Here is a 115343-nt window from a genome sequence, read left to right as displayed (position 1 = left end):
AAACCTTCTTTGGGCGGCGAGCACACGGCGTCGAAGATCCTCCAGTGCGGAAAGCTCAGAAGCAAGGACCTCAAGATGCTGGCGGAGAACCGCGGCGCGATCACGATTACTCATTTGTACGCCCTCTAATATGACACCTACGCCAAAAATTGCCTGGCTATCGGAAATCCAATAGGGGCGACTCAAAACGATCGCATGAGGGTTCGTCAAGCATCAACCAGCTCTCGCTGGCTTACCATTAAGAGGTACGTCGCGTTTGATGATCGTCGAACGACATCGCCTTCGATCGTTCAATTCTCTTCCGACCAAAATTCAAAATTGGTTCGGATTCGCCGTATTATCGAGACCGCCAAGATGATCCCCGCTATTGTCGCTGCGACCGCAATTGCGATGAACACGATCGACCTCCCATTGACAGGACACGAAACGGCTTCGCCATCCTTGGACGAGAGCTGGAAGCAACATGCTGGAGCCGTTTCGAGGTCATGGCGCACTTCTGACGCCGCCACTCAAATTTAATCATAACATTAACTAAATTGTTCGCTATTTAATTGCGTTTTTAATCAATATTTCGTCCAACCTTTGCACGGTGCAAGGGCACGGAAATCGTGCCGTCCTCCTGGATGATGTACTCCCCGCTCAGTTCCGGACGTTGAAGGATGCCGCGCAGAGCCGACGCGAACGCCCCACTTGTCCTCCTCGACATCGACGCGCTCGGTCGCCGACGGCGAACAGGCCCGCCGCCGGCGCGTCCAGAGGCATTCCGACCGGTCTCGGGCGCTCTGCGATAGCAGGGCAGCAAGGAGGGCACTCCGTTCGACCAACGTTAGAGCTGGCTTCTCGGGTCCGTGCACGACCGCGCCGGCGGACTCAGCCGTGGCCTGAACCGGGTGGCCTTGCTGCGTACCGATTGCAGCGGAAACCGTCTGCACAACGGCTGCGGAGGCAACCTCGACCGTCTCCCAATTCTTGGCCGCTGCCGCCCCCAGGAGAGCGATCCCGGAGACCGCCCCCGTGCAGGCGTAGACAACCAGAACGATAACGCGGTCCATCGTGGCCCCCTGAGATCACAGGCACAACGACCCTTTGTAGGCGTCCCTGGAGGTACCTCTTCTGGAGCAAGAGAAGGGGCAAGCGAGGGTCCTCCATGCGAGTTATAGGATCGCCCATAGGCGGCGCGCATAATGAGGCATCGGTAACGAACCGGACCATCATGCGACGGGTCATTGCCAATGGGTCGCAGGATTATTCTCAATTTGACTACCACCTGCGACTTCGCAGATGCGTTGCGCCGCGCCTCGAACAGGATGCCGTTTGCGCTGAAGACGATGCGACACCTGCCTTCGCTGGGACGATCCGCGACCCCGTGGCTGGTAGCGGCTGTGCTCGCGATCACGTCCATGGCGGGGGCGAAGGCGTCCCCCGATCAAGCGCGGCACCTGGCGGATGCACGATACGCGACCGACAATCTGGTTTCCAACAGGATGGCTGGTCGTGATGAGCTCGCGGCGCTGCCGCTGCGCCATGGCAGCAACGACGAATCGATGCAGGTCGCCCAAGCGACGACGACCGATAGAGCAGAGCCGCAGCAGTCTCCGGAACTGGAAGCCGGCGGGCCGGAGGCACTGTCCTGCGAACTCAGGAATGCAAAACACGATATCGAGCTACTGCAACGTCTCGCACAGGAGCACGATCGGGCCGAACAGCTGGAGCAGGATCTTGCGGCAGCGCGGCGCGATATCGAGTCTCAGACAACGCTTGCGGCAAAGGCGAGCGACGAACTCGCCAAGCTGACGCAAGCCGCACAAGCTGGCACCGCGGAACAGAGACGATCGATGCAGAAGGAGCACGAGAGAGCCGATGCGCTGGCGCAGGATCTCTCGATGGCGCGCAGCAAGATCTACGCGTACGAAGCTCAGGCGGCCAAAGCCACCGAGGAAGCGGCGCAGCTTAAACAGGCGGAAGCGAGCGATACCGCCAACTTACGGCAATCGCAGCAACGGGAGCGCGAGCGTGCTGAGCAGCTGGCCCGGGATCTCGCAAAGGCAAGCCGCGATCTCGACGCGGAGACCCAGCGAGCGTCCAAGGCAAACGAGGAAGTCATACGGATCAAGCAGGCCGGAGAGCGAGACTCGGCTGAGCTGCGCAGCTCGTTGCAGCGTGAGCGCGAGCGGGTCGAACGACTGGAAAAGGATCTCGCATTGGCGCGTCATGACAACGACGCGCTTGTGGCGAAAAATTCCTCTGCTGCGTCCCAGCTGGCGACCACTGGCCAGGCCGTGCGCGAGGAGCCGCTCGCAGCGCCGGCACGACCGGTCCAGAACCAGCCCATCCAAGACAAGCCTGTTCAAGACAAGCCAGTTCAAGACCAGGCCATAGCACCGCGCAGCCCCGGCGATGCGCAGCTCAATCCTGACAAAGGGATGCAAGTGGCGAGGCTCATGGCGCGCGCGAGCTTGCTGCTCGAACAGGGAGACGTCGGCGCGGCGCGGGTCGTGCTGGAGCACGTCGCCGGGATGGGGAATGCGCAGGCAACCTTCGCGCTGGCGGAAACCTACGATCCGCTGATCCTTCCCAACTTTGGAACGTATGGGACGCGCGGCGACGCGACCAAAGCCCGGGATCTTTATGCGCAGGCCGAAGCTGGAGGAATCAAGGAGGCGAAGGCGCGATTCGAAGCGTTGCGTCGATAGCAAGTCTCGTGGCGCGGTTTCCGAACCAGTCATGCGCGCACTCAGGGATCGAAGGGCCGCCACAGATGCAGCATTTGTAGAGGAGTTGGTCGATGAAAAGGCTTATCGGATTGCGGCGGCTGCTTTTGCTCGCGACGCTCGCACCATTGCTCCTGACCATTCAACCTTGGGCAGATGCGCGGCCGCAGGATACTCGGCCTCACAAGGTTCGTCTGACACGGCCCGAGCCGCCACAGCCGAGGCCTGAGGTCATCTCCATGAACGCCTGGACGATCGGCCTGGCCGGAGGTCTCCTCGAGGGCGCGCCGATCCGCCTGGCAGCAGAAATGGCCCGTGTGGTCGATGATGGGGATAATCTGCATGTTCTGCCGGTCGTCACGCGCGGAGCCGCGGAAAACCTGAATTCCCTGCTCTATTTGCGCGGCATCGATGCGGCGATCATCAATTCCGACGCGCTCGAGGAATACAAGAGCCAGGTGCCGGACATTCAGCGACGAATTGCGTATGTCCTGAATCTGTTCCCGTCCGAGCTGCACATCTTCGTTCGGCCGGAGATTCAGAGCTTGAGCGATCTCGCCGGCAAGAAGGTCAATTTCAATACGCAGGGCACCGCTGCGGCCTATTCGGGGCCGCTGATCTTCAGTCGCCTCAATCTCGAGGTCGAGAAGACGTTCATTCCACACCAGGTCGCGCTCGAGCAGATGCGCAAGGGCGAGATGGCAGCCGTCGTCTTCATTACTTCGAAGCCGGTGGATGCCTTCGTGCGGGGCCGTTGGGAGCCAGGTTTCAAGTTCCTGCCCCTCCCATACGAGAGCAGGTTCGAGGACTACTATCTTCCCGCCGCCCTCGATGGGACCGACTATCCCAATCTGATCAAGCCCGGCGAACGGATTTCAACGATCGCCGTGCCGACCGCTCTGGTCGCTTTCAATTGGCCGGCCAACTCGAACCGCTCTGAGCGCGTCGCGCGCTTCATCGATCACCTGTTCTCCCGGATCGACAGATTGCAGGGGCCCGGTTTCGATCCGAAGTGGAAATCCATCAATCTCGCTGCGACGGTTCCGGGTCTCACGCGCGTCCCTGCGGCGCGGGCGTGGCTGGATCGCCAGCCCCGCGCAACACAAGCATCGCAATGAAACGCGCCGCCGTCCTTCTTCTTATTGCACTCGGCGGTACAAACGGCATTGCGTTGGCCCAGGATCCCATGACGCAGCTCCGTTCCTGCCTTCAGAAAGACCACGCGGAGCGCTTGGCGTGCCTGAATAAATTGACGCGTACCACCGCACCTCAGTATCGCCTGACGCCCGAAGACAACTGGATCGTCAGCCAGACGACCTCCCCCATCGACTACGCACCGATCGCGACCGCTACGACAGCGTCGCGCAGTGGGACCGGCGAGTCCGCGATGCAATTGTCGATCCGCTGTCGCGGCGGCCGGACGGAGCTGGCACTCGCGGGCCCCGGCATCTCTCGCGGAGGCGGTGACGATGCAATCTCCTATCGCGTCAATGACAATCCGGCGGTGCAGGTTGCGGCAGCCGTCCCGGCATTCGGCCCCGGCGTCGCGTTCACCGGAGACGTTGTTCGCTTGCTGCAGTCGCTTCCGGACAGCGGGGACCTTATCGTCCTGCTCTCACCACGGGGCGGCGCTGCCCATGACGGAACGTTCTCGCTCGCCGGGCTGGACGCGGTGCGTGCGAAGATGGCCGCGGCGTGCAAATGGCCGCGCGCGATCGCGACACCAAATCATTGATGGTGTGAATATGATTTTCTTCGATGGAGGCGGATAATGATCAGATTTCAACATATCGCCAAAGCGGTCGCGATGGCAGCGATCGCCGTTCTGGTTTCCGCATCGTTTTCGGCCGCGGAGCAGGGCGGAAGATACTGGACGCCGGCAGACGGGCAACCCGTCCCGCATAAGGCGGGCCATGCGAGGCAACAGGTAGCGAAGCCGACGACGGCGACGCGGAAACACTCCGCGTTTGCCCGCACGGAGGATGCGGCTGCAGCGAAGAAAAGAGAACATCATTTGATCCTGCAGGTGAATACCAACGACCCCGCAGCGATGAATCTCGCGCTCAACAACGCAACCAATGTGACGCAATACTACAAGGACGCTGGCGAGAAGGTGAAGATCGAGGTCGTCACGTTCGGGCCCGGCCTGCACATGCTGCGTGAAGACACCTCGCCGGTAAAGACGCGCATCGAGGAGATGGCCCTGAGCACGCCCGAGGTTTCGTTCAAGGCCTGCGGCAACACCCAGGAGAAGATGCAGAAGGCCGAGAACAAGGACATACCGATTGTTCGGCAGGCGGAAGTCGTGAAGTCGGGCGTCGTGCGCGTGATGGAATTGCAGGAGATGGGCTGGACCTACGTCAAACCGTAAGCCGGCCATGTCAGGATCCGCCCAAACCAACCCCAGGTTTCCACCGGGGTCGCGCATTCAGGTAAGGTCCACAGCTGGCCCTCGCTTGGCTGGAAAGACTGGGAGGGTGATTGGCGTTGGATACTATCCGAAGAGTCTCCGTGTGGTTCTCGACGGATCGAAGGCTCCGATTACTCTTCATGCAGACTATCTGGTAGCGATTGATGCGTGAATCGGCCCTCCACGGCCGGATTGATGGATGGCGTCTCCCTCTCCGGCAGGTGAGACCGTCCGCGCGGTAAGATCGCGTCACCGCAAGCGCAGCAATTTAATGCAGGACCTCAAGCCATGGCGCGGGGTAACCCTCCTCGGGAAAGCACTGGTCTAGCCTCTCGCTCGGGCGACCGAAAAAGCGGCAACGTAAGGCCCTGCACCCACAACGACCTAATCGACTGGAAAATTCGACACCGACAGCCGCTGGCAGTCGGTTCTTGAAGCCTAACCTGTTCTCGCGATCCGGCAAGACAGGCGTCCATTCCGGCCGACCTTCTCTGCGATTGCCGTTTGGCTCGACGGTCGACGGCGTCGTCAGGCGAAGAAATCCATCGGATGTGCTGCTGCATCCTTGCGCCAAGCGAGATCGGCTGCACCCGCATTGGTGCCGAACGCGGACATCTCCTGCCGCATCAGCGCGAGGAGCGCGGGCGACTGATCGGTCGTTCCCTCACCGCTCGCCGCGCGCTCGACCCAACTGTCCGCATTGACGCCAGGGTGCGACGGAACAGCGGCGTCTGCCGCAGCACGCGTTGCTTCCAACTTGTCCGTGAACGCCGGCCCTGCCATCGCATCCATCGCACGCCAGAACTGTTCGCCGATCGAGGGCGCGGGATTCGCGGACAGGATCTCGAGCACCGAGGCCAGAGTTTCGGCCGAGGTTGCGGCGCTCGAGACGTTCGCGACGTCGACGGCGAGCGGTTGCGGCACCGTCGCCCGCGTCAATGCGGCATCGACATATTCCATCGTGCGCGCATCGGTGCGGGTGTAGCTTCCGCGATTCACGATCACGGTGCTGCCGAACTCCCAGGACGCTTCCGTCGCGGATGCCGCGAGATTGATCGAGCGCACACCCGCGGCCGACAGGGACAGAATTTCCCCGTCTTGGGCAAAGCCGTCACCATTGCGGTCCTGCCAAAGATTGAAGTCCGAGAAGCGGGACCCCCTGAAAGACCGCCCTTCTGAGTTATGTCAATGCGAATGCGGCCAATCTTCGTATTATCCAAAACTCTTATTTGGCCGCCGAGCCGTAGCGCCATCATCGGCCAGGCCGCGCGCTGGGTGAACGGCAAGGTGACGAGGAGCGCGACGGCGAGCACGCCCACCTTGTCCCAGCTCGCGCGCGATAGGCTGCCCATGGTCCAGAACACGAGCTGCTGAAGCGCCTGCTGGCTCGCCAGAAACTGCGTCAGCGCAACCAGCGCGTTGAAGGTGAAGAACAGCGCGATGCCGCAGAGCACAAGGATGTCGGTCCCTGAGCCGCGCTCGCCGCAGCCCCGCCGATTGCGGCCGGCTCCGATTCCGACGAAACGATTGAGACTGGGGTCGGCAAGCCCAGCAAGACGTTCGACCGCTTAGTCCCATCAACTGCTCTGGGCCAATCCGATCCTTTGATCGTGCTGTACATATGCCATTGCCAACTGCCTTCGGCGAGATTGCCGAGACTGGCTGCAATGCCCGTAGGGCCGCGACCGTATGGCTGCGTGTCGAAAGCACCTTTGTGATGCAGGCGGTTGTTGGACCAGCTTCGACGGAGCCTCGGGCAGCACGTCCCCCGGGCATCGACAACAACCGCGTCAAACGGATGATCGATGAATTCGTGAGCGGGTGTCGAACGCATGTGCCCCTCGAGGCGCCGAGAGTGAATGCCAGCAAATGCCCGGGATACTTAGATTAGATGTTTTAGCTATCACTTATTGACAATATAACATGATTAATTAGGATACAGGGATGATGTTTGGCATTCGCTCGCATCGGGGTGGCGGGACAATCCGATGATCACCGCGGCTCAATTACGGGCGGCCAGGGTGCTCCTCGGCATCGATCGGCGCCAACTCGCGGAAATGTCCGGTCTTTCGGTGCCAACCATCCAACGTATGGAGGCTAGTGAGGCAATGGTTCGGGGTAACGTCGATTCGCTGATGAAGCTGATTACGGCGCTCGACGCTGCCGGCATTGAGTTGATAGACGAAGGGGCTGTCAGTACCGCCGAGGGGCGCGGGGTACGGCTGAAACTCAATTCCGGACCGGCGAGAATCCATTTGAACAACCGGATAGAGGACAAAGCATCAGGCAGAATGAAGGTACGGAAGTAATGTCGGCCGTCGTTTTGCAGATGCTGTGTGTTGCCGGATTGCTTGGATCGGCGGTTCTGGCGCTTGTTCTGAGCCGCTCAATGATGGCCACAGCCATCATCTATGGCGCAACGCTGTCCGCGTCTGCGATCGCGTTGATTGGGGCGATCCACTGGCTACTTGGCGACATGGCGAACGCCAGCGATCTGGCCCTTCCAATCGGATTGCCATGGCTTGGCGCCCATTTCCGCCTCGACACACTGGCCTCGTTTTTCCTTGTTGTTGTCAATCTCGGCGGAGCCGCGGCGAGCCTTTATGGCCTCGGCTACGGCCACCACGAGGCGGCGCCGCACCGTGTGCTTCCTTTTTTCCCCGCCTTTCTGGCTGGCATGAATCTTGTGGTGCTGGCCGATGACGCGTTTTCCTATCTACTGTGCTGGGAATTTATGTCGCTGGTGTCTTGGGCGCTGGTGATGGCGCACCACCGCGAAGCGGGCAATGCAAGGGCCGGCTACGTCTACCTGGTGATGGCGAGCTTCGGCACGCTCGCACTCCTCCTGGCCTTTGGCCTGCTGGGGGGACCAATGGGTGATTACGGATTTGCAGCCATCCGCACGGCTCAACATACGCCCTACGTGGCCACGTTGGTGTTGATCCTGATGCTGCTCGGAGCAGGTTCAAAGGCTGGCCTGGTGCCGTTGCATGTCTGGCTGCCGCTCGCTCATCCCGCGGCTCCGAGCCACGTTTCAGCGCTGATGAGCGGCGTCATGACAAAGGTCGCGATCTACGGCTTTATTCGCGTCGTGTTCGATCTGCTGGGACAGCCGAACTGGTGGGCAGGTGTGGTCGTCCTCATCCTTGGCGGCATCACCGCTGTCATGGGAATTTTGTACGCCATGATGGAAAAGGATCTCAAGCGCCTGCTCGCTTACAGCACGATCGAAAATGTCGGCGTCATTTTTGCAAGCCTCGGCCTTGCATTGGCCTTCCAGGCCAACGGCCTGAGACTCCTGGCAGCACTCGCTTTCACCGCGGCGTTGTTTCACGTTCTCAATCATTCCTTCTTCAAGAGTCTGCTTTTCTTCGGCGCCGGCGCCGTCCTGACCGCGACGGGCGAGCGGGACATGGACAAACTGGGCGGCCTCATTCACCGCATGCCGTTCACCAGCTTCGTCGTTCTCGTCGGGTGTGTCGCAATCTCGGCGCTCCCGCCCTTCAACGGCTTCGTCTCGGAGTGGCTCATGTTCCAGGCGGTGTTGCAGAGCCCAGAGTTGTCGCAATGGGCGCTGAAGATCACGGTGCCTGCGGTCGGCGCACTATTGGCCTTGGCTGCTGCGTTAGCCGCGGCGTGTTTCGTCAAGGCATACGGCGTAAGCTTTCTCGGACGACCACGTAGCGTGGCGGCGGAAACCGCAGAGGAAGTCGACCGCTACTCGCTTTTGGCAATGTTCATCCTCGCCGCGCTTTGCTTGCTCGCCGGGATTCTGCCAGGGCTGGTGATCGACGCGCTTTCGCCGATCACGCTACAGATCCTCGGCGGCCGCATGCCGATCCAGGCCAACGAACCCTGGCTTTCGATCGCGCCGATCGCCGAGAGTCGTAGTTCGTACAATGGCCTGCTCGTGATGGTCTTCATTACGATTTCGGCCTCGTTGGCCGTCGTCTTTATTCATCGCTTTGCCTCTCGTGCGTTGCGGCGAGGTCCGGCCTGGGGCTGCGGCTTTTCCGATCCGACACCCGCGGCCCAATATTCGGGCGGAAGCTTCGCCCAGCCCATTCGCCGCGTTTTCGGTACGCTGGTTTTCCGTGCCCGTGATCACGTCAAGATGCCCGCGCCCGGAGATATCAGGGCGGCGCATCTTCGAATCGAACTGCACGATCTGATCTGGGAGCGAATGTATGAGCCGATAGCAGGTGCGGTTGGCTTCTCCGCCAACAGACTCAATCGCCTGCAGTTCCTGACCATACGGCGGTATCTCAGCCTGGTTTTTGTAACCCTCGTCGCACTCCTTCTGGTCCTCGCGATATGGTCGTGATGTCAGACATTCTCGTGCAAGGTGTGCAGATGCTTCTGGTGCTGCTGCTGGCGCCGCTGCTGACTGGCTTCGTGCGCAAGATGAAGGCACGCCTTGTGCGTCGCCAGGGAGCATCGATCTTTCAACCGTACCGGGATCTCCTGCGATTGCTCCGAAAGGAAGTGGTACTGGCCGACAACGCCTCCTGGCTGTTCCGCGTGACGCCCTATGTGACCTTTGCCGCGATCTGGGTTGCCGCCGCCCTGGTGCCGACCTTCGCCACCGGCCTCCTCTTCAACTGGACGGCGGACCTGATTGCCATCGTGGCGCTACTCGGAAGCGCACGCTTCTTTCTTGCGCTCGCCGGGATGGACGTTGGCACCAGTTTTGGCGGCATTGGCTCCAGCCGCGAGGTCATGATTGCCGCGCTTGCGGAGCCAGCGATGCTGCTGTTTGTATTCTGCATAGCCTTAGTTGCCGGCTCGACCCAGCTTTCGACGGTCGCAAATTTCATGGCCTCGTCCTATGTCGGCTTGCGGGTATCGCTGGGAATGGCGATGATCGCACTCATCATGGTGGCACTCGCCGAGAACGCGCGAATTCCCGTCGACAATCCGGCCACGCACCTGGAGCTCACCATGGTGCATGAAGCGATGGTTCTCGAATATTCAGGTCGCCACCTCGCGATGATCGAATTTGGCGCCTACCTCAAGCTACTGCTTTATGTCTCGCTGATCGCCTGCGTATTCCTTCCCTGGAACATAGCAGTCTTCGGCACCGGCCCCCTGTCCTACGCCATCGGCGCCGCAGCCTACCTCGCCAAGCTCGCGGCTGCCGGCTTTCTCCTCGCACTGTTCGAGACCGCCACGGCCAAAATGCGAGTCTTTCGCGTTCCGCAATTTCTCGGTGCGGCCCTCATGCTGGGCCTGCTCGGCACCCTCCTCCTGTTCGTGTCAAAGAGCTTCTGATGCAGATGCACAGCCTCAACTTCGACATCTCGCATGCGCTCGCAGGCGGGCTCGTCCTGATCAGCTTCATGATGCTGTACCAGGACCGGCTTTACTCACTTCTCAACGTCTTTGCGCTACACGCCCTGGTGCTGGCGCTTTCCGTCGCGTGGCAGGCCTTCATCCAGAACGCACCTCATCTATACGTGACCGCGGTGATCGCCCTCTTCTTCAAGGCGATCGTCATCCCGGTGGCGCTTCACCGCATCGTCAAGCAGCTCGGGATTCATCGTGATATCGAGTCGGCCGTGGGCATCGGCCCGACCATGCTGGCCGGAATGGGGCTGGTCGCCCTCTCCATGGTGCTGATGCTGCGGGTAACCGCAGACGCAGACCCCTTGGCACGGGAGGATATCGCCTTTTCTTTGTCAGTCGTGCTGCTCGGACTTCTGGTCATGGTAACGCGCCGCAACGCCGTCAGTCAGGTCGTTGGCTTCATGTCGCTTGAGAACGGACTGGTGCTGGCAGCGACCGGCGCCAAGGGCATGCCACTCGTCGTCGAGATCAGTGTCGCCTTCTCGATCCTGATCGCTTTCATCGTCATCGGCATCTTCCTGTTCCGGATCCGTGAACGCTTCGACTCGGTTGATGTCTCTGCACTCGACGACTACCGGGGCGAACGGCGATGAGCGCGCATTCCTTCGACCCGGTGGCGGCCGTACTGCTGATCCCGATCGGCTCCGCAGCGCTGTTGGCCATACTGCCGGATTACCGGCTGACCGCGCGGCTGAACGTTGTCGCAAGCTTGGCGACATTTCTATCAGCGCTCTCATTGTTCGTGATCGAGCGTCCGCAGCCGGGACCATACGTACTGGTCGACGATCTCAACATCGTCTTCATCGTGCTCAACACCTTTGTGGGATTTACGACCAGCATCTTCAGCGCGAGTTACATCGCGCATGAACTCGAAACCGGGCGGTTGACGCCGATATACCTCCGGTTCTACCACGCCATGTATCAGATCATGATGTTCGGCATGAACCTCGCGTTCGTGTCGAACAACATCGGCCTGATGTGGGTAGCGGTGGAGATCGCCACCCTGACCACGGTGCTGATGGTCGGCATCTATCGCACGCACGCCGCCCTGGAAGCAGCATGGAAATACTTCATTCTCGGCAGCGTCGGAATTGCGTTCGCGCTGTTCGGCACGATCCTGGTCTACATGGCGGCGCGCCCGGTGGTTGGCGAGGGCCAGGACGGCATGATCTGGACGGCCTTGGTCGAACACTCGCAGGCTTTCGATCCAGCGCTTCTCAACGTCGCTTTCATCTTCCTGTTTCTCGGCTACGGTACCAAGGTCGGGCTGGCGCCGCTGCATGCCTGGCTGCCCGACGCCCATGCCGAAGGTCCGACGCCGATTTCCGCCGTACTGTCAGGCCTGCTGCTCAACGTCGCGCTTTATGCGTTGTTGCGCTTCAAAATACTGCTTGCGGCAAATCCAGCGGCAATTGCTCCCGGGCCCCTAATGGTGACGATGGGGCTGCTTTCGCTCGTGTTCGCGGCGTTCATGCTCTACCGTCGGCGCGACATCAAGCGCCTGTTCGCTTATTCTTCGATCGAGCACATGGGCATCATCGTCTTTGCGTTCGGGATGGGCGGACCGCTGGCTAATTTCGCCGGGCTTCTGCACATGGTGATGCACAGCCTCACCAAATCGGCGATCTTCTACGCCGTCGGCCATATCTCTCAGATCAAGGGAACGCAGCGGATCAGCAGAATTCGGGGCTTGACCGTGACTCATCCGGCGTTGGGGTGGGGCCTGGTGACGGGCGTCGTCGCGATCGCCGGCTTGCCGCCGCTCGGCATCTTCATGAGCGAATTCCTGGTGGTAAGCTCGACCTTCGCGCGCCAGCCGCTGCTTGCGATCGTACTGGTGTTCGGGCTGTTGCTGGCGTTCGGCGCATTGACGTTGCGCCTGACGAGCGTCGCATTCGGCGAGCCTCGCGGCAGCACCAAGGCTGCCGAGGCTTCCTATGTGCCGATGTTTGCGCATCTTTCGCTGGTTCTAATGGCGGGGATCTACCTTCCCGCGCCACTCGTCGACTGGTTCCAGCATGTGGCTCGCCTTTTGGGATAGTTTAGGATTAGCCGGATATGCCATCGCTGATCGACCTCATGCTTGAGGGTCACCAGGTCCAGCAACACAGCCCGTGGCCACGAGCTACGGTCGATGCTTCCGTTTGGGTATTTGCGGCAAGCGAGCTGGCACACGGACGCTGGAGCCTACTCGGCCTTTGGGGGGAGCCCTCAATGGTGCACATGGCGATCATGGATGGAGATACGGCGGAAATCGCTACCGTCAGCCTGGATTGCCCCGATCGCACTTATCCTTCGGTCGGCAGGCACCACCCTCCAGCGCTTCGATTGGAGCGCGTCATCCTCGATCTGTTTGGACTGTCCGCCGAAGGCTCGCCGGATTCGCGCCCCTGGCTTGATCACAACAATTGGGGTGTCCGCTTTCCGTTGGGAGACCGGATCGACGCACCGTCGCCGCCGTCGCCCTATCGCTTCCTGCCGGTGGAGGGCGACGGCCTGCACGAGATCGCCGTCGGTCCGGTGCACGCGGGAATTATCGAACCGGGGCATTTTCGGTTTACGGCTAGCGGTGAGACCGTGGTCCGGCTGGAACAACGGCTGGGATATACCCACAAGGGCATCGAGGGTCTCATGACTGGGGCCAATCTCGAACGGGCTGTCCAGCTCGCCGGACGCGTGTCGGGCGACAGCACTGTCGCCTACGCCTTTGCGTTTTCGCGAGCGGCCGAAGCGGCCTTACAGCTTGTCGTGCCGGATCGCGCAATCTGGCTGCGTGCTCTCCTTGCAGAGCTCGAGCGGCTCGCCAATCATCTCGGCGACATTGGGGCGATCTGCAACGATGCCTCTTTCGCGCTGATGCAGGCTCACTGCGCCGTGTTACGCGAGAGTATCCTACGAGCATCCAATGCAGCATTCGGTCATCGTTTGATGCGGGATATTATCGTGCCCGGTGGCGTGACCCGCGACCTGAACGATGACGGTACGGAAATCATACAGGCCGCGCTGGGTAACATCCGCCGGCGCTTTCCTGCTCTGGTCGAATTATACGACAACACCGCATCGCTGCAGGATCGTACGGTCGATACTGGCGTGCTCAAGGCCACTCTCGCCAGGCAATACGCCGCCGGAGGCTACGTCGGCCGCGCGTCCGGCCGATCCTTTGACGCGCGCCGGACTTTGGCCTACCCACCGTATGACAGCTTGCACTTCGAGGTACCGGTCCTGAACGAAGGCGATGTCAACGCGCGCGTCTGGATCCGCGTGCGCGAGGTTGAGCAAAGCCTCTCCTTGATCAACCAGATATTGGACCGCCTTCCCGAGGGCCCGATGGGAACACATGCGGCGCATAGGCGGGAGGCCCGTGAGGGCATGGCAATCGTCGAGGGATTTCGCGGCGACGTCCTGGTTTGGCTCCGCTTGCGGGATGGCCGGGTGGAACGATGCCACCTGCGCGACCCCTCGTGGTTTCAGTGGCCGCTCCTTGAAGCTGCCATCGAGGGCAATATCGTTGCGGACTTTCCGCTCTGCAACAAATCCTTCAATTGCTCCTATTCGGGCCACGATCTCTGAGGAACGGCACCAGATGCGCAAGCTGCTTTTTGAGAGCCTGTTTCGCCGGCCGTTCACCGAGCAAGCACCGTCACCGGACGACGCCGCGGTGACCGAGCTCGCCAATGCCGTCGGTCGCGCGGCACGACGGCGTCTCGGCCGAAGCCTCTCGATACGCGAGGTCGATGCTGGATCTTGCAACGGATGCGAACTTGAAATCCACGCGTTGAACAATGCTTACTACGACATCGAGCGCTTCGGTCTCAGGTTCGTTGCGTCGCCGCGTCACGCCGACGTGTTGATGGTAACCGGACCGGTGACGAAGAACATGCGGGACGCGTTGGAGCGCACCTATCACGCGACCCCCAACCCGAAATGGGTCGTCGCCGTGGGCGATTGCGCCCGGGATGGCGGCTGCTTTGCCGGCAGCTATGCAGTGGTAGGAGGGGTCTCGCAAGTGGTTCCCGTCGATCTTCATATTCCCGGCTGTCCTCCGCCGCCCATCATGATCTTGCAGGGACTTCTCGCCCTGCTCGATCGCGCGGCCATAAGCGCCACTTCCACTTGAGGCGCTGGGGACGTCTACGGCTATTTCACGCCGGCTTGATCGCGGCGTGCGCTCGAACCGGAATAGTCCTTGCGACGACGCCGTTGGTTCTAGGCGCCTTAAGGCGCGAGAATCCGCTTGCAAGTACACTTGTCTTCAGCGTTCTCATCATCCGCGATAGAGAAACCAATCTTTCGGATGGCTCGGGGGGTCATCGCGCCCGTTCCAGAGTCCGCGGCGAAGAGGGCTTGGGCTGCTTCACGCTCTTCATTTTCGGCTTCGCGACGTGCTCCCTGAGACGAACGCCTCGACCGCCGGCCGAACTCGCCCCCCCCGGATTGATCAATTCGATCCCGGCATTCTCCAGTGCGGAAACCAATTTCATCAGAGAATCGACGTTCCCACGGATAACTCCGTCACTTGCTTCCATGCGCTGAATCGTGGGGACTGAAAGACCAGCGAGTTCGGCCGTCTGCCGCTGGTCTATATTCAGGAGCGCGCGAGCGGCCCTGAGTTGATTGGCCGTGATCATAAAATGGCGGCCTCCGATGCGATTCCCATACAATATACTTACACCATCCGAAATACCGCTTCAAGCATCAACTTAGATGCAAAATATATCAGCGCCCGGGTCACGCCGCCTGGAAACGGATAGAGGCCTCAGACTTGTATCGTATTTTTTCTCACAGAAGGCGGAAGCACTATCGGCGATACCCGAAATAGTTGGCGCCCCACAAATTGCATGATAAGAGATGTTTAATGCATGCATTCTAATGCCCATCTCTTAAGGTTATTGCCTGTCGTGAAACTGCTGGGGCGTTATCAGGGAACGAACGGACAGATCGACATCGTCGAGTGTTCATGGGATGGAACGCGCGTCTACTTCGAAGGAGGCGTAAGGCAAAGTCAGGCCACGCCCGACGGAGAAAGTATCTTCACCTATGTGAAGCTCATGGACGAACTCCTGTCTCGGTCCGAACATATCCTCGTCCTGGGCTGCGGCGGCGGAAATCTTGCGACACGGCTGTGGCGTCTCGGCAAGAGATTGACCATCGTCGACATCAACCCGATCAGTTTCGTGCTCGCGCACAGATATTTCGATCTGCCGGACGATCTGCCCTGCATCGTCTCCGACTTTCGAAAATTCGTATTCGATGACCGCGCATATTACGACGGCATTGCGATCGACGTCGGTGGTCCGGGATTCCGATACGCGGAGGAATTTGATGCGGAGACCTGCGACGCCATCCGCGCCCGTCTGGCACCGGGTGGCCGGATCGTGATGAACGTAACGGTCGCACACGACATTGATCCGACACCCGACCGGATCGCAGCCAGACTCGCCGGTGAGGACTTGCGGACATGGATCGTCGATGAGCAATTCATCGAGGATCGCAATGCCGTCATCGCCTGCATCCCCGAGAAGACCTTGGGTTCACGGGCAGCACTCGATCGCGTGATGCGCCATAGCCATGAACGCTGGGCGATCCGCCGCGGAAGATTGCGAAGTCGCGATCTCACCTGTGGACCGCGCTAATGTCGCAGCTTCCGGCAGATCGACGCGAGACGTGGATAACCGGCATCAGCCTCGTCTCCTCCCTGGGGGACGGGTTCGAAGCGAATTGGGACGCTGTTGGCGACGGCCGCGTAACCATCGATCTGGAAAGAAAGTGCAGGCGGTAAACGCCTGAAGGACTCCAAAACCTGTCCGCGCCTCAATTTACGCCGTAAGACCGGCTGCTCGGTGCCATCAACGCCATGCAACTGAAATATACTCTTTGACGTATCCAAACCGATGCGAACAATCGTTTCCACGGGCGGCTCCTTCGTGTGAGGTCAGCGACGACCTCATCCTGCCACGCAGTGTGACGGAAGGGGGCCGTCCACCCCAACACGAGAGCCCGCTGCGGCTGCGGCCGCACGCGCGCAAACGGAGCAACCCCGCCTAGACTTAAATCAGCGGATCTAGATTTCCTCGCGCGCATGCGTCTGCGCGTCATAGATCCTGATCTGAAGCATGGGAAAGCGCCTCTTGAGTTCTTCTCCACCTGCCCTGGCGCCGTCTCTGGTTGCAAATTCGGCTTTGAGTCGGCCGTCCACTTCAAGTGCATAACCAGAAGCCGGCAGTTCACGCGTGGCTGCAACCATTTCGTTCCCATTGTGCAGTGAGGTGGCTGGGAATGATGGGTAGCGTGAGTCGCCCAACCTGCGCTAGATCTGCCTATTCAACTATGTTGATTGGCCATTGCAGATTCTGGATTGGATCGACTGTTGCTTATGGGCCTCTAAAATGCGGCACGCGCATGTTCGACGTGACATCGCCGCCTGCATCCTCTTTGCCCTCCAAACCAGCCGAATTCCCTACGACTGATGCTCGCGCTTTTCATCTTAGTTCTTGTCTGCTTCCGTCTTTCATCGACTTCGGTCAAAGGAGGGACAAGTGACGCGGCGCTGCGGATTTATGCACCTGCGCCAGCCGAATAGTTCACAGACGATGGCGCCGCCCCATTTCTTCAATTGAGGTCGCGACAGCGATAGGCATTTCACTCGACACCTTCTATCGCACGCGCCGGATCCGGCATGAGCGTGGGGGTTTGCCAGCACCGATCAGCGAACGCGGGCCGCTTAAATGGGAACGCGCTGGCTTCGATGCCTGGCTGACCCGGCATCATCCCATGCGTCCGAAGACGATCGTGAGGAGGGTCACGTCGAAGGACGGCACTCATTTCGGCAATTTGGTGGTAATTGGCTTAGCAGTGTTCCAGCAGGCACGGGCCCGACCTGCTCCATTGCGGTGATATCCCCCTTCTCGTAGAAGGGTCTTTTACGGGCTCGCCAGGAACTTTCGGAGAACCCATCGACTCGTCGCATGGCGTGCGATGTGCGACCACAAAAAACGTCGCACGACCACATTTTGTTCTATCGGCGAAAATGAAAAAAGCCCCGCAGGGCCCATCTCTTAAAGGTGGTGGGCGCACCAGGGCTCGAACCTGGGACCCGCTGATTAAGAGACATCCTGCCGACATTGATTTTTCGAGAGAATTTTCCCAACCAAGCCAAAATCCGATCGTTACGGACCAATGGCTTACAGCGAAAAGTCCAACCACGAGAACGCACATAGTTGACGGCGCAAGGAATGGAGCCGCCAGTTCGTTGATCGACAGCTTACCCCCACGTCCAAAGCAGACGATATGCCCAGAGCGTGTCGGCCGTCACTACATCGCGCGCCTCCAATTGCGGAGCACGCTCTATCGCCATCTCACGCAAGGCGCATCCGCAGACAACACGCGTCAGCCTGCGCAATAGTGCGAGAGCGATTCACCAATTGCTGCCATCCACCTACTCCAAGGTAGGGTGGTCACGCCCATACACTTCGCGGCAGCTCTTCTTCGCCATGCTGCCGAAGTAGGTCGAGCAGCCTCTTGCGCATGATCATTCCGGGGCGATCGGACGGCATATGCATCTCGATCTTGCGGCCCATATCAACGATCGCATCGGGGTCGGTTGATTCCAGCATATCGCGATCTTCGGCGATGATCGCCGCGTCCCAATCGATCAACTCCTGCGTGGAGCAGTCGGCTTCGGTGTCGTTGCGAAACAGCAACTGCACGACCTGGATCTGGCCGTCCGAGATCGGCGTCGCGCAGTTGAAGATGATGTGGCGGATACCGGACGGATATTCCATGTCGAGGCGCCGGCAGAACGGCATGAACCATTTGTTGCGTTGATGCCGCCTGGTCGTCGGCTCGGTCGTTCCGGTGATCCTGTAAGCGCCAGGCGGATTTCGCACCGTGACGATGGTTTCAGCATCGAAGCCGAATTCGGTCTCGACGATCTCGTATTTCTCGGGCTTCGGTTGATTGATGTCACCGAAAGTGCCCTTGTGCACAAAGGCAAAGTGGGCATTGTCGAAGGAGTTCTCCATTAGCCGCAGCGCGGCGGTATTCCACTTGTCGTAGAACTGGTTGATGCGCCGATAGCCCGTCATCCCGTCTTCAGGAATTGCAGGGATGTCGCTCAAGGGTTCGCCGAGCGCGACCCAGACATAGCCATAGCGGGCCTGGGCTCGAAACGAGCGCGCCTTGGCATCGGGGACAGGTTGCTCGAACGGAAATTGCGGGATCATCACGAGCTTGCCGTCGCGATCATATTCCCAACCATGATAGCCGCAGACGATATTGCCATTATTGCACCAGCCTTTCGACAGCTTCGCAGTGCGATGGCAGCAACGATCTTCCAGCGCAGCGGGTTCGCCCCTGGCATCGAGGAACAGGACGATCGGCTCGCCGAGCAGGGTGAACGGCTTTGGTCCGTCCTTGAGATAATCGAGCGGCATCAGCGCATACCAGAACCGGCGCAGCACGGGTTGCCTGGTGCTCAACATAAACTTCCTCCGTTAAACTAGGCAGCGAGTCGAGTGACGACGCGCGCGGCATCCGACTTGAGCTTTTGCAGGTCGAGACCCGGAATGGCGCCGTCTTCGACGACGATGCGGCCGCCGATCAGGAGATAGCGAAGCTTCGCCGAGCCGCCGCAGGTCACCGGCGCAATCAGGGGATCGTGCATGCCGAAATGGCGGGGTTCGTCGAGCTTGAAGATCGCGATATCGGCCTGTTGCCCCGGCGCCAGCGTGCCGACGTGGGGCATGCCGAGCACACGCGCACCGCCTGCGGTCGCCCAATGCACGACGTCCTCGGCCGTCACCGCACTTGCCCCCTTCACCGCGCGATGGGTGTGCCAGGCGCTGTGCATTTCGCAGAGCATGTCGGCCGCTTCATTGGAGGCCGCACCATCAACGCCGAGGGAGACGGCGCCGCCGAGGCGCGCCATCGCATCGGCGGGCGCGACGCCTGAGCCGAGGCGGCAATTGGACTGTGGGCAATGCGCCATGCCGGTGCCGGTGCTCGCGAGAATCCGCACCTCGTCTGCGTCGAGATGCACGAGATGCGCAAACCACACGTCTTCGCCGAGCCAGTCGTGGTCGGCGAGCCAATGAACCGGGCGTCTGCCGTGGACCGACAGGCAGAAATCGACGTAGTCCGAGGTCTCGGAAAGATGACTGTGCAGCCGCACCCCGATTCTGCGCGCTGCGGCGATGACCTCGCGCAGCTCGCCCGGATCGAGCGACCAGGTCGGCGTGGTCGGTGCCAGCGCAACCCGTGACAGACCGCCGGGCGAAGCATCGTGGAAGCGCTGCGCGCAGGCCTCCACCGACTGCAGCATGCGATCGAGGGTTTCGAGCGGCATCGCTGCAAACCTGTCGGTAGCGACATGGCGCGCCGTGGTGCCGCCGCCGCGACAAAACACCAGGCGAATGCCGAGACTGCGCGCGACATCGAAGATCACCTGCGCCGGGTCGAACCCGAACGTGTCACTGAAGAGATAGTGGTGATCCGCAACGGTCGTCGTTCCCGACAGCAGCAGCTCCGCCAGCCCGATCCGGGCCGCGACAGCAAGCGCCTCCTCGCCGAATCTCGACCAGAACCGGTAAGGCACCGCGCGCAGCCAGCCGGCCAGCGGCAGGTCGATGCCCGGCTGCACGCCCTTTAGGACGCTCTGGAAGAGATGATGATGGGTCGAAACCAGGCCGGGATAGACCACCCCGCCGGCAGCATCGAGTCGTTGCTCGCCCGGTTCTGGTGCAAGCGCGCCGATCTCGACGATCACACCGTCATGGATCCGGATTTGGCCGGCGGTGCGCATGGCGGCACCGGGCAGGCCGGTAAAGATACCGGCGGCATTGTCGATCAGCATCGCACTCATGCCTCCGCCCGGGTCTCGCTGTCGTGCCAATTCGACAGTGCCAGCTGCGACAGCGCGACCATGGCCGCGAACAGCAGGACCCCTGTCAAGGTGATCAGGAACAGTGCAGCGAACATGCGGGGGATATCGAGCGTAAATCCCGCATCGAGAATTTCATAGGCCAGCCCCGACGAGCGGCCGCCGGTGCCGGCCACGAACTCCGCGACCACCGCGCCGATCAGTGCAAGGCCGCTCGAGATCCGCAAACCGCCGAAGAAGTAGGGAAGCGCGCCGGGGATACGCAGCTTCACCAGCGTCTTGAAGCGACTGGCACGATTCATTCGAAAGAAATTCGCAAGCCCCGGATCGACGCTACGTAGGCCAAGCGTCGTGTTGGAGATGATCGGAAACAGCGCCACGAGCGTTGCGCAGATAGTCAGCGACAGCTGGGTGTTCTTCACCAAAATGATGATGAGAGGCGCAATCGCAACGACGGGCGTCACCTGGAGGAGTACCGCGTAAGGAAACAGGCTGACCTCGATCGCCCGGCTCTGCACGAACATGAAGGCGATCAGCGTGCCCAGAATGACCGCCGCCACGAAGGCCTGCAAGGTCACGCGTAAGGTCACTAGCAGCGCACGCAAGAGCGAGGGGCCGTTGTGCAGGAGGCTTGCAAAGATGTCAGTCGGCTTCGGAAAAAGATAGACGGGAACGGAAGCCAGTCGACAGCCGGTCTCCCACACAGCGAACAGGACAATTCCGACCGCAACCGGCGCCGCGATCCGCACAAAGGCTTCGGATTCGAGAAGCGGCTTCACGTTCCTCCTCCGGTCGACTGCAGGGATGCTTCGGCAAGCCAGGTCGACAATTCGCGACAATAGGCCGCGAATTTCGGGCTGTCGCGAAATCCCTGGTCGCGTGGCTGCGGATGATCGATTGTCATGATGCGGAAGATGCGGCCGGGATTCGCGGCCATGACGACGATCCGGGTCGAGAGGAACACGGCCTCGTAGATCGAATGCGTGACGAAGGCTGTGGTCAGCTTGCGCTCCCACGACAGGTTGACGAGATCATCGTCCAGCTTGTTGCGGGTGAACTCGTCGAGGGCACCGAACGGTTCGTCCATCAAGAGAAGGTTGGGATTCGTGACCAAGGCGCGCGCAATGGAGACGCGCATCTTCATTCCGCCGGACAGCTGCCGCGGAAAATGCCGGTTGAATGCGGAGAGGCCGACGCGAGCAATGGCATGCGCGACCTTCGGATCGGCCATGGCTCTCGGCATGTTTGCGAACTCGAGCGGCAGTCGGACGTTGGCTTCGATCCGGGCCCAAGGCATCAAGGTCGGCTCCTGGAATACGAACGCGAGGCGCCTGCCCTCCTGCCCCACTTGCGCGAAATCACCGCGCCACCACAGCAGCCGGCCATCAGACGGCTCGATAAGATTGGCGATCAGCTTGAGCAGCGTGCTCTTGCCGCAACCGGACGGACCGATCAGGGTCAGGAATTCGCCATCAGCGATGGAAAGATCAATCGGCGCAAGCCCCCGCGCGCCGTTGGAAAAGACCTTCTCGGCGGACAAGACCTCGACGGCCGGCCCTGGATCGCAAGCCGTCGTCATTTGCTTCGCGTCCTGGTCGAGCGGCTCAACGGGCAACAGCATCCTCGTGTCGGCTCCACTAGTTGACGCCGATCTTCAGATTCTTGACGAAGCGATCGTCAAAAGCCTTGTGCCAGTCGACCTTTGGGTCGAGCAGGCCTCCGGCGACGAGGAACTCATAGATCTGCCGATAACGATCAGCCGTAATGATCCCCAGACCGAGCGTTGCCGCGTCTCCACGGTCGATCGCCTTTATCTCCCGCATTCTTTCCAGCGCAAAGGCAATCTGTCCGTCCGTCATTTTGGCGTTGGCGGCCTTGATCAAGGCATTTGCCGGCGCGGGGTTCTTCATGTAGTCGCGCCAGCCTTCGAGCGATGCCTGGACGAAACGCGCCACCAGATCGGGCTTGTCGGCGATCATCTTCTCGGTGGTGACGATGGTCGAGCCATAAGGCGGATAGCCGCTGTCGGCGAGCAGGAAGAACTTGACCTTCTCGTTCTGCTGCTCGGCCTGATAGGGCTCGGACGACGGATAGGCCTGCTGCGCTACGGTCTTGTCGGCGAAGAAGGGTTGCAGGTTGAACGTATAGGGACGGATCTGCTCGTCGGTATAGCCGTATTTGATCCGCAGCCAGGGCCAGAATGTCGTGCGTGACGATCCCGCGATCAGGATTGGCTTCCCCTTGAGCGCAGCGAGATCGACTATGTCGTCGTGGGTCATGATCCCCTGCAGATCGAACTGAAACGACGAAGCGACCGTCACCAGCGGCAAGTTCTGCTCACGGCCCTTGAGCACCTGGATGTCGTAGCCCATCATGAAATCGGCATCGCCCGCCAGCAGAAGCTGCGAGCCGTTCACTTGCGGACCGCCCATCTTGATGGTGACGTCCAGACCAGCCTTGTCATAGAGCCCGGTCGCTTTGGCTTGGTAGAACCCACCATGCTCGGCCTGCGCGAACCAGCTCGTCAGGAATGTCACCTTGTCGGCAGCCGCGGCAGGCGCGAGTGCGGCGCCCAGGGCTGCGCCGACAACCAAACCGGCTACGACCATTCGGGACAGACTTCTTTTCGCCATGCGGGTGCCCCTTGGGGTATCGCGCCGGCGCGGCCGGCGAGCTCGGTGCTGGGAGACGTTCCAGGCTTGAGGATGCACAGGCCGCCTGTCGCCTGAAAGCATTTTTATTCGAGCCATCCGTTGCCTTTCCGGCAATGCCTTTTTCATGTGCAGACGGGGCGGGCTTCGGATAGCAGGATGGATCGGCCGCTAATCCGCTTCGCGGACGCAACTATGGTGCATCCCGACGTCACCTTGGCGACACGTGGAATCGCCATTGGAGCTGCCGAATATCGCGTGCAAGCCAGCGCCCGGCATTCCAGCGCCGTCGGGCGGGATGAGCGAAGGCGGGAATGGCATTTTCCCGCCCATCTGTCGCCTTTGAGGCGGCGCCGATTTCATGGGCAATGGGCTGCTAGCGACACAGGCTGCGGAAAGAGCAGGAGTTCGACCGACGGCGCTCGCCGAACGTCCATTCCAGCATTCGTCCAACTCCACGCGATCCAGAGATCGACAAAGTGGGAATATTTCGGTTTCCAGATTGCCTTGCTCGCGTCGAACGCCACGCGAATGGGCTCCGAGTTCAACGACGTTACGGTCGGCGTGCTGACGACTGGATTCTTCTCATAACCTTCGCACCCCTGCCGGCACGTCCACCGACCACGCCGATCCTGTCGATGAACGAGCACGAACGGATCGACGCTGACAATGTCAGCGAACTCGGGTCAGCTATTCAAGTGATGCAATCGTGAGGCGGGCCGCTACATCAGGGCCTGTCGCTAACAAAGCTTCTCATCTTCCCAGGATTAAGCAGGCCGTGCGGGTCGACCTCGTGCTTGAAGCCGAGTTGATCCGCATCTGCGCGTTTGTACCGGCTGCCGTCCTCGACGGTAAAGACGTGCGGATTGGCGATAAAGACGCCGCGGTCTTCATGCAACCGGATGATCTCGTTCAGGCGATCTGCATCGGTGTAGCGAATCACCGGCAAGCTGCTGCATGTCACGCGCCCGCCGAAACGAATGAACTCAAGGTGCAGCAGCACTTCGTCCGGAAACAGTTCCCGCATTTCGGCGACCTTCTCCAGGACGCGATCATGCGGGTAGAGACATTGCAGGTAGGTGACAGAACGATCGCTCTTCAGCACCTGGAGCGTCGTGTGGTTCCAGCAATATTCGTAGAGCGGAACCCGGCTGGGACTCTCATCTGTTGGCGTCTCGAGCGTGATAATACCGCGACGGCCGAGTAGCGATTTGAAACTCTCGAACGAAGGCTCGGCGATCATCGCCATGAGCACACTCTTTCCGTCGGGACAGTAGGGTTTCAACGCGCCGAAATAGGATGGCAGCGGCCAGGTGATCGGCGAGAGAACCTTCTTCACGATCCCGTCGGCCATTGCAGCCTCGTAGCCGAAAGCCGCCGCCTCGAGAAAATCATCGAAGGCCACAATGACATCGATCCATTTCCACGCGGGTGCGAGCGGCATTTCCAGCGCCGTGATGATGCCGGTCGTGCCATAAGCGCGATTGACCTTTTGCGCCGCGTCGCCGCGCAATTCGATGACACGGGGCTGCTCTTCGACCGTGACCACGCGAGCAGCCAGGATGTTTCCAGGGTCTCGCAAGCCGCCATAGGTGATCGAGCCGATGCCCCCCGATCCGCCCGCGACAAAACCGCCGATCGTCGCCATGCGCTTCGTGGACGGATGCATCCGTAGTTCCCACCCCTGGGCCTGCGCGACCGCATCGATCGTGTGCATCTTGGCGCCCGCGCCGACACGCACGGCGCCGGGCTTGATCCATTCGATGCTCTCGAGCCCGGAGACATCCAGCAGGACACCGCCCCTGAGCGGCACAGCCTGTCCATAGTTGCCGGTTCCGCCCCCGCGCGCGGTGATCGGCACGCGATGATGCGCGCAGGCGCCCGCGACTTGGATCACGTCTTTTTCGTCGCGCGGCAATACGATCAGATCGGCCGACTTGCCGTCGAGCTGCGCGTTCAGGATCGGACTGTACCAGAAGAAGTCGCGCGAGCGGCGGCGCACGACCTTCTGTTCGGTCACGACGGGGATATCGCCGAGATCGGCGACAAGGCGGTCTAAAGCGTCGAACGCGAGATCGTTCACGATCGATCACTCCCCAATGCAAGATGCACGAGCTCTGCCACGATCACGTCCGACCTGACGACGAATCCAAAGCACTGGTTGACATTGTAGACGGTCGCAGCCATGCAGTATTCCGGCGACGTCGTAGCCGCGCAGTCCTCCAGGAAAACGCAATCGTAACCGCGGAAATTTGCATCCTGGAGCGTGCAGAGCACGCACTGATCGGCGTTGACACCCGCGAACATCAATGTGTGCACACCGAGATTGCGAAGGATGCTGTCAAGCTCGGTATCCTGAAAGCCTGACATCCGGAATTTCTCAACATGGATGTCGTCCGGCTCCACCGGAAGCTCCTCGACGATCGCCGCCGACCAGCTCCCGCGCTCCAGCACCTTGGCGCCTGAGCCCGGTAGCGCATCGCCTAGCCCGGTGCCGGCGCCGCTTGGATTGTACACGTGCAGCAGCGACGGGCTGAGATTGAGCCGGTCGGGTCGGTTGCCCCAGTTGACCCAGATGATGGGTACGCCGGCGCCGCGGAGAACCGGCAGCAAGCGCCGCAAGGGCGCAATTGGACGGCGCGCCGGCGCTATATCGACGCCAATATGGGCCAGCCAGCCCCCGGGATGGCAGAAGTCGTTCTGCATATCCACGACAATAAGCGCGGTGTGCGCGACATCGAATGTGACCAGCTTGGTCTGCGCTTGAACCGACAATGGCCGCGGCAGGACCGGCTGGCGCACCAGATTGGCTTGCCGCTCGGCAACCATCCAGCGGTTCGAGACGCTCGAGCCGAGCGGAAGCAATTCTTGATCGCCCTCGGCAGGGTGGAATGGCCGCATGTCCATCGACTAGAGTCCTTGCAGGACGCGCAAGTCCTCGGCATCGAGCTCGACGGGCTGGCCGCTGCGGATCAGCTCGGAAAAGCCCTCGTTGGGAGTCATCACGGTGAGCGTGTAAAGTTTGCCCGGCCCGGTGTTCTCGACGACGTGCTCGGAGCCGGGATGCAATAGCAGCGAGTCACCCTTCTTGATCGGCAGGCTCTTGCCGTCGCATCGCGCAACGCCGACGCCGTGCAGCACATGAAAGAATTCATACGCCGAGGCGTGCTCGTTCGGAGGCGTCGCCCCTCCCGGCTGGAAGATTTCGATAACGAAAATGCTGCCGATCCGGTCGGTCACCTGATCGAACAGCACTGCGAAATAGTTGGTGTCCCTCGGCGAGATGCGAAAGGCTTTCGCACGCGTGAGTTCGGCGACGCTAAACGGCATGTGATGAATTCCTTGAACGGTGCGCCAGTCGTCATGATGGATGTCGCATGCCGAAGCGTCACGTCAAAGCGCTTTGATTCGACAGACCCGTTGCCTTTTTGGCAACGTGGCGCCATCCTGCCCGGAGATTGGGGGCGAGGATGCTTCACAGCCGGCTGCTAAACTACATCGACGAGGTTGCCCGCACCGGCTCGATCCGCAAGGCTGCGGACCGTCTCAACGTCGCGGCATCGGCGATCAGCCGGCAGATTCTTGCACTCGAAACGCAATTGGGGACGCCGATCTTCCAGCGCCTCCCGAAGAAGCTGATCCTCACTGCCGCCGGCGAAGTCTTGATCGGACATGTCCGTCAGACGCTCAAAGAGCTGAGTCGCACCCAGACAAAGATCGAGGAGCTGAAGGGCCTGCGACGGGGAGAAATCACGGTGGCGATGATGAGCGGTCTCGCCTCCAACCTCGTCCCGAGTACGGTGAAGGAGTTTCGAGCTGCCAATCCGCGGGTCAAGCTGAGCCTCACCCTTTTCAATACCGGGGCGGAGATCCAAGTCGCGGTTGCCAGCGGCGAAGCCGATATCGGCATTGGATTTGACTTCGGCAAGGACAGCAATCTGAAAGTTCTCGCCCGCGGCGTCGGACGGCTTGGCGCGGTGATGGCGCCAAATCATCCACTGGCAAAGCGAAGCAGCATCCGTCTCAGCGATTGCATCGATTACCCGCTCGTCATCGCCGACACGACCAGCGCGATCCGGCCTTATCTGGACGCGGCGTTCGCCCGTGTCGCGATCGACCTGCAGCCTGCCATCGAGACGAATTCGATCGAGATCATGCGGCACGCCGTCATCTTGAATGATGGCATTACGTTCCTGACTCCGTTCGACGTCGAGTCCGAGCGACGCGCCGGGCGGCTCACCTACGTGACGGTTCGGGAGCTCTCCCAGGATGCGCAGGCGCTGATGCTGATCGGACATAGCCGCGGCACCAGCGCGATCGCGAGCGTTCTGGCGGAGATGCTGAAGGCAATGATCCGGGAAGTTGCGGGCTGATCCGGTCGGCGGGGCAACCTCGAAATCGGTCGGTGGCGTCATGATCCTGTTGCCCAAAGGGCAACGCTACCGACGAAATTCGGCGCTTTTCATGTTCTTGCCGATATTCAAGAATGATCGGCGGCCGCTCGAAGCACAGGAATCGTCGGCTTGTCCGTCAATCGAGGCTAGGCAACCGAGATGAAACTGAAATCGCATTGGTGGTGGGACCTTTCCACAGAGGACTTCCGTCAGCTTGACATGAGCAGGATCGTCGCCGTGCTGCCGGTCGGCGCCGTCGAACAGCATGGACCCCATCTGCCCGTTCGCGTCGATACCGCGATCAATGATGGCATTATGCAGCACGCGGTCGCCCAGATGACCGACGACTTTCCGGCTCTCATCCTGCCAACGATCTCGATCGGTAAATCGAACGAGCATTCAGCGTTCCCGGGTACGCTGACGCTTTCTGCGGAAACGCTGGGCCGCGTCTGGTACGAGGTCTGCGAAAGCGTTCATAGAGCCGGGGTCCGCAAGGTCGTCTTCGTCAACTCGCATGGAGGGCAGCCCCAGGTCATGGAGATCGTCTGCCGCGAGTTGCGTGTCAGGCTGGGCATGCTGGCCGTCTCATCACAATGGTCTCGCTTCACTGATCTGTCGGACCTCTTCACTGCGTCCGAACGCAAGCACGGCATCCACGCGGGAGAAATCGAGACGAGCGTGATGCTCCATCTGCATCCCCGCCTCGTTGACATGACGCTTGCGGAGGACTTCAGGTCCCTGTCGCAGACCCTCGAGACGGAATGCGAGATCCTCATGCCGGAGGGCCACGCAGCTGGGTTCGGCTGGCAAATGCAGGACATCAATCCGAAGGGCGCCTGCGGTAACGCCGCCCTCGCGGATGGTGAGCGCGGCCGCGCCACCATCGACCGTGCGGCAAGTCGCTTGATCAAGCTGATCTCGGAGGTTGACCGGTACCCGCTCTCGCGGCTGAGGCCGACAGCGGACTACGAACGCCCGACTGCGGGCGCCGCGCCGCGAGACGCCTGAGCCAAGCCCAAGCGCATGAATTCACGTCGATGAAGTCCAGGCAGATGTCCCCAAACTCCTCCCGACTGCCCGTCCTCCCGCCGCAAGTCGAGACCATGATGCTGAAGGATGGCACACGGCTCGACGCGGACGTGTACCGCCCGGCGGTGCCGGGATCGTATCCGGTTCTGCTTCAGCGTCAGGCCTATAGCAGGCGCATCGCCTGCAGTATCTGCTATGCGCATCCTGCGTGGTACGCCTCACACGGCTACATGGTCGTAGTGCAGGACGTCAGGGGGCGCGGCACATCGGAAGGAACATTCCGACCCGGAGAAACCGAAGTCGAGGACGGCGCGGAAGCGGTCGAATGGGCGGCGCGTCTCGATGGCGCCAATGGCGATGTCGCGATGTACGGCTTTTCCTATCAGGCCTACAACCAGCTCCTTGCGGCTGCGGGAGACTGCCCATCACTGAAAGCCCTCGCACCCGCGATGGGCCCGTGGAATCCGGCGCACTGGGTTTACGAGAACGGCGCGCTACAGATGAAGCACATGATCGATTGGGGCATTCAAATCACGGCGGAGGCAGCACGACGCGCCGGCGATGACGAGGCCTTCAGCGCCCTGCAAGCCGCGTCCGCGAACCTGCCGCTTAGTGGGCCCGTCACGGCTATGCCGCAGCTCCTGCAGAAGTATCGCCGCTATTCGCACGTCATGGACTGGCTCGAAACGCCCGTCGATTCACCGTATTGGGACCGCATTTCGCCCGTGAAGAGCGTGGAAGCTATTCGCGCGCGCCATCTGCCGATGCTGTTCGTAGGCGGCTGGTTCGACCCGTTTCTGCCGGCCACGGTCGAGGCCTACCGGGCTCTCGCGACCAGCAACAGCGACACCAAGCTGATAGTCGGACCCTGGATCCATTTCCCCTGGACGCGGAAAGTCGGCGCGGTCGATTTCGGACCGGAGGCGCAACGCAACGTCGACCTTGATCACATCCAATTCTTCGACCGCGCCCTCAAGGGTCTGCCAGGCAAGGCCGAGCACGGAAGGATCGAGCTGTTCGATATGGGACTGAAAACCTGGCGGCCGTATGATCAGCTGCCGGACCGTACCCATCCCCTGTTTCTAAGCGGCACGGGGCGGACATCGATGGACTCCCAGGACGGCGTTCTCAGCCCGCAACAGAGCACGCAGGAGAATGTGGAGCATATCGTGCATGACCCGTGGCGGCCCGCACCGACCGTCGGCGGCTACTATGGCGCTCCAATGGGACCAGTCGATCGTCGGGTCGCGGATGAACGCGGCGATGTTCTGACCTTCACAACAGAAACGCTTGAACAGGCCATGGAAGTCGTTGGCGAACCCGAGGTCGAGCTCGACCTGAGCTGCGATCGCCCAAGCTTCGACCTCTCTTGCATCCTTTCGGTCGTGAAGCCCGACGAGATGACACTTCAGATCTCCAGCGGGTATGCGCACTATCGCAACGCCGCCCCTGGACGGTACCGGCTGACGTTAGCTGCCACGTGTGCAACGCTGAATAAGGGCGAGCGGCTCCGCTTGTCCATCGCAGGAGCGGACTATCCTGCGTATCCGGTAAATCCCGGAACCGGTGAGGATCCGGTCATTTCACCGAAGACGCATGCTGTCGTAACCACGATTGCGGTCTGGCATGGTCCCTCCTGCCCATCACTTCTCCGGCTACCTCTCGGACGGGGCGGCGAGATCGCTAAATAGGCTGTTTTCTCTGACCGCCGCATCCAAGGCGTTGCGCCGCCCGCACTTCCCGTAGCAACCCGATTTCTTCTCAGCGTCCCTGGAAGACCGCGGGCCGCCGTTCGATGAAGGACTGGATGCCCTCGCGCGCGTCGGCTCTCTTGAGCACGCGATCGCGGATGGCGGGAATGCAGGCAATCGCAGCCGCTTCACCCTGCTCGGCATATTTCGCAGCCGCCTCCTTGGTGACCTGAATGCCAAGCGGTGCGTTGCGGGCGATGATCGCCGCGATCTCCATGGCGCGGGCGACCTGCTGACCCGCCGGCACGACCTCCTGGACGAGACCAATCTCCCGGGCGCGCTGTGCAGTGAATTCATCACAGAGCAAAAGGTGGTATATGGCAATGCCCCAGCCTGCGCGGGACAGGTAACGGAAGTGCGCGCCGCCCAAGGGGGCGATACCGCGCTTTGCCTCCATCAGGCAGAACCGCAGCGAAAAAACCATCGAGGGCTACCGCGATCACGTCGAACGAGTTCTTGTGGAATGGCTCGACACCACTCTCCATGAGCTCGCGACCGATCCAGCTCGGGTGCACATCATCGGGGAGGGACGTGAGCAATTCGAGCGGCTGCATTAAGGCGTGCACATCCTCAATCCGCTGGCCGATGACGTCATCAACCGGGGAACCGGGCACGTAGCGGGGGATCGGGCCTGGCAAGGTCGTTGGGTGGTGGCACACAAGCGCCACGCGGAAGCGGCTAGACAGGTGAATGTAGCTCACCCATGCTTGCAAAGTTCTCATTTGTCGAAGAGTTCTGCGACAACGCAGACTAGCCCCAAAATCAGAGCTTAACAGCGTTTTTGGGGAGGATGCGCGCTTCACGGAAGCCAAATCACGTTCATTCGGGAAGCCCAGTCTGGCTGATGCAGACCAGCCGAAAAACGCCTGTGTGCCCATTCTCACCATAGATGAATAGATTTGCCCGCGGCATCGGTGTTCGCGCCGCGGGGCGATGTCCGCACCTGCTGATCAGCCAAAAGTCACGTGAGAAGCGCTCCAAAGCCGCCTGGCGGTCTGCGGACGCCCAAGAGAGGAGGAAAAAGGAATGGGGTTCAGGACGTTTCTCAGCGCGACCGCTGTCCTAGCGCTCACTGGTGCCTCGGCGCCAGCCGCCGATAAGGATGCTGCCGACATCGCAGTCGAAGCCGCGAAGAAGTATGCGGGCACGACGATCAGCATCGTCTGGGAGGCCGGTCTCCAATCGCTCGACCCACTGAATTACTCGGGTCCCAAGTGGGAGAAGCTCACCGGTATCAAGGTGAAAGTGGTCGAGGTGCCGACCGATCAGATGTTCACCAAGATCATGCAGGATTTCAAATCGGGCGCCGGGGCCTACGACGCGTTGAACGTCATTCCGTCCTGGATGCCCGACCTTGCACGCGCCGGCGCGCTCGAGCCTCTCGACAAGTATGTCGACAAGTTCGGCTATCGCGACGAGTTGCAGGACATCGCGGCCGCCTACCGCGACAACCAGATGCAGTACGACGGGAAGATCTACGGCTTTCCGGACGACGGCGACGTGATGCTGCTTTACTACCGGAAAGACATCTTCGAGGAAACGAAGATGAAGGAGGAGTTCAAGGCCAAGTTCGGCTACGAACTCGCTCCGCCAAAGGACTGGAAGCAGTTCGACGAGATCGGCCAGTTCATCACCGACAAGATGGCGCCCAAGGTTTACGGCGCCGGCTTCTTCCGCACAGCGCCCTATCCGCAATACATGTTCCAGGAGCGCTTCCGCATGGAAGGCGGCAAGTTCTTCAATGCGGACACCATGAAGGCGACGGTGAATAGTGACATCGGCCTCAAGGTGTTCAAGCAGATGCTGGCGGAAAACAAGTTCATGCCGCCGGGCGTGGAGCAGTGGAATTTTGTCGACAACCTCGCGGCGTTCCTTCAGGGCACGACCGCGATGACGATCTCCTGGCCACCCTACGGTCGCTGGGCCGCGGGCTATGGCTCCGGCGAAGAAGCGTTGAAATGGGTGCCGAAATCACAGGTCGCCGGCAAGGTCGGCTACGCGCTTACGCCTCTCGGCCGCCCCGAGCTCGGCGTCGGCTTCGACCTCTCGGTGTCGGCCACCAGCAAGAACAAGGAGGCCGCTTATCTCTTCATCCAGTGGCTGAACAGCAAGAAGACCAGCCTCGAGCGCGTCCAGCTCCCCTATACGCTCCGCGATCCGTTCCGCCTGTCGCACTACGCGAGCGAGAAATACCGTGCGCTCTGGCCTGAGGCTCCTGCCTATCTCGATACGATCAAGACATCCGGCGAGAAGGGCCTGCTCGATCTCTCCCTGCTGCAGCAGGACAAATACGACGAGGCGATGACCAAGGCGATTTCGAGCCTCTGGGCTGGCGAAGATCCCAAGGCCATCCTCGACCGCATGGCGCAACAATTCGACGCCATCACCGAGAAGGTTGGCATTGAAAATCAAAAGGCCGTCTACAAGGTCTGGGCGGCTAAGCCCGGCGCCTATCCGCAATAGCTGCCCTGGACACCACACGGGAGGCGTCGCCCTCCCGTGCGGCGTCGTTTCCTGGACTGATGATGACGCTTTCCGCAAGTCTCAACGGTGCCGAGCAACACCGCCCTAGCCGCTTCGGGCGCATGCTCGAGGACCGCCTCCCCTATCTCATCGTCGCACCGGCCATTCTGATCCTTCTCCTGGTCGGCTTGTTCCCCCTCATCTACTCGCTGATCGTGAGCTTCCAGCGCATCACGATGACCGAGAACGACACATCCTTTGTCGGCCCCTTGAACTATGCGGAGCTCTTCCGGGATGCTCGCCTCTGGGCTTCGCTCGGCCACACAGCCATCATCACGGCAATCGCCCTGCCGCTTGAGCTGCTGATCGGCTTCCTGATGGCGCAGCTCTTCATTGATCGTATGCCCGGTCGCCAGATCTTCGTCGCGCTGCTGGTCCTCCCCACGGTGATTTCTCCGATTGTCGCGGGAGCGACCTGGCGCCTGATGTTCGACGTCCGCTTCGGTCCGATCGGCGAGATCCTGAGCTTCATCGCCGGCGAGCCGGTCCGGATTTTGTGGACGGTCAATCCCGCCTACGTCTATCCCGCGATCATCATCTGCGAGGTCTGGCAGTGGTCGCCGTTCATGTTCCTGTTGCTGCTTGCAGCGCTGTCAAATGTCGACCAGTCGCAGCTCGAAGCTGCGGAGATCGACGGGGCGTCGTATCTGCGCGTGCTTCGCGCGATCGTTCTGCCGGCGATCGCCCCCGTTGTCGCCGTTGCCTGCCTGATCCGGGGCCTCGACCTCGTCCGCATCTTCGACATCATCTGGGCTCTTACCGAAGGCGGCCCCGGCTCGATGACCGAGACCATATCGCTCTACACCTATGTGCAGGGCTTCTCGCAATTCGAGACGAGCTATACGGCCGCAATCTCTTTCCTGGTGATTGCCCTGCTCACTGTCATCACCACTCTGGTCCTCAAGCGCATGGAGCTTGCGCGATGAGTGTCGCCAAGCTTCCGGCGAGAAAAGCCCGCATCCTGGCGCTTCGCTATCTCGGCGCCGGCGTCGTAACGCTGTTGTTCCTGTTTCCGGTCTACTGGCTGTTCATGATTTCGTTCAAGACGCCGGACGAGATCTATCATGTGCCACCATTGTGGATCCCCGGTCAGATCCAGTTCTCGAACTATTACGTGTTGTTCAAGGATGGCGACGTGCTGGCCATCCTGAACAGTCTGATCGTCGCCGGCGTCAGTTCGGTCATCGCGATCATTCTGGGCACGCTCTGCGCCTACAGCCTCGCCCGGTTCGGCACGGGCGGCGAGAACCTGGCGATGTGGATCATTTCCCAGCGCATGATCCCGCCGATCGCGGTCGTCTTCTCGATCTTCCTGATCTACGTCTATTTTGGTCTCGTCGACGGCTACTTCGGGCTGATCCTGCTCTACACGGCGTTCAATCTCCCTTACGTCATTTGGATGATGCGCGGCTACATCGTCGACGTTCCGCTGGAGCTTGAGGAAAGCGCTCTCGTCGATGGCCTGAGCCGATGGGAAGTGATCTGGAAAGTCGTCTTCCCGATGGTGCGCCCGGGACTCATGGCGACGTCGGTCTTCACCTTCGTCTTCGCCTGGAATGATTTCCTCTTCGCGCTGGTGCTCACGCGCACCGAGGTCATCACCTTTCCCGTCATGCTGACGCACTACTTCGGCGGACAATCGAATTTCTGGGCAAAGATCGCGGCGATGTCCGTCCTGGGAACGTTGCCGATCTTCGTCGCGGTCTCAGTGATGCAGCGCTATCTCGTGCGCGGCATCTCCTTGGGCGCAGTCAAGGGTTAGGGAGAGCGGAGTGGCTGACGTCAAGCTGTCCGGGGTGCACAAGTACTACGGCAATGTGCACGCGGTTCGGGGTGTGGATCTCACCATCACCGACGGCGAATTCGCAGTGCTTGTGGGGCCGTCCGGCTGCGGCAAGAGCACGCTCTTGCGAACGATAGCCGGTCTTGAAGACCCGGACGACGGAACAATCACCATCGGTGGCGCGGTGGTCAACGATCTGCGCCCGCGCGAGCGCAACATCGCGATGGTGTTTCAAAATTACGCGCTCTACCCCTATTTGACCGTCGGCGAGAACATCGCGTTCGGTCTGCGCGCCCGCAAGACTCCAGAGATGGAGATCAGGAAGCGGGTCAGCGAAGCCGCCGAAATGCTCGGCATCGGCAATCTCCTGCAGCGCTATCCGCGTCAGCTCTCCGGCGGACAGCGTCAGCGCGTCGCCATCGGCCGGGCCATCGTCCGCAAAGCGGACCTCTTCCTCTTTGACGAACCTCTCTCGAATCTGGACGCTCAGTTGCGCGACGAGATGCGGACCGAGATCAAGCGTCTGCATCACGAGATCACGACGACGATGATCTACGTCACCCACGACCAGGTCGAGGCGATGACGCTCGCCGACCGCATCGTGCTGCTCCGTGATGGAACGATCCAGCAGCAAGGGGCTCCGCTTGAACTGTTCGAGCAGCCCCGAACGGGCTTTGTGGCCGGCTTTCTCGGATCTCCGTCGATTAACCTCATCCCAGCAACCCTCAAGACGAACGGCGGCGTTGCAGCAGTTGTGTTTCAGCCTGGTGATTCGCTGACACTTCCGCCCGCAAAGGCCACGTTACTCACCCGCGAGGATGGACGGGAGGTTCTCGTCGGCATTCGGCCTCAGCACTTCAGCCGGGCTGGCGGCGGACCTCTCCGCGACGGAGTGGTCTCTTATTCGGCCGTAGCCGATCTCATTCAGCCGACGGGGACCCGTACATTCACCACCATCAAGATCGGCGGAGTGGATGCGGTCGCGGAGTTGCAGGCTCATGACGTCAGCGGCCATGGCGAGCGGATCGACCTCGCGATCGACCTCAATCGCGTGGTGCTGATCGATCCGGCCAGCGGCCTGATCATCGCGTAACGACAGCCAACGACATGGAAAAAGGGGAAGAGAAAATGGCGCCGAGACTGTTTGCAACCGGAATCGGAGCGCCCGAGGGCCCGGTGTGCCTGCCGGATGGATCGATGTATGTCACGGAGATGTCTGCATCGACTCTTTGCGTTACGCGGCTTGACCATCGTGGCAATCGCAAGGTGATCCGGACGACGGGCGGTCGTCCGAACGGGTTGACGACGGATGGCCACGGCCGGATCTGGATCGCGGAAGCAGGCCTCCGGGCGCTGATCTGCATCGACGAAGGCGGAAACGAGATCCGGCGCATGCAGGGCGACGGTGCCGACCGCTTCCTGTTTCCAAACGATCTCTGCTTCGGTCCGAATGGACTGCTCTACATGACCGACTCCGGCATGGCGGCTGAAGATTTCATCAACGGCCAGGCTTTCGTCGATGGTTATATGGACCTTGATTGGGACGGTCGTGTGTATGAGATCGATCCGGCGGCCATGAAGGTCGTACGCGTGCTCGATCGCAAGATCCGCTTCACCAACGGCATTGCTTTCGGTCCCGACGATCACCTCTATGCCAACGCATCCTTTACCGGCGAGATCTACCGATACGACGTGCTTGGCGAGGCCGCGCCGAAACGGGTGGTCTTCGGCAACGTCCTGCAACCTGATTCTAATCCCGACTTCAAAGGGCCGGATGGCATGGCCTTTGGCACGGACGGCCGGCTTTATTGTACGGTCTACAATCAGACGAACGTGACGGTGCTGGACCGCCGGGGTGAGGTCGCCGATCGTCTGATCCTGGATGGACCACAGCCGACGAATTGTGCCTTTACGCTCGAAGGCAAGAAGCTGCGTGTCACTGAAGTCGGCAAGGGGCAGGTCGAGGAGATCGATATGCCCTGCGAAGGCCTGCCGCTGCATCTGCCGAAATTCGCTTGACGAGGTGCCTCGCGGTTTTGTCCCGCGAGCGTTCCGCCGAGACTCAGAGGAAACCGATCGACAACCAGGGCACGGCTGCGACGATCAGTGTGCCGATCAAGAGCGCGATCATGTAGCCCACGATCGGCTTCATGCCCTCGTCCGGGTTGATGCGGCTGATCGCGCAGGCCGCGTAATAGCCGACGCCGAACGGTGGCGCGAACAGGCCGATGCCCATCGCGAGAACGACCACCATCGCGTAGTGGACGTCGTGCACCCCGACCTGCCGCGCGATCGGGAAAAGGAGCGGACCGAACAGGACGATGGCCGGGATCCCTTCCAGAACACTGCCCAGGATCACGAAGGTCACTATGGTCACCGCCAGGAAGACGGGGACTCCGCCGGGAAGGCTGGTCATGAACTTTGCAAGAGAGGCAGAAAATCCCGACTGGGTCAGCGCCCAGGCCATGCCTGTCGCCGCGCCGATGATGAGCAGGATCGCCCCCGACAGCGAGGCCGTCTCGACCAGCATCGGATAGATACGGCGCCAGTCGAACTGCCGATAGATGAAAAGACCCGCACAGGCTGAGTACAAGATCCCGATGGTCGAGACCTCCGTTGCCGTCGCAACGCCTTCGACGACGGCAGTCCGGATTACGAATGGCAGCGCGATCGCCGGTATCGCGATCACAAAGGCGCGGCCGACCTCTCGTCCCGTCGCCCGTCTGACGTGAGACAGGTCCTCGCGACGGTATCGCCACCACACCACGGCTGCGAGCATGACCGCGAGCACGACGCCCGGGAGCAACCCGCCGGTGAACAGCGCCGAGATCGACACGCCGGTCACCGAGCCGATCGTGATCAGAACCAGCGACGGGGGAATCGTCTCAGTCTGCGCCCCCGTCGCGGCCAGGAGCGCAACGAGATCGCCGGGCTTTGCCCCACGCTGCCGCATCTCGGGAAACAGGACCGGCGCCACGGCAGCCATGTCCGCCGCCTTGGAGCCGGAAATGCCCGAGACCAGATACATCGCCCCGACCAGCACGTAGTGCAGTCCGCCGCGCACGTGGCCCAGAAGGCTTGCAAGGAAGCTGACCATCGCGCGCGCCATGCCCGTCATCTCGATCAGAAGGCCGAGAAAGACGAAGAGAGGCACGGCGAGCAGGATCAGGTGGCTCATGCCCTCATCCATTCGTCCGATCATCACCACGTCGGGCGTGTTCGTCGTCAGGGCGAGATAGCCCACAGTGGCGAGGCCGAACGAAAACGCGATCGGCACGGCCGCAAAGACCATCGCGCCGACGACGAAGACGAAGAAGATCAGAAGGTTCAGATTGCCGAGTGGCTGCAAGACCGGAGCAAGCAGAACGAACGTCGCGATGACGCCCGCGACGATGGCCAGGGAAGCGAGCAAGCTTCGCAGGCTCGCAATGCGAATGAGCCGGAGGACGGCTGCGATCAGCATCAGCCCGATCCCGATCGGCAGCGCTGCCGCACGCCAGGTGTTGACGATTTCGAGCGCCGGGGTCGTGACGAATGCTTCGTCGGCGGCGAATTCATAGGCCGGCCAAACGACGAGCACGAGAAACGCAAGCGATGCCGCTGCTGCCACGACATCCAGGAACGCGCGGAGTTCCGCACTGAGAATGCCGACAATGGCGGTCATCCGCATGTGCTCGCCGCGCTGGAACGCAATCACGGATCCGAGCATGGCGAGCCAGAGGAAAAGAATGGCGGCGAGCTCGTCGGACCAGACGATCGGCGAGCGGAACACGTATCTGCCGACGATGCCCGCGGACAGGACCGTGATCTCGGCCACCACAAGCAATGCTGCCGGGACCGCAACCACGTGGCCTAGTAATGTGTTGGCCCGCACCACCCATCTGCGCGAGTTCGCCTGAGACGTGCCGGGTGTCAGACTGCCGTCGACATGCGGTGTATGGCTCACGCTGGTCATGATAGTTGGCCCGCGGCTCTTTCAAGGTGAGACCATGCCTCCTCGCCAAACTTGCCCTTCCAGTCGGCGTAAAAGCTGGTCTTGGACAGCGCCTGGCGGAAAGCGGCACGATCGACGTCGATAAACTTGAGCCCTTTGGCAGAGAGATCGGTCCGCAATGACAGGCTGAGCTTTGCGATGTCGGCGCGCTGATCGATGGCAGCGCGATCGAGCTCGCGCGTCACGATCTCCTGCACGTCCTTGGGCAGGCGCTCAAAGGCGCGTTTGTTGCCCAGGATCCAGTAACCGTCCCAGACGTGCCCGGTCAGGCTGCACGTGCTTTGCACTTCGTAGAGACGCGCCGTCGCGATGATCGGCAAGGGATTCTCCTGACCGTCGACGACCTTGGTCTGTAACGCGGAATAGACCTCGTTGAAGTTGATCGGAGTCGGTCCGGCTCCAAGTGCTTTGAAAAGCGAGGTCAGCAATGGTGCGGGTGGAACGCGGATCTGGAAGTTCTTCAGATCATCCGGCGTTCGCACCTCGCGGCCGGACGAGGTCACCTGACGAAAGCCGTTGTCCCAGGCCTTCGACACCGCCATGATCGGCGTCTTGGCAATCTGCGCCCGGATGTAGGTGCCGAGGTCGCCGTCCATGGCCTTCCATACGCTGTCGTAGTCGGCGAATGCGAAGCCGGTGTTCACGATGCCCGCGCTTGGGACCAGGGTGGCAAGAATCGAGGACGATTGGTTAAAGAACTCGACGCCGCCGCTGCGAACCTGGGTCAAAAGCTCGGTGTCGGAGCCGAGCTGGTTGGCCGGAAACAGCCTGATTTCCAGCCGGCCGCTGGTCGCTTCGCGAATACGGTCGATGGCCTCCTGCGCGCGGATATTCACCGGATGCGTCGGATCCTGTCCGGTCGCGAACTTGTAGACGAACTCGGCAGCAGACACCGGACGGGTCAGAATCCCGCAGAGAGGTACGGCCGTGGCCGCCATCAACAGCGAACGGCGGCTGATGCTTCCGGGCTTAGATGTCATGTTTTCCTCCTGGTCCTTCATTGACGTTGCTGCCCGCTGCATCAGCGCACGCTGGCCTGCAGCTTTCCGGGTTCTTCGCTTGCCGGCTCTCGATCACCGACATTTGGGCAGGAGCAATCACTCGCCGCCGCAACATGCGACGGGCGTACCTCCTCACCCGGGTTTGGCTCGATTGGCGCTTAGCGCCGGTACCCTAAAGCCACTGCTTGATCTGCCGTGCGACCTCTGCGGTTGAAATCCCGTAGCGGTCGTGCAGAGTCGGAAGTGCGCCGGCGTCAAGAAATTCGTCGGGCAATGCGATCTGGCGGAAAGGCGGATGGACGCCTGAACGCATCAGAAGTGCGGCAACCGCCTCGCCGAGACCGCCAATCGTTGTGTGGTTCTCGGCAACGACGACAAGGCGGCCCGGCTTGCCGGCTTCACGCAAGATCGTCTCGGCGTCGAGCGGCTTGATGGTTGGAACATGCAGCACCGCAATATCGATGCTGTCGTCCTTCAAAGTTTGCGCGGCCTCGAGCGCACGCATCGTCATGATGCCGGACGAGATGATCAGGACATCCTTCGCGTCGCGGATCACCTTGGCCTTGCCGAGCTCGAACTTGTAATCATATTCGTCCAGCACGACCGGCACCTGGCCGCGCAGCAGGCGGGTGTAGACTGGCCCCTGATGCGCCGCGATGGCAGGCACCAGTTGCTCGATTTCGTGGGCATCGCAGGGATCGATGACCGTCATGTTCGGCATGGCACGAAACAGCGCGAGGTCCTCTGCGGCCTGGTGACTCGGGCCGTAGCCCGAGGTCAGGCCGGGCAATGCGCAGACGATCTTCACGTTGCGGTCTTCCTCCGCGATCGTCTGGTGTATGAAGTCGTAAGCCCGCCGCGATGCGAACACGGCGTAAGTGGTCGCGAAAGGCATGAAGCCTTCGGCGGCGAGGCCGGAGGCGGCGCCGAACAGAAGCTGCTCGGCCATGCCCATCTGGTAATAGCGGTCCGGAAACTCCTTCGCGAAGATGTGCAGATCGGTGTATTTGCCGAGATCGGCCGTCATGCCGACCACATCAGGGCGGCTGCGTGCGAGCTCGACGAGCGCGTGTCCAAAGGGCGCCGGTTTCGTCTTCTGTCCCTCGGCCGCGATCGAAGCGATCATGGCGGAGGTGGTCAGGCGCGGCTTGCCCGGCGGCGGTGCTGATCGGACGGTCTTCATGCCTGCCTCCCGGCTTCCAGCGCGGCAAGCGCGAGCTGCCATTCGTGTTGCTCGACGCGGATGAAATGGTTCTTTTCGCGCTGCTCCAGGAAGGGAACGCCCTTGCCCATCAGCGTATCGGCGACGATCATTCGCGGCTTGGGTTCTGGGTGCGATTTGGCACCATCGAAGGCAGCAACCACGGCATCGAGATCGTTGCCGTCGATGCGCTGCACGAACCAGCCGAAGGCCTGAAGCTTCTCGACCAACGGCTCGAACGTCATGACCTGCGTGGAAGGACCGTCCGCCTGCTGATTGTTGACGTCGACGATGCCGATCAAATTGTCGAGCTTGTAGTGGCCCGCCGACTGGATGGCCTCCCAGACCGAACCTTCGTCGAGTTCGCCATCGGAGAACAACGTATACACCCGCGCCTCGGATTTCTTGCGCCTGAGTCCCAGGCCCATGCCGACAGCGATGCTGAGGCCAAGTCCGAGCGAACCGCCCGACATTTCCATTCCAGGCGTGTAGGAGGCCATGCCCGACATCGGCAGGCGGCTCTCGTCGCTGCCATAAGTTTCGAGCTCTTCCTCGGGGACGATCCCCGCCTCGATCAAGGCCGCGTAGAGCGCGATGGCATAATGCCCGTTGGAGAGCAGAAAACGGTCTCGCTCCTCCCACGACGGATCTTCGGGCCGGTAGCGCATCGCATGGAAATAGGCCACGGCGAGAACGTCGGAGATGTCCAGCGCCTGTGCGATATAGCCCTGGCCCTGGACTTCACCCATGCGCAGCGCATTGCGGCGAATGTTGTAGGCGCGGTCGGCCAGCTTGGGCGTGTTGGCAAGCGTGTTGGTCTCGGTTTCCATCGATCTGGACCTTGTTTCGCTGGCTCAGTGGATGAGCATGCCGCCGTTGACGTCGATCACGGCACCGGTCACGTAGGCGGAGAGATCCGAGGCCAGGAAGGTGAAGATGCCGGCGACGTCTTCTGCCGTGCCGAGACGATTGAGCGGGATGCCTTCCAGGATCTTCGCCCTCATCTCGTCGGTCAGCTTGCCCGCAGTGATATCGGTGCCGATCAGGCCGGGCGTGACGCAATTGACGCGGATTCCGTCCAGGCCGAACTCACGGGCCATCGCCTTGGCGAGACCAAGCACACCGGCCTTCGCGGCCGAATAGTGCGGGCCGCCAAATATTCCACCGCCGCGCTGGGCCGAGACCGACGACATGCACGCAATCGAGCCGGACTTCCGTGCGCGCATGTGCGGGATCACGGCCTGGGAGAGAAACAGGATGCCCTTGAGATTGACGTCCTGAATGCGATCCCAATCGGCGGGCGAAATGTCCAGGAACTTGACGGGTTGGGTGATGCCCGCATTGTTGATCAGAACATCGATTGCACCGAAGGCTTCGATCACGCGGGCGACCGCCTGTTCGCAGGACGATTTGTCGGCCACGTCACACCGCAGACCAATGTGGGAGTTTCCAAGCGATGCCGAAGCATCCGCCGCAGCGCCCGCGTCGATATCGAGAATGGCGACCCGAGCGCCCTCGGCGGCGAACCGCCGGGCGGTGGCAAGCCCGATCCCGCGCGGCGAGGCCGCGCCCGAAATGATGGCCGTCTTACCGCTGAGCAGCATCAATTCCTCCCGCAAATTGTTCTTCCTTGGTACTTAGGAATGACCCGCGGAGGGCCAGCGGACAAGCGCGCAGTTGTCACGGATCGATGAATTTGGTTCACTTATGGGATGCTATCGAATGTCCCGATATCGGCAATTCGCGCCTTTGAAGCCGCCGCCCGCACCGGTTCGTTTCGCGATGCGGCGAATGAGCTTCACCTGACGCCAAGTGCCGTCAGTCACGCCATCCGCAAGCTGGAAGGCACGCTTCGGACCGTTTTGTTCGAGCGCAGCGCCCGATCCGTGCGACTCACTCCGGCCGGCGAGAACCTGATGCGTCACACGGGAGCGGCATTCGATCAGCTCCGCCGTGGCCTCGAGGAAGTTGCCGCGCGCGGGCCACAATTGGTGCGCGTCCATTCCGCGCCCAGCTTTGCCGCGCAATGGCTGGCCCCTCGGCTTGCACAGTTTCTCGCTGCTTACCCGAAGCTCGAGGTTCGGCTGGCTGCAAGCACCGACTATGCGCGCTTCAGCAACGACGATTTCGATATCGACATCGTCTACGGTCCGCCCCGCGCGGAAGGTGTCGAAATTGTTCCTTTGCCGGAGGAGACGGTCACGCCACTCTGCTCGCCCTCGCTCGCAAAATCGATACGAAAGCCTGCCGATCTCCTCGATCAGACGCTCATCCGCTCCGACGTGAAGCGGGTGCAGTGGCACCAATGGTTCACCGCGAATGGGTTGGAAGCACCTGCGCTTCACGGCATGAGATTCGACCGGAGCTTTCTTGCGATTGCGACGGCTGCGGAGGGATTGGGCGTAGCGCTGGAATCAACCCTTCTGGCCGAACGCGAACTGGCGAGCGGGCGATTGGTAGCTCCATTGGCGGGACGGGCCAACGATATCCGCTACGTCGGTCACCGCCTGATCTACCCGCGCGCCAGCCGACAAAGATCGGCGGTACGAGCCTTTGCAGATTGGCTCGTGGCGCAACTTGAGGGTCAAAACACGCGCCCCTCAGAGTGACCGCAACCCTTGCCCAGCCTCTTGGCTTACTTCGCAAGCCCGTCCGCACAGTCTCAGGGTTGTAAGCTCTGAGCGCGGAGCGATCGGTTCTCGCACACAGCAGTTGCCCGATGTGCTTGGCAAGATCGAGAAACTTCTGGTGCAGTTGGACGTCGAAAACGTCCAACCGAAAGTCCCGTTCCGATGCTCACTGGGTGCAAGCACTTGAATTTGCTTGGTGGGCGCACCAGGGCTCGAACCTGGGACCCGCTGATTAAGAGACAGCCACTGGTTAAGAACAATCAATGACTTGCCGATCGCACACCTGGGCTTATCCGGTCGAAAATGGGCATTCGTCGCACAATCATGGTGCTTAGTTGCGCTGCGCTTAGGCCCCAACCGATCGGTTAAACCCGACGTTGAAACGCTACACTGGACCTACTTCCTGATTTATTTCGAGCGCGGGGGAACCCGGCTTCCCGGCATCGCTCTCTGTTTCGTGGCAATGGCCGCGCTGCACCTTGGAAGCCAGGCGCGTTCTCGGTGAGCCCCAAAAATCACATTATGGGGTTACCGCTACTGATTATCGCCGGCCACCAGCCGCCTGACACCTCGTCCAGCGAGCTGTCTTTCAGCGCATCCTTCTCTGGCGTTGACGAGACGTTGGTGTTCTGCGCGACGTCCTTGGGACTCTGGCCGGGTTCGGCCTGCGCCTTCGTATTGGTGTCCTGCCCGTTGGTCATATGCAATCTCCACTTTCATTAATGCTGATCGGGTCAATCGAGGCGCGGGAAAACGAATTCCCGAGCGGTTAGCCCCCCTTCATCCCCCCGGGTGAACAGCTGGTGGAGAGGTACGGCCAACTGCCGCCTGACACCTCGTCCAGCGAGCTGTCGCCGAGCGCATCCTTCTCTGGCGTTGACGAGACGTTGGTGTTCTGCGCGACGTCCTTGGGACTCTGGCCGGGTTCGGCCTGCGCCTTCGTATTGGTGTCCTGCCCGTTGGTCATATGCAATCTCCACCTTCATCAAGGCTGATCGGGTCAATCCGACGCTGAAATTTCACGCTGAGCTCATTTTCTGATCATTTCACGAGGCAGGGAAAACGGTTTCGCTGCCTCGGCCTTTGTTTCGTCAGAAGTCTAAGGCGTCGTTGGCTCAGATGCTTTCTTGGTTAGCCCCCCGGGCCGACGCCGCCGCGGGAGGCGACACTCGCTGTATTACTCATTGGCCAAAGGCCGCCTGACACATCGTCCAGTGAGCTGTCGCTGAGCGCTTCAGAGGTCGTCGAGATCTGGGACGCTTTGTTCTCAGCGCCGTCCTTCAGGCTCTCGCCGGGTTCGGCTTGCGCCTTCGAATTCGTGTCCTGCACGTTGGTCATATTCAATCTCCACCTTCGTGAATGCTGATCGGTTAAACCCGACGTTGCAACTGTACGCTGAGGTCGTTTTCTGATCATTTCACGAGGCAGGGAAAATGGTTTCGCTGCCTCGGCCTTTGTTTCGTCGGACGTCGAAGCCGTCGTTGGCTCAGATGCTTTCTCGGCTAGCCCCCCGGGCCTTCGCTGGCGTAGCTGGCACGCGCGAGATTATTGAACGGCCAAGTGCCGCCTGACACATCGTCCAGCGAGTTGTCGCTGAGTGCATCAGCCGCCGGCGAAATTTGGGATGCCGGGGTTTGAGCGCTGCCCTGGAGGCTCTCGCCGGGTCCGGCGTCCGCCGTGGAATTGGTATCCTGCTGATCGGTCATGCTCGATCTCCCGTTCTCATCAATGCCAAGCCCACGACCCGGGCGTCAGATCTTGTGGGTCGGAGGCACGCGGCCGCCGGACACATCGTCCAGGGAGCTGTCGCTGAGTGCATCCTTTTCAGACGTCGAGATCTGGGATGCCTTGTTCTGGGCGGCATCCTTGCGGCTATCGAGGGATTCGGCTTCCGCCTTCGAATTGGTGTCCTGCCTATTGGTCATGCTCAATCTCCACTTCAAATGATGATTCTCTAAACCCTGAGTTGCAGCGACGCTCAATGACGTCATTTCCAGAACATTCAAGGGCTTAGGAAAATAGTTTCTGGCGTCGCGCATTGCTTCGTGCGCTTGAGGGTGAAAGGTACCGCCGGATTGACTTGCGAGCGATACGGCAGATGCCGTATTTTCGTCGTCGGTCACGGGGACGTGTCGAAAGGCCCCTTCGAAAGGCTCCCTTCCACCTTTTTCGGTCAGGCTCTCAGGATCTGGCGCCTTTCATCGCGACCTCCTCCACAAGCTTGAGCAGGCGGTCAAATCGCTCGCCCGCGATCGACACCTGGTCGAGCACGGCAGGATCAAGCTCGTCCTTCAACCGCGTCGTCTCGTCACCGAGACCGCTGTCCTGCTCGCCGTAAGCCGGCGTTCTCCATTCGGCGCACAAACTCTTCGTCGGCCCTACTGCGGCACTACCTTGCGTCGCCCGGATCGAACCGGAGCGGCACCTGACAGATGATTGCACCATCTTCCTGTCACCGTATTCCCAGCCTGTCACCGTATTCCCCAACTATCGCGTCATCAGTCTTCCGCCATTGACCAGCACCGCGCCAGTAATCTCTTCAAGGGTCTCGTCGGTGAGTCCCCCGGACACATCCCCACCGCGAACGTCCTCGATATCCATCTCGGTGAATTCGAACCCCTTCGTTTTCGCAAGACCGATGATCTGCCTGGTGTCGCCACTGCGAATGACGGCTTCCGCGGATGCATCACCGGCGACGCTCATCAGAAATTTGGTCCATTGGTCGATTTTCATGATCCTCTCCGTGACTTCCGGTTCAATTTGACAAGGGCCCGTCTGGTTCTTGCAGGTCCTCCTCCAGCGCACCAAGATTGAATAGGTCTTCCAACGTGGCCGTGGTCGCTTCTCGCCTGACGCCGCACTCCCGGTCGAGAAGGGTTCCAATGGCGCTTGCGTTGTGCCTTGCCGAAGCAATCAATTCTCCGAGCCGCGCCATTGACGGCATGTCGGACGTGTCTTCGAAACGTTGTCGCAAGCGCCGTCCGATCAGAGCGAATCCCGTATTGATCGATTCGTATCGCAGATGGTTCGGAAAGCGCAGAACGGGCAAATCGCTTGCTGTCCTCGTCATGTGACGAGACATCATATCTTCGACGATCCGCGCCACATCGCCGCCCGTCTCGAAGCTTGCCTCGTCGTAAACACGGTATCCCATCGGCCAGCGATCATCGGGCGCACACGGGCTGACCAGTCTAATGGTGCGCTCCGCCAGGTTGAACTTGAAGCCAGACTCGCAGGACGGCGTGCTGATCACGGGCCGCTCGGGCTGATACTTGCGATACTTGGCAACGTTGTCACGGGCCCGGCCCGCAAAATTCAAGGATCGAGCGTCCGTTGCTCCCTCGTTACGCAGGCCGAACAGAACGGGAAGTGTCTCCTCCGGCGAGAAGACGGCGTGAATCTTCGCGAGTGCGCCAACGCTCAGGACCGAAAAGCGCACCCGATAGGCCGGTGAGATCGCGAGCAGGCGCCGGGTGCGCTCGACATCTCGCGTTGGAATGGCCGTGCTCGTGAATGGCACGTCGCCAAAGGTAGAGACGAAATCGTCAACGAAGCGTTCGTAGTCGGGATTGTCGAAGGGATCCGTACCGCTATAGCAGATAGTCCTGCGGGCCGCGGGGCCGCTCACCCCACCGATCACTTCAAGGATTTCGCGCCAAAGCCGGGCATGCTCCGGCGTGTAACGAAATACATCGTCGAGCCTGGGCGGCGACAGTGAGCAAAACCAGCATCCGACGGAGCAACCGCGCGATAGCTCGAAGCTGGCAGGAATGTGCGGATTGGGCGTAAGTGACACGCCGATCTCCAAGTTCGCCCGGTAAATCTGGCGCTGACGCCAGCGAGCGAAGCGGGGATCGGCCGGCTGGCTCGCCGCGGTTGCGTCAAGGAGATGTTTGGTTCCTCGCCTTTGGAAGTCGCGGTAGCGAACCCAAACGGGCGGAGACTTAGATTCATCGTCGCCGGAATGCTCCGGGTCCCATATTGGGCGCACGAGTTCGGGATCGACCCGCAAACCGAATGTCGCGGCGACCCGATCCGGGTCCTGGATAAACGCGGACCGGAACGTCGGGTCCGCATGCCACCGTTCCTCGAAACGCTTGATATCGCTGAACGGCGTGACGTCATCTGCCGCGGGAGGCTGCAGGCCGGCCAGTTCAAACAGATGCAGGGTCCGCTCGGAAGTCTCGTCTGCCGCCTGAAAGTCATTTCGGATCAATGCGGTCGAAGATTTCATGAATGTCGTCCGCCGATAAGGAGTTTCCGGACGGCGTTCAAATTCCCCGCCCAAAATGTAAAGGTACCGCTGGATTCATCTGCGAGCGATACGGCAGATGCCGTATTTCATCGTCGGTCACGAGGAAGTGTCGAAAGGCCCTGCCTTCGATCTCAGGATCTGGCGCCTTTCATCGCGACCTGCTCGACAAGCTTGAGCAGACGGTCGAATCGCTCGCCCGCGACCGACACCTGGTCGAGCACGGCAGGATCAAGCTCGTCCTTCAACCGTGTCGCTTCGTCGCCGAGCCCGGTTTCCTGCTCGCCATAGGCCATCCTGCGCTCGGTGGCGCGCAGGCGGTCCGACAGCAGGATGGCGAGAGCGCGATAAAAGCGGCCGGCAAAGGCGTGGTCTGCCGCGAGCTTTCGCAGCAGGACCTGCTTGTCCAGGAACAGGGCAACCGAATCGACCTTTGCCGCCACCGTGGCCGAGGGCGGCGCTGAATCGACCAGCGACATCTCACCGACGAAGTCGCCCGCCTCGAGCTGGGCAATCTCGCCGATGCCGGACACGCTCACGCCCATTCGTCCCTGCAACAGCAGGACGATCGACGGGATCGGCACGCCTTCATCGATCAGGACCTCCTGTCGCCCGATGCCGCGGCGGGAGCCTGTACGGGCCATCCAGTCGATGTCGGAGTCATTCAGCACGCCGAATATGAAGAGGACCTTGCGCATATCGGTGACCCCTAGATCAGTTGACGTTCCGCGAAATCCGCAAACAGGCCTGGCTGCGCCATCAACTCGGCGAAGCTGCCGGTCTGCACGATCTTGCCGCCGCCCATCACGACAATCCGGTCCGCCGACCGAACGGTGCTGAGCCGGTGCGCGATGACGATACGCGTCAGGTTGAGCCTTGATATCGAATCGCTGACGATGGCCTGGGACCGGTTGTCGAGCGCACTGGTGGCCTCATCCATCAGCAGGAGCCGCGGCCGATGCGCCAGCGCCCGCGCGATCAGCAATCGCTGGCGCTGGCCACCCGAAAGCGTGTTGACGCCCTCTGCGACGAGGGTCTGCATGCCCATGGGCATGGCCTCGAGATCACGGTCCAATCCTGCCAGCCGTGCGATCTCCCATGCCTTGTCGATCGACAGACGGGCTGCGCCGCAGATGTTTTCATAGACGCTGCCGGAGGCGAGCCTGGAGTTCTGCAGCACGACACCGACGTCGCGGCGCAACAAGCCGACGTCGATCGTCTCGAGCGACTTGCCGCCGACAAAGATCACACCGGATTCCGGCTTCTCGAACCCGAGAAGCAATCGGAAGAGTGTCGATTTGCCGCTCCCCGACGGGCCGACAATGGCGAGATATTCTCCTGTCCTGACACTGAGGCTGACATCGTCGAGGATCAGCGGCCCGCTCTCGCCATAGCGGAACGACACGTTGGCAAACTCGATCGAGCTGCTGATCTCGCCGACCGACTTCCGCTCGTCGCCGATTTCGGCCGCCGTCGAGATGATCGGCTTGATCCGCTCGATCCTCGGGATTGCGACCAGCAGCTCTCCGATCGCCAGCGCCCACTCGCCGACCGCGGCGAGCGACAGACCGAACGCCGCATAGAATGCCAGGAACGTACCGAGTTCGTGCACCGGCCTCGCGCCGGACGTGGTCTGGGCCAGGGCGAAGATGAGCAGCGTCGCCAGCGCAGGAAACGCCGCATCGAGGCTCTTCTGGAGGTTTGCCGCACGCTGCGACGCGATGAAATGGCGCTTCTGCCTGGAAAAGCGCTCGACCCAGATCGAGAGCGCCTGCATGGTCGCGTTCGCAATCCGCAGTTTTCCGACGCCGGTGAGGAGCTGCAGAACCAGCCCCTCCAGCCATCCCTGAAGATAAAGGCTCTCGCGCTCCTCCGACAGCCGGACCAGGCTGATCGCGACCACCATTGCGACGCGCAGCACGGCCAGCGCCGCGGCCAACAGGCCCAGTCTGACGTCGAGGGCGAACATCACGGCAAAACTGAAACCGCAGGACACAAGCGCCAGAACTCCGCGAATGGCGCGGCCGGTGACGATCGTGCGGACGGCTTCGACACCAAGCGTGCGGTCCGCGAGGTCGCCGACGGAGAAGTTGCGGAAGAAAGCGGTCGGCATCCGCAGCAGGCGGTCGACAATCGCCGCCTGCAAGACAAAGTCCAGCCGGCTCTCGAGCCGGAGCATGGCGATGCCCTGCATCACCTGGAATCCGCCGGCCACCAGCGTCACGACAACGAGCGCGATGGCGCAGATCAGGAGCTGGTCGACTTCCGCGCGCGGGAGCACGGAATCGATCAGCAGCTTGGTGACCAGGGGCGTAGCCAGCGCGAGAAGGCCGAGGCACAGGGCCGCCAGCATGATCCGCAGGACATCGCCCCGGACCGTCGCGGCGCCGAACTTCAGGAGATCACGAACCGTCAGGGCCCGCGACGGCAGCGGGCGATAGAACATCACCGCCTCGGGAGCCAGTTCGGCGGCGATTGCCCGCGTCAATTCACGGCGCGTGCCGGCGCCGGGGTCGACGATGATGTGGCGGCCGCCTGCCTTGGGAAGGATCGCGACGGCCCGCCGGTCTTCGCCAAGGAACGCGACGAACGGACCGGCACTGTTGGTCTGCCAGTCCGCGCGCAGCAACAGGCGCCGTATTCGCACCCGCGACGCCGCTGCGATCCTCACGGCACGCGTAAGATCATCATTGTCGAACGCCATATTGGCCGGCGCCTGGAGCGAAAGGCCCATGGCTGCTCCGACCTCCCGACAGGCGGCCAGCAGACGGCCGGCACCGTCCGCGCCGGGCTGCGATGCTTCGGGCCCGGCTGTGATGATGCCGGCAAGACGGCTGACAATGCCGGTCCTGCGCTGCCGGTTGAGGCCGGAGCGCAGGCGCAGGCGGTCGGCCTCCGCGAGGGTGTCCTCATCGATCCTGCGACACAGGCTTTCCATGACGCGTCCATGGAAGCGATCAAGCGCGGCCCATATCTCGGGAAGCGGGAATGCGGTGCTCTCGCGCACCACCAGCGTCGCGTCCTCGCGAGCGACGACCCAGGTTCCCGGCGACATCGGCGAGGGACTCTCCCCGGAGCCATGGATCTCCGGCATCTCCATCACGCCGATGGTCCCATGCTCAATCCCGATCCAGCCGACCTGCCGGCCGGACAGCCGGAGAATGTCGCCGGATGCCAGTGCGTATCGCGAGCCGATCGCGGCCTGCTGCACGACCGCTCCTTGAGGAGACGCCGCGATGACTCCCGACACAAGCGCAGTCCAGGCGTCGATCGCGTCCCGATCCGCAAGACCGCTGCGATGATCGATCACGATTTCGGTCTCGAGACCGCCGACCGCAATCACGGCCATCGAATTCCCGTTGCCATCGCGGATAGCGGGCATGCCGAAAACGACCGCGCCTTGCTCGACCCGAAACAAATGATGCCGACGGCTCGGCTCGCCGCCGGCGCTCTGCCTGACTGCAAACAGGTCGACATAGCCGCGCACGACGCGCAGCACGAGATCGAGATCATTGATCGGCAAAGGCTGATGGCTCTCGAGTGCGACCGGGCCTAGCGCCGCGCCTTCGCGCCAGGGCGGCGTTTCGAGGGAGGGAGGCTGGTACGCGCTGCTCATTCGCTCGACACCAGCTGGACATATTCACCACCCTCGGCGAGCAGCTCCTGATGCGTCCCCCGCTGCACGATCCGCCCGTTGCTCATCACGAGGATCTCGTCACAGTCGCGTATCGTGCTGAGCCGGTGGGCGACGATGATGCAGGTGCAGCCCCTGCGCCGGAGATTGTCGTCGATCGCCTTTTCGACGATCGGATCCAGCGCCGAGGTGGCCTCGTCGAGGACGACCACGGAAGGATTGCTCGCCAGCGCGCGCGCGATCTCGAGCCGCTGTCGCTGGCCGCCGCTGAAATTCCTGCCATCCTCGGCCACGTGGCAATCGTAATTGCCGGCGCGGACGGCGACATCTTCATGGATCAGCGCATCCTTGAGCGCCCGCGACACGCTGGCCTCGGCCACGGTGTCGTCCCAGAGCGTGAGGTTGTTGCGGGCTGTCCCCTCGAACAGCAGGATCTCCTGATCGATATAGGCGACCGAATTGGTGAATATCTCCTGGGGAATCTCGGTCATCGACCAGCCGTCAATGCGGATGTCGCCGGACCACGGCCGGTAGAGGCCGCTGACCAGCCGTCCAACGGTGGATTTGCCGCTGCCCGATGCGCCGACCAGGGCCACCCGGCAACCGGGCTCGACGACCAGCGAGAAATCCTCGATCAGCGCCGGCTCGAGCGCCGAATAGCCGAATGAAACGTCCTTCAACTCGACCCGGCCCGACAGCTTTGCGGGCATGCGTGCGGGCGCACGCTCGATCGGCACCAGGGGACGGGCGGGATAGTTGAAGACGTCTTCGATCCGGAACAGATTGCCCTTGATGGCCAGGAAGGCCGTGGTCTGCTGCACGAGCGCGTTGATCGGCTCGACCAAGCTGGTGAGCAGGGCCTGCAAGGCGACAAGGCCACCGATGGTCAATGCGCCGTCGACGATCCGCAAGCCACCCACGCCCAACACGATCGCGACGGTCAACCCGGTCAGGAAGATCGGACAGGTGTCGAGGAAGCTGGCGTAGACGCCGAGATCACGCTCGGCGTTCAGGACCTTGGCCTGAAATCCGGCCCAGCGCGCGAAGGCGTCGTCCTCCAGACCTCCGGCCTTGATCGTCTCGATCGTGCGAATGATCTCGATGGTGCTTCCATTGAGCTTGGCCCGTTCGATGGTCAGCTTGCGGTTGAGATCCTCGCGCTGGCGCGCGATCAGCCTGACGACGAGGACGTTGAGGAGAGCCATGGCGATGCTGATCGTCGCCAGGAGACCATCGTAGAACGCCATCGTGACGGCGATGAAGACGACCGAGATCAGGTTCAGGGCATTGGTAGCCACCCCGTTCGAAAGCAGTTGCGCAATCTGTTCGCTGGCAGCGATGCGGCTGGCGAGGTCACCCGAGTGCCGCTGGGTGAAGAACTCCATCGGAAGGGTCAGGACGTGCCATAGCAACTGGCTGACCATCGTCACCGTCAGCTTGGTCTGGATGCGCAGGAGCAGCGACTGTTGAAACGCCGTCATCAGCGCCCGCGCCAGGGCCGTCATCGCCATGCCGATCAGCAAGGGCGTGAACCAGCCCTCGACATGCTTGATCAGGACGTCATCGACGAAGATTTTCGCGAAGGTCGGAACCAGTATGGTGGGGACCACGAGCGCCATGCTGAGCGCGACCAGCAGCAGCACCGCCCCCAGCGAATTCGACAGTCGCCGCCTCAGCAGCGGAAAAAAATCGGGCTCGCGCCCGCCCGGCTTGAACTCGGGTCCTGGCTCCATCGCCAGGACGACGCCGGTGAAGGACGCATCGAACTCATCATGGCCGACCTTGCGACGCCCAACGGAGGGGTCGTTGACATAGGCGCAATCCGCATCCAGCCTTTCGAGCACCACGAAATGGTTGAAGTTCCAGTGGATGATCGATGGCATCGGCAGCTCATGCAGCGTTGCCGGCTCTTTCCTGAACCCCTTTGCCGTCAGTCCGAACTGCCGCGCGGCCTTCAGCACGTTGCTGGCCTTGCTGCCGTCCCGGGACACGCCGCATGCTTCGCGCAGCTTTTCCAGCGGCACCCAGAGACCGTGATAGGCCAGGACCATCGCGAGCGAGGCCGCACCGCATTCCAGCGCTTCCATCTGGAACACCGTCGGCGTGACCCAACGCCGCCGCATGCGCCTGATTCGGTTAGCAAGGCGATCGAGCAAACCTCGATAGTCGTCGGTCGGGTGCGATGACGCGGTCATGCGCTGGCGATCCTAACCGCCAATTCCGGTCAGCCGCTTCGTCAGCGGGATCACCAGATCGATCGGCCGCTGCTCGCGCGTCGTGACCTCGGCGCGGGTCAGCGTCCCGCTCGAGAGCAGGATCGGCGGCCCCTTGCCGGAGGTCCAGCGATACAGGCTGAAGGTCGACGGATCGCGCTCCAGGGCTACCTTGGCCGCATAAGGCGCGCCATCCCCGGTGAAGCGCTTGACCAGCGCGTCGTTGTGCAGGTCGGCCAGCATGCCCTGGGGCGTTACCGGGAAATCCGAAACCGCAACCACCTTACCGACGATCGCGCCGTATTCCTCCCGCTTGATCGTGACCGGCTCGACACGAACTTCCATGCCCGGCCTGATGGTCTTGCCGCGGTCCGGCGGCATGTAGACGGTCGCCTCCAGGACCTGCCCCGCGATCTCGATTTCGATCACCGGCGTACCCATGACAAGCACCGCGCCGCTGGAGACCTTGAGCTCGACGACACGCCCGTCAGCGGGGCTGAGAATTTGCGATCCTCGTTCCAGCTCGGCCGCAAGCTGCGCCACCGCCCGCCTGGAATCATTGACCTTGAATTCCGACAGCATGCGCTCGCGCTCACGCTGGCTCTGCAGATCCAGCCGCTGCGCGTTGAGCTTGAGACCGTCATTGCGTGCGTCGGTGATGCGTTCCCGCGCGTTATTGAGTTCGACGCGGCGGTCCTCGAGGTATTTGCGCGTGACAATTCCGCTCGCTGCGGCGGGCTCGAGCTTGGCCACCTCGTCCGTGAGATAAGCGGTCCGCTTCTCGGCAGCCGCGATCACGTTGGCCAGACCTGCCTCCTGCGCCGCATAGTTGGCAAGCTTGGCATCGATCTCCCGCGAAATCGCACCGGTGAGCTCGGCATGCTCGCGTTCGCGCTCGCGCAGGACATCCCTCGCCTGCTGAAGCCGCTGCTCGGTCTCGGTCTGCGCGACGTGAGCGATCACCTGATCGCGGCGGACGGCATCGCCGATGCCGACATCGAGCGAGGCCAGCTTGCCACTGACGGCGGACACGGCGTCGACCAGGCGACCGCCACTGCTTAGCAAAATGCCATCGCCGGATACGCGCGTTGGAATGCGGCCCAGCACGCTCCAGGCCAATAGCACGGCAAGACCGAGCGCCAGTGTCGCAGCGGCCATCCAGTCAAACGGGCGCGTAACGCCGACAACATGGTCGAGCTGCTCGGGATTCGAAAGCCGCTCGATGGCCGCTTTACGAAAGATTCGCTCCGTGCCCCGTTTCATGCAGCCCCCCGCAAAACACCGAACCGTCCTCGACCGGGGTCGATTTGGCCGGAACGCTTTCGCTTTTTCAAGCCGATATTGGCTGCCAGCACGGGTAAAGTTTTGACCGCACGCTTTCCACGACACGATTGGATCAAAAGCGTAAGCCCCGGACCGGGCCGGCGCGCACGCAGAAACCACGCACGCCTTTCCACGAGGGCCCCTTCTAGATCACAAGGCAAAGTCCAGAAAACAGCAACAAGCCAAGGATGATACGTTTGAAGGCTGTTTCGTTGATCCGACCGAACAGGACGATACCTGCAGCCGTTCCCGCAGCTAAGGCGGGCAGAGAAATGCCAAAGTCGATCAAGACCTTTAACGAGAGGCTGTGGTGCGAAAGCATGAGAGCGAGGGCAAAAAGTTGCATCACCCCGATGTAGGGTTGAACCACGCCGCGCTGCTGCGTTTTTGGGAGACCATGGATGTCGCACCAGATCGCAGGAAGTGCGCCGGGCATCGCGGTCAGCCCGCCGACCAGCCCGCCACCAAACCCTACCAGCGCGTTCCTGCTCTGGCTCTCCATCTGACGCAAGTAGGCAGCCGTCGGCCGCACCAAGGCATATGCCGCGTAAAGCGATACGAGCGTTCCAAAGCCCAGCCTGAAGATGCCTGTATCCACGTTCTGCAGGAGATAGATCGCGATCGGAATGCCTAATAGTCCACCAGCGATGAAAACCAGGCTGGTTTTCCATTGCATGCTCTTGCGTAGTGCAAACAGATTGGCCGCTTGTACGGTGATGCTGCAAGCCATCATCAATGGCACAGCTTCTATAGGCGGAAACACGTGTAGCAGGATAGCGCCGGCGACCGCCGAGAACGCAAACCCGGAAAGGCCGGAAACGAACGCACCCGCAAAAACCGCCCCACTTAGCACCAAATACACCGCTATGTCCGACATGGCATCGCTTCCTGGAGAATGGTGATCGCAGTCAATAGCCGGACAGCACGGGGCGTCCGAACTCACGCAGGTGACCCCAGCCAATCGACCTAGTCGCGGTCGATCGCGATTGCTGCCGTTTCGATGGGTCGGATGCTCGGCGCGTGATCCAGCATGAATCCTGCGACGAGGTGCAAAATGCCGAAGCCGACCAGGACGGCGATTGTCCACGCCTTGAGAGGCGACGATGGTCGCCAAGCGCGAGATCTACTGGTAAATGCCATATCCAAATGACTTTCTTGCACGCTGCCGTTCAAGCGCGTTCAGTTCGGGCAATAGATACCGTCGGGCGCATTGGCGAGCGATACGGCAGATGTCGTATTTCGTCGTCGGCAAGGCGGCTAATGCCGAAAGGGGCAGCGCCACCGCGGGTGACAGCGCCGTGGAAGATCAGCGCCGGGACACGATCTCAACCGTGGCCGGGTGATCGCCGATGGCGGCAGCGACCCATCCCTCTAGCAACCACTATCGACGGATTCCTTGCCGTCAACAGAGGCGACAACGATCGCTTCGTGCAATTCCTCGCCGGAGATCGGCTTGTGCAGAATACGATGACCGCTGGCGGTGGCTTCCTTGATGCGCGAGGGCGAGGTATCGCCGGTCACGATCAGGGCAGGGACGGAGCGGCCGATATGGGCGCAAAGAGCCTCGATCGCCTCCAGGCCCGTCGCGCCATCTCCGAGGCGGTAGTCGGCGATGATCAGATCGACCGGTGCATCGCCGGCCGCGACCGCTGCTGCATGTATCTGTTGCACCTCGGCGGCGGACCGGCCGGCATAAACGCGATGCCCCTGCAGCGTAAGCAACTGCACCATGACATCGAGAACATCGCCCTCGTCTTCCACGACCATGATGTTGACCGCGATGCCTGCCGGCGATGCCCTGTTGGCCGGCGCAAGAGTTTCCACGGCACTAGCTTGCGGAACCGTAATGGAAAACATCGAGCCGCGCCCTGTGACGGAGACCAGCTTCAGCGGATGCTGCAGCAGTAGGGCGGTGCGGCGAACGATGGCGAGGCCAAGGCCGAGACCTTGCGTGCGATCTCTCGCCGGGTTCTGCAATTGCACGAATTCCTCGAAGATCATTGCTTGCTGATCCGCCGGGATGCCGGGGCCGGTATCCCATACCTGGATTTCCACCGACGCGCCGCGCCTGCGGCAGCCAAGCAGAACGCCGCCGGATATCGTATAGCGAAAGGCGTTCGACAGCAGATTGCCCAACACCCGTTTCAGCATCATGGGATCGCTGTCCACCTGGAGGCGGCTTTCAACAACACGCCAATCAAGGCCGCGCTCCTTCGCCACCGAAGCGAACTCGTTGCCGAGCTGGTCGAAAAGTTGAGAGAGATTCACCGTCTCCCGCGCAACAGTGACGACGCCGGCATCAAGCCGGGAGATGTCGAGCAGCCCATTCAGGAGGGCGCTGAGGTTGCCGACGATGGATTTTGCCCTGCCGGCCAGATCACGCGCATCGCCGGATTGGACGGCGCCGCGTTGACCCAGCGTCGCGAGCGTGGCGATCAGCAGGCTCAAGGCATGGATCGGCTGGCGCAGGTCGTGACTGGCGGCCGCAAGGAAACGCGTTTTCGCACGATCGGCGGCCTGCGCGCGGTCGCGTTCTTCCTCGAGGTGGCCGACCAGCTCGACATTTTCCAGACGCAACCTGATGGTCTCACGCAGCATGCGGTGCGTTGTGCGGCAATAATAGAGGTTGATGGTCACAAGTCCCGTAAGCAGGGCGAGATAGGCGCCGGAGGTATCACCTCCATTGATAAAGGCGCGCACCATGACCGGCAGCACCGTTGCGATGATCGAGCCGACCAGAGCCGGCGGAAAGGCCGAGAGCGACGGAACTGTGCCGCAGACCAGACCGGTCAAGGCAACAATGGTGAATAAAAAAGCAACGGGCTGTTCGGGAACGAACCCAACCCAGCCGAGCATTCCCCACAGCAGTCCCGACACGCAGGAAAACGCGGCCGCGAGCCACGCCCATCGCAACACAGACGCTGGTTCTCGATTCCGGCTGAAGAACCGGCGCGCGGCCAGGACGCGTATGGCGGTGAGCAGATACAGCGCACCGAGCCATCCGACCAACCAGTTCGCCGGTACGGTGCTCCTCAGTACGTATGCCGCCGCCAGGGAGATGAGGACGTTGGAAGCCACTACTCCATAGGAATTGCGATACAGGAGCTCTACGAGCGCGGCGCGTATCTTATCTTCTTGCATCGAAACCTCTCCGCGCGCCGGCAAGCGCGGCGGCTTCGTTTGCGAATTGCCGTTGCGCTACCCTGCTGGAAGGCCGAGACGAACCGCGTAAGCCGTCAATTCCGCACCACTGTGCAGATCGAGCTTCCGCATAAGATTCTCGCGATGTTTCCGGGCAGTAAGCAGGCTAATGCCGAGACGGTTGGCGATGTCGCGGTTGGTGGCGCCGTGAGGGATCATCGCCAGGATTTGCCGCTCGCGCCTTGTCAGTGTGACCGGAGATATGATCGCTGCCGAGGGCTCCGGGATTTCGCTCGGTCCGTCATGGTGGTCCACCGCAAAGCGAACCTCCTGCGCCACATAGGAGTTGCCTTTCCTGATGGCATCGATCGCAGCGATGAGTTCGGACGGATCGCCGCTCTTGGTCAAATAGCCGCTCGCGCCCGCGGAAAAAGCCGCCCGAACCGAACGCGGCTCGACATTGGCGGTCAGGACAAGAACCCGTAGCGCCGGCCAAGTGGTTCTCAGGTGAGCTATGAATTGAAAGCCGCTCACACCGGGCATGCCGAGATCGAGGACGAGAAGATCGGCGGAGTTTTCGTTCAGCAGCCGATGAACAGCCTCTGCGTCCGCCGCTTCTCCGCTGACAATAAGCCCGTCCACGGTCGACAGAAGCTGCTTCAGACCTTCCCGCATAATCGCGTGATCGTCAGCAATGATCGTCCGCACCGGTCCGCACCTGTGTTGCCCGTCAGCAACGGTATTAGGGTATCAATCAACTCCAATCAAGGATTGGGATCCACAAATCCATTTGCCGGATGTGGTCGCCTAGGCAATTTTGCGGTGGTCGTGCCGTTGCCGTGTTGCACGGCTGGCGGCAGTGGACGCTGATCCCGGTCGATTCACCGTCGGATTTGAATCTCTTTGGCCGCCGCTCGCGTTCCGGCTTTCCAAGAGCGGGCTCGTGACCACCTCCGGTTGTGCGCGCTGTGCGAGGCGTGGTCGCCGGATTACGCGACGAAGTAGCGGCGCTGCATCTTCGCAGCACAAGGGCCCGACAATGCGCCATGACGGCAATGGCTGTGACGCTGGCCGCCACGATTGCGCTAGGGCTGCGCGCCAGCGCAACGTGCGGGCTGAGGTCTGTGCGTCCGCTTCCATCCGGACCGCGGCGCCCTTCGCGTCATGGGGGCAGACTGTCCGTTTTGCTCGCCCCGATATCCTATTCTACGACGAGCAGGTAATTCGCCTGTATCATCGCGGCTGCGCGCTGTATCGAACGGGTGAAGATACAAGAACAAAGGAAAAATCGCGCAACAGGCTCGCCGCGCGAGGTCCGACCGCTTAAGCGTCGCGCGAGATACGGTCTGTTCTGGTGTCTGGAATGAGAAAGCCCTGCATCAGCAGGGCCTTGGGATGGTGGGCGCACCAGGGCTCGAACCTGGGATCCGCTGATTAAGAGGCGTATGATTTCAGCGGGTAATCAATGCTCATTCCGACAAATGTATCGTATGCCCTGCATTGAAAAGAACAATAGGCTTGCCTTCTGTTGGAATGGAGCGCTTTTGGGCGACCTCTTTCGCACCGCAGCATAGAAGCGCTCAGGTTTGGTTGTCAGAAACGCATCGGACATTGGCAACCAGCCCAGTCGTGCTCCGATCGCGCGTGCCGTCCAGAGCAGTCCGGCCTGCCAACGACTGGGACTTGTAGGACTTTCGATCCGTTGTAATGTGGAACTGCGGAATTCGCATGGCTGCTTCCAAAAAAATGGACGCAGCATCACCATAAGCAGGCGCGAACCAACGCGCCGGTTTGTTGGAGCGAGACCGACATGGCCATTGGCGGACCGTTTGATACGTTCCCCAAATTGCTTCTGCGAAATGCCGAGAGGTTCGGCACGCGTCCGGCGTTTCGGCACAAGGACCTTGGCATCTGGCAAACGTGGACCTGGGCTCAGGTTGCCGAGATCGTGCGGTCTTATGCCGCTGGCTTGAATCGACTTGGACTGCAGCCAGGAGACAAGATCGCGGTCGTAGGTTCCAATCGGCCGAAGCTCTACTGGACCATCATGGCAGCGCAGGCGCTGCGCGCGATTCCCGTTCCGGTTTACTCGGATGCAGTGGCTGACGAGCTTGCTTTTGTTCTCGCTCACGCCGAGGTGAAGTTTGTCGCCGCGCAAGATCAGGAACAGGTCGATAAGGTCTTGTCTGTATTCGCCCGAGTGCCGCATCTCGACAAGATCGTCTATGACGAGGCGCGCGGCCTTGACGACTACGATCACGGCCGATTGGTCGCAATCCACGATGTCATCGAAGACGGCCGCGCAGCGCTTGCGGCCCACGCCGCGCTTGGCGGACAGATCGATGAATTCGTCCGGCAGGGTGACGGTTCTGACATCGCAATCATCCTCTACACCTCGGGAACGACCGGCGCGTCGAAGGGTGTCGTGCTGTCGGCGCGAGGCTGCATTGATGCCGCGACGGATACCACGAGGTTCGACAGACTGACCGAGGACGACGTGGTGTTCGCCTATCTGCCGTTAGCCTGGGTCGGCGATCATTACCTCAACTATGTGCAAGGCCTTGTCGCGGGATTCTGCACGGCGTGTCCCGAGAGCGGCGAAACAATCGAGCAGGATCGGCGCGAGATCGGACCGACCTTCTACTTCGCCCCGCCGCGCGGCTTCGAAGCCATGCTGACGCGGGTGATGATCCGCATGGAGGACGCCGCGCCCGTCAAGCGGCGGATGTTCAACTACTTTCTCGGCATTGCGCGGCGGTATGGCGAGGCGATTTTGACCGGAAAACCGGTGCCGCCGACCGGCCGGCTGCTTTATGCGCTCGGTCGCTTGCTTGTCTACGATCCACTCAAGAACGTTCTGGGCCTATCACGCGTGCGCATCGCCTACACTGCCGGTGAGGCCATCGGTCCCGACCTTTTCGCGTTTTACCGCTCGATCGGATTGAACCTGAAGCAACTCTATGGTCAGACCGAAGCGTTCCTCTATGTGACGTGCCAGCCTGACGGTGATATCTACTCCGATACGGTTGGGCCAGCAGCGCCGAATGTCGACATCCGCATTACGGAATCGGGCGAAGTGCAGTTCCGCTCTCCCGGAATGTTCGTCGGATATTTCAAGGATCAAGCGAAGACCGCGGAAACCATGACGACCGACGGTTACATCAAGACCGGCGATGCAGGTTTCCTCGACGAGAAGACTGGACATCTAAAGATCATCGATCGCGCGAAAGATGTCGGTCGGCTGGCTGACGGCACAATGTTTGCGCCGAAATATCTCGAGAACAAGCTGAAGTTTTTTCCCAACATCAAGGAAGCGATCACTTTCGGTGACTCCAAAGAGTTCGTTTGCGCGATGCTCAATATCGACCCGGTCGCTGTGGCGAATTGGGCGGAACGTAACAACGTCGCCTACGCCTCCTATCAGGAGCTTGCCGGGAATCCCCTCATCTACGATCTGGTGGCGAAAGATGTCGCAGAGGCGAACCGCTCTCTTGCCAATGAAACGGTGCTGGCGGGCGCTCAGATCCGCCGCTTTCTCATTTTGCACAAGGAGCTCGACGCGGACGACGGCGAATTGACCCGCACGCAGAAGGTACGCCGCCCGTTCATTGCCGAGCGCTATGCGCCACTGCTCACGGCGCTCTACAACGGCTCACATGAAGCCAACATTTCCACTGAGGTCACCTTTGAGGATGGCCGCAAGGGCACGGTGGCGGCACGGGTCAGGATCCGCGATATGCAAGCAGTTGGTTCGGAGGAATCTCTGGGGAAGGCAGCATGAGAGCGCCGGACACAACCGAAATTTTACTTCAGGTCGACGGCGTAGCGCTGACCTTCGGTGGAATCAGAGCGCTGAGGGACGTCTCGTTCAACATCAGAAAGGGCGAAATTCGCGCCATCATCGGCCCCAACGGCGCCGGCAAAACCTCGATGCTCAACGTCATCAACGGTTTCTATCATCCCGATCATGGCGCCATCACCTTCAAGGGGCGCACTCGGGCCAGAATGCAGCCTTTCGAGGCGGCGCGCGGCGGAATCGCGCGCACCTTTCAGAACGTCGCCCTGTTCAGGGGAATGAGCGCGCTCGACAACATTATGGCCGGCCGCACCTTGAAGGTGCGCCGGGGCCTTTTGTGGCAGATGCTACGTTACGGCCCTGCGCTGGCAGAGGAGGTCGAGCATCGGCACCGGGTCGAGGAGATCATCGATTTTCTGGAAATCGAGGCGATCCGCAAGGTGCCGGTTGCCCGTTTGCCATACGGCCTGCAGAAGCGCGTCGAACTTGGGCGAGCACTTGCGATGGAGCCCGATCTTCTTCTCCTCGACGAGCCGATGGCAGGCATGAACCTCGAAGAGAAGGAGGACATGTCCCGGTTCATCATCGACGTGAACAATCACTACGGCACAACGATCGCGCTGATCGAGCACGACATGGCCGTGGTTATGGATCTCTCGCATCGCGTGGCGGTGCTCGATCATGGCGTAAAGATCGCCGACGGCACGCCGGACGAGGTGAAGAAAAACCAAGCCGTCATCGACGCCTATCTTGGCGTTGCACACTGAGGAACGTTCGTGATCGCATTGGGTCAATTTCTCGAAGTCCTGATCGGCGGACTGATGTCCGGCGTGCTGTATTCGCTGGTCGCGCTCGGCTTCGTACTGATCTTCAAGGCATCCGGTGTCTTCAATTTTGCCCAGGGTGCAATGGTATTGCTCGCGGGGCTAGCGCTGGTTCGCGTCCTCGATCTCCTGATCGCCAACGGCTTTCCGTTCTGGGCTGCAATCATCCTCGGCATCGGTTTTGCCGTCGTGATCATGGCGGCAACGGCTTGGCTGATCGAGCGGTTCGTGATCGGACCTCTTGTCAACCAAGACGCCCTCACGCTGTTCATGGCCACGATTGGCGTGACATTCGTACTCGAGGGCGCAGCGGAGATGATCTTCGGGTCGGATGTTTACCCGTTGCGGCTATTTCCGACGGACGCATGGTTTGTGTTTGAGAGTCTCTTCCCCGGTGGACTTTTGATCAACAAGCTGGATGTCTGGGGTGCCTTGATCGCAGGCATTCTGGTCGCCAGCCTCGCGATCTTCTTTCAGCGTACCAAGACCGGTCGTGCACTCAGGGCGGTGGCCGACGACCACTTGGCCGCCCATTCAGTCGGGATTCCAATCAGCTGGATCTGGTTCGTGGTCTGGTTTGTTGCCGGTCTCGTTGCGTTGGTCGCGGCGACCGTGTGGGGTACCAAGCTGGGCGTGCAGTTCTCCATCACCTTTCTCGCGCTGAAGGCTCTGCCGGTTCTGATCATTGGGGGCCTTACCTCCATTCCGGGAGCCATCGTCGGCGGGCTCATTGTGGGGGCGGGCGAGAAGATCGCCGAGGTGTTCTTGGGGCCGTCCATCGGTGGCGGCATCGAATATTGGTTTGCCTACGTGCTTGCGTTGGCGGTGCTACTTGTGCGGCCGCAGGGTCTGTTCGGCGAACGGATCATCGAACGTATCTGAGACGAGGAGTTCGTTGTGCTTTATCGCGAGGCTGGCCAGTTCAAGACGACTTACGCAGAGGACATGGCGGTCTTCCCGATTCGTCAGGACCGTATTGCGCTCGCGATCTTGCTCGGTATCGCTTTCATTGGTGTGCCGCTGCTGGCTACCTTCCATATCTGGCCGTTCGGCAGCGACTATCTGTTGTGGGCCATCTTGCTGCCTTTCCTTATCCTAGCGCTCGCCGCCATCGGAACGAACATTCTCGTCGGCTATTGCGGCCAGATCTCGCTCGGCAGTGGCGCGTTCATGGCCATCGGCGCCTATTCTGCCTACAAGCTGGCGACAGGCGTCCATATCCCGCTTGCCTGGCTTGGATTCGCGATCTCGATCCCGCCGTTGCCCGTGCTGGCATCCATTCTGCTTGGCGGGCTCATGGCGGCGGGTGTCGGAATCCTGTTCGGTATTCCCAGTCTGCGGATCAAGGGCCTCTATCTGGCGGTTGCAACGCTCGCCGCGCAGTTCTTCTTCGATTGGGCGTTCCTGCGAATCCCGTGGTTCACCAATTATGCTCCGTCGGGATCGGTGAATGCGCCGGCACTGGATTTCTTCAGCCTGGTCGTTCGCACGCCGGTCGAGCGCTATCTGCTATGCCTGCTCTTCGTGACGGTGATGACAGTGTTGGCGAAGAATCTCGTTCGCAGCAATCTTGGCAGACAGTGGATGGCAATCCGCGACATGGATATCGCCGCCGAACTGATCGGTATCCGGCCGCTCTATGCAAAGCTCACCGCTTTCGCGGTCTCTTCATTCATCGTCGGCGTGGCGGGTGCACTCTGGGCGTTCGTCTACCTCGGTTCGTGGGAGCCGCTTGCGTTCTCGATAGACCGTTCGCTGCAGCTCCTATTCATGATCATCATCGGCGGGCTCGGATCGATCATGGGTTCGTTTGTCGGGGCGGCCTTCATCCTCATCGTGCCGATCATGCTGAATCTGATTCCGACCGAGCTCGGCGTGCCACTGTCGACGGAAACGATCACTCACCTCGAATTCATCATCTTCGGATCGTTGATCTGCTATCTTCTTATCAAGGAACCCCATGGCTTCGCCCGGCTGATATCGATTGGCAAGGAGAAGCTCAGACTTTGGCCGTTTCCCTATTGAAGGAGCGATCGCGCCTGGATCGCCACGCGGATGGCGATTGCTGGCAGAGGAGGAAGGAAACAAATCCCCGGACGGAAAAAGAGGGGCTCAAAGGAGGAGAATATCAACATGGCAAATATTGCACGGAATGTATTGATACTGGCGGCGGCCGCCTTGTCGGGCGCGGCGTTCACCGCACCGGCCGCAGCGCAAAACGAGCAGTTCATCCCGATCCTGTCCTACCGGACGGGACCGTACGCCGTGAATGGCGCGCCGTATGCAAACGGCGTTGCCGACTACTACAATCTGATCAACGAGCGCGACGGCGGCATCAACGGCGTCAAGCTTCTGGTCGAGGAATGCGAGACCGCTTACGCCACCGACAAGGGCGTCGAGTGTTACGAGCGTCTCAAGGGCAAGGGGCCGACCGGCGCGGCCTTCATCAATCCGCTGTCGACCGGCATCACCTTCGCCCTCACCGAAAAGACGGAGACGGACAAGATCCCGATCATCACGATGGGATACGGCCGTGCTGACTCAAAGAACGGTGCGGTGTTCGCGTACAACTTCCCATTGCTCGGCACCTACTGGTCCGCGGCCGATATCGCGATCCAGCACGTCGCCAAGGAGCTTGGCGGGTTCGACAAGCTCAAAGGCAAGAAGATTTCGCTGCTGTATCACGACAGCCCGTACGGCAAGGAGCCGATCCCGATGCTGCAGGTGCTGGCAAAGAAGTACGGCTTTGAGTTTACTCCGATCCCGGTCACGCACCCCGGTGTCGAACAGAAGTCGCAATGGCTGGCGATCCGCCAGAACCGGCCGGACTATGTCCTGGTCTGGGGCTGGGGCGTCATGAACAGCACGGCAGTCAAGGAAGCGGCGGCCGTTGCCTATCCGCGCGACAAGATGATCGGTGTCTGGTGGTCGGGTGCAGAGCCGGATGTCACGCCCGCAGGCGATCAGGCCACAGGCTACAAGTCGCTGATGCTTCAGCATGGCGCGGGTAAGTTTCCCGTGCACGCTGACATAGCGAAATACGTCTACGCCAAGGGTAAAGGTTCAACAGAACCTGGCAAGGTCGGCGAAGTTCTCTACAACCGTGGCATGGTGAATGCCATGCTCGGCGTGGAGGCGATCCGCAAGGCGCAGGAGAAGTTCGGCCAGAAGCCGCTGAAGGGTGAGCAGGTCCGTTGGGGCCTCGAGAACCTCAATCTCTCTGATGCACGCATCAACGAGCTCGGCTTTGAGGGAATGTTGAAGCCGATCAGGATCTCCTGCTCCGACCACGAGGGCACGCGCGACGGGCGCGTACAGCAGTGGGATGGCAAGGCCTGGAAGGTGATCTCCGACTGGTACACGGCTGACGAGTCGCTCATCGACCCGCTCGTCGCCGACGTTTCCGCGAAGTATGCCGCGGACAAGAAGATCCCGCCACGCGATTGCGCGAAGGAAAGCTGAGGCATGTGAGCGATCCGGGAGCCGGTGCCGGTTCCCGGATTCCGGCCACTGTTTGGAGGTCTGCGCGTGTCAATTTCCACGGCGACTGAAGCGGCAGCTCCGTTTCTGTCGGTCAACAATATCGAGGTCGTCTACGATCATGTGATCCTCGTGTTGAAGGGTGTATCGCTGGATGTGCCGCGGGGCGGTATTGTCGCGCTTCTCGGCGCCAATGGCGCGGGCAAGACGACGACGTTAAAGGCAATCTCCAATTTGCTGCATGCAGAACGCGGTGATGTCACTAAGGGATCGATCCTGTTCGATGGCGTCGAAGTGCAGTCCCTGTCGCCAAACGATCTGGTGCGCCGCGGCTGCATCCAGGTCATGGAGGGGCGGCGTTGCTTCGCTCACCTCACTGTCGAAGAGAACATCCTGACCGGCGCCTTCACGCGCAGGGATGGCAAGGCCGTGATCGCGCAGGATCTGGAGCGGGTGTATGCCTATTTTCCGCGCCTTCGAGAGCGACGTGCTTCGACGGCCGGCTACACGTCGGGCGGCGAACAGCAGATGTGCGTGATCGGGCGCGCGCTGATGTCGCGCCCCAAGATGATCCTGCTCGACGAACCTTCGATGGGCCTCGCGCCGCAGATCGTCGAGGAGATCTTCGAGATCGTGAAGGATCTCAACGTCAAGGAAGGTGTGTCGTTTCTTCTCGCCGAACAGAACACCAATATGGCGCTCAAATACGCGAGCCACGGCTATATCCTCGAAAATGGCCGCGTAGTGATGGACGGCGAGGCGCGGGCGCTCGCCGCAAATGAGGATGTCAAGGAGTTCTACCTTGGCATCGCCGGTGACAGGCGAAAATCATTCCGCGATGTGAAGCACTATAAGCGGCGCAAACGTTGGCTCGCTTAGCCGATGACGTTGAGTGATCGGCCCCCTTTGGCTGGGAATAGATGTAACGCGCATCCGCCAGCAGACTCAAAGAACGGGTTCGCAAAAACGATATCCGTTCACCGAAGATTGCGGGGCGAGGCGCCGTACAGCCGCTGACCACCTGTCGGAATGGCTGCCGCGAGAGGTCCCCTAAGCTATTGAAAAGCTTGGTGGGCGCACCAGGGCTCGAACCTGGGACCCGCTGATTAAGAGTCAGCTGCTCTACCAACTGAGCTATGCGCCCGAAAGGCGGTGAATGCCTTGCGAGGCCGGTCGTTTAGCAAAGCGAACCGGGTCTGGCAAGCGATGTGGCGCATGTTTTCCAAGGTTCTTCCACAGGCCCCAAAAAGCGAAAAGCCGCTGGATTCCAGCAGCTTCGCCAAGGTTAATCCCGCGGGAAATACGGGGTGGCTCAGAGCCGGCCGTCGCGATCCCGGTCCGGGCCGCCGTCACGGTCGAAACGGTCGCCATGGAAGTGGTCCATGCCGCGCTCCATCATGCGGTCCATGCCGCGTTCCATGAAGTGGCGGTGCGGGCCGTCCTCGCCGCCGCCGAACGGGCCGCGGTGACGGGTCAGCACGGCGAGGCGCCGCTTCTGGCCCTCGTCCAGGGTCTTGTAGAGGGGATCGGCGGCATCGGCGATCTTCTTCAGGGCCGCGGAGGAAGCCGCCATGTCCTCGGCACGCTGGCGCAGGCGGGCGACCGGATCCTCCGGCTTGTCGGCGGCGCCGGGGGCGGCATTCATGCGCGCATTGGCGCGGTCGATGCGCAGCTTGGCGAATTCGCGCACGGCGGCCTCGACCGGCGGCCACAGCTTCTCCTGGTCGGCGTTGAGTTTCAGCCCAGCATGGACGGCGGCGATCCGCGCATCGACGAAGGCGGCACGGTCCTCGGGGTTCATGCGGATGTGGCGGAAGTGCTCCATCCACGGGCGATGAAATTGGGCATAGACCGCGCCCGAGCCGGCGATGCTGAGCACGGCGATGGCGGCGATGGTGAACTTCCTCATGCGAGCCTCCTCTGGAAGGATGCTCTGAGGATGGGCGCCGCGCGCCTCGCGCGCAACTTACAACTTGGACAGGGAGGGCGTCCTTACGAAGAAGTAACGCCTGATTTTACCTCCAGCCGCGACCGGAAATCATTCGCAACAAAAAAGGGGCTTCCGCGACTGGCACGGAAGCCCCTCATTCATGCGTTTAGGTCAGTTCGTCGCGCCCTTCGATTCCTTCAGGAATTCGTCGATCAGCGGCTGGCCAATGCGGCTGGCGGCGTCCTTGTAGACCGGCTCCATCGCCTTGCGCATCGCCTCGCTCTGCTCCGGCGTGAGCTTGATGATCTCGCTCTTGCCGCTCTTCTTGATCTCGGCCAACGCGTCGTCGTTCTCCTTCTGCGACTGCGTGTTGTTGAAGTCGGAGGCTTCCTTCATCGCCTTCGACAGCTGGTCGCGAATGTCGGCGGGCAGATCGTCCCAGAACTTCTTGTTCACGATCACGACGTAGCCGATGTAGCCGTGATTGGTCTCGGTGATGTACTTCTGCACCTCGTGCATCTTCTGGGTGTAGATGTTCGACCAGGTGTTCTCCTGCCCGTCGACCACGCCGGTCTGGAGCGCCTGGTAGACTTCCGAGAATGCCATCACCTGCGGCAGCGAGCCGAGCGTCTTGAACTGGGCCTGGAGCACGCGCGAGGACTGGATACGGAACTTCACGCCCTGATAATCGCCGGGTGCGACCAGCTTCTTGTTGGCGCTCATCTGCTTGAAGCCGTTGTCCCAATAAGCGAGGCCGGTGATGCCCTTGGAGTCCAAAAGCTTGAGCAGGCGGAGGCCGAGCGGGCCTTCCGTCACCTTCCGCAGCGTCTTCAGGTCGGGAAGGATGTAGGGCAGATCGAACACCTCGAACTCGCGGATGCCGAGCGGGCCGAATTTCGAATTCGACGGCGCCAGCATCTGCACGCTGCCGAGCTGGAGCGCCTCGAGCTCTTCCTTGTCCTTGTAGAGCGTCGAGTTCGGATAGACCTCGATCTTGACCTTGCCGCCGGTGTACTTCTCGGCGAGCTCCTTGAATTTTTCCGACGCCTTGCCCTTCGGCGTGTCGGTGGCCACCACGTGGCTGAACTTGATGATGATCGGCGATTGGGCCAGCGCCGGCCCGGTCAAGCCAAGAGCCAGTACGGCGATGGACGCCGCGATCGCGAAGGTGCGCATAATCTCTCCCTGGTGTTATTTGGCCGCCCGGCGTGCGGGTGACCGATCCTTGTGCCGGGAGCATCAATAGCGGCTCGCGCATTGAGCCGCTATTGGCCGTTAGCAGGGCAGCTATTCATGATGAACGCCGTCATTCCGGGGCGATGCAAAGCATCGAACCCGGAATCTCGAGATTCTCAGGTGCGCAATTGCGCACCATAGTTCGGCTCTTCGAGCCGCCCCGGAATGACAAGCTTCGCTTGTCAGCTCGCCGCGGCCGTCGTCACCGTGTCGCGCTGGCGCTTCATGACGATCTTGTTGAGCGCGCCGAGATAGGCCTTGGCCGAGGCCACCAGCGTATCGGGATCGGCCGCGCGGGCCGTCATCGAGCGACCGTCATGCGACAGCCGCACCGAGACTTCCGCCTGCGCGTCGGTGCCTTCGGTGACGGCATGGACCTGGTACAGCTCGAGCTTGGCCTCGTGCGGCACCAGGCGCTTGATGCAGTTGAACACCGCGTCCACCGGACCGTTGCCCTCGGCCTCCTCGATCTTGATCTGGCCGTCGACGTCGAGCTTCATGGTCGCGCGCTGCGGGCCATGGGTGCCGGCGATCACGGTCAGCGAGGTCAGCTTGATGCGGTCGTGCGACGCCGCCATCTCCTCGTCGACCAGCGCCTCGATGTCCTCGTCGTAGATGTCCTTCTTGCGGTCGGCGAGCGCCTTCATCCGCGTGAACGCGTCTTCCAGCTGGTTGGGGCCGAGCTTGTAGCCCATCTCCTCCAGCTTGTGCACGAAGGCATGGCGGCCGGAGTGCTTGCCGAGCACCAGCGAGGACTGCTTCAGGCCGACCATCTCGGGCCGCATGATCTCGTAGGTGGAAGCGTCCTTCAGCACGCCGTCCTGGTGGATGCCGCTCTCATGCGCGAACGCGTTCCGGCCGACGATCGCCTTGTTGTACTGCACCGGGAACGAGGTCGCCGCCGACACCACCTTCGAGGCGCGGGTGAGCTGCGTGGTGTCGATCTTGTTCCAGTAGGGGAATTTGTCGTTGCGCACGTTGATCGCCATCACGATCTCTTCCAGCGCGGCGTTGCCGGCGCGCTCGCCGATGCCGTTGATGGTGCACTCGACCTGGCGCGCGCCGCCGACGATGCCGGCCAGCGAGTTCGCCACGGCCATGCCGAGGTCGTTGTGGCAGTGCACGGAGAACACCGCCTTGTCCGAGTTCGGCACGCGCTCGATCAGCGTCTTCATGAAGTAGGTGTATTCCTCCGGCACCGTGTAGCCGACGGTGTCCGGAATGTTCACCGTGGTGGCGCCGGCCTTGATGACGGCTTCCACGATGCGGCACAGGAAGTCCATCTCGCTGCGGGTGCCGTCCTCGGCCGACCATTCGACGTCGTCGATCTGGTTGCGGGCGCGCGCGACCATGGCAACTGAGGTCTCGAGCACCTGCTCCGGGGTCTTGTTCAGCTTCACCCGCATATGCAGCGGCGAGGTCGCGATCACGGTGTGGACGCGGCCGCGCTTCGCAAACTTCACCGCCTCGGCGCAGCGGTCGATGTCGGCGGGATGGGCGCGGGACAGGCCGGCGATGACGGCGTTCTTGGAGCGGCGGGCGATCTCGCTGACCGCCTGGAAGTCGCCCTCGGAGGTGATCGGGAAGCCGGCCTCGATGACGTCGACGCCCATATCATCCAGCAGCTCCGCGACCTCGAGCTTCTCCTCGAAGGTCATGGTGGCACCGGGGCACTGCTCGCCGTCGCGCAGCGTGGTGTCGAAAATGATGACGCGGTCCTTGTCGGACTTGTTCACGGGGGCCATTGCAAATTTCCTTTTGAGCTTTTGCGCCGTTCAGTGCTGGGCGCTTGAGGTGTCCGATGATCTCGACCAACCCCTGAGCGCCCAGGCGCGTGGCGCCCAGCCGGCCCTCAGGGGCAAGTAAGAAGAAGCCCGCCGAGAAGGAGGGTGGGCAGCAGCGCGGCCGGGATCGTGGCGGCGGCCAGAGCCACCTCCCCCGAAATCCCATTAATTTGGCCGCGAATCAGCATTGCCAGACCCTTTTGAGCCCTCAAATCCTCGGCCAAAACCGTTGACGGTTGGTTGCCGGGAGGCCCAATGCGCCTGTTTCTAGACGAGAAACGGGCGCAACTGCAACGCCAAAAGATGGTCAGGTGGGCTGACCTACCATGGACGTGAGCTTGCTCCCAGCTATTGGGAAAAGCGAAACGAAGCCACGTCATTGGTGGCGTCCTGGCGAACGCCAGGACCCATACCGAGGTCTGTCCGTGGAGATCGATTGCAGTACTAGACGAGCCTTCGCCAAACCATTCCCTGGGGTAATGGGTCCCGGCGTTCGCCGGGACGACGATGGGAGACATTTGCGCACAATTGCCTCGACGTCGTCATTGCGAGCAGCGAAGCAATCCAGAGTCTTTCCGCCGTGACAGTCTGGATTGCTTCGCGGAGCCTGTCATCGGGCCGCGCTTTGCGCGGACCCGTTGGCTCGCAATGACAGAGCAAGGTGCAACGTCATAGTGATCCAACTTCCCTATCAACCGCAGACACACCTTCACGTCCTCGCGGCGCGTTTCGCCCGAGTTTTGCTCTCCGCGGCCCGGATTACGCTGCGCTCCATCGGGGCTACGAGGACTTGGAGCTATCCCGTGCGGCGGGCGCGGGCTCGGCTTTCCCAGCGGTCCAGCATCTGACCGAGCTCGCCGGTGGCCATCGGCACCGCCTTGCCGGTTTTTGCGATCTCGTTGGTGTTGGCCGGCGCGTTGGCGTGGAGCCAATCCGGCTCGGTATACTCCCGCCAGCGGCGCGCCTCCGCCCGCCTCTTGCGGGAGACGTATGCGCGGGTGAAATAGCCGGCCACAAATGCGATCGCGAGCAGCATGACCAGTACGACGACAGCTAACATCATGAGTTCCGGCCTCTTTCCCCCGAGGAATGTTCTGCCAGCATCGCGCGCGAGGTCAAGGCTTGACAGGCCCTAAAACCGGTCCCTGTTAGCCGCGCGCGGGCGGACGAATTGTCGCCTCGGACTTTGCACAGCCGCAATGCGGCGATGTTGCGGCGTTCGCGACGTCGCACGGAGGATGCGAACCTGCCCCTCGCAACCGGACGCGGACCGGACTAACCTTCGACCTGCTCGGCCGGATCAACCGGCCAGTCAACATGACCGGGAGGACGCGATGACACGCCAAGAGGCTCGTGACCACGAGCAGCGCGACCAGGATGCTGCGCTTTCACGACGAACACTTGTCCGGGGGCTTGCGCTCGGTGCCGCCGCCACGATGGCCGGTCCCGCGCTGGCCCAGACCGGACCTGCCGCCCCGCCGACGACGATCACCACCCCGCCGCGCGATTTCGGCCCCAACGGCGCGCCGACCACATATTTCTGGGACCCCGACATCATCGCGGTCGATCCATCCTTCAACGACCTGGCGCAGCCCAACACCGCGATCAAGCGACTCTACACCGGCCTGTTGTGGGCCGAGGGCCCGGCGTGGAGCGCGCAGGGCCGCTACCTCTTGTGGAGCGACATTCCCAACAACCGACAGATGCGCTGGACCGAGGACGACGGCCGCGTCAGCGTGTTCCGCTCGCCGTCGAACAACTCCAACGGCAATTCGTTCGACTTCCAGGGCCGCCAGCTCTCCTGCGAACATTTGACCCGGCGGGTGACGCGCTACGAGCATGACGGCACCGCCACGGTGCTCGCCGATTCCTATCAGGGCAAGCGGCTGAACTCGCCGAACGACGTCGTCGCGCATCCCGACGGCAGCTACTGGTTCACCGACCCGCCCTATGGCGGCCAGCTCTATGAGGGCGAGCCCGACGTTGCAGGCGGCCCGAGCAATGCGGGCGGCAAGCTCAATCCGCGGATCGGACAGCCGGCCGGCTTCACACCGGGCAAGCGCGAGCTGCCGACCAACTGCTATCGCATCGATCCCTCAGGCCGCATCGACCTCGTCGTCACCGAGGAGCAGGTGCCCGATCCGAACGGACTGTGCTTCTCGCCTGACTACAAGAAGCTCTATGTCGCCTCGACCGGCAAGGGCCCAGGCGACACCGGCCCCGGCGGCAAGGGCGAGATCTTCGTGTTCGACGTCGGCACGGACAACAAGCTCTCCAACCTCAAGAAGTTCAGCGATTGCGTGATCGACGGCGTGAAGTGCGGGCCGGACGGCGTGCGCTGCGACGTCAACGGCAATGTCTGGGCCTCCAGCAATGCCGGCCGCGCCGTCGGCTATAGCGGCGTGACGGTGTGGTCGCCGGAGGGCAAGCTGCTCGGCCGCATCCGCCTGCCGGAAGTGTGCGGCAACGTCTGCTTCGGCGGCCCCAAGCGCAACCGCCTGTTCATGGCCGCGAGCCAGTCGCTCTATGCCGTGTATACGGCGACGCAAGGCGCGGGGCCGGGTTGAACGGCACAAGCCTTTGAATTGCGCCACGGCGCCGGCGTGCCTCGCCGGCGCCGAATTGTTTTGGTTGCCTTGTCGATGCTTGAACCGGGCAACAGAGGTGACTTCCGGACAGAGCGCGTGATAATTGAGCCATGGCAGACAAAATTCGCGTCGTTGTTCTCTATGGCGGCAGGTCCGGTGAGCACCAGGTCTCGCTGAAATCGGCGGCCTCCGTGCTGGGGCATCTCGACCGCACCCGCTTCGAGGTGATCCCGGTCTCCATCGACAAGACGGGTCGGTGGCAATGGAACGACCTTCGGACGCTCGATCAGGCGCACGCGGCGGCCTTGCCGATCCTGCCCGATGCGCCGGAGATGCGGCTCGCCAGGGGACATGATGGACGCGGCGTCCTCATGCCGATCACGCAAGGCGCCGCCGACCCGATCGAGATCGACGTCGTCTTTCCGGTCATCCACGGGCCGCTTTGCGAGGACGGCACCGTGCAGGGCCTGCTGGAATTGGCCGATGTCGCTTATGTGGGATCGGGCGTTCTCGCCTCCGCCGTCAGCATGGACAAGGATGTCGCCAAGCGGCTCGCTGAATTCGCCGGCATTCCGGTCGCGCCCTATCGCGTGCTCACCCGCAAGGCCTACGTTCAGGACCGCATCTCATCGCTTGCGAAGGCGATCGAAGGTTTGACGCTCCCGGTCTTCGTCAAGCCGTGCAACATGGGCTCCAGTGTCGGCATTCACAAGGTCAAGACGCAGGATGCGCTCGGAGCGGCGCTCGATGATGCGTTTCGGTATGACGTCAAGGTGCTGGTCGAACAGGGCATCGACGCGCGCGAGATCGAGGTCGCGGTGCTCGAGGGCGAGACGCTGTTCGCGAGCGTCGCCAGCGAGCTGAACCCCAACGCCCATCACGAGTTCTATTCGTACGAGGCGAAATATCTCGATCCCGATGGCGCTCGGGTTGACCTTCCGGCCAAGCTCGACACGGCACAGATGGAGCGCGTCCGGTCGCTCGCCACCCGGGTGTTCGCGGCGCTCGAATGCAGCGGCTTCGCCCGCGTCGACTTCTTCCTCGACCGGAAAACCGGCGAGTTCTGCTTCAACGAGATCAACACCCTGCCCGGCTTCACGTCGATCAGCATGTATCCGAAGATGATGGAAGCCTCGGGCGTACCGTATGGAGAGTTGCTGACGCGCCTCGTCAATCTGGCGCTGGACCGGCACCGCCAGCGGCAGACCCTGGAACGAGGCTATGCGAGCTAGTCGATCTCCGGCTTCCGCAGATGCGTCCTGCGCCGCGGCGTGCCGGCTACCGACCTTGGGCGATGTTGACTTTCCGCTGTCCCGCTCCCCATACTTCGCAAAAAGATAACAACCAATCATAAGACGGTCTTGAGGGAGGATAGGATGCCGACTTCACGCAGGCAGCTGCTGAAGAGCTCGGCGGCTGCTGCCGCCGCACTCAGCCTCGATTGGACAAGGGCCCAGGCGCAAGCCGAGACATTGCGCATCGGCCTGATCTACGACCTCACCGGCCCGTTCGCCGCCGGCGGCTCGATCGCCTCCTCGGTCGGCGCGCAGATCGCCATCGACCTCGTCAACGAGAAAGGCGGTATCGGCGGCAAGTACAAGATTGCTCCAGTCGCCGCGGATTCCCAGAGCAAGCCCGACGTTGCGATCAACGAGGCCGAACGCCTGATCAGCCAGGAGAAGATCGACATCCTCAACGGCGTCTATGCGAGCTCGCATGCGGTGCCACTCGCGGCCAAGGTCGAGCAGCAGAAGAAGATCCTCTGGATCACGACCGCGGTCTCGACCGCCGTGTTCAAGGACAAGAACCTGCAATACGTGTTTCGCGCGCAGATCCATTCGGATCAATACGGGCAGGCCTTTGCCAGCTTCATCAACGAGCATGCGAAAGCCAAGCTCGGCATGGACCCGAAGGAGGTCAAGGTCGCGTTGATCCACGAGGACGGCCCCTATGGCGTCGGCGTTGCCTCTGCCGATGAGGCCTATGCCAAGCAGGCCGGCATCCAGGTCGTGCTGCGTGAAGGCTATTCGGCCTCGGCGCCGGACCTGTCGGTGCTCGTCACGAAGATCAAGCGCGCCAAGGCCGACGTGATTTCGCATGCCGGCTACAACCCCGACATCACCCTGTTCCTGCGCCAGGCCCGCGAGAGCGGTCTGCGCTTCAAGATGCTGTTCGGCGCCGGCGCCGGCTACAGCCAGCTCGACAAGCTGCGCGCGACCTTCGGCCCCGACATCGACAATTTCTGCAACATCGATCCGGTGCCGGCGCAGCTGCTCGATCCGGCAAAGCTCGCACCGGGCATGGGTGACCTGATCAAGACCATGGTGGCGCGCTACCAGGCCAAGACCAGCGCCACCGACGTGCCGCCGCATTGCTCGATGGGTTTCAACCAGACCTGGGTGCTGCTCAACAACGTGCTGCCGGCCGCCAAGGAAAAGTACGGCAGCTTCGAGCCCGAGGCGATCCGCAAGGCCGCGCTCGACGTCGACATCCCCGCCGGCGGCACCATCCAGGGCTATGGCGTGAAATTCTTCCCGCCGGGCACGCCACTCTCGGGCCAGAACGAACGCTCGACACCGGTGGTGATGCAGAACGCCGGCGAGCACATCTCGGTGGTGTGGCCGACGAACATCCGCACGCAAGACCCGGTGTTTCCGCTGCCGAAGGGCTCGACTTACGGGACGTAGGGAAAGTTATCGCCGCGGCGGGACTGCGCTCCCTCGCCCCGCTTGCGGGGAGAGGGTTGGGGTGAGGGGGAGTCTCCACGGGGATGGTGACAGTCGGACTCGCGGAGAGTCCCCCTCACCCGGAATTCAAGCTGCGCTTGAATTCCGACCTCTCCCCGCAAGCGGGGCGAGGTGAACTGCGGCTCCGCCGGTGGCCTACAACACCACCCGCCGCCCCTCTTCCGCGGCCCAATACCCCGCGTAGTTCACCTTGATCGTCTCGTAGGCCAGGGCGAGGTCCGACAGCGGCTGCCGGCCGGTCGCGGCGCATTCCATGAAATCCTGGATCTCCTGCAAATACCCGCGCGTCCACTCCTCCTCGAGGCAGACATATTGCCAGCCGGTTTTGCGGTCGACCTTTTCGGTGATGTAGACGTTTGCGAGCTTCTCCTCGGAGGTCTGGTAGCTCATCAGATGCGTGTTCGGCGTGATGTTGGCGAACAGCGAGCCGCCGGACGTGTAGGTCTCGACCAGATTGCGCACGCCGCCCATGATCATGTCGCCGGAGAACACGGTGGCCTTGGTGCCGTCGGAGAACGTCGCAGTCAGCGTGCCCCAGTCCTCGACGTCGACCGGATTGGCCTTGATGTAGGTGCGCTCCTCCGGCTTCAGGCCGGCTGTGACGTTGCCGACATCGCCGGTGACACTGGCGACGCGGATGGTTTCGCCGCGCGCCTTGGCTTCAACCTGTTTCAGATAGAGCACGGCGGAGAGCGGATGGCAGCCCATGCGGATCAGCGAGCCGCCGCCGGTCATCGCCCATTGCGCGGCATGCGCCGCGTGCGAGCCGGAATGGCTCTCCTCGCCCTTCATGAACAGGATCTTGTCCCTGGTCGCCTTGATGATCTCCGCGGTCTTGGTCACCGCCGGCGCGTAGATCCAGTCCTCGGCATACATGAAGAGTCTTCCGGTGCGCCCGATCGCGGCCCGTGTCGCGTCCATCTCCTCCAGCACGCGCTCATACATCAGCGCCTTCGGCACATGCTTGCCGATCGGCTGCTTGTCGCCCTCCCGGCCGAAATAACCGGCAAAGGGCTTCTCGCAGATCACGTGCTTGCCGGCCTGCATGCCGGCAACGATCATCCCGGCGTGGAGATTGGGCGGGGTGCAGATGTCGATGACGTCGAGCTCGCGGTGTGCGATCAGCTCGGCGAAGCTGCGATAGACGCGCGGGATTGCGTGGCGGCCGGCGAATGCGACGACATGGCCGCCACGCGCGGCCACCGCCGTGACCTCGACGTCCACGCCATAGACGCGCCGGAACGCATACATGTGCAGCTCCGACACGAAGCCGCAGCCGACGAGTCCCACCCTGATCCTGGCCATAGCGCCCCCTCACCCTTGCCTTGGGCGGCACTATAGCGCGGTTAGAGGCCTATTCCACCGAGACGCGCACCACACCGGCGCTCATCATGCCGAGCGCGCGGGCAGCGGGCACCGAGAGATCGACGATACGGCCGCGGATGAAGGGGCCGCGATCATTGACGCGGCACTGGATCGAGCGGCTGCCGTAGGACACCCTCAGCACGGTGCCAAACGGGCGCGTGCGGTGGGCACATGTCAGCTCGGAACCCTTGCCTTTTCCGTACCCGTAATATGAGGCAAGTCCGCTTTCGGCATGCGCCAGAGAAAATGTGGCAAGACAAAACAATAAAGTGGTCAGCGCTCGCACGGCACCGCTCCCCGGTTGGCCCGGCCCTGCGCTGCAAACGTCGCCTTGTTCCCCGAAGTTCCGGGAACACTGCCGGGTCACCCCGGCAGTGCGATCACACATTGTTACTGTTTGTGGAACACCAGCGTGCGCAGCTCGATGCTCTCACGCGGCGGCGCATCGGCCGGCGTGGTCGGATCGACGAAGGCGGTGTGGGGCCCGAAGCGGGTGCGGCCGTCGGTCGCCGAGTCGTAGCACTTGAGCAGCAACGCCTCGTCCGGCGTCATCTCCGGGAAATAGAACCAGCGATGGTTCGGATTGTATTTCACCGAATAGGTCTCGCCGCGGCGGTTGGGATAGATCAGGTCGGATGCGACGAGATCCTCCGGCGCGACCGTGGTGCCGTCGGCCATCGCGAGCGGCGAGTCGCGCAAGGGACCGCGGATCGGCCGCCACAGATTGATCACCTGCACACGCCCCTTCAGCAGCTCGTCAGCCTCGTCAGGCAGATGCTCGCGCACGCGGTTGGCGCCGGAGACGGCGGTCTGGTCGACATGGACGCGCGTCGCCGGCTGGCGCGGACCACCATCGCGAATATCGGCGGCGCCTTCGACGCGCTTGCGCACGGTATGGTCGAAAATGAAAACGCGATCGGCCTTCAGCGTCGCCCGCAAGAAGGCCTCGACGGCGGGATAGTAGACCGCCCTCACCTCCGCGTCGTTGTAGAAGTCCTTCACCTGGGTCGGATGGCGCACCAGCGCGAAGCCTTCGCGATCGAGCGAGATATTGTTCGCGATCAGCCGCGCGTCGAAGATCGGCACTTGATGCGGCTCCGGCAGCGAGGTGCTTTTCGGCTCGCCCGGCGGCGGATCGAACGCGTAGGTGCGCGGCTTGCCTGAAATCGGCGCGAGGTAGTTGAGTTCGGCGGTGACGAAGGGAAGCGATTCGATTCTTGTTTCTTGCAGGCCCATGGCCGGTCTCCCGATGTGGTCGTCGGTTTGATTTTTGGCGGGGTGCGTGCGGCCGCAAGGGAGGTGGTGCAAATAGCAATGGGGGTGTTGTTGAGCGGAGGGAACGCAGAACGAATCTGTCGAGAACGGCGGTCGCTCTGGCTACGTTCTTCTCGCTTCACGGATGCTTGAGGGGTTCGTCAGCCCTCGCACCCCGCCGCCGTCATTCCGGGGCGCCCGCAGGGCGAGCCCGGAATCCATCGGGCCGCAATCTTTGTGGAGCAATGGATTCCGGGCTCGCGACTTCGTCGCGCCCCGGAATGACGCCGGTGCAGCGTTGCACGCTGCTGCGCTTCCGGGACACGAGCGCTGCCTACAGCCCCGCCTTGCCGATCGCGTCCGCAAAGGAGCGGTCGACGATCTCGGCCGCATCGAGCTTCTGCTTGATCAGGCCCCAGCGAAAATAGAGGTCGATCGTACCCTGCTCGTCCGCGACCACGCCGTCATCGATCGGTGCGATGCGGATTTTTGCGCGCGACAGCCAGTTCTGCGGTACGGCGGTCGGGATGTTCATCAGCCTGCCCCAGGTCGCGGCATAGCTATCGACGTTGTTCAGCGACCACGCCCGCGCGGCGGTCAGGCGGCGGATGAAGTCGGTCAGTTCGGCGCGCTTGTCGCGGATGGCGTCGGGCCGCGCCACCTGGAAGCTCAGGCCCGGCGTCATGCCTTCCGAGGTGATGACGCGGCGCGACTTGAACAGCACCTCCTCCTGGCTCACGTAAGGCTCCCAGGTCGACCACGCATCGACCGAGCCTTGCGTGTAGGCGATCTTGGCATCCGACGGCGCCAGGAACGCGATCTGCACGTCGGCCGCAGCCCAGCCGTTCTTTTCCAGCGCGGCGAGGATCAACTGATGGCCGATCGAGCCGCGGCCGGTCGCGATCTTCTTGCCGCGCAGGTCGGCGAAATTCGTGATCGGCGAGGTCTCGGGCACGAGGATGGCGAGCCCCGCGCGCGTCTGCCGGATCGCGGCGATCGCCTTCACCGGCGCACCGGAGGCGGCGGCGAAGGTGAAGGGCGCATCGCCAACGAGCCCGGTCTCGATCGCACCGGCGCTGAGCGCCTCGAGCAGCGGCGCGGCGGCCGGAAACTCCCTCCACTCGATCTTGTAGGGGACGTCCTTGAGCTGGCCTGCCGCTTCCATCACGGCCTGCGAATTGCCTTTCTGGTCTCCGACGCGAAGCGTGGTGGTTTGCGCTGCCGTCAGTTCAAGCGAACCGAACAGCAGCGCGCCGGCCAGCATGAGGCGGATCATTCCGCCGCCTCGCCGCGCGCGACCTGACGCTCCGCAATCAGCTTACGCGTCAGCGGGATCAACTCGCGGCCATATTCGATGGCGTCGACCAGGGGATCGAAGCCGCGGATCAGGAAATGGGTGATGCCGAGGTCGTAATAGTCGCCGAACACTTCGGCGACCTGCTCGGGCGTGCCGACCAGCGCGGTGGTGTTGCTGTTGGCGCCGGTGAGCCTTGCGATCTCGGTCCAGAGCCGCTTGTCGATCCGGCTGCCCTGGTCGGCGAGTGCGAGCAGGCGCCGTGCGCCGGCGGTGGCATGGCCGTCGGCCGGCTTGCGATATCCGGTCCTGTCCTGAAGCGCGGTGGCCCGCGCCAAAATTTCCTCCGCCTTCTCCCAGGCCTGCTTTTCGGTGGGCGCAATGATCGGCCGCACCGAGAGGCTGAAGCGCGGCGTCGGCCGGCCCTGCCGGACCGCGGCGTTGTGAACGCGGGAGGTGACGTCGCGCACCTGAGCATAGGATTCACCCCACAGCGCGAAGGTGTCGGCATGCTTGCCGGCGACGTCGATCGCCGCGTCCGAGGCGCCGCCGAAATAGACGCGGATGCCTTCCGGACGATACGGCTTCACCTGCGAGAAGGCATTCTCGACCTGGTAGTACTTGCCCTTGTAGGTGAATGGCTTGTCGCTGGTCCATTCCAGCTTGAGAACATCGAGGAATTCGGAGGTGCGGGCGTAGCGCTCGTCCTTGTCGTCGAGCGTGTTGCCGTCCTGCCGCAGCTCGGTGGCATTGCCGCCGGTGATGACGTGGAGCGCGACGCGGCCGCGGGAGAACTGGTCGAGCGCCGCGAACTGCCGCGCCAGCAGCGTCGGCGCGGTGAAGCCGGGCCGCTGCGCGATCAGCACGTTGAGGCGGGAGGTCACGTTGAGCACGTGCTGGGCGACCTGGAGCGCGTCCGGCGTCGTCGAATGAAACGCCAGCAGCGCGCGATCGAACCCGGCATTCTCATGCGCCTTCGCCACCGTCTCGATGTGGGTGGGGTTGAGGACCGGTCCCTCGCGGACGACGGTTTCGGAGGAATTGTTGTTGCTGATGAAGCCGATGAACTCGATCGACATGATCGTCTCCCTGAATCGTCTCCCTGATTGTTTTGCGGAAAGGCTAGAGGCCCAATGCGGCGCGGCCGAGGCCGATGCGCGTGGAATCGTCCTGCGGCGTGTGCACCCGACCGCACAGCACGTCGCGATAGTGCCGCTCCAGCGGATTGGCGCGGGAGAGACCGTGATTGCCGGTAAGCGACAGCGCGTCCTCGACGGCGGCCACCGCATTGTTGGTGACGGAGAGCTTGATCACATTGGACTCGGCCGCCGAAAGCTCGACACCGTCGTCGAAGTCGCCGGCAAAGGAGGCGATCAGCCGCGCATTGACCGCGAGCCGGGCCTCGATGGCGCCGAGGATCTCCTGCACGCGGGCTAAGGTCGCCAGCGGCGCGCCGAGGCTGGCGGGGACGCGTTGCTTCAGGAACGAGATCAGCCAGTCGCGCGCGGCGCGGGCGACACCGTCATAAATCGCGGCAACGAAGATGGTGTGGACGGTCGCCTGCGTGACGTCGGGCGTGCGCCAGTCCGCCGGCTTGCGAACATCGACCTCGGCATCGAGCGGGATCACGACGTCGTCGAAAATGACGTCGTGGCTGCCGCTGGCACGCAGGCCGTGATGGTCCCAGGTCTCGACGACGCGGGTGCCCGGCAGTCCTGCCGGCACCAGGAACTGCCCGACACGCGGCTCGGCCTCGTCGGTCCGGGCCCAGACCAGATACCATTTCAGAATCGGCGAACCCGTCGAATAGATCTTGTGGCCGGTCAGGCGCCAGCCCGTCTCGGTCCGCCGCGCGATCGTCGCCGGCAGGCCGCCGCGCGCAGGCGAGCCGAGCTCGGGCTCGACACGCAGCGCATTGACGAGCGCGAGGCCCTCGACCGTCTCGCGCGCAAGCTTGCGCGACAGCCGCGCCGGCCAGGTCGGGCTGCGCGCCATGACGAGATGGTTGATGTAGTGCATCGACAGCACCAGCGCGGTCGACGGATCGGCCTTGCCGACGATGCCGATGACGCGCGCGGCGTAGCGTGCGCCGGCACCGGCCCCGCCATGGACTGCGGGAACCGTGAGCGACAGCAGGCCGGCCTCGGAGAGCTCACGAAAATTCTCGAACGGAAAGCTGCCGGTACGGTCGTGCTCGGCCGCGCGCGCGGCAAAGGCTTCGGCCAGTGCCTCGGCGCGGGCGATGTAGTCGGGTTCGCTAACAGCCGTGCGGCCCTTGGCTATGGAGGTCACCATGTGGCATCCAATCCCAGAAGGCCGAGGATCTGGCGGCGCAGGTCGGCCAGATACGGATCGCCGCGATGACGCGGATACGGACGGTCGACGCGGATGTCGGCCTTCACGCGTGCGGGGCGGTCGCTGAAGACGATGACGCGGTTGGCGAGCACCAGGGCCTCCTCGGCATCGTGCGTCACCAGCAGCGTGGTGAACCCCTTGCGCTGCCAGAGCGAGACGAGCTCGGCCTGCATGGTGATGCGGGTGAGCGAGTCGAGCTTGCCGAGCGGTTCATCGAGGATGAGGATTTTGGGGTCGTTGACCAGCGCACGCGCCAAGGCGACACGTTGCGCCATGCCGCCGGAGAGCTGGTGCGGATAGGCATTGCGGAAGGACGACAGCCCCACAAGATCGAGCGCGTCATCCACGCGCTGCCGCTGACTCTTGAGGATGCCCTGGGCCTCGAGGCCCAGGGCGACGTTGTCCCAGACCGTGCGCCACGGAAACAGGGTCGGATCCTGGAACACGACCACGCGGGAGGGATGCGGACTTCTGATGCGGGCCTCGTCCTCCCGCAGCGTCCCCGCCTTGGGCTTGTCGAGACCTGCGACGAGCCGCAGCAAGGTCGACTTGCCGCAGCCGGACGGGCCGAGCAGCGCGACGAACTCGCCCGGCTCGACCGAGATGCTGACGTCGCTGAGCACCGGCAGCTCGGCACCGTCGATGTCGAAGGCGTGGCTGACCTGCTCGATGTCCAGCGCGGCGCCGGCGGCCGGCTGCGTGATCGTCTCGGCGAGAGCTGCGGCTACCATTTCACGGTCCCCTTCTGCCAGACCAGCAGGCGGTCGCGGATCGCGAACAGCAGCGTGATCGCGCCGGAGCAGAGCAGCGACATCACGATCAGCGCTGCGTACATGTTGGCATAAGCGGCCCAGCCCTGCGCCCATTGCAGGTACCAGCCGAGGCCGGCCTTGACGCCGATCATCTCGGCTACGACCAGCACGGCGAAGGACGAACCGAGCCCCATGAACAGGCCGACGAAGACATGCGGGAGCGCGGCGGGGATCGCGACCTTCAGCACCAGGAAGGACGGCTTTGCGCCCAGCGTGCGCGCGACGTCGTAATAGGCGTTGCTGACGCTTGCGACGCCCGACCAGGTCAGCACGGTGACGGGGAAGCCGGTTGCCAGCGCGATCAGGAAGGTCGAGGCACTCCAGCTCGACGGGAAGGTGAAGAAGGCGATCGGCAGCGAGGCGGTCGCGGGCAGCGGGCCGATGAAGCGCAGCACCGGATGCACCCAATAGCCAACCGCGCGTGACCAGCCGATCGAGACGCCGGTCAGGAAGCCGACCGTGGCGCCGATCAGATAACCGCCGAGCTGGAGCTTGACCGAGGCGAACACACTGTCGAGCAGCTTCGGCAGGTCGTCGGTGTAGACCTCGATGATCGACTGCGGCGGCGGAAAGAACGGCAGCGGCAGCCAGGCGAATTTTGCGGTGGCGACTTCCCACAAGGTCAGGAAAGCACCGAGCGCGACGAGCCAGGGCGCGCGCTGGTGCAACGCCTTGCCCGCCGAGCCGAGATAGTCGGCACCGACGGTGCCGAACAGCGCGACGGCGGCGATGACGAAGGCGGCGATGCCGAGCGAATCCGTGCGCGACCAGTCGCCGACATCGTCCCACCACAGGCAGGACAGGCCGAAGGCGATCCAGGCGACGCTGGCGAGAACGCCGACGCCGGACTCCCGGACCCAGCTCGCAAGCAGCGGCGTGCGCGAGAGGCGCGGCGCGCCGGAGGCGAGGCCGTCAGACAGCGAATACGTCGACATAGATGCGCTCCGCGAATTTGGCAGTATCGGTGCTCTGCTTGAAGACCTGCACGCTCTTCAGGTCGTCGGCATAGGCCTTGAGCTCGCGCTTCAGCACCTCGCCGACGGGATGATGGTGGTGGGTGTGGTAGCGCACCATGCCCTCGATGTCGGCGAGCGTCGCCGCCTTCGGCGCGTAGGGCTGGAACGACTTTGCCGCCACCGTCGGGTTCTGCGAGGTGAACATCGCGGCATCGAGCAGCGCCTGCGTGATGGCGCGCGCGACCTGCGGCTCCTCGCGCACCAGGCTGCCGCGCAGGCCGACGATGCAGCAGCTCTTGTCGCGGTACTCGCCGTCGAGATTGGACGCGACTTCCTTGTAGTGGCTGTCCTTCAGCCAGAGATAGGCGAGCGGATCGGACGACAGGAAGGCCTGCACCTCGCCCTTCTCGACCGCGACGTTGAGGAGATTGCCGGGATAGGCGCGCCAGTCGACGTCCTTGACCGGATCGATGCCGAGTTTTGCCAGCTGGATCGAGAAGAAGTTCTTGTCGGGACCGGCGAGATCGCCGACCGCGACGATCTTGCCCTTGAGATCGGCGAGCCTGGCGACGCCGGAATCGGTACGCGTCAGCACGCGCATGCAGCCGCCATGGGTGCCCGCGGCGATCTTGACGTCAAAGCCCTGCTCCAGCGGCTTCAGCCAGCGTAGCGCCATGCCGAGACCGGCATCGCTCTTACCGGTCGCGATCGCTTCAAGGAGCTGGTCGGTCGATCCGGAATAATTGACGAGCTCGACGTCGAGATTCTGCTTCTGGAAGAAGCCGTGCTCGATGGCGACGGGCAGCGGCGCGAGGCAGACCGCGCCGGCGTTCCACGACAGTTTCAGCTTACGCGGCGCGCCGGTGAGCGCAGGGCTATCTGCCGCCGTCCGGCACAGCGGGAACTCCGAGAAATCGACGCCGGATCCGATCGCCTGCGGCGCGAAGGCCTGTGCGCCGAGCGCACCGAGCGGCGCGGCGAAAGCCGCAGCCAACCCCGCCTGGAGCAGATGGCGCCGGTCGAGACCCGATCCGGCGCGCTTGTTCTCGTTGTTCATCGGCCCCTGGCTCCTGCGCTGGCACGTCTCCGCCGTTTGCGCAACCAATGCCGTTGCGCATGTTCCGGGCGGAGCTGCGTTGAGAGAAAGTTTTTCCGTCGGCGCTTCCGGCGCCGCGTTGATGCGATGCGCAAATCATGCGGTGCACCCGTGGCATCGTCAATGAAATGGAATTTCGAATGTTGCGCGAAGCGAAGTCATTCTCTCCATCGGCGCGTGCAGGGACGATGAAAGGATTTTCGCTGCTTGGTCCACTCGCGATCTCCATCGCGACTGCGGCATCCGCATCATTGCAGCGCCGCTTTGCGCCGGCGCACGTCGCTTTCCCGAAAGCGGCGGTTCGTTGAAACGTCCTTGCCCATCGCGTGCGCAATACGGTTGGCCATTTCATTGACTGCGCATCGCGCGCTCATAGACTTGATCGTCCCGCTGCATCGTTCGCTCACGCGCCGTTAGCAAACCAACAAGACAGATCACATGAGCATCAACTCCTCCTCTCTCGATCATTCGATCACGCGCCGACTTGCGGCCTCGCTGCTGGCGGCCGCCATCACGCTATCGACGGCAGCCGCATCACTCGCGGCCGACACCGTCGTGCTGCGCGTCGGCGACCAGAAGGGCGGCAATCGCTCGCTGCTGGAGATCTCCGGCTACGCGAAGGACCTGCCCTACAAGATCGAATGGTCGGAATTCCCGGCCGCAGCTCCAATCCTGGAAGCGCTCAACGCCGGCGCGCTCGACGTCGGCTACACCGGCGATCTGTCCTTCCTGTCGGTGTATGCGGCGGGTGCGCCGATCAAGGCGATCGGCGGCACACGCTCGGATGCGAAGACGCAGGCGATCCTCGTGCGCCAGGATTCACCGATCAAGTCGGCGGCCGACCTCAGGGGCAAGCGCCTCGCCGGCACACGTGGCGGCTGGGGCCAGTTCTTGATCGACGCGACACTGGAGAAGGCGCAGATCAAGCTGGAGGAGGCGACCTTCGCGCCGCTCGGTCCCGTTGATGCCAAGATCGCGCTGGTCGCCGGCTCGATCGACGCCTGGGCGGTGTGGGAGCCCTATGTCTCCTTCGCGACGCTGAAGGACAAGGCCCGCGTGATCGCCGACGGCGAAGGCCTGACGCCGACCATCACCTTCATCGTCGCCTCCGACAATGCCATCGCCACCAAGCGCGCGGCGGTGCAGGACCTGGTGCAGCGGTTGAACAAGGCGCGGCTGTGGTCACTGGATCATGTTGCCGAATACGCCAGGAGCACGGCCGAGCTGACCAGGCTGCCGGAGGACGTGCTGCTGTCGGCCTACACCGCGCAGCGTACCAGCCCGATCGTGATCGACGAGAACGTGGTGAAGGAGATCCAGGCAGCCTCCGACCGCTCGACGCGCTACGGCATCCTGCCGAAGAAGCTCGACGTCAACCAGGCCGTCGACCGCAGCTTCACCGCCGCGGCCGCTGGATCGAATTAGGCGGAGCCGGCGGGATGCACAGGCTTCGCCTCAAGGCCGGCCCGTTGCATCTCGCCGCGATCGTGCTCGCGCATCTCGCCTGCATGAGCCTGATCGTGTGGCTCTCGCTTTAACCGCGATCACCAATATCCGCGGTAATAGGGACGGTAGTAAGCGCGGTACGGCCGGTAGTAGCCATAGCGGTAGCCGTAATACGGACGATAGGGCCGATAGTATCGCGGATAGGCATAGGCCGGCCCGTAGCCGTAATAGGCCGGCGCGTAGCCATAGCCGTAGCCCGGATATCCATAGCCGCCGTAGTAGGGTCCGCCATAATAGCCATAGCCGTAAGGCGCGCTGCTGGCGATGGCGCCGCCGATGATCGCGCCGGCCGCGAGGCCGCCGAGACCCCATCCCCAGCCGCCGCCGCGCCAATGCACCTGCGTGACGTCGTCGCCGGCCGCGGCCTTCATGGCCGCGACGTTGGTCGGCAGCGGGGCTGCCGCCACCTGCCCGATTTGGCTGGCGATGACCACGCCCGCCAGCGAACAGGCAATTGCCGTTGTCCAGATCCTCATCGTCTTGCTCCCTGTCTGACGTTTCGTTTGGAAAAGGAACACGCACCATGATCGGGCATCCTTGCGCCAAGTCAAAGCCTCGATTTTGCGTGCGGCGCACAAGAGCCCGTGCATGCCTCAAATATGATCAGCGGGTCGCCGGGAGCCGGCACGCGGCGCGACGACGCCGACGGCCGATCACCACGGCAAAGCATTAAGCTTCCCGCGCGTTCGCAACCAACAACCACCTTCCCGATTTACTATTCGTACCGTTACTATCGGTTCCAATGGTGCGCGGCCGAGAGGCATCTCGCGAGGGCTCCGACTTGCGCCAGAGAAGAGTGGGAGGATGACATGAGTGCCGTCGGAAATGAGCCGCTCGCCCGTCAGGCGCTGGCGTTCGTCCTGGCTGGCGGACGCGGCAGCCGACTTCTGGAGCTGACCGACCGGCGCGCCAAGCCCGCGGTCTATTTCGGCGGCAAGTCCCGCATCATCGATTTCGCGCTGTCGAACGCGGTGAACTCGGGCATCCGCCGCATCGCGGTCGCCACCCAGTACAAGGCGCACAGCCTGATCCGGCATCTTCAGATGGGCTGGAACTTCTTCCGCCCCGAGCGCAACGAGAGCTTTGACATCCTGCCCGCGAGCCAGCGTGTCTCCGAGAACATGTGGTATGTCGGCACGGCCGACGCGATCTACCAGAACATCGACATCATCGAGTCGCACAACGCCCGCTTCATCGTCGTGCTCGCCGGCGACCACATCTACAAGATGGACTACGAGGTGATGCTGCGCCAGCACGTCGACAGCGGCGCCGACGTCACCGTCGGCTGCCTCGAAATGCCGCGCGCGGAATCCTCGGGCTTCGGCATCATGCATATCGACGAGAACGGCTGGATCCAGGAGTTCCTGGAAAAGCCGAAAGATCCGCCGCCGATGCCGGGCAAGCCGGACGTCTCGCTCGCCAGCATGGGCATCTACGTGTTCGACGCGAAATTTCTGTTCGATCAGCTCAAGCGCGACGCCGAGGATCCGAAGTCCAACCACGATTTCGGCAGGGACATCATTCCCTACATCGTCAAGAACGGCCGCGCGATCGCGCACCAGTTCTCGACCTCCTGCGTCCGTTCCGGCAGCGATCCCCGCGCCTATTGGCGCGACGTCGGCACGGTCGACGCCTATTGGGCGGCCAATATCGACCTCACCGACGTGGTGCCGGAGCTCGATCTGTTCGACCGGGCCTGGCCGATCTGGTCCTACTCGGAGATCACGCCGCCCGCCAAGTTCGTCCATGACGAGGAGAGCCGGCGCGGCCAGGCCGTCAGCTCGCTGGTCTCGGGCGGCTGCATCATCTCCGGCGCCTCGCTGCGCCGTTCGCTGCTGTTCACCGGCGTGCGCATCAACTCCTACGCCAATGTCGAGAACGCCGTGATCATGCCCTATGTGAATGTCGGGCGCGGCGCGCGGCTGAAGAACGTCGTGATCGACCGCGGCGTCGAGATCCCCGAGGGACTCGTCATCGGCGAGGATCCCGAACTCGATGCAAGACGCTTCCGCACCACCGAGCAGGGCATCTCCCTCATCACCCAGCCGATGATCGACAGGCTCAATACATGACGCCTGTTCGCGTCCTCGCGGTCGCCTCTGAAGTCTATCCCATCGTCAAGACCGGCGGCCTTGCGGATGTCGCCGGTGCGCTGCCGATCGCGCTGAAGGCGCATGCCGTCGAGATGCGCACCCTGATGCCGGGCTATCCCGACGTGATGCGGCAGATTTCCGGCGCAGAGGAAATCCGGCGTTGGCCGGACTATTTCGGCGGGCCGGGCCGGCTGCTCGCCGGCGCGCATGACGGGCTCGACCTGTTCGTCCTCGACGTGCCGCATCTCTATGCGCGGCCGGGCAACCCTTATGTCACGGCCGAAGGCGTCGACTGGCCGGACAATGGCGTGCGCTTTGCGGCGCTGTCGCGCGTGGCGGCCGACATCGGCCACGGCCTCGTGCCGGCCTTCGTGCCCGACATCGTGCACGCCCATGACTGGCAGGCCGGGCTCGCGCCGGCCTATCTGCACTACGACAATCGGCCGCGGCCCGGCACCGTGATGACGATCCACAACATGGCCTATCAGGGCAAGTTCGCTCCCGAGCTGATCGGTGCGATCGGCCTGCCGTGGAGCTCCTTCGACGTCAACGGCTTCGAATATTTCGGCGGCATCAGCTTCCTGAAGGCCGGCCTGCAATTCGCCGATCGCATCACGACGGTATCGCCGACCTATGCGCGGGAAATCCAGAGCGACGAGGGCGGCATGGGGCTCGGCGGCCTCTTGCGCGCACGCGCGGGCGCATTGAGCGGGATCCTCAACGGCATCGACATCGCAGTGTGGAATCCGCAGACCGATTCGCACATCGCCTATCGCTTCAGTGCGGAAGACCTCGCATTCCGGGCTGCGAACAAGGCGGTGCTTCAGCAACAATTCAATCTCGATTCCTCGGACGAAGCCCCCCTGCTCGGCGTCATCAGCCGGCTGTCCTGGCAGAAGGGGCTCGATCTCCTGCTCGAGGCCATTCCGACCATTTTGGGTGAAGGCATGCAGCTCGCACTGCTCGGCAGCGGCGACCGCGATCTTCAGGACCGCTATCAGGCGGCGGCACGCGCCAATCCCGGCCGGATCGGGGTCGTGATCGGCTACGACGAGATCCTCGCTCATCTGATCCAGGCGGGCTCGGACGCGCTGATCGTGCCGTCGCGGTTCGAGCCGTGCGGCCTGACCCAGCTCTGCGCGCTGCGCTATGGCGCCGTGCCGATCGTCTCGCGCGTCGGCGGTCTCGAGGATACCATCGTCGACATCGGCGAGGCCGACGCGTCCGGCCGCGATGCCACCGGCTTCAAGTTCGGCCCGGTGACGGCGAATGCCCTCGCCGGCACGCTGCGCAAGGCCAACACGGCCTTCCACGACAAGCTGACCTGGCGGCGGCTGCAACTGAGCGGCCTTGCGACCGACGTCTCCTGGCGCAACCGCGCCGGCGACTATGCCGCGCTGTATCGGGGCCTGATGGAATCCCGCCGTCCCTGACGCATGACCGCCGCCGAATCCATGTTATAGAATCGGCATGGAACCCTTCGCGATCAAGCTGATCGGCTTTGCTGCCGCCACCTGCACCACCGTCGCCTACGCGCCGCAGTTCATCAAGGTCTGGAAGACCCGCTCGGCGCGCGACATCTCGCTCGGCATGTTCCTGGTCATGGTGCTGGGCCTGGCGCTCTGGCTCGTCTACGGCCTGCTCAGCGGCGACGCCCCGCTGATCGCCTCGAACGCCATCACCATGCTGCTCGCCGGCGGCATTCTGGTGATGAAGCTGAGATACGGCTGAGCTTCCTCGTCAGTCAGAAAAACGAAGCCGCTTGTATTGCAACTTCACCGCACGGTAGCATTCGCAGGTGGCCTTGTTGAGCTCGGCGACGTTGACGATCTCGATGTGACCGCGGCTGAATCGAATGACGTTCGCTTCCTGTAGAGCATGGGCGACGAACGAGACGCTGTTCCGGCGAACCCCGATCATCTCGGCCATCAATTCCTGCGTGAGCTTGAAGCGGTCGCTGCCGGATAGATCCCGAACACGCAAGAGCCATCGCGCCAATCTCGCCTCGACGGTATGGGATGCATTGCAGCCCACGGATTGCTGGGCCTGAACGAACAGGGCCTGACTGTGACGCGTCAGGCCCTCCCGGAACTCGACACTCTGCTGTGCGAGAGCGCGAAGGCGAGCAGCTTCGACCTGCAGAGCCACACCCGGCACCAATACGACCGCGTGAACCAGTGCGACGGGTTCTCCCAATACGCCAAAAGTACCCAAAATGCCGTCGCGGCCGACCAACGCCACTTCGATCCGTTCTCCCGCTTCAAGTTCGACAACGAGAGACACGACGGCTGTGAGCGGAAAATGAGCCCACGCAACGGTTTGGCCAAGCTCGATCACCGAAGCCCCTCCAGGAGCTCGACGACCTTGAGATGCGGGCGAATGACCGCGAAGTCGGCCGGACTGAGCGACTTGAGAAAAGCGTTCTGGAATGGGTCCGCCGACGCCATCTAATTTCTTCGGAAAGATCATAAAGTAATAGACACAACCATAGCGCGACAGCGAAATCGAGCGAAACAGACATAAATGCGCATAAGCACTGTGGCGTGCGCATGAGCCGCTTTTCTACCGATGGTTCGCCGCTACTCAACTATCTCGAGAGGCAGTCTGCAACCTTCCGCCGATTTCACTTGCTTTCGCCCTTGCCCGCGCCCAAGGTCTCTATGTGCGTTACCGGACATAATTCGGCGGGCCCGGTTGGACTAAGCGATATCCCTCGCTGCCGCTCGGAGCGCATCATGCCCAACCACTACTTCCGCATTACCAATTGCGACGGCGGCACGATCGAACATCTGGCCGAGATCGCGGACGTGGAATCAGCGTGGACGGAAACGACGAAAGTTTTCGGGGATCTGGCCCGAGGCTGCGGGCTCAAGGAAAATGCCGAATGGCGGATCGAGCTTCTGGGCTCCGGACGAGAGCCCTTGTATCGCATTCGGCTGCTCGCCGAGACATGTGAGCCCGTCGCATCGGCCGCTTGTCTCGCTGCAGATGCGGACGAGCCTTACTGACGTTTTACGGCACCGGAATTTCCCGACGATCATTATGTCAAAACCTGACATAGTGAAAAAAAGACTCGCTATGTGCGGTACTGCTCTTACTGTTGTTCCATTATCGGATATCCGCATGAGGCACCGATAGCTGAGAGTTCTTTGCGCTCCCGCCTGTCCCCAGGAGCGAAGAATGAAGAACCTCTTGCTGAGGCAGCTTTCCGAAGCCGATCTCGAAATCCTCGAGCCATATTTGAAGACCGTCGCCTTCGAGCAGCACTCCCTGCTGTTCGAAGCTGACCAGGAGATTCGTTCCGTCTACTTTCCTGCCGGCGCAGTGGTCTCGCTCGTCGTGGCTCTTTCGACCGGCGAGATGATCGAAACTGCGATGGTCGGCATCGATGGCGTCGTTGGTGCAGCCGCGGCCCTGGACGGGCGGATGTCTCTCAGCCGCGGTATCGTTCAACTGGGCGGAAACATCGTCGTCTGCAATATCGACGCGCTGAAGACGGCCGCACTTCACAATCACAAGCTGTTGGCGCTCCTCATGCGGCATGAGGCAGGCCGTCTACGCCCAGGCCCAGCAATCTGCAGCGTGCTTCGCCTCGCATAGCGTCCAGGCCCGGCTCTGTCGCTGGCTGCTGCGCGCGCGCGATTTGTCCGGCAGCGATCAACTCCAGTTCACGCAGGAATATCTCGGACAGATGCTGGGCGTTCGGCGATCGAGCGTGACCGTGGTCGCGCGCACGCTGCAAGCGGCCGGTCTGATCCGATACGCGCGCGGCAAGATCAGGATCCTGGATGCCGACGGGCTACAGGAGGGCGCGTGCGAATGTTACGCCGCCGTCAGAGCTCGTTATGAGCAGTTGCTGGGAACGGATTATACGAGAAGGATCGACGCGACGTCAGCGTGAGCCGTGACGGCTTGCTGACGCGCGATTCAAGGCTGGCCGCCGAACATGTACGACGCCATCGCGACGTTTGCGACCTCGTCGACGAAGACGCGGTGGCCGACGTCGCTGCCGGCAGCGCCGGCCGCGACCATCAGCGGCAGCAGGTGGTCCTCGCGCGGGTGGGCCAGGCGCGCGCTCGGCGCGGTTTCCCAATCGACCAGCATCGCGTTGCGGCGCGCCGCATCCGGCGCGCTGATCGCCTCGTTCAGATAGGCCTCGAAATCGTAGGAGACCGGCTTGGACTCCGGCCGGTTGAAGCCGCGCATGTTGTGATAGGTGAGCCCGCTGCCGACGATCAGAATGCCTTCGTCCCGCAGCGAGGCGATCGCCTGCCCGACCTTGATGTGCTCGGCCGCATCGTAGGTCGATTTCAGCGACAAGAGCACGATCGGCATGTCGGCGTTCGGATACATCAGGCCGAGCGGCACGAAGGTGCCGTGATCAAAACCCTGATTGGCATCTTCGCGGCAATCGAGGCCGGCTTGCGCGAGCAGCGCCTTCACCCTGGCTGCGAGCTCGGGCTTGCCCGGCGCCGGATATTTGAGGTGATAGGTATGCTCGGGGAAACCGTAATAGTCGTACACCATCGGCGGATGCGCCGAGGTCGACACGGTGAAGGCGTCGGCCTCCCAATGTCCGGTGATGACGAGCACGGCCTTTGGTCTTTCGGGGAGAAGCTGCGGCAGCCGCCCGAACTCCTCGGCGGTCCTGGCATATTGCACCCGCCGGTCCTCCATGAACGGCCAGGGGCCGCCGCCATGGGACAGGAACAGGGTCGGAAATCGCGTCATGGGCGAAAGCTCGTCTCGTTGACAACATGCGCGTGCGAACTGCCCGCACGTTCGGCGGCGAGCATAGGCAAACCCCTATGGTTAGCAAGCCGTTAACGATTTGCCTTTCAAAATCCCCGCCATGGCCGAAGGAGTCGGCCAGAAGACGAGGACGTGAGATGAGGAAGTTTGCGCTGGGGGACGTCGTCAACAGTGACAAGGGCCGCCGCGGCGTCGTTCGCGCCGCCTTCAAGTCGCGGGAAGGCCAGCAGTTCTATGCCGTCGAGAAGGACGGCGCGATGGACTATCTGGAGGAAGACCGGCTGAGCCCGGCGCCGCGCGTCGAGCTCGCAGCCTAAGTCCAACTCATTTTCTGCTCTCACTTGCGAGCCGGTCGAGACGCTCCGCGACGGGGTCGTCTCCGCTCGCGATGCGATCATTCGTGATCAGCAGCAGGCGATCGCCGCCTGCCGCCGCGTCCCAGCGTGGCAGGTCGGGACCGTTGGGATCGCCGCTCCTGGCGAAGTTGATCCAGTAGCTGCGCATGCGGCTTGCGACCTCGCGATCGCGCCGTGAGAAGATGCCGGCACCGGGCACGCCTTCCACACCGAAGATGAACTGCAATTCCCGCCCGTGACCGCCCTCCGGATTGATGCGCCGGGCCTCCGGCACGTAGGCGAAACGATAGCGGAAGGTCAGCGCGCCGCTTGCGGCGTGCAGACGAGCCAGCAGTCTCACCGGCTCGGAGAAGACCTTGTCGGTATAAAACCTTGCCGCAATATCTGAAGCTCCGGCGAGGTCGGGATAGAGCTTGGGCAGGTCATCGCTGGTGGTGCCGGACGATGCAAGCGCCTCTGCGATGTCAGGTTCGCTGTCGAAATCCGTCTCGTCATCGTTGGAGCCGATGATCAGGGGAATGCGCCCTTCATGCCCGGCCGCAAAACCTGCGGCAATATCTTCCGTCACGAGGCGTCCATCGATCGTTGGCGCGAAGCCGTGCGGGAATTTCGCGAGCAGCCTCTTTTCGGCGGCAAGCAGCCGTATCGCCTCGATCGCGCGCGCAGTCTCCTTGCCGTCCGGGCCGAGCGTCGCGACGAATTGCAGGCCCCAGGCCTCCGCCTCCTGACGCGAGCGCAGGCGTACCCGGCCGGGCACCGATTGCAGGATGGCTTTCTGAAACAGATCGCGCGCCGCCTCGCACAGCATCAACAGCGCGATCGACGTCGCGCCCGCGCCACTGCCGAACAGGGTGACGTTTCCGGGATCGCCGCCGAACGCCGCAATGTTGTCGTGGACCCAGTGCAGCGCCGCGATCTGGTCCATCAGTCCGTAGTTTCCGGAGCCGCCTTCCGACAGCGCCGGATGCGTGAGCCAGCCGAGCGCGCCGAGGCGGAAATTCACGGTCACCACGATCAGGCCGGCCTGCGCGAGTTTCGCGCCGTCGAACATCGGATCGTTCGCAGTGCCGCCGACGAAGGCACCGCCATGAATGAACACCATCACCGGCAGCGGGCCATCGACGCCGAAGGGACGGAACACGTTGAGCGTGAGGCAATCTTCGCTCGCCTTCGGCAGCGACGGCTGGAGGCAGGGCGCGCCGTACTCATAGGCGGTGCGCATCTCAGAACTCTCGGCCGTTGCCTCCGGCGGGCGCCAGCGCAGCGGGCCGACCGGCGGCGCTGCATAAGCCAGCCCCTTGAAGAAGGCCACCTCGCCTTCGACGCCGCCGAGCATCTGGCCTTCGCGCGTCAGCGCAAATGGAAACTGTCCGACCTGCTGAGCCAAGGCCGAACCGGCGAGGCAAAGGACTACGAAAGCCACAGCGAGCGCCAGGAACGGTCGCATCGGAGAGACCTCGATGTGCGCAGTTTGGCAATATCCTAGAGCATGATCCGGAGAAGTGTGAAACGGTTTTCCGAAAAGATCATGCTCAAACAAAGACCTAAAGCACGATGACGATTCATCCACGTCGCATCGCGCTTTAGTGCTCCGTCGGCAGCGCTGCAATCCGGCCGGGCCCATCGGCTCGCGACAGGCGGTTGACACGGCGCCCGCTTTGAGCGAGTTTTTTGCAAGGTTGATACAACCTGCCGGTTGCACCCCCGCCGGGGGACGGTGAACGTATCGAAGCCTGTTTTGGCCACCCTTTGCCCGAGCGACCGGGTCAGCAACGCAACCACCTGACACGCCTGGTTCGCTTATTGCAAAGGATGACATCGATGCGCGATTTTCGCGATGCAAAGGCTATGGCGCAGACCCTGCGCGACTCCCTCAAGACGAAGGCCTTCAACATAAGCCACGGCGAGAGCCTGGAGCTGGTCTCCAAGATGTTCGGCGTCGCCGATTGGAACACGTTGTCGGCGATGCTTCAGACCGATCGAGACGACCGCAAGCCGACAGCTGCTGTGACGCGAGAAGCACCGCACGCCGGCATCGCAACCTACCCGGCCGTTCCGTTGCGCGATCTGGTCCCGTTCCCTGCCGCGAGCTATCCGCTGTTCATCGGACGCCCGAAGACCATTCAGGCGCTTGACCGTGCTTTCGAGCGACAGCGCGAGGTCGTGCTCGCCATCCAGAAACAGTCCGGCGTCGATGAGCCCGGAGGCGACGACGTTCATGCCATTGGCGTGCTTGCCCAGCTGCTCGAGCTCGAACCGCTACCCGACGGCACGCTGAAGGTGCTGACGCAGGTCCACCGCCGCGTACTCATCCATCGCTTTGTCGGCGAGAACGTTGTCGGCGAGAACGGCGCTTTCGAAGCCGAAGTCGCCGCGCTCAGTGAAGGGCCGATCCCGGACGCACCCGAGTTGATCCTGCGTGCCGTCAAGCGCTTCGAGCGCTATGCGGCGGCCCGCGACATTCGCATCCCGGGCGTTTGGCCGCTTCTCGAACATACGCGCGATCCCGGACGCGTCGCCGATATCATCGCAACACGCTTGCGGCTGCCGATGGCCGACAAGCAGAAGCTTCTGGCAACCCTCGATGCCGTGGCGCGGCTGAGGCAAGTCGACACCTTCATGGACTTCGGCCGTCCCGCTTCGGCGCAGCTCCACGCGACGAAACGACGTGCGCTGTTGCACGCGACCCGTCGAAACCATCAATACGCGACGCTTGAACATCTTCTGTTCGCCCTGCTCGACGACGATGATGCGGCCGCACTCCTTCGATCCTGCGATGTCGATTTCGAGGCGATGAGAACGAGCTTGCAGGTCTATGTCGATCGCGGTCTGAACAACATCGCCGTCCAGGGCGAAGGCGAGGCCAAACCGACTGCCGCCTTTCAGCGCGCGGAACAGCGTGCCGAGCTTCATGCGCAGGAGCACGGCCGGCCCGAGGTCACGGGCGCGGACATGCTCATGGGCATATTTCCGGAGACGAGAAGCCCGGCAGCTCAGTTGCTGGGCGAGCACGGCGTGTCGCATGCCCGCGCCGCCGGTTTGATGACCCGCCGTCCGGAACAACCGTAAAGACAGCCGATCCGGCGGCGGACGTCAGGGGTGCGGCAGACAGTCGACGATGCTACAGCCCGGCCTGGTATGCGAGGCCGGGCTCGCTTGCGCGCTCGAGCGTCGCGCCTAACCGCCCTTGCCGATGAGCTCCGCCAGCGCGCGGCGCGCGACGATGCCGAGCTCACCAAGAGTGGAGTGTCCCGCTTGCGCCGCCTCAATCAGGCGCTCGGCGATGAATCTGCGGCTGTCGTGATCGCCGCCGTGCGGCAATTGGCGGCACGTCTCCTCCAGGACGACGTCCATGTTCGCTTTCGTCCGCTCACTCAACTCTGTCATGACGCCCGGTCGGTACGCGTGGCTTGTAACCGCAAGCATACACAGACGGATCGTGGCTGATTAGCCCGGTAAATCACGGCGATTGTGCATTGCGGCGCGTGCATTGAGGCAACCTTCGCGCGGCCACGATGGCGCCGCAAACAGCTACCGAAGATTGCACTTGTTCTGATGACAAACCCGGCCTGTGGCGATAGCCTGCCGGCAAAACAAAAGTACGGGAGGAATGCATGCCTGACGCAATGGTTGCTGCGCGTGCCTCTGACGCGGCGCGTGGAACACCCAAGCAGGTCGACGTTGCCGTGGTCGGCGCCGGATTTGCCGGCCTTTATCTTCTCCATCGCCTGCGCAAGGCCGGCTTCACGACCGTCGCCCTCGAAGAAGCCGGCGATGTCGGCGGCACCTGGTACTGGAACCGCTACCCCGGCGCGCGCTGCGATATCCAGACCATCGACTACAGCTACACATTCGATCCGGAACTCGAGACGGCCTGGACCTGGTCGGAGAAATACGCGACCCAGCCCGAGATCCTGCGCTATCTCGGCTTCGTCGCCGACCGCTACGACCTGCGCCGCGACATCCGCTTCAGGACCAAGGTCACCGAAGCCAGATGGGACGAGGCGACCGAGCGCTGGCAGCTCAGCACCGACAATGGCGCGCCGGTCTCCTGCCGCCATTACATCATGGCGACGGGCTGCCTCTCCGCGCCCAAGCCGCCGGAGATCGACGGCGTCAAGGATTTCAAAGGCGAGGTCTATTTCACCGGCCGCTGGCCGCATGACGGCGTCAATCTCGCGGGAAAGCGCGTCGCCGTGATCGGCACGGGCTCGTCGGGCATCCAGTCGATCCCGCTGATCACCGAACAGGCCGCGCATCTGACCGTGTTCCAGCGCACGCCGAATTTCGCGCTGCCGGCGCACAACGGCCCCGCGCCCTCGGACCGCATGAGCCTGCTGCAAGGCGACCGCGCGGCCTATCGCGAGCAGGCGCGCCAGTCGATGGCCGGCGTGCCCTATCCGCAGCAGACGGCCGTGAGCTGGCAACTGAGCGATGCCGAGCGCCGCGCACGGTTCGAAGAGGCCTGGGGCAAGGGCGATCTCGTCTATATCCTCACCCAGCTCTGGGCCGACCAGGCCGTCGACGTCGACGGCAACAAGCTGATCTGCGATCTCATCCGCGAGAAGATCGGCGTCGTCGTGAAGGATCCCGAGACGGCGGCGGCACTGATGCCGCACGATCATCCCTTCGGCGCGAAACGCCCCTGCCTCGACACCAACTATTACGCGACCTACAACCGGCCGAACGTCACGCTGGTCAATCTGCGCCAGGAGCCGATCAAGGCGATCACCGCAAGCGGCATCACCACGGCCAGGCGCAGCGTCGACGTCGACGTCATCGTGTTCGCGACCGGCTTCGACGCCATGACCGGCGCGATCCGCGCGGTGCATCCGATCACCGGGCGCGGCGGCAAATCGCTATCGGATGTCTGGGCACAGGGGCCACAGACCTATCTCGGGCTCACGGTCGAGGGCTTCCCGAACTTCTTCATGATCACCGGTCCCGGCAGCCCCTCGGTGCTGTCGAACATGGCGGTGTCGATCGAGCAGCATGTCGACTGGGTCGTCGACCGCCTTGCCGCGCTGCGCGATGCCGGCTTCACCACGATCGAGCCGACCGAGGCGGCGCAGGCCGGCTGGGGCCGGCACATGGCCGACTGCTCCACGCTGACGCTGCACCGGCTCGCCAACACCTGGTACACGGGCGCGAACGTGCCCGGCAAGGTGCAGGGCCTGATGCCCTATACCGGCGGCGTCGGCCCCTATCGCAGCATCTGCGATGAGGTCGTCAGCCGCGGCATGCTCGGCTTCAGGCTCACCGGCCCCAATGTCGCCGCGCAGTGCAATGACGGCGAGGTGGTGCGGCTGCAACCGGATGTGCGGCTGGTGCTGAACCTGCTGGCAACGCTGAACCTGCCACCGATCGAGTCGATGGGTGCGCTCGGCGCCCGCGCCTTCGTCAACGAGTTCAACAAGGGCCGTCCGGCGGGACGACCGATCGGCGATGTCGTCGACGGCACGCTGCCGGGCACCGACGGCCCGCTTCCCTATCGTGTCTACAAGCCCGCAACGCCGGGGCCGCATCCGGTCGTGGTCTATTTCCACGGCGGCGGCTGGGTGCTCGGCGACGAGCAGTCGGACGATCCGTTCTGCCGCGACATGGTGCGACGGACCGGGATGATGTTCGTCAGCGTCGGCTACCGCCACGCGCCGGAGCATCGCTTCCCGTCCGCGGCTGAGGACGGCTATGCGGCGACGCGCTGGATCGCCGAGCACGCCGCCGAGCTCGGCGGCAAGCCGGGCCCGGTGCTGGTCGCGGGCTGGAGCGCCGGCGGCAACATCGCCGCCGTCACCTGCCAGCTCGCGCGCGACCGCGGCGGGCCTGACATTGCCGGCCAGCTCCTGGTGTGCCCGGTCACCGACTGCGACTTCGATCGTCCTTCCTACAACGACAATGCGACCGGCTACTTCCTGACGCGCTCGCTGATGTACTGGTTCTGGGACCTCTACTGCTCGCCGGCCGACCGTATTGACCCGCGCGTCTCGCCGCTCCGGGGCAAGGTCGCGGGCCTGCCGCCCGCCTTCGTCGTCACCTGCGAGTTCGATCCGTTGCGTGACGAGGGCATCGCTTATGCCGAAGCGATGGCCGCTGCCGGCGTCCCGGTCGAGCAGCTCAAGGCGCGCGGCCATTTCCACTCGTCCTTCGCGATGGTGGACGTGGTGATCACCGGCGCGCCAGGCCGGGTGCAGATGGCCGAGGCCCTGCGGCGCTTTGCCGGGCTTCCGCCGAAGGTCAGCCTCGGCGACGAGCACAGCCACGGTCAGACCAGCCCGGGGCACAGAATCGCGGCGGCCGCGAGTTAACAACAATAAGGCAGCCGGGAACCTCTTCCCGCCTGCCGCGTTGGGTGCTTGTGGCATTGAGATGCAGCGATAGGATGTAGGCCCCGGCGCGCAGATTTGCGTGCTGGGGTTCTTTTTGCGTGAGGCGGTGACGATGGGTGACGCACCGGTTACGGATTCAAAGGTCGATTTCGGCGCACTTGCGGCGCTGTATAAATGGCCGTCACTTGCCAACCAGCGCCGGCCGGACCGCGTGTCCTACCAGGTGAGCGAGGGCACGCTCGACGAATGCATCTCGGCGTTCATGGAGAAGCCGGCAGCGACCAGGCATCTCTATGAGATCCGCACGGCGGCGCAGCCGCCGCTGGTCACGGATATCCTCTCGCCCGAGCACGTCATCGAGCTCTCGCGCCTGAGAGAATTTCTCTGATTGCGTGCAGACGCCAAAGCTGCACGTGCATGACAAGCTTCATCCACACGCACAGGAACCTTCCTCCGGTTTTTCCAGTTAACGGAGATCGGAAGCCAAGGCGTGAGTGTCCAAGATGCTTAGAGCTGGCGTGCCATCTCCGGTCGTGCCCTATGGCGCAGACCAGACCCTATTCGTGGTGATCGACCGCCGCGACGAGGTGACTGAAATGCGCATCGAGCGGAACGATCTCGAAGTCGCGATCAATGAGCTCGTCGCCGGCTGCTTCAACGATCCGATCAAGGTGATCTCGTTCAACACGCTCGAGCACTGGGTGAAGGATATCTCGCCCGAGATCGCCGCCGAAATCCTGGCGCGCTGTGACATCGACCGCATCACGCTTCCCGACCATCTCAGCGATTTCGTCGAGAGCAACACCTCGTGGGGGATTAAGCGCGCCGATACTTGCCGGCGATGACCTCGATCTCGCGGCGGCGTTCGTCGGCGAAGGCCAGGAGCTTTTCGATCGTCAGCGTATCCGTGATCCGTTTGGCGAGCCGCTCGGCACGCGCGGCCTGATCTTCGAGATACTGGATCGTATTCAAGCGTCCGCCTCCCCAAAAGTCCTGAATTGTTGGGCATCCATGGTGCGTGAGAAGCGGCTAACAGGCGGTTAAGCGGCGGCGCCTTGCATCGACCAATCGCCCCTTACCGCACGACGTCGAGCCTGACATTGGCGAGACCCTTGTCCACCATGCCGAGCGCCTCGGCCGCGGAAGGCGAGATGTCGACCACGCGCCCGCGAACGTAGGGCCCGCGATCGTTGACCCTGACGGTCACGAAGCGGCCGGAGGAAACATCGGTGACGCGCAGCTTCGTGCCGAACGGCAGGCTGGGATGGGCTGCGGTCAGCTCGTTCTTGTCGAACCTCTCGCCGCTCGCAGTCTCCGTATCCGAATAGAAGCTGGCAACGCCATGCGAGCCTGTCCGCGTGCTGCTCCCCGCATCACCGGACGGACGCGCCCGGCTGATCGGCCGTGGATGCAGCGCCGCCACGCGATGCGGCCGCTCGGCCGCGGCCTGCCGGCTGGTGCCGGCGAGATCGGCCTTCTGGCGGCCGACCGGAGATTGCGCGCAGGCCGCGAGCGAGGCCGCGCCAATGATGGCGAGCAGCAACCGGCACGAGGTTGCGGGGGAAATCCGGGCACTTTCGGCACGTGCAAAGCGAGACATGATACGCCCCTCCGAACGGCCTCAAGTTTCGGTGGGCAATGAGGGCAGAACCTTGTCGGAACAAAAGCGGGCCTGAGGCCAGCTTTTTTTCGCACCCGGCTGTGACGATTCCACCACACTGGCGTGTCCTGAATCGGGACAAATCAGCCAAATATCAGCTTGATACAATGCGCCAGACGATCGGGCGCGCCTCCGATTGAGCATCGCTCGCCTCGGCGTCCCCCTTCAGCAGCCGCGCCAGCTCACGCCGATAGAGCCTTCGCCAGCCGGTTTTCAGGCTGGCGAGAAAGTCGAGCTCCCGTTGTGTCAGTGTGCCCATGAACCCGATCCGGTTTCGAGAGGCGCCGTCAGCCGACGAGGCCTTGCATCGGTTTGACATCGGCGCTGCCGGGGAAGACCGTCTCGGCGAGCACCTTTTCCTCCACGCGCAGATGATCCCTGAGCAGACCCTTCAGCACGGCGCGCAAGTCGGTGGTCGGCTTGAGATCGCGGTCCTCGAAAAGCTGCGCCGGCTTCAGGCCCGGCCAGTCCGCGATCACGCGGCCACCGGCGAGCCCGCCACCGATGAGGAAAGCGACCGTGCCCGTGCCGTGGTCGGTGCCCTGCGTGCCGTTGATGCGTGCGGTGCGGCCGAACTCGGTGACGACCACGACCACCGTCTCGCGCCAGGCTTCGCCCATGTTGGTCTCGATCGCGGCGAAGGCGCCGTCGAGCGCGCCGAGCAGATTGTAGAGCTGGCCCGAGGCCGCGCCTTCGGCGATGTGCGTGTCCCATCCGACGAAGCCCATGGCGCCGACGCGCGGGCCGTCGGGCTTTGCAAGATAGCGCGCGGCGGTGCCGGCCGCTTCGGCGAAATAGGCGCGCACGCGTGCGATGCCGGGAGGCGCCAGCGTCGGATCGTCCGACATCGGATCGCCGGTCCCGATCGCGCCGTCGAGCGAGGCGAGCTTCATGCGCGCCTGAAGCACGCTCGCAAGCTTCGGATCGGTGTGCTGGTAGAGATCGAGCAGGCGATTCTGCGTGTCCTGGCTTGCCGGCAAGAGTTTCTGCGGCACCCATGTCATGACCGGCGCGGAGCCGCGCACCACCAGCGGCGTCACCGAGCCGATGCCGAGCGCGCGACTGCCGCGCGGATCGACGCGCCCGCCGGATTCCAGTGCGACCAGCGCGCGGTTGAGCCATCCCGACGCGGTCGCGCCGGGTCTGGTGAACCCGCTCTCGAGCACGTCCTGGCCGTCGAAATGCGAACGCTCGCGATAGGGCGTGGCCGCGGCGTGGACGATCGAGGCCTTGCCGCTCTTGTAGAGCCTGTGCAGGTTCGGCATCGCCGGATTGAGCGCGAAGAAGGCATCGAGCGGCAGCGCCGGCGGCTTGCCATCCAGCACCAGCGCGCGATCGCCGCGCAAGGAGATCCAGTCGGGATCGCCGACCGGCGCGACCGCACCGAGACCATCGAGTGCGCCGCGCAGGACGATGACGAGCAGGCGTGGATCGCGCCCTTCGGCGCGCGCGATCCGCGGCATCTGACTCCAGGCGAACAGGGTACCGGAGCCGATCAGAAGCTCGCGCCGCGTGGGCAAATGATTGTCAGAGCCCATGGTCACCTCCTCTGGAAATCCGCCGACATGAACAGCAGCGCGAGCGCCTGCTGCCGGCTCTCGGCGCGGCCGACCGCCTGCTTCACCTCGGGCGCGATCTTGGATGCGAAGACGTCTTCGATGATGACTTGCGGATCGGCCATGCCGGTGATGCGTTCGGCAAAATTATTGGCGACGTCGAGCCGCCGGCCGACTCCGTCGATCCAGCTCGCCTCGTCGTCCGGATAGCCCTTCGGCGCCGGCGGGCGCCACAGCGCCTCGCCGAGAAGTTCCTGGCCGCCGGTATAGCGGACAGGATCGACGCTCGTGATGCCGGTTGCGCGGGCCATGCCGACCACCCATTCGCCGGGACGCTTGAGCTTTGACGGCGGCCCGCGCCAGGCCTCGTCCGACGACACCATGGCGATCGCGACCTGCTTGAGATCGCCCTCGGTGTCGCGAAAGGTTTTCGCCATCTGCTCGACCAGCGCCGGCCGCGGCTCGTCGGCGACAAAATGGCGCGCGAGCTTGGAAGCGACATGGGTCGCGGTCGCCGGATGCGCGGCGAGATCGCGCAGCACGGCGCGGCCCTGCTCGGCATCCTCCTGCTCGTAGCGCTTGCCGAGCACCGTCTGTCCGCCGGGTTCGTGCAGCCGCGGATTGAAGGTGAACTCGCCGCCATGCTGGGGATCGGCGCCGGGCGGCAGCAGCGTCCAGCCGGTCAGGACGTTGGCAAAGCTGATCACGTCGTCCTGGGTGTAGCCGGTGCGCACGCCGAGCGTATGCAGTTCCAAGATCTCGCGCGCAATGTTCTCGTTGAGGCCGCGGCTGCGGTTGATGCCGGCGGTCGAGTTCGCGCCCATCGAGTTGAGATTGTCGAGATAGAACAGCATCGCCGGATGCCCCTCGACGGCCAGCAGGAGATCAACGAAGCGGCCGAGTGTGTTGACGCGAACGGCTTCGCGCTCATAGGCGCCGGACATGCTCTGGATCTTGTTGGCCGAAACGCAGAAATGGTTGGACCAGAACCAGACCAGCCGCTCGGCGAAGCCGATGTCGGCTGCGAGCGCAGCCTCGGTGCGCAGCTTGGCTTCCTGCAAATAGATCGGGCGCCCGGGATCGGGAATGGCCTCGGCCGCTTGCTTGGCCGCCATCTCGGCGGCGTCCTTCTCGGAACTCTGGCCCTGTGCCTGTCCTTGCGTCTGATCTTCGGACATGACGGGCACCGCAGCCATCTGCTGCTTCTTGGCCTGCTGCTGCGCCTGTTTGGCGCGTGCCGTGCGCCGCGCATTGGCGTCGGCCACGGTGCGGAACGCCTTTGCGCTGGTGGGAAGGGCGGCCGCGGCGGTCAGCACCAGCGGCCTGTCGAGTTCGGCGATCAGCGCGCCGCGCGGGTCGGTGCCGACGGCGGCGATCGATCCCGGTCGCGGCCCCATCCCGAAGCGATGAAGCGCCAGCACGGAATCGGCCTTTGCGGAATTGCTCATGGCGAACGCCCAATTCTTTCGTGCCTGCCCGGCGGCGGTGCCTTGCTAGGCTACGAGCCGTAATGCTACGTAACGTAGCATTGTCGACGTGGGCCGACAAGCGGAGATTGAGGCATTGCCATCGAGGACTCGGGAGCCGCCAGTCTGACGGACGGGCGGCCGCAACAATCCTAGAAGTTGGGCCCGAGCGCGATCTTGGTGATCGTGCCGTTCCTGACGCCGATGCGCCACTCCGCCGAGCCGTTGGCGAACTGGGCGATGTAGATGTCGCTGTCGAGCGCGGTGACGCCGCGGAAGGAAACCGCACGCAGCTCCCCGAGTCGTGCCAAAATCGCCTGGTCGAACGGAAGCTGCTGACGGGTGATGTCAGCGACTTCCGACGTCATGCGCTCGTAGTCCGGCTGGCCCTTGCCGACGCCCTCGATGTAGCGGCGCAACATCTCCTCGCCATTGGCGATCGGAACGGCACGGCGCGCGGCACGCCCCGGCTTTGCGCCGATGTTCGAAGCTTCGACGTTGTGGAAGCGCGTCTGCCGGCCCGGTATCAAGACCTCAAGACAACGCCCCGACTTGTCGGCAATCACCCAGGGACTGTTCACAGTGGTCGTGGACGCCCAGGACATGTTGGGCCTGACCACGCTCTGCGCCTTGCGATTGCCGTCGGCATCGAGATTGAAGACGCGGATGTCGTCACCCATCTCGTTATAGACCATGATCCGGATCGGCGAGGTGCCGGCGCGACCGCGCACATTCGCCTCCTCCGCGCAAGGCACGATGCCACCGAGCTCGTCATTGCCGTCGGCGCGGAAGATGACGTCGCCGGCCTTGCCGTCGGGCTCGAGCAGCAAGCGGAATTCCGCCGTGCCGTTCTCGAACTTGGCGCCATAGATGTCGTAGCCGCCAGGCCCGACGCCGCGGAAGAACAGCGACTCCACCGGGCCGAGAGCGACGAACGTCGCGTGCAATTCGTCGACCTGACGGTGGACCTTGGCAGCGAGCGGTGCGCTCATCCGATCGTAATTCGGCGTGCCGTGGCGCAGGTCTTCGATCCCGCGCAGGATCATCTCCTTGCCGCCAGCGACGGGAACCTGCTCGCGGAAGCGATCCGGCACTTCCGCAATGCGGCGCGCGAAGTCGGCCTCGATCGCCTGCGCCACAGCCGCGTCGATCCGCGGCGCAAGACGGGCGCCGAAGACCGCGTTCTGGACCAGCACGCGCGAGACCTTGGCCTGGTCGTCACGCAGGAAGATCAGGAGATTGTCGCCATGGATCGAGAAGACGTCGGCACCTTCGGCGAGAAGCGCCGCCCGGCCCTGCACGGTTTCCTGCACCTGGAGCCGATCCCCGTCGCGGCGCACCGTGAGCACGCGGTTCGGCGCGACCCTGTACCAGCCGACATACTGGTCGAGTGATACGGAATCGGTGGCCGCCGTCGGCATCTCGGCGATGCGAACCGCGCGAATGTCGCGGCCGTTCATGCGCAGGATCAGCTCGGCGGAGCGGCGCTCCGCATCGAGCGGGATGGTGATCTCGCCGGACGAGGCGGCGTAGGAGGCGGTGCCGTCATTGCCAACCGTCAGGCGCAATTTGCGCTGCCCGGTGAGCTGGCCATAGAGTTCGTCACCCTCGCGGAAGATGGCGAAAACCGAGGCCGGGCCCATCGCGTAGAAATTGACGAAGGGGCGGTAATGTTGGGCCGGCACTTCACCGAGATCCGCCGCGACGGGCGCGGGATCCGGCGTGCGATAGGCGATCATGCCGGCGGACACGATCACGACCGGAACGATCGCGGCCGTGATCCACAGCCGCTTGCGCCAGCCGACCGCGACGGGCATCGCGGCAGCCGCGATGATGCGCTCGATGCGGGCGCGCACGGTCGAGGCCCGCGCCATCGCGAGCTCCATCGGCCGCGGCTTCACGCCGGTTGCGACATCGAGCAGGATTTCCGCATAGGACAGCCGGTCGTCGATCACCTCGATCGCCTGGGCGTCGCTGATGATCTCGGCAAGCTCGGCGAGCCGCGCGAGCTGCCACCACGGCAACGGACTGAACCAGAACACCGCGCGGTTGAGCGACGCGAGCAAGAGGACGTAGAAGTCGCGATTGGCGACATGCGCGCCCTCATGCGCGAGCACAGCGAGGCGCTTCTTCGCGTCCCAGCCGGAGAATTGCGGCGGCACCAGAATGGTCGAGCCGAAGGTGACGGGGCCGCCGACGTCGCGACTGATCCGCACGTCGGCATCGATCATGTTGGGGGCGCTCATCGGCATCGCCGCCCGTGCCAGGCGCCAGGTCAGGCAGAGGCCGATGGCGAGCCGCAGCAGCAAGAAGCCGGCGACGCCGGCATAGACGATCGTGGCCACCAGCCACCAATCGATCGACACAGCACTCCTGGCCGGCGGCGCAATGGCCGCACCGGGCGCAATCGGCAACGCCGGCTGCGGCGTCTCCAGCATCGAAATATCGGTTGGCCAGAATTCGTCCGGCACCGGCACGGACAGGGGCAGCCGGTCGATGGTGAGCGTCGGCCAATGCATCACGAAGGGCATCGCGAGCGAGGCCAGCAGCACGACGACCCACGCCGTCATGTGAACGTGCGGATTGCGCACGCGAAACAGGTTGAGACCGAACCAGACGACGCCTCCCAGCACAAAGGAGCGCAGCGCCGCCTCAGCCAGAGTTGCGATCATTCTTTCTTCACTCCCCTCGCCTTCTTCGCCTTGGCCACCTGGTCGGCCAGCGTGCGCAATTGCTGCTGGTCGAGCATCGCATTGTCCACCATGCCGACGAGGACCTCTTCCATCGAGCCGTTGCAGAACCAGTCGACGATGCGCTGCACCGCCTTGGCGGCAACCCGCGAGCGCTCTTCGGCCGCGCGGTAGACATAGGTGCGTCCGTCCACGGTGTGGTTGGCATAGCCCTTTTCTTCGAGCCGGCGCAGCACCGTGCGGACGGTGGATTCCTTCAGACGCCGCGACAGCCGTTCGCGCACGACCTCGGCCGTAACAGGACCATGGGCCCAAACCAATTGCATGACCTCGTGCTCGAGGTCGCCCAGTTCGGGCAAACGATCGTCCATGGCATCTGACCTTACGGATTGAGTCTTCTTGTAACGCTACAGAGCGTCGCATATGCAACCGCGCCGCGCAACGGCGATTCCACCTGAAATGGTATCGCCGTGCTGACCTAACCGGGGGGCCGGTAACGGCATGTCGTCGTCATGCCCGGGCTTGTCCCGGGCATCCACGTTCTTCGTGCTGCGAGGCAAGACGTGGATGGCCGGGACATAGGCGAGCGGAAGCGACGCCGTCCTTCGGACGGCTATGCCCGGCCATGACGGCGTGGAAGCATTCAGTACTTCGGCTCGTACATCTGCGACTGGACCAGGGCCTTCACGTCGTTGGGCGCGGGGCCGTCGGCGAGCCCGCGCTGATAGGCGACGTCTGCCACTGCGGCGGCAATGCGGACCGAGACTTCGCGGATGCGGGGGAGTGCCGGATAGAGGCTGCCCTGCGCGAGGTCCTCCTTGCCGACGCAATCGGCGAGCGAATGCGCGGCGGCCATGAACATCTCGTCGGTGACGAGGCGCGACCGGGTGGCGATGACGCCGAGGCCGACGCCGGGGAAGATGTAGGAGTTGTTGCCCTGGCGCGGCACGAAGGTGCGGCCGTTGAGCTTCACCGGGTCATACGGGCTGCCGCAGGCGAACAGCGCGCGGCCCTCGGTGTAGCGATAGGCATCCTCTGCCGAGCATTCGGCCTTCGAGGTCGGATTGGAGAGCGCGAACACGATCGGATGTTCGTTGAGTTCGGCCATCGCCTTGAGCACGTCGGGCGTGAAGGCGCCGCCGACCGCGGCGACGCCGATGATCGCCGTCGGCTTCAGCGTCTTGATCGCGGTGAGGAAGTCGGTGATCGGCGCCTGGTCGGCATGCGCATAGCGGAGCTTGTGACCGGACAGACCATCCCGACCGCTGACGACGAGGCCGCGGGAATCCACCAGCCAGTTGCGGCGGAGCGCCTCGGCCTCAGTGGCGCCCTCGGCCATCATGGCGGAGACCACGAGATCGGCGATACCGGTCGCCGCCTCGCCCGCACCGAGGAACAGGATTTTCTGATCCCTCAGCTTGCCGCCGGAGATGCGCAGGCCCGAGAACAGGCCGGCAAGCGCCACCGCCGCGGTGCCCTGGATGTCGTCGTTGAAGACGCAGGCTTCATCGCGATATTTGTGCAGCAGCTTGAACGCCGCGTGATTGGCAAAATCCTCGAACTGGATCAGCACGCCCGGGAACGTCTTTCGCGCGGCGACCATGAATTCGTCGACGAAGCTGTCATAGGCCTCGCCCGTGAGCCGGCGCTCGCGCAGGCCGAGATAATAGGGATCGTTGAGCAGCTCTTCATTGTTGGTGCCGACGTCGAGCACAACAGGCAGGCAGTGCTCGGGATGCACGCCGGCGCAGGCCGAATAGAGCGAGAGCTTGCCGACCGGAATACCCATGCCGTTGGCACCGAGATCGCCGAGGCCCAGGATGCGCTCGCCATCGGTCACCACGATCAGCCTGGCCGGATAGGGCCAGTTCTTCAGGATCTCCGCGATCTGGCCGCGATCGCGCGAGGAGATGAACATGCCGCGCGGCCGCTGGAAGATCAGGCCGTATTTCTGGCAGGCGAGCCCGACGGTCGGCGTGTAAATGATCGGCTGGATCTCGTCGATATTGTCGACCACGACGCGGAAGAACAGCGCCTCGTTGCGGTCATGCAGCGCATTCAGCGCGACATATTTTTCGAGATCGGTCGGCAGCATGCGCAGGTTGGTGAGCACGCGATCGACCTGCGTCTCCATCGTCAGCACGCAAGGCGGCAAGAGACCGCGCAGGCCGAGCGCGGCGCGCTCCGCCTCCGTGAAGGCGGTGCCCTTGTTGAGCAAGGGATCGCGCAGCAGCGTCATGCCGTGCGATTGATCGGACGATGGCGACTGGGCAGCGACCCGGGCAGGTCTATTCACGAATTCCCCCAAGGAGTTTCTTATTGAACAGCAAGCATTGTCGGCCAGCGCTCCCCGGAGATCAAGGACATAGGACTCATGTGTCGATGATGATCTCGCACCGCAGCGAGAATTTTAGTGCAGATCGCAGATCAGCGCGAGGCAAAGGTTAACGCCGCAAACTCGCTCTCCTCATGGTGAGGAGGCGCGCCAGCGCCGTGTCCGGACGATGCTTTGCATCGCCGGGCGAACCATGAAGGCCCCCGATCTCGCCCGCAGCCATCCTTCGAGACGGCCGCTCCGCGGCCTCCTCGGGATGAGGAGCAGTGCTCGTGGCGCCGCGCTGCTATTCGGGCTTGATATCGGCGGCCTTCACGATCGGCCACCATTTCTCGGTCTCGGCCTTCTGGAAGGCCGCGAGTGCCGCAGGCGACTGCTGATCTGGCGGTGGAATCTCCTGCCCCAATTCGCCAAAGCGCTGCTTGACCGAGGGATCGGCGAGCACGGCGACGATGGCCGCGTTGAGCTTTGTGACGATGTCCTTCGGCGTGTTCTTCGGTGCTCAGATGCCGTGCCAGTAGGAGATGTAGAGGCCGGGCAGCCCCGCCTCGTCGACCGTCGGAATATCGGGTGCGGATGCAAGCCTTGTCGGCGAGGTCACGGCGAACGCCTTGATCGCACCGTTCTTGTATTGCGGCAGCGAGTTCGAGGCCTGGTCGAACATGATGTCGATCTGGCCGGCCACGAGATCGATCATGGCGGGCCCCGCGCCGCGATAGGGCACGAACTGGAAGTCGGTCCCGGTCTTCGCCTTGAAGAAGACGCCGGCGACATGGGCGCCGGTGCCGGCGCCGGCCGTCCCGGCGGTGGCCTTGCCGGGGTTGGCCTTCAGCCACGCGATCATCTCTTTCAGATTGCCCGCCTCGAGCGACTTCCGGCCGACGATGAGCTGCGTCCCCATCGCAATCGTCGCGACCGGTTCGAAATCGGCGATGACGTCGTAGGGCAGCTTGAAGATCGCACCATTGAGCACATGCGTGCCCCAATGGCCGATGGTGATCGTCGAGCCGTCAGGGGTTGCGCGCGCGACGCGGGCGCCGGCGATGCTGCCGGAGGCGCCCGCGACGTTCTCGACCACCACCGTCGTGTGCAGTTCGGCAGCGATTCGTTCGGACAGGATTCGCGCCAGCGTGTCGGTCGGCCCGCCCGCCGCGAACGGCACCACGAGCGTAATGGGGCGCGATGGAAAGGGCTGGGCGCTTGCCGGCGCAGTCCCTGCCGCGCATCCGATCAACACGCCAATGACGATCAGATGACCGCGTAGTCCGGCCCACAGCCCCCGCATCGTTCTCCCCCAGCCTTTTTGCCGCCCGCATGTTGTCAGCGGGCTGAAGCCGGAGTGAACGCTGCCGCCTGCGCCGAGGCAAGGGGGAAGTTCGTCGAGCCTCTACCCGGCCGCCCGCCGCGGCGTCAGGGTGGACGCGTTGTCTGCCGGCGGCGCGATCTGCATCAGGATGGTCTGGGTCGCCGACGCGACCTCGATGCCGTTCTGCTGGAAGCGCTGCTTCATGCGGCGGTTGAACTCGCGCTGGACCGGCCAGCGGCCGGCCTCGGTGCAGCGGATCTGGCCGACGATCGACACCATCGCGCCATCGACCTTGTCGACGCCCCAGAGCTCGAGGTCGCCGCGGATCAGCGCGCGGAATTCACCCTCGCGGCGCATCTCGTCGACGATGTCCTTGAGGATCTGACCGGCGCGGTCGGTGTCCTCCCTGTAGGCCACGTTGACGCTGACAGAGGCGTTGCCGGCACCGCGACTGGCATTGGTGATGGTCGTGACCGCGCTGAACGGCACGATGTGCACGGCGCCGTCGCCCGCGCGCAGGCGGATGGTGCGGATCGAGACGTTCTCGACGATGCCTGTGAGCCCCGACACGCTGACATTGTCGCCCACCTGCACCGTGTTCTCCAGCAGCAGGAACAGGCCGGTGATGAGATCCTGCACCAGTTTTTGCGAACCGAAACCGATGGCGATGCCGACGATGCCGGCGCCTGCGAGCAGCGGGGCGACATTGACGCCGATCTCACTGAGCGCCGTGAGGCCGACGACGGCGGCGATCACGCAGAGCAGCGCCGTGCGCAGCATCGGCTGGAAGGTCCGCAGGCGCGCGGCGCGGGCGTAGTGCCCATCGCGGGACAGCGCATTGATCTGGCGATCCAGCAGCGCGTTGCTGATTTCCCAGATCGCCGCAGCGACGAATACGGCGACGCCGATCGTCGCCACGGCCGAGATCAGCCGGCTGCCGATCTGGCCGCCATAGAACCAGACGATGGCGTCCACGCCCCAGACTTCGAGCACGGCCACGAAGCCGATAAAGGCGATCACGCCAGATACGATCTTGCGCAGCAACGGCAGATAGCGGTTGGCCCGGATTTCCAGCCCCGGAAAGCGCTGGAGGATCTCCGGCTTGATGCGGAAGCCACGGTCGATCAGGCCCAGTGTCAGCATGATGGCGACGCGCGTGATCAGCGCCACCACGATGGTGCCGACGAAATATTGCAGCAGCAACGCATAGCCGTTGCGGATGTTGAGCGCCCACACGGCCCACAGCGCCAGATCGAGCGCGATCGCGAGATAATGCCAGCCACCGGCGATGCGGTTGCGCAGGCGCGCCGCAATCCCCGGCCGCTCGGCGGGCGCGCGAATGGCTTCGGCGACCTGGCGGCGGCATTGCAGGATGATGACGACGATGAAGAGATGCACCACCAGCATCACCATGCGCAGCAGCGCGGCGTAGCCGGCGCGGTGCAGACCGAGCAGCAGCGCCACATTGGCAAAGGCGATGCCGGAGACGCCGACACCGACGATGCGCCGAGCCCAGATCTCGATATAGGCCGCGGTCTCGGCCCGAACCGGAAACAGGCCGAACGGCCCCGCCAGCGCGCGGACCACGCAGATGAGCCCGCGCGAGAACGCATAGGCGTTGACGACCGCCAGGATCACGAGGCGGACGGTCGTGGGCTCGCCGATCTCCGTTCCGAGCAGCGCGGTGGCGATGCCCACCAAAATGAACACGGGAAGCAGTTCGAGCGCCAGGCGCCCCAGCACGAAGGGCAGCCGCAGCAGGACTTGCCAGATCCGCACCAGACCGTGGCGTCGCTTGTGCAGTTCGGGCTCCGGGGTGACATCGGCCACCGATGACGGCGGATCGGCAACGGGCAGCGCCTGCGCCGGCAGATGCGCGGCTTGCGGCACGCGTCCTTCCAGGAACGCGACCGGACGGCGGATCAGACGAAAGATCACCCATTCGGCGGAGAGAGCGCAGCCGAGCACCAGCGCGAGCTTCCAGGCGATCTCGATCAGGAGATTGTAGGCCGCGGGATCGTTCGCGGTCCGCATGATCCAGTAATAGAAGGCCGGGAAGTTTGTGAGCGTCCGCGCCACGCTGGCGATCTCACCCGATATCTCGCCGATCTCCTCCGATACCGTGAGCAGGAGCTGCGCACCGAGGCCGTCAGCCGAAAGCGGGATCGGCGATTTCTGCTCGGGCGCGGACGGCGCAGGCTGCGGCTGACCCGATACATTCGCGATCGCGCGTAGCGTGTCGATCATCTGCGCGCGTTTCTGGTCGTCCTGCAGCGTCTCCAGCGCGCGCCTGGCCTCGTCCGGCGACAGCGTCGCCGCAGCATTGGTCGCCGGCGCACGCTGCTCGGCGTGGGCGCCGGCGAGAGACGAGATGGCGAGGAAGAGCGCTGCGAGGAGCGCCGAGGCAAGCTTATGCGACACGAGGATTCCTTGAAAAAATGAATGCGCCGGCGGCGACGGGGCCGTCACCGCCGAAGCACATGCGTCATGTCGGATCGTTGTTATTCGCCCCGGCGCTGTGTCGGAAGTTGGCCAAGGAGGCGACATTCTCTTGGCATTTGCCGCGATGCAAGAAACAGGAACCCCGTTTCCGACACAGCGAAATACCGGCTCGCGGGCGTGCGTCGATACAGCGCGATGCGCACACCACAACCTCTCCCGTCATTCCGGAATGGTTCCGGAACGACGGCGAGGAGGAGGAGGAGGAGGAGAAATAAAGCGTGATGCCATTCGCTCCGCGCGACCTCGACAGGACGGATGCGAGAGCGTTCAAAGCACAGCGCCGGGCAGGTAGGGGCCTTGCCTCACTGATGGAGCCCACTAAACCTTGACCCGGCGTGCCGTTCGCGGTTTCTGCCGCTATGCGATAGTCCGAACGAGCTCCATCGCACTTAACGCGGCTGGATCTGCGGAGGTGGTGTCATAGACCTCCCCTTGCTCATGAGGTGGACGTTGCGCGTCGCGTATTCGCGACCACTGCGATGCTCCTCCCGAGACACAAAACTGTCAAGCGGGATCGATGCCTTTGATATCACATTTGGGGAAGTGTTCCAGGCTGTTCCCGCGACGGATTGGCCGCATGAGGCGGCGGAATAAATCCCTTACAGCTGCGTTTGTGTCGAAGAGAATATCCGCCTCTCCCTTCATTCTTTTCCAGAAAGCCAGAGATGAAAGCATTCATTCGCATCGCCGTTCTCGCGACCCTCGCGACCGGATCAGCGTTCGCGCAAACCCCGCCGCAGACCTCCACCAGGAAGGTGGACGGCACCGACAACGTCTACATCTTCCGCTATGGCGGCCATCAGTCCATGTTCGTGGTAACGCCGAAGGGCGTGATCGCAACCGACCCGATCTCCTACTTGCGACCCGCGAAGCCCTATATCGACGCGATCAAGGCGGTCACCGACAAGCCGATCAAATACGTCGTCTACAGCCATCATCACTACGACCACATCGCCGGCGGCCAGCCGTTCAAGGAGCTCGGCGCCACCTTCATCGCCCACCGGCGGACCAAGGAGCGTCTACTCGAGCTGAAGAAGCAGAATTCGCTGCTCGCCGACGTCGTGATGCCGGATCAGGTGGTGGACGACAAGAAGAGCATCACGCTCGGCGGCACCACGCTGGAGCTGAACTATGTCGGCCGCAACCATTCCGACAATTCGCTGGCGATGCGGCTGCCGAAGGAGAAGATCGTGTTCGTCGTCGACTTCGCACCGATCGAGTCATTCCCGACAATGCCTCGCCGCTGGAGTACATTGCCTCGCTGAAGAAGCTCGCTTCGCTCGACTGGGAGCGCATGATCCCCGGCCATCCCAATGCCGGTGGACGCTTCGGCACCAAGAAGGACATCGAGGACGACATCGCCTACATGGAGGACCTCTCCGCCGAGGTGAAGAAGGCGGCGGACGCCGGCAAA

General features: G+C 62.8%; 105 protein-coding genes, 1 tRNA gene and 3 pseudogenes (1 of these 109 running past the window's edge). 45 read left to right on the top strand and 64 right to left on the bottom strand.

Annotated elements, in window-relative coordinates:
- Positions 1 to 1232 precede the first annotated feature (1232 nt).
- The 4 genes from XI09_RS01015 (at position 1233) to XI09_RS01000 (ending at position 5082) form a co-directional block, all read left to right on the top strand.
- On the top strand, positions 1233 to 2693 hold the full coding sequence (locus XI09_RS01015) for a hypothetical protein (protein WP_271565287.1): 1461 nt from the start codon (positions 1233 to 1235) through the stop codon (positions 2691 to 2693).
- Between the two features lie 92 nt (positions 2694 to 2785).
- Entirely contained in the window at positions 2786 to 3829 is a 1044-nt protein-coding gene (locus XI09_RS01010; RefSeq protein ID WP_271565286.1) for a TAXI family TRAP transporter solute-binding subunit, read from the top strand.
- Positions 3826 to 4446 (top strand): hypothetical protein, encoded by a 621-nt coding sequence (locus XI09_RS01005; RefSeq protein ID WP_271565285.1) that lies wholly within the window; start codon positions 3826 to 3828, stop codon positions 4444 to 4446. Before XI09_RS01010 ends, XI09_RS01005 begins: the two co-directional genes overlap by 4 nt.
- A gap of 36 nt (positions 4447 to 4482) precedes the next feature.
- Positions 4483 to 5082 carry a DsrE family protein gene (locus tag XI09_RS01000; RefSeq protein ID WP_271565284.1) on the top strand — a complete coding sequence of 200 codons (600 nt, stop codon included), beginning with the start codon at positions 4483 to 4485 and terminating at the stop codon, positions 5080 to 5082.
- A 567-nt stretch (positions 5083 to 5649) separates the two neighbouring features.
- On the opposite strand, the gene XI09_RS00995 is transcribed toward XI09_RS01000, so the two are convergent.
- The 3 genes and pseudogenes from XI09_RS00995 to XI09_RS00985 form a co-directional block, all read right to left on the bottom strand.
- Positions 5650 to 6186, bottom strand: a complete 537-nt coding sequence (locus XI09_RS00995) for a hypothetical protein (RefSeq protein ID WP_271565283.1) — start codon at positions 6184 to 6186, stop codon at positions 5650 to 5652.
- Positions 6123 to 6635 (bottom strand): iron chelate uptake ABC transporter family permease subunit, encoded by a 513-nt coding sequence (locus XI09_RS00990; RefSeq protein ID WP_271565328.1) that lies wholly within the window; start codon positions 6633 to 6635, stop codon positions 6123 to 6125. The genes XI09_RS00995 and XI09_RS00990 overlap by 64 nt, the downstream gene beginning before the upstream one ends.
- 77 nt (positions 6636 to 6712) lie before the next feature.
- Positions 6713 to 6955: pseudogene (locus XI09_RS00985) on the bottom strand (FAD-binding protein); the annotation flags it as partial.
- Between the two features lie 154 nt (positions 6956 to 7109).
- Here XI09_RS00985 and XI09_RS00980 point away from each other — a divergent pair.
- From XI09_RS00980 to XI09_RS00950, 7 genes are read left to right on the top strand one after another with little or no spacing between them, the layout of a single operon-like run.
- Positions 7110 to 7430, top strand: a complete 321-nt coding sequence (locus XI09_RS00980; RefSeq protein WP_271565282.1) for a helix-turn-helix domain-containing protein — start codon at positions 7110 to 7112, stop codon at positions 7428 to 7430.
- A complete protein-coding gene (gene hyfB, locus XI09_RS00975) occupies positions 7430 to 9445 on the top strand; it encodes a hydrogenase 4 subunit B (protein WP_271565281.1) in 2016 nt (671 codons plus the stop codon). Before XI09_RS00980 ends, hyfB begins: the two co-directional genes overlap by 1 nt.
- On the top strand, positions 9436 to 10392 hold the full coding sequence (locus tag XI09_RS00970; protein ID WP_271565280.1) for a respiratory chain complex I subunit 1 family protein: 957 nt from the start codon (positions 9436 to 9438) through the stop codon (positions 10390 to 10392). The genes hyfB and XI09_RS00970 overlap by 10 nt, the downstream gene beginning before the upstream one ends.
- Positions 10393 to 10397: 5 nt before the next feature.
- Positions 10398 to 11060 carry a hydrogenase-4 component E gene (locus XI09_RS00965; RefSeq protein ID WP_271565327.1) on the top strand — a complete coding sequence of 221 codons (663 nt, stop codon included), beginning with the start codon at positions 10398 to 10400 and terminating at the stop codon, positions 11058 to 11060.
- A complete protein-coding gene (locus tag XI09_RS00960) occupies positions 11057 to 12508 on the top strand; it encodes a hydrogenase 4 subunit F (RefSeq protein WP_271565279.1) in 1452 nt (483 codons plus the stop codon). Before XI09_RS00965 ends, XI09_RS00960 begins: the two co-directional genes overlap by 4 nt.
- A gap of 17 nt (positions 12509 to 12525) precedes the next feature.
- Positions 12526 to 14037 (top strand): hydrogenase large subunit, encoded by a 1512-nt coding sequence (locus tag XI09_RS00955; protein ID WP_271565278.1) that lies wholly within the window; start codon positions 12526 to 12528, stop codon positions 14035 to 14037.
- A gap of 13 nt (positions 14038 to 14050) precedes the next feature.
- Positions 14051 to 14584, top strand: a complete 534-nt coding sequence (locus XI09_RS00950) for an NADH-quinone oxidoreductase subunit B family protein (protein WP_271565277.1) — start codon at positions 14051 to 14053, stop codon at positions 14582 to 14584.
- A gap of 190 nt (positions 14585 to 14774) precedes the next feature.
- On the opposite strand, the gene XI09_RS00945 is transcribed toward XI09_RS00950, so the two are convergent.
- A complete protein-coding gene (locus XI09_RS00945; protein WP_271565276.1) occupies positions 14775 to 15095 on the bottom strand; it encodes a helix-turn-helix domain-containing protein in 321 nt (106 codons plus the stop codon).
- 270 nt (positions 15096 to 15365) lie between these two features.
- Here XI09_RS00945 and XI09_RS00940 point away from each other — a divergent pair, with 270 nt between their 5' ends.
- Positions 15366 to 16100, top strand: a complete 735-nt coding sequence (locus XI09_RS00940) for a spermidine synthase (RefSeq protein ID WP_271565275.1) — start codon at positions 15366 to 15368, stop codon at positions 16098 to 16100.
- A gap of 131 nt (positions 16101 to 16231) precedes the next feature.
- On the opposite strand, the pseudogene XI09_RS00935 reads toward XI09_RS00940, so the two are convergent.
- The 7 genes and pseudogenes from XI09_RS00935 to XI09_RS00905 all read right to left on the bottom strand — a co-directional run.
- Positions 16232 to 16378, bottom strand: a pseudogene (locus XI09_RS00935) (IS110 family transposase); the annotation flags it as partial.
- Between the two features lie 150 nt (positions 16379 to 16528).
- Positions 16529 to 16711, bottom strand: coding sequence for a hypothetical protein (locus XI09_RS00930; protein WP_271565274.1), 183 nt, complete (start codon positions 16709 to 16711; stop codon positions 16529 to 16531).
- Between the two features lie 1210 nt (positions 16712 to 17921).
- Entirely contained in the window at positions 17922 to 18947 is a 1026-nt protein-coding gene (locus XI09_RS00925) for an aromatic ring-hydroxylating dioxygenase subunit alpha (RefSeq protein ID WP_092192373.1), read from the bottom strand.
- A gap of 17 nt (positions 18948 to 18964) precedes the next feature.
- Positions 18965 to 20326, bottom strand: a complete 1362-nt coding sequence (locus tag XI09_RS00920; protein ID WP_271565273.1) for an amidohydrolase family protein — start codon at positions 20324 to 20326, stop codon at positions 18965 to 18967.
- Positions 20323 to 21123 carry an ABC transporter permease gene (locus XI09_RS00915; protein ID WP_271565272.1) on the bottom strand — a complete coding sequence of 267 codons (801 nt, stop codon included), beginning with the start codon at positions 21121 to 21123 and terminating at the stop codon, positions 20323 to 20325. Before XI09_RS00915 ends, XI09_RS00920 begins: the two co-directional genes overlap by 4 nt.
- Positions 21120 to 21965 carry an ABC transporter ATP-binding protein gene (locus XI09_RS00910; protein ID WP_271565271.1) on the bottom strand — a complete coding sequence of 282 codons (846 nt, stop codon included), beginning with the start codon at positions 21963 to 21965 and terminating at the stop codon, positions 21120 to 21122. The genes XI09_RS00915 and XI09_RS00910 overlap by 4 nt, the downstream gene beginning before the upstream one ends.
- A gap of 16 nt (positions 21966 to 21981) precedes the next feature.
- Positions 21982 to 23124, bottom strand: coding sequence for an ABC transporter substrate-binding protein (locus XI09_RS00905; protein ID WP_271565270.1), 1143 nt, complete (start codon positions 23122 to 23124; stop codon positions 21982 to 21984).
- Between the two features lie 30 nt (positions 23125 to 23154).
- On the opposite strand from XI09_RS00905, the gene XI09_RS45630 reads away from it, so the two are divergent.
- Complete coding sequence (locus tag XI09_RS45630) at positions 23155 to 23586, top strand: hypothetical protein (RefSeq protein WP_333939013.1); 432 nt, start codon at positions 23155 to 23157, stop codon at positions 23584 to 23586.
- 136 nt (positions 23587 to 23722) lie between these two features.
- Here the strand turns inward: XI09_RS45630 and XI09_RS00895 are convergent, their stop codons facing one another.
- From XI09_RS00895 to XI09_RS00885, 3 genes are all read right to left on the bottom strand, one after another.
- Positions 23723 to 25078 carry an FAD-binding oxidoreductase gene (locus XI09_RS00895; RefSeq protein WP_271565269.1) on the bottom strand — a complete coding sequence of 452 codons (1356 nt, stop codon included), beginning with the start codon at positions 25076 to 25078 and terminating at the stop codon, positions 23723 to 23725.
- Positions 25075 to 25824: a cysteine hydrolase family protein gene (locus XI09_RS00890; RefSeq protein WP_271565268.1), complete on the bottom strand. Its 750-nt coding sequence runs from the start codon at positions 25822 to 25824 to the stop codon at positions 25075 to 25077. The genes XI09_RS00895 and XI09_RS00890 overlap by 4 nt, the downstream gene beginning before the upstream one ends.
- Positions 25825 to 25905: 81 nt before the next feature.
- Positions 25906 to 26325 carry a cupin domain-containing protein gene (locus XI09_RS00885; RefSeq protein WP_092192387.1) on the bottom strand — a complete coding sequence of 140 codons (420 nt, stop codon included), beginning with the start codon at positions 26323 to 26325 and terminating at the stop codon, positions 25906 to 25908.
- Positions 26326 to 26465: 140 nt separating this feature from the next.
- On the opposite strand from XI09_RS00885, the gene XI09_RS00880 reads away from it, so the two are divergent.
- The 3 genes from XI09_RS00880 (at position 26466) to XI09_RS00870 (ending at position 30109) form a co-directional block, all read left to right on the top strand.
- Complete coding sequence (locus tag XI09_RS00880) at positions 26466 to 27368, top strand: LysR family transcriptional regulator (RefSeq protein WP_271565267.1); 903 nt, start codon at positions 26466 to 26468, stop codon at positions 27366 to 27368.
- 180 nt (positions 27369 to 27548) lie between these two features.
- Positions 27549 to 28397, top strand: coding sequence for a creatininase family protein (locus XI09_RS00875; protein ID WP_271565266.1), 849 nt, complete (start codon positions 27549 to 27551; stop codon positions 28395 to 28397).
- 95 nt (positions 28398 to 28492) lie between these two features.
- A complete protein-coding gene (locus XI09_RS00870; protein ID WP_271565265.1) occupies positions 28493 to 30109 on the top strand; it encodes a CocE/NonD family hydrolase in 1617 nt (538 codons plus the stop codon).
- A gap of 70 nt (positions 30110 to 30179) precedes the next feature.
- Here XI09_RS00870 and XI09_RS00865 read toward each other — a convergent pair whose 3' ends face one another.
- Positions 30180 to 30566 carry an enoyl-CoA hydratase-related protein gene (locus XI09_RS00865; RefSeq protein WP_271565264.1) on the bottom strand — a complete coding sequence of 129 codons (387 nt, stop codon included), beginning with the start codon at positions 30564 to 30566 and terminating at the stop codon, positions 30180 to 30182.
- 629 nt (positions 30567 to 31195) lie between these two features.
- On the opposite strand from XI09_RS00865, the gene XI09_RS00860 reads away from it, so the two are divergent.
- Genes XI09_RS00860 through XI09_RS00840 form a run of 5 tightly spaced genes read left to right on the top strand, consistent with a single transcriptional unit; the run spans position 31196 to position 36494 of the window.
- Positions 31196 to 32632 (top strand): ABC transporter substrate-binding protein, encoded by a 1437-nt coding sequence (locus tag XI09_RS00860; RefSeq protein WP_271565263.1) that lies wholly within the window; start codon positions 31196 to 31198, stop codon positions 32630 to 32632.
- A 59-nt stretch (positions 32633 to 32691) separates the two neighbouring features.
- The gene (locus XI09_RS00855) at positions 32692 to 33618 is read left to right on the top strand and encodes a carbohydrate ABC transporter permease (protein WP_271565262.1); all 927 of its coding nucleotides are present in this window, start codon (positions 32692 to 32694) and stop codon (positions 33616 to 33618) included.
- Complete coding sequence (locus tag XI09_RS00850) at positions 33615 to 34454, top strand: carbohydrate ABC transporter permease (protein WP_271565261.1); 840 nt, start codon at positions 33615 to 33617, stop codon at positions 34452 to 34454. Before XI09_RS00855 ends, XI09_RS00850 begins: the two co-directional genes overlap by 4 nt.
- Positions 34455 to 34464: 10 nt before the next feature.
- Entirely contained in the window at positions 34465 to 35568 is a 1104-nt protein-coding gene (locus XI09_RS00845; RefSeq protein ID WP_271565260.1) for an ABC transporter ATP-binding protein, read from the top strand.
- A 14-nt stretch (positions 35569 to 35582) separates the two neighbouring features.
- Positions 35583 to 36494, top strand: coding sequence for an SMP-30/gluconolactonase/LRE family protein (locus XI09_RS00840; RefSeq protein WP_333939012.1), 912 nt, complete (start codon positions 35583 to 35585; stop codon positions 36492 to 36494).
- Between the two features lie 43 nt (positions 36495 to 36537).
- On the opposite strand, the gene XI09_RS00835 is transcribed toward XI09_RS00840, so the two are convergent.
- From XI09_RS00835 to XI09_RS00815, 5 genes are all read right to left on the bottom strand, one after another.
- The gene (locus tag XI09_RS00835) at positions 36538 to 38430 is read right to left on the bottom strand and encodes a TRAP transporter large permease (protein WP_271565258.1); all 1893 of its coding nucleotides are present in this window, start codon (positions 38428 to 38430) and stop codon (positions 36538 to 36540) included.
- Positions 38427 to 39449, bottom strand: coding sequence for a TRAP transporter substrate-binding protein (locus tag XI09_RS00830; protein ID WP_271565257.1), 1023 nt, complete (start codon positions 39447 to 39449; stop codon positions 38427 to 38429). Before XI09_RS00830 ends, XI09_RS00835 begins: the two co-directional genes overlap by 4 nt.
- Positions 39450 to 39642: 193 nt before the next feature.
- Entirely contained in the window at positions 39643 to 40653 is a 1011-nt protein-coding gene (locus XI09_RS00825; RefSeq protein ID WP_271565256.1) for a transketolase family protein, read from the bottom strand.
- Positions 40650 to 41501 (bottom strand): transketolase, encoded by an 852-nt coding sequence (locus XI09_RS00820; RefSeq protein WP_271565255.1) that lies wholly within the window; start codon positions 41499 to 41501, stop codon positions 40650 to 40652. Before XI09_RS00820 ends, XI09_RS00825 begins: the two co-directional genes overlap by 4 nt.
- A gap of 24 nt (positions 41502 to 41525) precedes the next feature.
- Positions 41526 to 42275, bottom strand: a complete 750-nt coding sequence (locus tag XI09_RS00815) for an SDR family NAD(P)-dependent oxidoreductase (protein ID WP_271565254.1) — start codon at positions 42273 to 42275, stop codon at positions 41526 to 41528.
- A gap of 108 nt (positions 42276 to 42383) precedes the next feature.
- Here XI09_RS00815 and XI09_RS00810 point away from each other — a divergent pair, with 108 nt between their 5' ends.
- Positions 42384 to 43280, top strand: coding sequence for a LysR substrate-binding domain-containing protein (locus tag XI09_RS00810; protein ID WP_271565253.1), 897 nt, complete (start codon positions 42384 to 42386; stop codon positions 43278 to 43280).
- 536 nt (positions 43281 to 43816) lie between these two features.
- Here the strand turns inward: XI09_RS00810 and XI09_RS00805 are convergent.
- The 15 genes from XI09_RS00805 to XI09_RS00735 form a co-directional block, all read right to left on the bottom strand.
- The gene (locus XI09_RS00805) at positions 43817 to 44002 is read right to left on the bottom strand and encodes a hypothetical protein (protein ID WP_271565252.1); all 186 of its coding nucleotides are present in this window, start codon (positions 44000 to 44002) and stop codon (positions 43817 to 43819) included.
- Positions 44003 to 44070: 68 nt separating this feature from the next.
- Entirely contained in the window at positions 44071 to 44268 is a 198-nt protein-coding gene (locus XI09_RS00800; RefSeq protein ID WP_271565251.1) for a hypothetical protein, read from the bottom strand.
- 164 nt (positions 44269 to 44432) lie between these two features.
- Positions 44433 to 44639: a hypothetical protein gene (locus XI09_RS00795; protein WP_271565250.1), complete on the bottom strand. Its 207-nt coding sequence runs from the start codon at positions 44637 to 44639 to the stop codon at positions 44433 to 44435.
- A 164-nt stretch (positions 44640 to 44803) separates the two neighbouring features.
- Positions 44804 to 45007 (bottom strand): hypothetical protein, encoded by a 204-nt coding sequence (locus XI09_RS00790; protein ID WP_271565249.1) that lies wholly within the window; start codon positions 45005 to 45007, stop codon positions 44804 to 44806.
- Between the two features lie 45 nt (positions 45008 to 45052).
- Positions 45053 to 45424 carry a hypothetical protein gene (locus XI09_RS00785; RefSeq protein ID WP_271565248.1) on the bottom strand — a complete coding sequence of 124 codons (372 nt, stop codon included), beginning with the start codon at positions 45422 to 45424 and terminating at the stop codon, positions 45053 to 45055.
- A 58-nt stretch (positions 45425 to 45482) separates the two neighbouring features.
- On the bottom strand, positions 45483 to 45665 hold the full coding sequence (locus XI09_RS00780) for a hypothetical protein (protein WP_271565247.1): 183 nt from the start codon (positions 45663 to 45665) through the stop codon (positions 45483 to 45485).
- 123 nt (positions 45666 to 45788) lie between these two features.
- Positions 45789 to 46034 (bottom strand): hypothetical protein, encoded by a 246-nt coding sequence (locus XI09_RS00775; protein WP_092192436.1) that lies wholly within the window; start codon positions 46032 to 46034, stop codon positions 45789 to 45791.
- Positions 46035 to 46056: 22 nt separating this feature from the next.
- Complete coding sequence (locus tag XI09_RS00770) at positions 46057 to 47535, bottom strand: radical SAM family RiPP maturation amino acid epimerase (protein WP_271565246.1); 1479 nt, start codon at positions 47533 to 47535, stop codon at positions 46057 to 46059.
- Between the two features lie 152 nt (positions 47536 to 47687).
- Positions 47688 to 48251 carry a cyclic nucleotide-binding domain-containing protein gene (locus XI09_RS00765; protein WP_271565245.1) on the bottom strand — a complete coding sequence of 188 codons (564 nt, stop codon included), beginning with the start codon at positions 48249 to 48251 and terminating at the stop codon, positions 47688 to 47690.
- An 11-nt stretch (positions 48252 to 48262) separates the two neighbouring features.
- A complete protein-coding gene (locus XI09_RS00760; protein ID WP_271565244.1) occupies positions 48263 to 51169 on the bottom strand; it encodes an NHLP bacteriocin export ABC transporter permease/ATPase subunit in 2907 nt (968 codons plus the stop codon).
- Positions 51166 to 53382 (bottom strand): NHLP family bacteriocin export ABC transporter peptidase/permease/ATPase subunit, encoded by a 2217-nt coding sequence (locus XI09_RS00755; RefSeq protein WP_271565243.1) that lies wholly within the window; start codon positions 53380 to 53382, stop codon positions 51166 to 51168. Before XI09_RS00755 ends, XI09_RS00760 begins: the two co-directional genes overlap by 4 nt.
- A gap of 12 nt (positions 53383 to 53394) precedes the next feature.
- Positions 53395 to 54663, bottom strand: coding sequence for an NHLP bacteriocin system secretion protein (locus XI09_RS00750; RefSeq protein WP_271565242.1), 1269 nt, complete (start codon positions 54661 to 54663; stop codon positions 53395 to 53397).
- Positions 54664 to 54868: 205 nt separating this feature from the next.
- Positions 54869 to 55600 carry a sulfite exporter TauE/SafE family protein gene (locus XI09_RS00745; RefSeq protein WP_271565241.1) on the bottom strand — a complete coding sequence of 244 codons (732 nt, stop codon included), beginning with the start codon at positions 55598 to 55600 and terminating at the stop codon, positions 54869 to 54871.
- 494 nt (positions 55601 to 56094) lie between these two features.
- The gene (locus XI09_RS00740; RefSeq protein WP_271565240.1) at positions 56095 to 57864 is read right to left on the bottom strand and encodes a hybrid sensor histidine kinase/response regulator; all 1770 of its coding nucleotides are present in this window, start codon (positions 57862 to 57864) and stop codon (positions 56095 to 56097) included.
- A 57-nt stretch (positions 57865 to 57921) separates the two neighbouring features.
- A complete protein-coding gene (locus tag XI09_RS00735; RefSeq protein ID WP_271565239.1) occupies positions 57922 to 58572 on the bottom strand; it encodes a response regulator in 651 nt (216 codons plus the stop codon).
- Between the two features lie 1102 nt (positions 58573 to 59674).
- Between XI09_RS00735 and XI09_RS00730 the strand changes: the two genes are divergently transcribed.
- The 6 genes from XI09_RS00730 (at position 59675) to XI09_RS00705 (ending at position 66843) form a co-directional block, all read left to right on the top strand.
- Positions 59675 to 61645 carry an AMP-dependent synthetase/ligase gene (locus XI09_RS00730; protein WP_271565238.1) on the top strand — a complete coding sequence of 657 codons (1971 nt, stop codon included), beginning with the start codon at positions 59675 to 59677 and terminating at the stop codon, positions 61643 to 61645.
- A complete protein-coding gene (locus tag XI09_RS00725) occupies positions 61642 to 62427 on the top strand; it encodes an ABC transporter ATP-binding protein (RefSeq protein ID WP_271565237.1) in 786 nt (261 codons plus the stop codon). The genes XI09_RS00730 and XI09_RS00725 overlap by 4 nt, the downstream gene beginning before the upstream one ends.
- A 9-nt stretch (positions 62428 to 62436) precedes the next feature.
- A complete protein-coding gene (locus XI09_RS00720; protein WP_271565236.1) occupies positions 62437 to 63366 on the top strand; it encodes a branched-chain amino acid ABC transporter permease in 930 nt (309 codons plus the stop codon).
- A gap of 15 nt (positions 63367 to 63381) precedes the next feature.
- Positions 63382 to 64509: a branched-chain amino acid ABC transporter permease gene (locus tag XI09_RS00715; RefSeq protein ID WP_271565235.1), complete on the top strand. Its 1128-nt coding sequence runs from the start codon at positions 63382 to 63384 to the stop codon at positions 64507 to 64509.
- A gap of 108 nt (positions 64510 to 64617) precedes the next feature.
- Positions 64618 to 65946, top strand: coding sequence for an ABC transporter substrate-binding protein (locus XI09_RS00710; RefSeq protein WP_271565234.1), 1329 nt, complete (start codon positions 64618 to 64620; stop codon positions 65944 to 65946).
- 66 nt (positions 65947 to 66012) lie between these two features.
- Complete coding sequence (locus tag XI09_RS00705) at positions 66013 to 66843, top strand: ABC transporter ATP-binding protein (protein ID WP_271565233.1); 831 nt, start codon at positions 66013 to 66015, stop codon at positions 66841 to 66843.
- 189 nt (positions 66844 to 67032) lie between these two features.
- Here the strand turns inward: XI09_RS00705 and XI09_RS00700 are convergent.
- The 5 genes from XI09_RS00700 to XI09_RS00680 form a co-directional block, all read right to left on the bottom strand.
- A tRNA-Lys gene (locus tag XI09_RS00700) sits at positions 67033 to 67108 on the bottom strand.
- Positions 67109 to 67276: 168 nt separating this feature from the next.
- Positions 67277 to 67873, bottom strand: a complete 597-nt coding sequence (locus XI09_RS00695; protein WP_271565232.1) for a Spy/CpxP family protein refolding chaperone — start codon at positions 67871 to 67873, stop codon at positions 67277 to 67279.
- A 192-nt stretch (positions 67874 to 68065) separates the two neighbouring features.
- Positions 68066 to 69070: a TRAP transporter substrate-binding protein gene (locus tag XI09_RS00690; protein WP_271565231.1), complete on the bottom strand. Its 1005-nt coding sequence runs from the start codon at positions 69068 to 69070 to the stop codon at positions 68066 to 68068.
- 242 nt (positions 69071 to 69312) lie between these two features.
- Entirely contained in the window at positions 69313 to 70875 is a 1563-nt protein-coding gene (locus XI09_RS00685) for a 2-isopropylmalate synthase (protein WP_271565230.1), read from the bottom strand.
- Between the two features lie 835 nt (positions 70876 to 71710).
- Positions 71711 to 71974 carry a hypothetical protein gene (locus tag XI09_RS00680; protein ID WP_271565326.1) on the bottom strand — a complete coding sequence of 88 codons (264 nt, stop codon included), beginning with the start codon at positions 71972 to 71974 and terminating at the stop codon, positions 71711 to 71713.
- 274 nt (positions 71975 to 72248) lie between these two features.
- Here XI09_RS00680 and XI09_RS00675 point away from each other — a divergent pair, with 274 nt between their 5' ends.
- From XI09_RS00675 to XI09_RS00665, 3 genes are all read left to right on the top strand, one after another.
- The gene (locus XI09_RS00675; protein WP_271565229.1) at positions 72249 to 73481 is read left to right on the top strand and encodes an SMP-30/gluconolactonase/LRE family protein; all 1233 of its coding nucleotides are present in this window, start codon (positions 72249 to 72251) and stop codon (positions 73479 to 73481) included.
- A 131-nt stretch (positions 73482 to 73612) separates the two neighbouring features.
- Complete coding sequence (locus XI09_RS00670; protein ID WP_271565228.1) at positions 73613 to 74734, top strand: D-alanine--D-alanine ligase family protein; 1122 nt, start codon at positions 73613 to 73615, stop codon at positions 74732 to 74734.
- A 144-nt stretch (positions 74735 to 74878) separates the two neighbouring features.
- The gene (locus XI09_RS00665) at positions 74879 to 76189 is read left to right on the top strand and encodes an ABC transporter substrate-binding protein (RefSeq protein ID WP_271565227.1); all 1311 of its coding nucleotides are present in this window, start codon (positions 74879 to 74881) and stop codon (positions 76187 to 76189) included.
- Between the two features lie 195 nt (positions 76190 to 76384).
- Here XI09_RS00665 and XI09_RS00660 read toward each other — a convergent pair whose 3' ends face one another.
- The 9 genes from XI09_RS00660 to XI09_RS00620 all read right to left on the bottom strand — a co-directional run bounded on the left by XI09_RS00660 (position 76385) and on the right by XI09_RS00620 (position 85342).
- Positions 76385 to 77554 carry a Gfo/Idh/MocA family protein gene (locus XI09_RS00660; RefSeq protein ID WP_271565226.1) on the bottom strand — a complete coding sequence of 390 codons (1170 nt, stop codon included), beginning with the start codon at positions 77552 to 77554 and terminating at the stop codon, positions 76385 to 76387.
- A gap of 49 nt (positions 77555 to 77603) precedes the next feature.
- Complete coding sequence (locus tag XI09_RS00655; protein WP_027547860.1) at positions 77604 to 77900, bottom strand: septal ring lytic transglycosylase RlpA family protein; 297 nt, start codon at positions 77898 to 77900, stop codon at positions 77604 to 77606.
- Positions 77901 to 78004: 104 nt separating this feature from the next.
- Complete coding sequence (locus tag XI09_RS00650; protein WP_271565225.1) at positions 78005 to 78850, bottom strand: CmcJ/NvfI family oxidoreductase; 846 nt, start codon at positions 78848 to 78850, stop codon at positions 78005 to 78007.
- 352 nt (positions 78851 to 79202) lie between these two features.
- A complete protein-coding gene (locus tag XI09_RS00645) occupies positions 79203 to 80144 on the bottom strand; it encodes an ABC transporter substrate-binding protein (RefSeq protein ID WP_271565224.1) in 942 nt (313 codons plus the stop codon).
- The gene (locus XI09_RS00640) at positions 80141 to 81241 is read right to left on the bottom strand and encodes an LLM class flavin-dependent oxidoreductase (RefSeq protein ID WP_271565223.1); all 1101 of its coding nucleotides are present in this window, start codon (positions 81239 to 81241) and stop codon (positions 80141 to 80143) included. The genes XI09_RS00645 and XI09_RS00640 overlap by 4 nt, the downstream gene beginning before the upstream one ends.
- Positions 81242 to 81284: 43 nt before the next feature.
- Positions 81285 to 82457, bottom strand: coding sequence for an acyl-CoA dehydrogenase family protein (locus XI09_RS00635; RefSeq protein ID WP_271565222.1), 1173 nt, complete (start codon positions 82455 to 82457; stop codon positions 81285 to 81287).
- Entirely contained in the window at positions 82451 to 83248 is a 798-nt protein-coding gene (locus XI09_RS00630) for an ABC transporter ATP-binding protein (RefSeq protein ID WP_271565221.1), read from the bottom strand. The genes XI09_RS00635 and XI09_RS00630 overlap by 7 nt, the downstream gene beginning before the upstream one ends.
- Positions 83242 to 84264 (bottom strand): ABC transporter permease, encoded by a 1023-nt coding sequence (locus XI09_RS00625; RefSeq protein ID WP_271565220.1) that lies wholly within the window; start codon positions 84262 to 84264, stop codon positions 83242 to 83244. The genes XI09_RS00630 and XI09_RS00625 overlap by 7 nt, the downstream gene beginning before the upstream one ends.
- Positions 84242 to 85342, bottom strand: coding sequence for an ABC transporter substrate-binding protein (locus tag XI09_RS00620; protein WP_271565219.1), 1101 nt, complete (start codon positions 85340 to 85342; stop codon positions 84242 to 84244). The genes XI09_RS00625 and XI09_RS00620 overlap by 23 nt, the downstream gene beginning before the upstream one ends.
- A 477-nt stretch (positions 85343 to 85819) precedes the next feature.
- Here XI09_RS00620 and XI09_RS00615 point away from each other — a divergent pair, with 477 nt between their 5' ends.
- Positions 85820 to 86806, top strand: coding sequence for an ABC transporter substrate-binding protein (locus XI09_RS00615; RefSeq protein ID WP_271565218.1), 987 nt, complete (start codon positions 85820 to 85822; stop codon positions 86804 to 86806).
- Between the two features lie 119 nt (positions 86807 to 86925).
- Here the strand turns inward: XI09_RS00615 and XI09_RS00610 are convergent, their stop codons facing one another.
- Positions 86926 to 87363: a hypothetical protein gene (locus tag XI09_RS00610; RefSeq protein WP_271565217.1), complete on the bottom strand. Its 438-nt coding sequence runs from the start codon at positions 87361 to 87363 to the stop codon at positions 86926 to 86928.
- Positions 87364 to 87696: 333 nt separating this feature from the next.
- Here XI09_RS00610 and glgC point away from each other — a divergent pair, with 333 nt between their 5' ends.
- The 3 genes from glgC to XI09_RS00595 are packed head-to-tail and all read left to right on the top strand — an operon-like array spanning position 87697 to position 90711.
- Positions 87697 to 88959: a glucose-1-phosphate adenylyltransferase gene (gene glgC, locus XI09_RS00605; protein ID WP_271565216.1), complete on the top strand. Its 1263-nt coding sequence runs from the start codon at positions 87697 to 87699 to the stop codon at positions 88957 to 88959.
- Positions 88956 to 90413 (top strand): glycogen synthase GlgA, encoded by a 1458-nt coding sequence (gene glgA / locus XI09_RS00600; protein ID WP_271565215.1) that lies wholly within the window; start codon positions 88956 to 88958, stop codon positions 90411 to 90413. Before glgC ends, glgA begins: the two co-directional genes overlap by 4 nt.
- 37 nt (positions 90414 to 90450) lie before the next feature.
- Positions 90451 to 90711 (top strand): SemiSWEET transporter, encoded by a 261-nt coding sequence (locus XI09_RS00595; protein ID WP_271565214.1) that lies wholly within the window; start codon positions 90451 to 90453, stop codon positions 90709 to 90711.
- Positions 90712 to 90720: 9 nt separating this feature from the next.
- Here XI09_RS00595 and XI09_RS00590 read toward each other — a convergent pair whose 3' ends face one another.
- Complete coding sequence (locus XI09_RS00590; RefSeq protein WP_333939010.1) at positions 90721 to 91317, bottom strand: Crp/Fnr family transcriptional regulator; 597 nt, start codon at positions 91315 to 91317, stop codon at positions 90721 to 90723.
- A 398-nt stretch (positions 91318 to 91715) separates the two neighbouring features.
- Between XI09_RS00590 and XI09_RS00585 the strand changes: the two genes are divergently transcribed.
- The 3 genes from XI09_RS00585 (at position 91716) to XI09_RS00575 (ending at position 92881) form a co-directional block, all read left to right on the top strand.
- Positions 91716 to 91988, top strand: a complete 273-nt coding sequence (locus XI09_RS00585) for a hypothetical protein (RefSeq protein ID WP_271565213.1) — start codon at positions 91716 to 91718, stop codon at positions 91986 to 91988.
- Between the two features lie 172 nt (positions 91989 to 92160).
- Entirely contained in the window at positions 92161 to 92580 is a 420-nt protein-coding gene (locus XI09_RS00580; RefSeq protein ID WP_271565212.1) for a hypothetical protein, read from the top strand.
- Positions 92522 to 92881, top strand: a complete 360-nt coding sequence (locus tag XI09_RS00575) for a Crp/Fnr family transcriptional regulator (RefSeq protein WP_271565211.1) — start codon at positions 92522 to 92524, stop codon at positions 92879 to 92881. Before XI09_RS00580 ends, XI09_RS00575 begins: the two co-directional genes overlap by 59 nt.
- A 26-nt stretch (positions 92882 to 92907) precedes the next feature.
- Here the strand turns inward: XI09_RS00575 and XI09_RS00570 are convergent, their stop codons facing one another.
- Positions 92908 to 93711 (bottom strand): DODA-type extradiol aromatic ring-opening family dioxygenase, encoded by an 804-nt coding sequence (locus XI09_RS00570; RefSeq protein ID WP_271565210.1) that lies wholly within the window; start codon positions 93709 to 93711, stop codon positions 92908 to 92910.
- A gap of 158 nt (positions 93712 to 93869) precedes the next feature.
- Here XI09_RS00570 and XI09_RS00565 point away from each other — a divergent pair, with 158 nt between their 5' ends.
- Entirely contained in the window at positions 93870 to 94049 is a 180-nt protein-coding gene (locus XI09_RS00565) for a hypothetical protein (protein WP_027547875.1), read from the top strand.
- 7 nt (positions 94050 to 94056) lie between these two features.
- Here the strand turns inward: XI09_RS00565 and XI09_RS00560 are convergent, their stop codons facing one another.
- Positions 94057 to 95535, bottom strand: coding sequence for a carboxylesterase/lipase family protein (locus XI09_RS00560; protein WP_271565209.1), 1479 nt, complete (start codon positions 95533 to 95535; stop codon positions 94057 to 94059).
- A 302-nt stretch (positions 95536 to 95837) separates the two neighbouring features.
- Between XI09_RS00560 and XI09_RS00555 the strand changes: the two genes are divergently transcribed.
- A complete protein-coding gene (locus XI09_RS00555) occupies positions 95838 to 97157 on the top strand; it encodes an LON peptidase substrate-binding domain-containing protein (protein ID WP_271565208.1) in 1320 nt (439 codons plus the stop codon).
- 108 nt (positions 97158 to 97265) lie between these two features.
- Here XI09_RS00555 and XI09_RS00550 read toward each other — a convergent pair whose 3' ends face one another.
- Positions 97266 to 97514, bottom strand: coding sequence for a hypothetical protein (locus XI09_RS00550; protein ID WP_333939009.1), 249 nt, complete (start codon positions 97512 to 97514; stop codon positions 97266 to 97268).
- 188 nt (positions 97515 to 97702) lie between these two features.
- Here XI09_RS00550 and XI09_RS00545 point away from each other — a divergent pair, with 188 nt between their 5' ends.
- The 3 genes from XI09_RS00545 to XI09_RS00535 all read left to right on the top strand — a co-directional run bounded on the left by XI09_RS00545 (position 97703) and on the right by XI09_RS00535 (position 101259).
- Positions 97703 to 100393, top strand: a complete 2691-nt coding sequence (locus XI09_RS00545; protein ID WP_271565207.1) for a flavin-containing monooxygenase — start codon at positions 97703 to 97705, stop codon at positions 100391 to 100393.
- 133 nt (positions 100394 to 100526) lie between these two features.
- Entirely contained in the window at positions 100527 to 100802 is a 276-nt protein-coding gene (locus XI09_RS00540; protein ID WP_271565206.1) for a hypothetical protein, read from the top strand.
- A gap of 115 nt (positions 100803 to 100917) precedes the next feature.
- Complete coding sequence (locus tag XI09_RS00535) at positions 100918 to 101259, top strand: hypothetical protein (RefSeq protein ID WP_271565205.1); 342 nt, start codon at positions 100918 to 100920, stop codon at positions 101257 to 101259.
- Here the strand turns inward: XI09_RS00535 and XI09_RS00530 are convergent.
- The 10 genes and pseudogenes from XI09_RS00530 to XI09_RS00485 form a co-directional block, all read right to left on the bottom strand.
- A complete protein-coding gene (locus tag XI09_RS00530; RefSeq protein ID WP_164936166.1) occupies positions 101231 to 101386 on the bottom strand; it encodes a hypothetical protein in 156 nt (51 codons plus the stop codon). The two genes, XI09_RS00535 and XI09_RS00530, sit on opposite strands and share 29 nt — an antisense overlap.
- 103 nt (positions 101387 to 101489) lie before the next feature.
- A complete protein-coding gene (locus XI09_RS00525; protein WP_271565204.1) occupies positions 101490 to 102014 on the bottom strand; it encodes a septal ring lytic transglycosylase RlpA family protein in 525 nt (174 codons plus the stop codon).
- Positions 102015 to 102168: 154 nt separating this feature from the next.
- A complete protein-coding gene (locus XI09_RS00520; RefSeq protein ID WP_271565203.1) occupies positions 102169 to 102333 on the bottom strand; it encodes a hypothetical protein in 165 nt (54 codons plus the stop codon).
- Between the two features lie 28 nt (positions 102334 to 102361).
- Positions 102362 to 103612 (bottom strand): DUF1501 domain-containing protein, encoded by a 1251-nt coding sequence (locus XI09_RS00515; protein ID WP_271565202.1) that lies wholly within the window; start codon positions 103610 to 103612, stop codon positions 102362 to 102364.
- Positions 103613 to 103614: 2 nt separating this feature from the next.
- Positions 103615 to 105078 carry a DUF1800 domain-containing protein gene (locus tag XI09_RS00510; RefSeq protein ID WP_271565201.1) on the bottom strand — a complete coding sequence of 488 codons (1464 nt, stop codon included), beginning with the start codon at positions 105076 to 105078 and terminating at the stop codon, positions 103615 to 103617.
- A gap of 170 nt (positions 105079 to 105248) precedes the next feature.
- Positions 105249 to 107768: a M56 family metallopeptidase gene (locus XI09_RS00505; RefSeq protein WP_271565200.1), complete on the bottom strand. Its 2520-nt coding sequence runs from the start codon at positions 107766 to 107768 to the stop codon at positions 105249 to 105251.
- Complete coding sequence (locus XI09_RS00500) at positions 107765 to 108157, bottom strand: BlaI/MecI/CopY family transcriptional regulator (RefSeq protein ID WP_271565199.1); 393 nt, start codon at positions 108155 to 108157, stop codon at positions 107765 to 107767. Before XI09_RS00500 ends, XI09_RS00505 begins: the two co-directional genes overlap by 4 nt.
- 272 nt (positions 108158 to 108429) lie before the next feature.
- The gene (locus XI09_RS00495) at positions 108430 to 110082 is read right to left on the bottom strand and encodes an NAD-dependent malic enzyme (protein WP_271565198.1); all 1653 of its coding nucleotides are present in this window, start codon (positions 110080 to 110082) and stop codon (positions 108430 to 108432) included.
- A gap of 325 nt (positions 110083 to 110407) precedes the next feature.
- Positions 110408 to 111406: pseudogene (locus tag XI09_RS00490) on the bottom strand (Bug family tripartite tricarboxylate transporter substrate binding protein).
- Positions 111407 to 111508: 102 nt separating this feature from the next.
- Positions 111509 to 113848 (bottom strand): mechanosensitive ion channel domain-containing protein, encoded by a 2340-nt coding sequence (locus XI09_RS00485; protein ID WP_271565197.1) that lies wholly within the window; start codon positions 113846 to 113848, stop codon positions 111509 to 111511.
- Positions 113849 to 114594: 746 nt separating this feature from the next.
- On the opposite strand from XI09_RS00485, the gene XI09_RS00480 reads away from it, so the two are divergent.
- Both XI09_RS00480 and XI09_RS00475 read left to right on the top strand, forming a co-directional pair.
- Positions 114595 to 115194, top strand: a complete 600-nt coding sequence (locus XI09_RS00480) for an MBL fold metallo-hydrolase (protein WP_271565196.1) — start codon at positions 114595 to 114597, stop codon at positions 115192 to 115194.
- A 29-nt stretch (positions 115195 to 115223) separates the two neighbouring features.
- Positions 115224 to 115343 carry the 5' end (the start) of a hypothetical protein gene (locus XI09_RS00475; RefSeq protein WP_271565195.1) on the top strand. The gene runs 120 nt beyond the window's last position, so 120 of the gene's 240 nt are visible here — the first part of the coding sequence; its start codon is at positions 115224 to 115226; its stop codon lies beyond the right edge, outside the window.

This window comes from Bradyrhizobium sp. CCBAU 11386 (assembly GCF_028128955.1).
Lineage (GTDB): Bacteria > Pseudomonadota > Alphaproteobacteria > Rhizobiales > Xanthobacteraceae > Bradyrhizobium.
This window is presented reverse-complemented; position numbering and strand designations above follow the sequence as displayed.

Excerpts from the sequence above, each read along its gene's own strand:
- XI09_RS01015 (WP_271565287.1), top strand. The coding sequence starts at position 1,233 with ATGGGTCGCAGGATTATTCTCAATTTGACTACCACCTGCGACTTCGCA.
- XI09_RS01010 (WP_271565286.1), top strand. The coding sequence starts at position 2,786 with ATGAAAAGGCTTATCGGATTGCGGCGGCTGCTTTTGCTCGCGACGCTC.
- XI09_RS01005 (WP_271565285.1), top strand. The coding sequence starts at position 3,826 with ATGAAACGCGCCGCCGTCCTTCTTCTTATTGCACTCGGCGGTACAAAC.
- XI09_RS01000 (WP_271565284.1), top strand. The coding sequence starts at position 4,483 with ATGATCAGATTTCAACATATCGCCAAAGCGGTCGCGATGGCAGCGATC.
- XI09_RS00980 (WP_271565282.1), top strand. The coding sequence starts at position 7,110 with ATGATCACCGCGGCTCAATTACGGGCGGCCAGGGTGCTCCTCGGCATC.
- hyfB (WP_271565281.1), top strand. The coding sequence starts at position 7,430 with ATGTCGGCCGTCGTTTTGCAGATGCTGTGTGTTGCCGGATTGCTTGGA.
- XI09_RS00970 (WP_271565280.1), top strand. The coding sequence starts at position 9,436 with ATGGTCGTGATGTCAGACATTCTCGTGCAAGGTGTGCAGATGCTTCTG.
- XI09_RS00965 (WP_271565327.1), top strand. The coding sequence starts at position 10,398 with ATGCACAGCCTCAACTTCGACATCTCGCATGCGCTCGCAGGCGGGCTC.
- XI09_RS00960 (WP_271565279.1), top strand. The coding sequence starts at position 11,057 with ATGAGCGCGCATTCCTTCGACCCGGTGGCGGCCGTACTGCTGATCCCG.
- XI09_RS00955 (WP_271565278.1), top strand. The coding sequence starts at position 12,526 with ATGCCATCGCTGATCGACCTCATGCTTGAGGGTCACCAGGTCCAGCAA.
- XI09_RS00950 (WP_271565277.1), top strand. The coding sequence starts at position 14,051 with ATGCGCAAGCTGCTTTTTGAGAGCCTGTTTCGCCGGCCGTTCACCGAG.
- XI09_RS00945 (WP_271565276.1), bottom strand. The coding sequence starts at position 15,095 with ATGATCACGGCCAATCAACTCAGGGCCGCTCGCGCGCTCCTGAATATA.
- XI09_RS00930 (WP_271565274.1), bottom strand. The coding sequence starts at position 16,711 with ATGGTTGCAGCCACGCGTGAACTGCCGGCTTCTGGTTATGCACTTGAA.
- XI09_RS00925 (WP_092192373.1), bottom strand. The coding sequence starts at position 18,947 with ATGTTGAGCACCAGGCAACCCGTGCTGCGCCGGTTCTGGTATGCGCTG.
- XI09_RS00920 (WP_271565273.1), bottom strand. The coding sequence starts at position 20,326 with ATGAGTGCGATGCTGATCGACAATGCCGCCGGTATCTTTACCGGCCTG.
- XI09_RS00910 (WP_271565271.1), bottom strand. The coding sequence starts at position 21,965 with ATGCTGTTGCCCGTTGAGCCGCTCGACCAGGACGCGAAGCAAATGACG.
- XI09_RS00905 (WP_271565270.1), bottom strand. The coding sequence starts at position 23,124 with ATGAAAAAGGCATTGCCGGAAAGGCAACGGATGGCTCGAATAAAAATG.
- XI09_RS45630 (WP_333939013.1), top strand. The coding sequence starts at position 23,155 with ATGGATCGGCCGCTAATCCGCTTCGCGGACGCAACTATGGTGCATCCC.
- XI09_RS00890 (WP_271565268.1), bottom strand. The coding sequence starts at position 25,824 with ATGGTTGCCGAGCGGCAAGCCAATCTGGTGCGCCAGCCGGTCCTGCCG.
- XI09_RS00885 (WP_092192387.1), bottom strand. The coding sequence starts at position 26,325 with ATGCCGTTTAGCGTCGCCGAACTCACGCGTGCGAAAGCCTTTCGCATC.
- XI09_RS00880 (WP_271565267.1), top strand. The coding sequence starts at position 26,466 with ATGCTTCACAGCCGGCTGCTAAACTACATCGACGAGGTTGCCCGCACC.
- XI09_RS00875 (WP_271565266.1), top strand. The coding sequence starts at position 27,549 with ATGAAACTGAAATCGCATTGGTGGTGGGACCTTTCCACAGAGGACTTC.
- XI09_RS00870 (WP_271565265.1), top strand. The coding sequence starts at position 28,493 with ATGATGCTGAAGGATGGCACACGGCTCGACGCGGACGTGTACCGCCCG.
- XI09_RS00865 (WP_271565264.1), bottom strand. The coding sequence starts at position 30,566 with ATGGAGGCAAAGCGCGGTATCGCCCCCTTGGGCGGCGCGCACTTCCGT.
- XI09_RS00860 (WP_271565263.1), top strand. The coding sequence starts at position 31,196 with ATGGGGTTCAGGACGTTTCTCAGCGCGACCGCTGTCCTAGCGCTCACT.
- XI09_RS00855 (WP_271565262.1), top strand. The coding sequence starts at position 32,692 with ATGATGACGCTTTCCGCAAGTCTCAACGGTGCCGAGCAACACCGCCCT.
- XI09_RS00850 (WP_271565261.1), top strand. The coding sequence starts at position 33,615 with ATGAGTGTCGCCAAGCTTCCGGCGAGAAAAGCCCGCATCCTGGCGCTT.
- XI09_RS00840 (WP_333939012.1), top strand. The coding sequence starts at position 35,583 with ATGGAAAAAGGGGAAGAGAAAATGGCGCCGAGACTGTTTGCAACCGGA.
- XI09_RS00835 (WP_271565258.1), bottom strand. The coding sequence starts at position 38,430 with ATGACCAGCGTGAGCCATACACCGCATGTCGACGGCAGTCTGACACCC.
- XI09_RS00830 (WP_271565257.1), bottom strand. The coding sequence starts at position 39,449 with ATGACATCTAAGCCCGGAAGCATCAGCCGCCGTTCGCTGTTGATGGCG.
- XI09_RS00825 (WP_271565256.1), bottom strand. The coding sequence starts at position 40,653 with ATGAAGACCGTCCGATCAGCACCGCCGCCGGGCAAGCCGCGCCTGACC.
- XI09_RS00820 (WP_271565255.1), bottom strand. The coding sequence starts at position 41,501 with ATGGAAACCGAGACCAACACGCTTGCCAACACGCCCAAGCTGGCCGAC.
- XI09_RS00815 (WP_271565254.1), bottom strand. The coding sequence starts at position 42,275 with ATGCTGCTCAGCGGTAAGACGGCCATCATTTCGGGCGCGGCCTCGCCG.
- XI09_RS00810 (WP_271565253.1), top strand. The coding sequence starts at position 42,384 with ATGCTATCGAATGTCCCGATATCGGCAATTCGCGCCTTTGAAGCCGCC.
- XI09_RS00805 (WP_271565252.1), bottom strand. The coding sequence starts at position 44,002 with ATGACCAACGGGCAGGACACCAATACGAAGGCGCAGGCCGAACCCGGC.
- XI09_RS00800 (WP_271565251.1), bottom strand. The coding sequence starts at position 44,268 with ATGACCAACGGGCAGGACACCAATACGAAGGCGCAGGCCGAACCCGGC.
- XI09_RS00795 (WP_271565250.1), bottom strand. The coding sequence starts at position 44,639 with ATGACCAACGTGCAGGACACGAATTCGAAGGCGCAAGCCGAACCCGGC.
- XI09_RS00790 (WP_271565249.1), bottom strand. The coding sequence starts at position 45,007 with ATGACCGATCAGCAGGATACCAATTCCACGGCGGACGCCGGACCCGGC.
- XI09_RS00775 (WP_092192436.1), bottom strand. The coding sequence starts at position 46,034 with ATGAAAATCGACCAATGGACCAAATTTCTGATGAGCGTCGCCGGTGAT.
- XI09_RS00770 (WP_271565246.1), bottom strand. The coding sequence starts at position 47,535 with ATGAAATCTTCGACCGCATTGATCCGAAATGACTTTCAGGCGGCAGAC.
- XI09_RS00765 (WP_271565245.1), bottom strand. The coding sequence starts at position 48,251 with ATGCGCAAGGTCCTCTTCATATTCGGCGTGCTGAATGACTCCGACATC.
- XI09_RS00760 (WP_271565244.1), bottom strand. The coding sequence starts at position 51,169 with ATGAGCAGCGCGTACCAGCCTCCCTCCCTCGAAACGCCGCCCTGGCGC.
- XI09_RS00755 (WP_271565243.1), bottom strand. The coding sequence starts at position 53,382 with ATGACCGCGTCATCGCACCCGACCGACGACTATCGAGGTTTGCTCGAT.
- XI09_RS00750 (WP_271565242.1), bottom strand. The coding sequence starts at position 54,663 with ATGAAACGGGGCACGGAGCGAATCTTTCGTAAAGCGGCCATCGAGCGG.
- XI09_RS00745 (WP_271565241.1), bottom strand. The coding sequence starts at position 55,600 with ATGTCGGACATAGCGGTGTATTTGGTGCTAAGTGGGGCGGTTTTTGCG.
- XI09_RS00740 (WP_271565240.1), bottom strand. The coding sequence starts at position 57,864 with ATGCAAGAAGATAAGATACGCGCCGCGCTCGTAGAGCTCCTGTATCGC.
- XI09_RS00730 (WP_271565238.1), top strand. The coding sequence starts at position 59,675 with ATGGCCATTGGCGGACCGTTTGATACGTTCCCCAAATTGCTTCTGCGA.
- XI09_RS00725 (WP_271565237.1), top strand. The coding sequence starts at position 61,642 with ATGAGAGCGCCGGACACAACCGAAATTTTACTTCAGGTCGACGGCGTA.
- XI09_RS00710 (WP_271565234.1), top strand. The coding sequence starts at position 64,618 with ATGGCAAATATTGCACGGAATGTATTGATACTGGCGGCGGCCGCCTTG.
- XI09_RS00695 (WP_271565232.1), bottom strand. The coding sequence starts at position 67,873 with ATGAGGAAGTTCACCATCGCCGCCATCGCCGTGCTCAGCATCGCCGGC.
- XI09_RS00690 (WP_271565231.1), bottom strand. The coding sequence starts at position 69,070 with ATGCGCACCTTCGCGATCGCGGCGTCCATCGCCGTACTGGCTCTTGGC.
- XI09_RS00685 (WP_271565230.1), bottom strand. The coding sequence starts at position 70,875 with ATGGCCCCCGTGAACAAGTCCGACAAGGACCGCGTCATCATTTTCGAC.
- XI09_RS00680 (WP_271565326.1), bottom strand. The coding sequence starts at position 71,974 with ATGTTAGCTGTCGTCGTACTGGTCATGCTGCTCGCGATCGCATTTGTG.
- XI09_RS00675 (WP_271565229.1), top strand. The coding sequence starts at position 72,249 with ATGACACGCCAAGAGGCTCGTGACCACGAGCAGCGCGACCAGGATGCT.
- XI09_RS00670 (WP_271565228.1), top strand. The coding sequence starts at position 73,613 with ATGGCAGACAAAATTCGCGTCGTTGTTCTCTATGGCGGCAGGTCCGGT.
- XI09_RS00665 (WP_271565227.1), top strand. The coding sequence starts at position 74,879 with ATGCCGACTTCACGCAGGCAGCTGCTGAAGAGCTCGGCGGCTGCTGCC.
- XI09_RS00660 (WP_271565226.1), bottom strand. The coding sequence starts at position 77,554 with ATGGCCAGGATCAGGGTGGGACTCGTCGGCTGCGGCTTCGTGTCGGAG.
- XI09_RS00650 (WP_271565225.1), bottom strand. The coding sequence starts at position 78,850 with ATGGGCCTGCAAGAAACAAGAATCGAATCGCTTCCCTTCGTCACCGCC.
- XI09_RS00645 (WP_271565224.1), bottom strand. The coding sequence starts at position 80,144 with ATGATCCGCCTCATGCTGGCCGGCGCGCTGCTGTTCGGTTCGCTTGAA.
- XI09_RS00640 (WP_271565223.1), bottom strand. The coding sequence starts at position 81,241 with ATGTCGATCGAGTTCATCGGCTTCATCAGCAACAACAATTCCTCCGAA.
- XI09_RS00635 (WP_271565222.1), bottom strand. The coding sequence starts at position 82,457 with ATGGTGACCTCCATAGCCAAGGGCCGCACGGCTGTTAGCGAACCCGAC.
- XI09_RS00630 (WP_271565221.1), bottom strand. The coding sequence starts at position 83,248 with ATGGTAGCCGCAGCTCTCGCCGAGACGATCACGCAGCCGGCCGCCGGC.
- XI09_RS00625 (WP_271565220.1), bottom strand. The coding sequence starts at position 84,264 with ATGTCGACGTATTCGCTGTCTGACGGCCTCGCCTCCGGCGCGCCGCGC.
- XI09_RS00620 (WP_271565219.1), bottom strand. The coding sequence starts at position 85,342 with ATGAACAACGAGAACAAGCGCGCCGGATCGGGTCTCGACCGGCGCCAT.
- XI09_RS00615 (WP_271565218.1), top strand. The coding sequence starts at position 85,820 with ATGAGCATCAACTCCTCCTCTCTCGATCATTCGATCACGCGCCGACTT.
- XI09_RS00610 (WP_271565217.1), bottom strand. The coding sequence starts at position 87,363 with ATGAGGATCTGGACAACGGCAATTGCCTGTTCGCTGGCGGGCGTGGTC.
- glgC (WP_271565216.1), top strand. The coding sequence starts at position 87,697 with ATGAGTGCCGTCGGAAATGAGCCGCTCGCCCGTCAGGCGCTGGCGTTC.
- glgA (WP_271565215.1), top strand. The coding sequence starts at position 88,956 with ATGACGCCTGTTCGCGTCCTCGCGGTCGCCTCTGAAGTCTATCCCATC.
- XI09_RS00595 (WP_271565214.1), top strand. The coding sequence starts at position 90,451 with ATGGAACCCTTCGCGATCAAGCTGATCGGCTTTGCTGCCGCCACCTGC.
- XI09_RS00585 (WP_271565213.1), top strand. The coding sequence starts at position 91,716 with ATGCCCAACCACTACTTCCGCATTACCAATTGCGACGGCGGCACGATC.
- XI09_RS00580 (WP_271565212.1), top strand. The coding sequence starts at position 92,161 with ATGAAGAACCTCTTGCTGAGGCAGCTTTCCGAAGCCGATCTCGAAATC.
- XI09_RS00575 (WP_271565211.1), top strand. The coding sequence starts at position 92,522 with ATGAGGCAGGCCGTCTACGCCCAGGCCCAGCAATCTGCAGCGTGCTTC.
- XI09_RS00570 (WP_271565210.1), bottom strand. The coding sequence starts at position 93,711 with ATGACGCGATTTCCGACCCTGTTCCTGTCCCATGGCGGCGGCCCCTGG.
- XI09_RS00565 (WP_027547875.1), top strand. The coding sequence starts at position 93,870 with ATGAGGAAGTTTGCGCTGGGGGACGTCGTCAACAGTGACAAGGGCCGC.
- XI09_RS00560 (WP_271565209.1), bottom strand. The coding sequence starts at position 95,535 with ATGCGACCGTTCCTGGCGCTCGCTGTGGCTTTCGTAGTCCTTTGCCTC.
- XI09_RS00550 (WP_333939009.1), bottom strand. The coding sequence starts at position 97,514 with ATGCTTGCGGTTACAAGCCACGCGTACCGACCGGGCGTCATGACAGAG.
- XI09_RS00545 (WP_271565207.1), top strand. The coding sequence starts at position 97,703 with ATGCCTGACGCAATGGTTGCTGCGCGTGCCTCTGACGCGGCGCGTGGA.
- XI09_RS00540 (WP_271565206.1), top strand. The coding sequence starts at position 100,527 with ATGGGTGACGCACCGGTTACGGATTCAAAGGTCGATTTCGGCGCACTT.
- XI09_RS00535 (WP_271565205.1), top strand. The coding sequence starts at position 100,918 with ATGCTTAGAGCTGGCGTGCCATCTCCGGTCGTGCCCTATGGCGCAGAC.
- XI09_RS00525 (WP_271565204.1), bottom strand. The coding sequence starts at position 102,014 with ATGTCTCGCTTTGCACGTGCCGAAAGTGCCCGGATTTCCCCCGCAACC.
- XI09_RS00520 (WP_271565203.1), bottom strand. The coding sequence starts at position 102,333 with ATGGGCACACTGACACAACGGGAGCTCGACTTTCTCGCCAGCCTGAAA.
- XI09_RS00515 (WP_271565202.1), bottom strand. The coding sequence starts at position 103,612 with ATGGGCTCTGACAATCATTTGCCCACGCGGCGCGAGCTTCTGATCGGC.
- XI09_RS00510 (WP_271565201.1), bottom strand. The coding sequence starts at position 105,078 with ATGAGCAATTCCGCAAAGGCCGATTCCGTGCTGGCGCTTCATCGCTTC.
- XI09_RS00505 (WP_271565200.1), bottom strand. The coding sequence starts at position 107,768 with ATGATCGCAACTCTGGCTGAGGCGGCGCTGCGCTCCTTTGTGCTGGGA.
- XI09_RS00500 (WP_271565199.1), bottom strand. The coding sequence starts at position 108,157 with ATGGACGATCGTTTGCCCGAACTGGGCGACCTCGAGCACGAGGTCATG.
- XI09_RS00480 (WP_271565196.1), top strand. The coding sequence starts at position 114,595 with ATGAAAGCATTCATTCGCATCGCCGTTCTCGCGACCCTCGCGACCGGA.